This window comes from Candidatus Paracaedibacter symbiosus, from assembly GCF_000757605.1.
GTDB classification, from domain to species: Bacteria; Pseudomonadota; Alphaproteobacteria; order Paracaedibacterales; family Paracaedibacteraceae; genus Paracaedibacter_A; species Paracaedibacter_A symbiosus.
Genome location: NZ_JQAK01000001.1, coordinates 285,067 through 400,409, shown reverse-complemented (window position 1 = coordinate 400,409; position 115,343 = coordinate 285,067). Strand labels below are relative to the sequence as shown.

Here is a 115,343-nt window from a genome sequence, read left to right as displayed (position 1 = left end):
GTCACTGGCGCGAAGCAAACGGCGCCGCAACACTTCACGCATCATCGCATAATCATCGCCCCCAAAATCTTGCCCTTGAGATTGAATTGCGAACTTGCGGTAGGCCTTTTTATTAAATCCTTTTTCATCTGCTACCACCATCACGCCATAAGGATTGGTTCCTTGAAGGTGACTGTTGTCATAGATCTCAATGCGTGCAGGGCGTTCCTTCATCTGAAACACGGTGGCAATTTGATCTAGAAGATTGCCAACAACCGCGGTTTCAGATAAGCGCCGGTTAATCGCATCGGTGGCGTTGGAAATAGCGTGTTGCAAGAGCTCTTTTTTCGTTCCTGAGGGATTAATATCGATGCTGATTTTCTTATGGTAATGCTTAACGATGGATTGTTTGATAAGAGCAAATTCCGCTGGTTCTTGATTAAGGATAATGGTTGAGGCTGGTTCATGGCTTGTATAAAATTGATTGAGAAAAGCAGCAATACGCTCTCCCAGAGAAGAGTCTTCTGTGTGGGCTAAGAAGAATGAGTCATTACCAAAGTTTTGCCCTTGGCGGAAAAAGAAAATCTGCAGGCAGGTTTGACCACTATGTTCAACAATGGCAATCACATCAGCATCTTGAATCCCATGGACATTAATTCGTTGATGCGCCAAAATACGGCTAAGCAGGCGGATACGGTCGCGATAAGTCGCTGCTTCCTCAAAGGCAAGGCGATCACTTGCCTCGTGCATTTTTGTTGCAAGGAAACTTTGAACTTGATCCGTTTTTCCCCCAAAATAATCAATGGCTTGACGTACCAGAACAGCATAATCACTTTCCGAGATCTTATTCACACAAGGAGCTGAGCAGCGTTTAATGTGGTACTGCAGGCAAGGCCGGGTTCGATTGGCAAAAAAAGAATCGCTACAGTTGCGCAGTAGAAAAACTTTTTGCAAGAGAATCAGAGCCTCTTCTACAGCCGGAACACAGGCAAAGGGACCAAAATATCGCCCTTTAACTTGTTGGGGCCCCCGATGTTTTTCGAGCCTTGGAAAAGGGTGATCCGCCGTGATTAAGATATAGGGGAAGGATTTATCATCTTTTAATAAAATATTATAGCGGGGTTGGAGCTGTTTAATTAGATTGCTTTCTAACAGCAATGCTTCAATCTCGCTATGGGTTGTTACGATTTTCATCGAGGTCGTTTCAGCAACCATACGGCGTAGACGATTGGGAAGTTTTGCGATTTGAGTGTAGTTGACAACCCTTTTTTTCAGGTTTTTTGCTTTACCAACGTAAAGGGGATCCCCCTTTTCATTAAACATTTGATAAACGCCAGCTTCATGCGTAAGCGTGGCAACTACATCTTGAATAATTTTTTGGCCGTAATCGATGGAAATCGTCATGTCATTCTAGAATTCTTTGTTAGTTCTATTTTAAGTATTTATCGTCATGGCGAGCCTTTGAAGAGATGGCTCCCTCTTGGGGGCTCTTCGCAATGACAGGGCGGAAAGTTTCTCCTAACTTTATAGCAAAGATATCTGATATCTCAAAGAGTTAACAAAAGGTTAAAAGTTTTCCACCAAACCTGTGGATAACATTGTGGAAAAAAACGTGGGCATGCTGGGGGAAGGGACAGAAACCCTAGGGCAAAAGCTGCCTGCTCATTTTTTAAGCTGTTATATTAACTTGTTGATTTTGCTATGTTTTTTATTGGTTCAAACTACATGATGATAGAAAAGAGCGACGATTTGCCCGTCAAGAATTTTTTATATAAAATTGTGAATAAATTTGTTTCGTTTGAAGCGGTAAAAGGGACAATTAATTAGTTGGGATTTTAAAGAATATCTTCTTTTCCGGAAAAGAGTTGCTGGGCATTACTATATGCAAATCAAACTGTTAATACTTTATTAATACTTTTCCACCAAACCTGTGGATAACATTGTGGAAAAAACGTGGGCATGCTGGGGGAAGGGACAGAAACCCTAGGGTAAAAGCTGCCTGCTCATTTTTTAAGCTGTTGTGTTAACTTATTGATTTTACTATGTTTTTTATTGGTTCAAACTACATGATGATAGAAAAGAGCGACGATTTGCCCGTCAAGAATTTTTTATATAAAATTGTGAATAAATTTGTTTCGTTTGAAGCGGTAAAAGGGACAATTAATTAGTTGGGATTTTAAAGAATGCTTCCATTCCTCGATTTGTTGTAGATAAGGCGAACGGCAATTTTTAACTATTTCGAAATAGCAGGTAAAAAGGGTTAAAAAGGACTTATATCACCAACTATATAGGAACCTAAGCTCATAGGGGGAAAGAGAGATCAAATAAAAATGGAAGGGAATTCACAAATTTATTGAAACCATTAATTTTATACTTACTTATAGAGATGTCTGGGTTTTACTTCATATCAATTTTCTCATAGGATTTCAATAAAAAAGGAGTTTTTTAAATGAAAATACTAACAAAAATCTTACCCCTCTTTCTCTCTGCTGCACCAATGACAATCATGGCTATGGAAGTAGATGATATTAATCCTTCCAAGGGCATCAAAAGGCCGTACAGTTCAATAAAGGCAGAAGAAGAAAAAGAAAAATCTCAAGAGCACAAAAGGCAAAGAACCCAAACGCAAGAAATCATTGCTGAGCTTGATCAAAAAGAACCTAGCGAGAAATATATAGAGATATATAAGGGAAGTGAGAAATATAAGAAAATTGACGATTTTGAAAATCACCTAGAGTCTTTAAAAAGCCTTACCCCGGGATTTAGAAAATTAAGCCTGGGCAACGATCCTGACAACAGATTAGAAGATATGGAGGCTGTACTTGAGCAGCTGAAAAAAAGATATCGTTGTGACTTCTTTGCCAAGCCAACTTCCTCAAATTTTAATATTACAGACTATCTTTCAGATGAACTTAAACAAGAAATACTCTCTTATTGTTCGAAGAAAGATTTAGCAAATTTGATATTGGTTTCCCATGATGTAAGAGATGCTGTCTATAGTCTTGCACCTTTTTTCCAGGAGGTAGTAAAGTGTGGGCAGTATAACAATATTAATGAATTTTTGGATGAATTTTACCATGGGAGTTCCCGTGCTTATGCTGCTGCAGGGATTACACAACGCCAGAGTCACAAATCATACAGCTTTTGGCGGAATAAGTGGCTGGATTTAGCTTTTGAGGCTGGTGATTTGTCAGCTGTCTCTTTTATCTTTCAAGATGGAGTATTTAATGATTCCAAAGGAAAGGCGGACGGAGCAGACAAACTTCTAAAAGTTATAGAAGAAGTTTATAAAAGACAGGAAGTAGGCAAAGATTTCTCGTTAGATAAGGGGATAGCAAGTTACTTAAATCACCAAATCCACGAAGGTAAAACAAAAAAGGAAGTTTTAAAAGTTGTTAACATACTAAAAACAAGCTTGTCTAGATCTATAGAGGCAAACCTTATCCTTAGTCGGGTTTTCCTCACTGGAAAAAAAGTAGGTAAACAAAATAAGGTAGAAGCAATTCCTCCAAGCACGCTTTACGCGCTTCAATACTATCATAAGGCAGAAAAAATAGCAAATACTTTACCAAGCTTTCAAAGAGGCCAAACTCACTATGAAATGGGGTTATGGTACCTTATCACGCACACTACGATCAAAGGTAGCTACAAAAAAATTTCACCACAAGATACCAGCGCGTTGGAACGTATCAGTAATCACTGGGAAAAAGCGATTGAAGCCTGGGCTGAAGCAGAAGAAGGAAATCGTCAAAAAGCAGTTACTCATTTTAAAGAAACTATTATGAAAAGCCCCCTTGTTTCCTGGTTGGAACCAAAGCAATCAAAAGGCTCCTCTGCTCATCCTACATTGCTTTCAACAACTCAGAAACACTACCGTGAGAGATTGATAGAAAATGGATACCTACCTTTCAAGTTTTTAGAAAAATTATATGAAAAAGATAAAAAAATAATGATGCGCTAAAACCCTATAATCAAGATATAAACATGGCGTTAGTAGCTGCAAGAAATATAAAATTCTTTTTATTACGTACCTCTCATCCTGGATTATCCGCTGATGAGGAATTACATCAGTTTACCGAAGCATGTAAGTATTTCGATTCCGCAATTAGGTTACGTTTACAAGAGTGTGATGAAGGAATGTGTGATGAAAGAATGAAAGATAAGTTCATAAATATACTTAATGCCATTTCACAACAAAAATTAACTGGGGAAGACGTACTTAATGAATATGAGCGTATTCTCGAGCAGCTTGGGTTAGGTGATCACAGCACATCGTTAAATTCTGTTTAGATTTTTTCCATAATCTCAATAAAAAGGAATTTTTTAAATGAAAATACTAACAAAAATCTTACTCCTCTTTCTTTCTGCTGCACCCATGACGGTGTTGGCTATGGAAGTAGATGATATTAATCCTTCCAAGGGCACCAAAAGGCCGTACAGTTCAATAAAGTCAGAAGAAGAGGAAGAAAAATCTCAAGAGCACAAAAGGCAAAGAACTCAAGCCCAAGAAATCATTGATGCGCTTGACCAAAAAGAACCTGGCGAGAAATTCAGAGAAATCCATAAGGGAAGCGAGAAATATAAGAAAATTGACGAGTTTGAAAATTATCTGGGGTCTTTAAAAAAACTTACTCCGGAGTTTAGAAATATAGCCTTGGGCAACGATCCTGAAAGAAGATTAGGAATGATGGAGGATGTACTCGAACAGCTGAAAAAAAGATATTATCGTGACTTCTTTGCCAAGCCAACTTCCTCAAATTTTAATATTACAGACTATCTTTCAGATGAACTTAAACAAAAAATACTCTCTTATTGTTCGAAGAAAGATTTGGCAAATTTGATGTTGGTTTCCCATGATGTAAGAGATGCTGTCTACAGTCTTATGCCTGTTTTCAGGGAAGTGGAAAAGTATGGGAATTATAAAGATATTAATGAATTTTTGGATGAATTTTACCAGGGCAATCCCCGTGCTTATGCTGCTGCAGGGATAACACAATACCAGAGTCTTAACAAAAAATCTAACCAGCGGAATAAGTGGTTAGATTTAGCTTTTGAGAAATGTGATTTGTCAGCTGTTTCTTTTGTCTTTCAAAATAGGCTCTTTATGAATGCAGATGGAGATAAAGATAATGTATACGACAATTTAAAAATAATAGAGCAAGTTTATGAAAAACAGGGCTTAGGCAAAGATTTATCGTTAGATAAGGGGATAGCCAAGTATTTAGATCATCTCGTTGGAATATGTAACTCAAAAAAGGAAGTTTTAAGTGTCGTTAAAATACTAACAGCAAGCTTGGCTGGGTCTATAGAGGCAAATCTTATTCTTTATGATGCATATCTTACAGGAATAGTGACTAAAAGCAAAAAGAAGATAATTGTACTTCCTAAAGATACAGCTAAAGCAAATGAATACTATAGGAAAGCAAACGAAATAGCAAATGTCTTACCAAACTTTGAAAGAGGTATGGCTCACTATGAAATAGGATTTTGGCAACTTGCTAAGAGTAGCATATACAGAAAAATTCCAGCAACAGATCCTATTTTAAAAATAATTAATCAGCAATGGGAAGGAGCAATTGATGCTTGGACTGAAGCAGAAGAAGGAAATCGCCAAAAAGCAGTTGCTCATTTTAAAAAAGTTCTTATGGAAAGCCCCCTTTTTCCTAGGAGGCCAATGTTATCTGAATACCCTTCCTCTAATCCTACATTTCTTTCGACAACTGAGCATCTCACGGGAAGAATGAGCGAAAATGAATACATACCTTTCAAGTTTTTAGCAGAATTATATAAAAAAGATAAAGAAGCTGATGATCAGTTAAAGCCTTATCACCATGATATAGACATGCTGCTAATAGCTGCAAGAAATAAAATGTACTATTATGTATTTTTCGATGTTCTTACTCCGGATGCATTATCCGAATTTAGCGAGGCATCTGACCGTTTCAAATATGCAATTAATATGCGATTAAAAGATTGCAATAAGGGAGCAAGAGATAAGTTTATAAATGAACTTAATGCCATTCCCCAAGGAAATTTAACTAGTAAGTTAACTAGGAAAGAAACACTTGAAGCATATGAACGTATTCTTGAACAGCTTGGTTTAGGTGATCCCAGCATAATGCTAAGCCCTGTTGAATAGTTCAGTAATTAAATTTTTACATTAGGGTAGCCTGTCTCAGGGGGGGGCAGAGAATTCCTGGGCTGTAGTGTGGTGATTAAAAAATAGGCTATGCTAAATGGATATTGATCTTGTTGAGTTTTTTGTGTTGGGAGAATAGGGCTTGTCCCTTGTTCTTTGAGGCACTATTTTTAGAGAGCTATACTCCCCCCTTTCTCCCAATCCATTTTGTCTCTTTCTGCCTGGCAAATTTCCCCTCGTTTCTTGAAATAGCTAAAAAATCTCAAACTCATCTTTGTGGGGATGAGTGGCGAGAGAACCTAGTCATTCGCGTTAAGGAAAATGTGTTTTTGATCAGTATCACTTAAATCGCTTTCCCCCTCACTCTCTGAATGGAAAACAGATATTGAGGATTTATCATCTTCCTCATCAGATTCTTCATCAGATATGGTCATATATTCGTTGTTATCTTTCCCATAATATATGTTTCTCCAAAATAAGGGTGTTTCTAGGCTCTCAACAGTGATGTCCTTCGTTTTTAACCCATCTGGCAGCTCTTCTATCATAGTACCGCAAAGATTTATATTTTTTAAAGCGGGAGGACTCACAAATTCCATAACGCTGGCAATAGGGTTGTCAGATACGTTTAAATTTGACAGATTTTCTAGGGATATTGATAGCTCCACGGGCAGTGTAGAGAGCTCATTAGAAGACAAATTTAAAGAGACTAGGTTCGTTAAAGCATATAGGTGGGGAGAAATGTCTGTGAAATGGTTTCTCTCAGCATTGAGTTTTTTCAATTTTGTAAGCTTTGTCATGCCTTGGGGCAAAATTGGAAGCATGTTGGCGCTGATGTCAAGTTCTTCTAGGTTTAGCAATGAACCAATGGTATCGGGCATTTCTTCAGCAAGTAAAAAGGACATATTTAAATGTGTTAGGTTGGGTAGAAACTCAAACAAAGCTGGGTAAATAGATGTGTTAGGATTGTCACTCAGATTGAGGTGCGTTAAGCTCGGTGCTCTAAGAATAAAGGAGGTTATTTGATTTTTCTGAATATCTAACTTCCCGAAAGTTGGTGAGGCTGATTGTATTTCAACAAATTCGAGCGCATTGCGTGCCAGGCTTATTTTTTGAAGAGAGAAGTTATCCTGTGAGTTATAGGAAAATCGGACGAGCTTATTCTCAGATAAATCCACTTTCTCTAAGGATTTCAAATTTTGGAGGAAATCAACTCCTTGATTTAGGTTGTTACCAGCAAGATTAATTTCTTGTAACTTATCAAGTTGAGCGAGTGAAAGCGGCAAACTCGTGAGACCATTGTGGCTTAGATTTAATATTTTTAAGTTTGTCAGGCTACCAATCGTGGGGGGAAGCAAAATTAATTCATTATTCGCCAGATTTAAATCTTCTAGCCATGTCATTTGTAGCAGAGATTCCCATAGTTTTTCAAATTTAGAATCCGTAAAGCCGGAAAGCTCAAGCTTACTTTGATTAATAATATCAAAAGCATAAGAGTTCCGTTGTTCTTGTTCTAACGGAGTGATTGTGTGGAGTGTATTTAAAAATGTGTCTGTGAGGGGCTTTCTTTTTTGGGTTTGAGGGCTTGGCACTATGGGGGCAGGTAGATTATCACCTGAAAAATCCAACGCAAGGGCTGTGGCTGGGGGATACCCAATAGTGGAGGATAGAAGGGTTAGGAGCAGGATTTTGCGCATATTTCTCACCTATTATCTCGAGGTTGATAGTGGAGACTCACTTGTCACATCACTGACAAAAAACAAGAGTATTTTTACTTGTAAATCAAAAGGATATGGAACAACTTAATTGTAAAAGAAAAATCAGGAGAAATAAAATGATTCAGAAATCTGAGATAGTAAAAAAGCCAACTATCCAAGGGAAAGTCAGCTTTTTTTATGATAAAGGTTACTAAAAACTTAACGCCGAGTATCACGGATAATGAGGCTGCTCCAGAAACCTTCTAGCTTATGTAAGGTTTCGCCAAGCATTTTCATTTTATCCGCACTCACTTCTGCTTTATCCAAAGCATTCGCGTGATGGGAAAGAATATCATCAAGCTGATTATGTAAATCTAGCCCCTTGTCTGATAGACGTACATGGCTTGATCTTTTGTCGTGTTCGGATGGCTCTTGCACGAGGTAACCATTTTGAACCATCTTCCTAAGGTTATAGGAAACGTTGGATCCAAGATAATAGCCACGGTTTGTTAGCTCACCAACAGTCACTTGACCTTTGCCAATGTTGTAAAGCACTAAACACTGAACGTTGTTAATATCTCGAATGTCCAAGCGATCAAGCTCAACTTTGACTACTTCTAGAAAAAGGCGGTGGAGTCTTTCAATCATTACCACTGATTGGAAATAGGAATCTTTCATTACGTCACCCTAAAAATAGATATGTACTTAATATAAAGTATGCACTTAATTCGTTAAAATTCGTTTAATCGATTGTATTTATCTATTTCATTTTGCTGAAAAACTGATAAAAATACTTATCGCGCGCTTTTATTGGTATTATTATAGGCCTATACTTTAAGTAAATGTTCCTTAATATATAGACAAGCAAGTGAAAAAGACACAACTTTGTCAGAATAATTACACAATTTATGATATAATGAAAAGAAAAATCTATAATAAATTCAAAAAAATAGTTTGGAAAAGGTAGAAAATAGTATGCAAGACGCTTTAAACCCTCTCATGATTATCGAGGCCGTGGCCGATTACAATGACTGGGAATGCAATTGGCTTTCCGATACGGAAGTGGCAATAGTCATTCCCAGCTTATCAATTTCCTATGAAGTTCACTTCATTTGGGAGAAAGAAGGGGGACATCTTCACCTCATCTGTTTTTCTAATTTGGAAGCAGAAAAAAACAGTAGCGTTGACTTTTTACGACTCTTGATGCTTGCTAATCAAAAATTATGGATTGGGTCATTTAGTGTGCTCGAAAACAATATCATTGCTTACCGCCATGTTTTACACATAAAAGGTGTGGGGGCTAATGATTTTGAAGCATTAGTTGATGAAGCTATTAGTATCGCAATAGAAGAATCAGACTCGTTCTTCCCTGGGTTTGAAAAAGTGTTGCAGCATGGCAACTTATCCTCTGATGATCTTGATCTGCTGTCCCTTGGTGTAGAGGGAAGTGCTTAATGCATCCTACTTGTACGAAAATATTGCTGGTTGGGTGTGGAGCGATGGGCAATGCGCTGCGACAGGGATGGCAACCCCATAAAGATATTGAAGTTTTGGTTATTGACCCTCAGTCAGCGGCAGGCATAGATATGTTTGGAACAGTGCAAGAGCTGCCGGAAGACTATCAGCCGGATGTGGTGCTGTTTGCCATAAAGCCGCAAATCGCAACTGATGTGGTGCCCTATTACGCTCTATTTAATCAATCTGATACACTATTTATTTCCATCATGGCAGGTGTGTCGGTTGCCAAGATAAAGCAGTTGCTGGGAGGGGAGGCTGCCATCATTCGTACTATGCCAAATTTACCGGCAGTGGTGGGAGAGGGGGTCACCGGCATTTATAGTGAGGCCACTCTCCAGCCGACGGTCAAGCAAAAGGTTACAGACCTGTTTTCTGGTATTGGTGCGACTGTTTGGGTTGAAGCTGAGGATCATCTCAATAGTGTGACGGCGATTTCTGGCAGTGGGCCTGCTTATTTCTTCCGATTGGTTGAGGCGATGGCCACGGCGGGTGAGCAGTTGGGCTTGTCAAAAGATATTGCCGACCAATTGGCGAGACAAACTTTAGTGGGAGCAGGTGCTTTGCTTTCGCGTTCGCAAGAATCTGTGGAGCAATTGCGGATTAAGGTGACGAGTCCAGGGGGAACCACAGCTGCCGCGTTAAGTATTTTTGAGGCAGATAATGCGCTGGATGACCTTATCTTAAAAGCTGCAACTGCTGCTTTTCATCGGGCAAAGGAATTATAGTGAATCCAATTAGGTTTCGGTTCAAAATAATATTAATGGGAATAAAAACATGATGGCAGGCATGGGGCTATTTAGTCGTGAGCAATATCACCATATTGTGGAGATAACTTGGGGATTAGTGGCCAAGCAGGGGCTTCGAGATCTTGATGCCGACCATATTGCCAAGGTTGCTTTAATGCCAGTTGCACCTCTTAGAACGATGTTGCCTGACCAAGTGGATATTATTCTTTTATTAATAACAGACATCCTTTCCAAAATTAAAATTGTCCCGAATCAGACTCTCACAGAGCAAGACCGTTTGTTTGATGTGTTCATGCAAGGGTTTGACATGGCTGAACCCCATAAGGTTGCCATTCAAAAGCTGTGGTATGATTTGATATGGAAACCATGGGTGTTATGGCAAGCCCTTCCACCGTTTCACAAAAAACTGGATGAGATGGTGGAAAGCTTAACAACAAGTGATGGCGTTTTGGGGCAATTGCTCACCGATTTTGGGGTGCGGGCGGTTTTTTTCAAAACTTACCTTACCTGGATTGACGATGAAACTCTTGATTTGTCAAAAACTATGTCAACTTTAGATCAATCCCTCAAGCAGTATTATGAGCTGAGGGCGTATAGCCCTATATATCCAATTTAGTATAGATTGGATATATACTGATCATGACTGAAACTGCGAATTTCTCCTAAAATATCTCAAAATCATGCCTATAAACCTTATTTTCCGAAAGGGGGGTATTGATTTGTTTCTTAACAATAGTTACGTACAGGGTATATAGCTTATTACATATGAAAATAAAACAATAATATGAAAAATTGTATCTTATTAAATCTATTATTTACTGCTGGAACAGCAGCTTTTGCCTATGCGCATTCTGCTGAGGAAACATTTGAGCGATTTTCAATGTTTGGACAAGGAACTATTCAGCCTCGGGCTGATAACTCTTTTGATTGGCACCATGTCAAAGCAAGATTTAAACGCGAGAAGTTTTTAAAGGATTATAATAAAGACCACGCCTTAACCTTGGGGCAAGTCACCCTTCCCGCCGACAGTAAAAATGAAGAATTAAACGAGGCTTGCTGGAAAGCTTTATTTAATCTGAAAAGGCACTACAAAAGCCAAGGAGATAAAATAAACTACGGATTCGTCTATCTTGGTATGGCGAAATTTTTGCTCACCCATAATGCTTATCCGGAAGCTTATAATAACGATTATAAAAAAAGGAATTCCAACAGCAATTACGTGATATTATTGGCACAAAAGTGATCCCGAATTGTGAAAAAACACGTAAATTGAAGAAGTGGTCCCATATTTATGAAGGGATGCTTTTCCTCGATTATGTGAAGCAATTTCCACAAACTCATCGACGGGTGCAGAATTTAGCGGATGCTTATCATGAATTTTGTGAGGCTATGAAGCTCAAAACAACTAAGACATCCTATCTTTTGGCAGCAGAAGTGATTCTCGATTTTGACTTTGTACCAAAGGATATGACGCAAGAACAAGCTCGTACTTTGGCTGAAGAATATATTAAAAAGGCTTTTGAGAATACCAAAAAGGTTTCTTCGAAAAGTAATGTGAAGGGAAAGGCAAACAACCAAACAACAGTTGAAATTCACGCGCGCCCTAGCTATCTAAATGACGTTATTAAAGGGGGCAGTGAAAAAACAACCTCTGAAAGCTCTCCAGAAAATGAAGAACTTAATTTAGATAATCAAAACAATACCAGCCCCTCTCTTACAAGTATTTCTGCTTTAGAGAGTGACGCTGCCACTCCCAAATTCCTCCCAGTTGATGAACTTAGGGACTATGACTATAACAATCTCTTAATCCCGCACCATCAAAATGAAGATAACATTCCCATTCGCAACAAAGCTTTAAATACAAGGGGTAGCCTTCGGGAAGCTTACATACTTGATAATAAAAAATTTAGGAGACAAAATGTTTCCGGAGAGGGGTTGAGCTGTTTCTTTAATGCGGCAGGCCTTAACCGAAGCGGCCAAATGCTTCAATTTGTCTTTTTCGCAAACGATCCTGTGCTGCGTTATATGATTGCTAATGAAATAGTCTCAGCGGCAAGCAATCCTGATCAAATCTCAGCTGAGCTGAGGGAAGCGATTAATTATGATTTATATGCGGTTCAACGTCAAAAACTAGATGAGTTAGAAGAACAAAGATCACGATTACTGAAAGAACAAAACCCTAATACCAATTTTCAACACCCTGAAAATTTACCAGAAGTGTATCGAAATCTGCGGCAACAGGGTGAAGACATTTTAGAACAACTTCGACAAAGGGCTCTTCAGCTTGAAGCATATAATGCTTTTGTGGAACACCATATCGGTAATGAGCAAATGATGGTGGCTCTCGATGATCTCCAGGATAATCTAAATGCTAACTTTACCTCTATCGATGCACTTGCTTATATTAATGATATAGGTATTAAAATTTATCAACCTTCTAATGATGGCACCCTAAGGCTTGTCCATAAATATATACCTCAAAACACGACAGAGCTGGTTTACATGTATCATAGTGGCGTGCATTTTCAAGCTCTGGTACCTGTTGAAGATGAAGACGTCTTGGAAGAAGACGGCTTAAGTGATAGTTCTCATGACGCTACAGTGGGCGTTGATCCAGAAGAAGCATCTCAGGAGGAGAGTGATCATCTTGGGATACCAAGTGATCAAGAATTAAAACGTCTCTACAGAAAGGTAGTGACAAGTGCCGGCTCTAGAGAATATGGGGAGAATGTCGTTCGTAAAATTCTCTATGCCTGCCAAGAACTTAAGTGGCGGCAAAAGCAAATCTCAGAATTAGTTAATCTGGAAAAGCGTAGAATCAGTGAGATCCTAACGGCAAATGGTGAAAGACAGAGGCGTTATTTGCCTCAAGAGCACGCAGAAGATCTTGTTCATGCTTATCTCGAATTATATGGAGATGTTCAAAAAGGAACTGTAAAGTACATTGATATTGCTAAATCTTTTACTCAACGAATTGATAACTTTTCTGTAAAATCTATCTTTCAGCATTTGGTGGTCCGATTCAAAAACGGACAAAAGAAAGAAACGCCAGATCTTATAAAAAGCCAATCTGCTAACGTTATTGCAATGTACAAAAAGGGCAAGGGTTTTTATGAGATAAATGAAAAGACAACATTAAGTATTGACACTATTGTCAAAATTATTCATGAAGGGGTTTTTCCGGAGAATTATACAAAATCCATTAACCTTTCCATACAAAAGAAAGCCTTGTCAGCGAATGAGAAAAAAACCCTGATTATTAAAACATTCAATGCGCTAACAAAGAAGTATTCGGGTAAAAAACCTTCTGTTTTAAATGTAGCAAACGTACTTAAAGCTAAAGGTATTGGGTATAAAGTGGTAGAACGGATTTTAAAGGGAGAAGGGCTTGTCCCTCAAAACGTCAAATCAAAACATTTAACACAGGCTCAAAAGAATGATATCAGAAGTGATTTTGCTAAGATCAACCCGTCTACAGGTAAAATAGTTGAGACATATAAACGTCTGGCTAAAAGACATAATGTGACTCCTCTTCAAGTTGTGGATTTATTAAAAGATCGTACCTATGAATCGGTAGGGGAACGAGAAACCCAGAAGAATCGGGAAAAAGTTATAGCGGCTTATCATATGCTGACGGAAGCGCAAAAGAAAACCCCGGCTAGGTACATTGCAAAAAAAGTAAGTTTGTCATCTCATGCTATAACCAACCATTTAATGGCAGCAGGTCTGTATGAATGGAATGGTATATTTGGCAAGTATGCTGCTAATAAGCTTGCAGGTAAACACTCTACAAATAAAACTGAGCAGGGTAAAAGAAAAGCAGATTTGATAAATGATTCAGAAAAGAATTCAGAAGGAGAGAAGACTAAAGATTCTCATAAAAAAGGAAAACGTCTGATTTGACTAGGAAATAGGATTGAGAGCTTAAAGGGGAGAGATTTTGCTCTCCCTTTTTTGTGGTTTGAGAATAAAAATTACGTAAGTTTAAATTTAACTTTTCAATTCAGGACATCGCTGTTATGGTGCTGCACATGAATAATGATCCATTCTCTTTATTATATTGTTTGCAGTTAATTCGGTCTGAAAATGTCGGACCAATTACCTTTTGGCAATTGGTGCGCCAATACGGATCGCCAAAGGCCGCGATAGATTATTTGTCATTAGCAGATCCCCTTGGTCAAAAAAGAATCACTGTTCAGTCACTTGATCAAGCGCAAAATGAAATTGATACTCATAAAAAGCGCGGGATTCATTTGCTTTCAGCCTATGAGGCCGCTTTTCCTAGCTCATTCAAACTATTGCCGGATTGTCCGCCGATTTTATCAGTACGGGGCCGTCTTGAGGCACTGAAGCATGAAAAGGTTATTGCTATTGTGGGCGCAAGAAATGCCTCACTTTCAGGCCGAAATTTTGCCAAACACCTTGCGACGGACCTTGGGAATTATGGCTGGGTGATTGTGTCAGGGCTAGCGCGTGGTATTGATGGGGCCACCCACTTAGGTGCCTTGGCAAAGGGGACAGTTGCTGTGTTAGCTGGTGGTGTTGATATTATCTATCCGCCTGAACATGCAGATCTTTATGCTAAAATTCAACAAACTGGTTGTATTATTAGTGAGATGCCACTCACCATGCACCCCTCGGCAATGCATTTTCCTCGGCGCAATCGCCTGATTTCGGCGTTAAGTCAAGGGGTTGTCGTGATTGAGGCAGCGCTTAGATCTGGGTCGTTGATTACAGCAAATTTTGCCCTTGAGCAGGGGAAAGAATTATTTGCGGTACCAGGTTCTCCGGTTGATCCACGTTGTCGAGGCACGAATGATTTATTGCGACGAGGAGCGCATGTGATTGAATCAGTTGCCGATGTAATTTCTGTTTTAGAAGGGCGCCAAATCAAAAAACATATAGCCGAACCCGAAGACCACTATGAATTAGCTGAGGATATTATCCCTGTTTTTGCTGAAGAAGTGCCGGAAATGTCATTGCGAGATCAACTTTTTCAAGATCTTTCAACAAATCCTATTGCAATTGAAGCGATCGCAGCTCAATATGGCTGCTCCGCTGCCTCATTGCTGACGGTTATTTTAGAGTTGGAATTAAGTGGGTTGATTGTGCGTTATCCCAATGGGATGATTTCGCGTTAAAAAATTAGACTTTTGTTTTAGGGGTTGATAATCCCTATGGGTCATGCTGAACTTGTTTTAGGTGGCGCGGCGGGAACGGTTCTTATGGCCCCCCCCTTTTGCCATGACTATAAAATAGAAATTTGTCTTTTTAGTGTAAGTGTTAACGAATTGTATTTGCCAGGTAGAAAATGAAAAAAGTTGTTGTTGTCGAATCACCGGCAAAGGCTAAAACAATTAACAGATATTTAGGGAACGAGTTTGAGGTATTGGCAAGCTATGGCCATATCCGCGACTTGCCCTCAAAAAATGGTTCTGTTCAGCCTGATGATCAATTTTCCATGATCTGGGAAATGGATGATCGGTCAAAAAAGCATGTCGCAGACATCGCTCGAGCGCTTAAAAATGCGGATGAATTGTACCTCGCTACCGACCCTGATAGAGAAGGGGAGGCTATTTCTTGGCACGTTCAGGAGGTTTTACGCAGTCAGGGATCACTCGTTGATCATAAAGTGCGCCGCATTGTTTTTCATGAAATCACAAAAAATGCAATTCAGCAGGCCCTCAAATCGCCACGCGACATTAATCAGCAATTGGTCGATGCCTATCTGGCGCGTCGTGCTCTTGATTATCTTGTTGGGTTTACTTTATCACCCGTCTTGTGGCGCAAATTACCTGGGTCCAAATCAGCTGGTCGTGTGCAATCTGTTTCTTTGCGATTAATTGTCCAGCGTGAAAATGAAATTGAAGCTTTTAAAACACAGGAATATTGGTCTCTGGTCTCGGATATGCTCAATACCAAAGACCAAAGCTATCAGGCGCGATTAACCTACTTGTTCGGCAAAAAACTCGACAAGATGGATATCAAAAACGAAGACGAGGCACAACAAGCTGCCAAAGCGATTTTAGAGCGCCAGTACAGCATTAAATCTGTTGAGAAAAAACAAGTTAAGCGAAATCCGGCCCCCCCATTCACAACCTCCACCTTGCAACAAGAAGCGTCGCGCAAACTTGGCTTTAGTGCGAGCCGCACGATGCAAATTGCCCAAAAACTCTATGAAGGGGTGCCAATCGCCGGGGAATTAACAGGTTTGATCTCCTATATGCGTACCGACAGTGTGTTCATTTCTGATGAGGCTATCAAAGATATCCGCCAATTTGTCGGGGATACTTATGGTAATAATTATGTGCCAGCCACTGTGCGCCAGTTTAAAAACAAAGCCAAGAACGCGCAAGAAGCCCACGAAGCCATACGCCCCACGTCTGTATTACGCCATCCAAGTGAAGTTTCCGCATATCTTGATGATTCTCAGTTAAAACTCTACGAACTGATTTGGAAGCGTACCGTTGCCTCGCAAATTGAATCGGCTGTGTTCAACCAAGTTGGTGTTGATATTGAATCAACGGACAAGCAGATTATCTTGCGTGCGACAGGGTCAACCCTGGCCTTTGACGGATATTTGAAGGTATATCAAGAAGGGGTGGATGATGCTGTTTCTGACGATGAGGATGGCAGATTATTACCCGTCATTAATGAAGGAGAAGCGGCAACAGTGACAGCTGTGAATCCAAACCAGCACTTCACACAACCACCACCACGCTACACCGAAGCGAGCCTGGTTAAAAAAATGGAAGAGTTAGGGATTGGACGTCCATCCACCTATGCCTCTATTTTGCATGTGCTGCAGGAACGTGATTATGTACGCCTAGAAAAACGTCAATTTATCCCTGAAGACCGTGGTCGCATGGTGACCTCTTTCCTCGTCAACTTTTTCAAACGCTATGTGGAATATGATTTTACGGCGCATTTGGAAGAAGAGTTAGATGAAATCTCAACCGGTACTCGCAAATGGCGTGATGTTTTGACTGAGTTCTGGACAGCCTTTAAAGGAAACGTGGATGGGACGAAAGAGCTCAGGATCACTGAAGTATTAGATTCGCTTGAAAAAGACATGGCTTTCCATTTATTCCATGGCGATGAGGAAGGTGCGCGTAAATGTCCTCAATGTAGCGAGGGTAAGCTTAGCCTCAAACTGAGTCGTTATGGGGCCTTTATTGGGTGCTCCAATTATCCTGAATGTAAGTATACCCGGACTGTTGGCGGCGATGGCGGGGATAATGTTGAGATGGTTCAGGCAGATGAACCTAAAGTTATTGGTATTGATCCAGCGACAAAAGCGCAAATTACTTTGCGTAAAGGTCCTTATGGGATTTACCTGCAGTGGGACGGCGAGGTTGATCAAGCCCCCCCTCCACTAGAAACTTCTTCTAAGGGGAAAAAGAAAAACCCAAAGTCGATAAGCCAAAGCGTGTTGCTATTCCAGCCGGTGTTGATTTGACGCAAGTGACGCTTGAGATGGCGCTTAGTTTAAAACAATTGCCGAAAAAAATTGGAACGTATCCAGAAACGGGTGAGTTGATGGTGGTTGGGATTGGTCGTTTTGGGCCATATGTTAAATGCGGCGATGTTTTTGCCTCTATTCCAAAAAACGAAGATATGTTTACCATTAGCATTGACCGTGCGGTAGAATTGGTCGAGGCTAAGAAACAGAAATCAGCGGGGAAACCAAAGCGGGTTACGGCGACAAAACCTAAAAAAGCGGCAGCTAAACCAAAAGCAACAACTAAAAAGAAGAAAGCTGAATAAAAAGCTTTTGTCCTTAGTTTGTGATCATTGCGGGCGCTTCTCGAGGCGCCCAATAATGATTATCGAAATAACTTTATAGTGAAGCGTTAGGTATTCTTCTTTTGGGCATAGACGTTCAAATATTCTGTTGCACCTCTAAGTTTAGAACACATATAGCCAGACGTTCTATCCACAAAATTTTCAACTAAAGTTTTGCTGGCATTGAGGCTTGCCGCAGCAAGGTCATATAGTTGCGGAAAAAGCGGATCAGTGATTTTATGACGAAGATGGACAATAAACTTTCCCATGTGATAACCAGTAATTCCTCCAAGGTATCTACCAAAGTCGTCTTCGTAACGGTCTTGCGGTCTAAAACGGCTTATTATCCCCATCGAATCATTAATTTTTTCCATTATGCGAATGGAAGTAGCTTCGCCTATATGTGAACCGTAAGCCGCACATGTTGTGACAATAAGTGTATCAATAACTTTTGTATCGACAACTTCAAGGGCTTTTTTCAGTGCAGGGACAGCGAGCGCCATCATCTCTGCATGGTCATCAGGTTGTGCGGCATTGCAAGAAGAATAAAAACCAAAAATAAGGGTTGGAATGATGCTTTTGAGAAGATTTTTGTGATTCATAATTTTTTTCTTTCTTAATGAATTCTTAATGAATAAACATATGAGGTTGATATAAGTAACGAGGAAGTTTTTTTCAATGTATTTTTAACTCTATTTTTACTAGTGTTCATCCTTAATTGTCTTGTGATAATCTTAAAAAGTTACCTTACTTAAATTTGAGTAAAAGTTGTCAGAACCCCATGTTATCCTCGAGCTAGATGGAAGATAACCCAAGGTATGAGGCAGCAGTTATTTTTAATGCGGTGGCTCACGGTATGGATGAACCTAAAAATAAATAGATGGAGAATTTCTGTGTCTCGTAAAGATGTTGTTATTGTTGCGGCAAAACGCACCCCGCTTGGCTCTTTTCAAGGGGCTTTAAGCGCCCTTATGGCAACAGAGCTTGGTTCAATTGCTATCAAAGGGGCGCTGGAATCTATCCATTTATCATCTGAAAAGGTTGAAGAAGTTTATGTGGGTTGTGTGCTGCCTGCAGGGTTAGGACAGGCACCCGCACGTCAGGCGTCAATCGGAGCTGGAGTCCCTAACACTGTTCCCTGTACAACAGTCAATAAGGTGTGTGGCTCGGGCATGAAATCGGTGATGTTAGCTTATGATCAACTTCGCGCTGGGGAAACTAATGTGATTGTTTCTGCAGGCATGGAGAGCATGACCAATGCCCCCTATTTGTTAGAAAAAGCGCGAGGTGGCTATCGTATCGGTCACGGCAAAATTTACGATCATATGTTCTATGATGGTTTAGAAGATGCCTATCACAAAGGGCGCTTGATGGGGACATTTGCCGAAGACACTGCTGAAAAATATAAATTTAGCCGCGAAGATCAAGATGAGTTTTCCCGAGAATCAGCTAGACGCGCAATGAAAGCAATTGAAATAGAAGCGTTTCAGCAAGAGATCATTCCGGTCATTATTAAGTCCAAAAAAGGTGAAGAAACTGTCTCTATTGATGAAACTCCCACAAAAATTAATATTGATAAAATTGCCAAACTCAACCCAGCCTTTAAAGAAGATGGCACAGTGACAGCAGCAAGCTCTGCCTCAATTTCAGATGGGGCGGCTGCTATTGTGTTGATGACCGCGGATTATGCCAAAGAAAATCATTATCAGCCATTGGCGGTGATTAAGGGACATGCAACCTTTGCCCACGACCCAGAATGGTTTACGACAGCTCCTGTGGGCGCCATTGACAAACTGTTGAGAAAGCTTGATTGGGATGCGGACGATGTTGATTTGTTCGAAATCAATGAGGCCTTTGCTGTAGTAACGATGGCAGCAATGCATGACCATAAGATTCCTCACAAGAAGGTGAATGTGAATGGTGGCGCTTGTGCTCTGGGCCACCCTGTGGGAGCCAGTGGTACACGCTTGATTGTCACTCTGCTTCATGCTTTGCAAAATCGGGGGTTGAAGCGTGGCATCGCCACCCTTTGCATAGGTGGTGGGGAAGCCGTTGCCTTAGCGATTGAATGCTGCTCATAGAGTCAATAGATCTAATATATACTCAAACTACCTGACGATGCATAGTAACGTGCATCTTCAGGTAATGGTTATAAACGCCCCTATTCCTCCTATAAATATAACCAATAAAACAGTTAAAGAGTGCCAGTTTTTCAGCGAATGTTAATATTAATGTTGGTAAACTCTATTTAAGTAAAACTAAATGTAAGCTTGTTATTATATTTAAGTAATATTATTCCAAAAATAGCCAGCACTTAACTTTTGCTTAAGGTTTATGTGCTGGAATTAACTGTATTGATTTTTAGCTGTGAGAAACGGTAAAGCAACCCGTTTTTTATATGGCGAAGAGGGTATGTCAAAATATATTTGTAGGTGCATCCATGATCTTATCTGTATTTTTAAAAAAAATTTCGTTTCTGCTCGTTTGTGGTACCTTTTTTGAATTTGGGGCGTATGCCCAAGATCAGAAACCCACAGATCTGATAGACTCTGGGGGGCTTCTATCAGAAAATCTACTTCTTGAATCTCTTATTAAGGAAAAAGAAGAGATAGGAGACGAAAAACCTATCGTTATAACAACTGAAAAGCAAAAAAACATTGATCTGACAGGCATACCTTTTCCACACGAGATACATGACGAACTTATTAAACATACGATAGCTCAAGATGAAGCCATGAAATCATTGGCGACATTTATGCATCAACATCTTGTCACAGGTCGATTACGTGAAAACTCCAATTTGCATAGTTTATTCCTTGAAAAACCAAATATTTTAATAGTGGGGCCCACGGGATGTGGTAAAACATCCAGCCTCGCTGTTTTATCTAAAATGTTAAAAGTTCCGTTTGCTGTAGGGAATGCCACGGAATGGACGGCTCAGGGATATGTGGGGGGTAAATGGCAGGATCTTTTTGAAAAATTATATTCTAACGCACAAAGCCTTCTCCCAAAAGAAAATATAAACAATGAGTTGGTTATTAAAAAAGCAGAGCAGGGGGTTGTTTTTATTGACGAAATTGATAAGCTTTGTACCAGAGGAAGGGGCGATTTTGAGATCATTAAACGGGTTCAACAAGAACTTCTTCCCGCAATTCAGGGGATGGAGGTAACCCTCACTAATGGTACTCTTAATACAGCGAACATTTTATGGATTGCAGGCGGTGCGTTTGCTGGGCTTATTTCTTCTGAAGATAGTTATTCACAAAACAAGAAGAGTAGAAGAAAAATCCCGATCATTACTCCTCAAAAACTTGCAAGTTATGGGATGCTGCCAGAGTTAGCGGGGCGTTTATGCAATATTGTGCCATTTTCTCCCCTTAGTAAAGAAGATCTTAAGCAGATTATGTTGACGTCAAAAAATTCATTTTTACAACAGCACATTTACCAATATAAAATAGCCTATAACATAGATCTTAAATTTACTGATGACGTCATTGATTATATTGCAGAGGCTGCGTTACGGCAACAAACAGGGGCACGTGCTATTAACCCAATGATCTCTAAGATTATGGAAGAGAAAACCTTTAATATTCAAGAATATATAGGAAGTTCTCTGAAGATTGATAAAGCGACTGGTAAAGATATTTTGAAGGATTATATCCAAGATCCGATAGAAGAAGAAAATCCAAGTTTGGTGATGTTGTATTCATAAAAGATGTTGTGTTTCCTTAACGCCTCTTTGGACCTTTCCTAAGAGGCTTTTTCTTGTGGACGATGGGCATCCTATAAGCTAAAGTCACAATAAAATTACTAGGACAACAGCTTCTAATATGCTTAAAAAAACTTACTCCTTAAAAACTATTTTGATAATGATGGCTCATTTGTTTTGTGCCGGAACAGGGGAGGGGCGATGGGCAAATCCGGAAGAGGCACCGATTCAGTATGAGCTTTTTAATCGGGATATTACAATCAAGGCTGATAGCAGCGAAGAAATTGTTGAGTATCGGGTTAAGATCTTAAATGAGACTGGGCGGGAGAACTTTGGTATTTTTCGCACTTTCTTTAATCAGAATATCCAAAAAATAGAGATTCTTGAGGCAAAATCCATCCATGATGGCCTTGAAACCAAAGTGCCTTCAAAAAACATTGAGATCAAACCCGTGGTGAGTGAGCCTAATGGTTTTGACCAAATGATGCAGGCGTCTGTCACCTATCCGAACGTTTCCGTGGGCTCGACTATTTACCTGAAGTTCAAGCTTACGATTTTTAAACAACCGTTTCCAAACTATTACTCGCGCAGTTTTTATTTAGGACAAGAGGGAGTTTGGACCCACTGTAATGTTAATATTACCTCTCATTTGCCGCTTCATATTATGCTGAACGATCCCCGTCAAAAATTTGTTATGACGGAGAAAAAAGAAGGCGAAAAGCAACTTATTTCACTGCATCTCAAAGAAGGTGAAAAGTTTTATGAGGAGCTAGTTAATGAGCCCCATAATAGCTTTTTGAGTGATGATCATGCAACGCGCTTTGCAGTCTCAACCTTTAATTCCTTTGATGATTTTGCCAAAGCTTCAGCTTTAGGTTTCCAAACTGTGATTGATGAACCTTTGCCCCCGTTGTTGCAAGAAATTAAGCAAGAAGCCGTAAAAGGGGCGACATTGAGTGATCAAATTAATATTGTGACATCCAAGCTTGCTGAAAAGATTCGCTATTTGAGTGATCGCACAACAATTGAAGGGCGGTTTTCCCCGCGATCATTAAAGGTCACTGTGACAAGTGCAACGGGTGACTGTAAAGATTTTTCTGCGGCAACTGTCGCGATACTCAAAGCCTTAGGTCACAACGCACATGTGGCACTTGTTATACGGGGAGCTGGGTATTTGGCACCGCAAAAATTACTACCATCGGTTGAAGGTGTAAATCACGCAATTGTCAAGGTAACTGATAAAGATGGCAAGATTTTTTGGGTTGATCCCACCAATGTGATGAGCATTGCGGGCAAGATTTTTCCTGATATTGCTAACAGGCCAGCAGTCGTTCTGGATTTAGAACATCCATCGTATGACGTGATTTCAGATGTGGATCCTGAAAGTGCTAAAACAATTGTTGAATCAGAAATTGAACTGAATGGTGACTTGCAGAATGTTAAAGGGAAAGTAATTCTTACAGGAGAAGATACTTTGGCGATTGCTGGTGCTACTCTTTTTGATTCAGAGCAAGCAGTCCAAGAAAAAGTTATTAAAATGATTAGTGGCGAGGCAACGCCTCTCAATAAAATTGTGAATTTGCCGGACTTGCGTGCCCGTATTGTGCCAGAGTCGCTGAGGGTTGAGTTTTCCTTTAGTCAGAAAAATAATTTACTACGGACCAATCTGGGACATGGGGTTTCTATTGATTCAACTTGGGGAGGTGTTTATACACAAACGGTTGATGGTCAAGAAGGAACGATGTATGTGGGGACACCCTCAACCCTGAAACGCAAAAAGATTATCAAAGATATCAATGGTAAGGACCTTTCAAAGCTTGATTTCAGTTTAGTAACGCCGTGGCTAAAAGTAATTAGAAAGTGTGATCTACAAGAAGGGAATACAGTAATTGCAGAGGATGTGGTGATTCTGAAAAGCTTTATTTCTGCTGCTGAAATCAACTCGGCGGAGTTCAAAAAATTGAAGGAATCAATTAAGGAATACTGCCAAAACGTTGCAGTTATATTCCCCTAATTATACTCAAAATACCTGAAGAAGCCGATTTCTGGCTTTTTCAGATTTTTTGGTGAAGAGAAAACATTATTATGTCAAATTGGCATTCGTTTGATTTTATAGGCTGCTAAGCCGCTATAATGGTGCTGAAAAGGTCAGATTTTAAACTAGCGCCGCCAACCAAAACACCATCAACATGGGGTTGCGAGAGGATCTCTTTTGCATTCTCAGCTGTTACCGAGCCCCCATAGAGAATCTTGTATTTGTTGTTAATATAATTGGCGATCATCTGATGCATTTCCACAATATCATGGAGGGTTGCAGAGAGACCCGTGCCAATGGCCCAAACAGGTTCATAGGCAATAACAACCGATTCTGGTGTGTCAGGGATAGACTCAATCAGCTGCTGTTTGACTACATCAAGGTGTGTTTTAGACTCGCGATCTGTCAAAGTCTCCCCCACACAAATGATTGGAATTAAATCATTTTTAAGAGCATTTAGACTTTTTTGTCTAACAAGGCCGTTGGTTTCTTGATGGTATTGGCGCCGTTCGGAGTGCCCTAAAATAACGTAAGTGCCGCCGACATCCCGCACCATTGCAGCACTGGTATTGCCTGTAAAGGCGCCTGCATCTTGGGCGTGGCAATCTTGGGCGCCAAGGGCATAATTAGCCTTGGACAAATAAGATTTTACCGCGGTTAGATAGGGAAAAGGGGGGCAGAAAACCACTTGATTCTTATCAGCGTAGGTTAAGTTACAAAAAAAGGATTCGATAAAGAAAAGTGAACCATTCATTTTCCAATTTGCGACAATTAATTTAGACATTTCTTCTCCAAGCAATGTTTCCAGTTGATTCAAATTATGGTGTTTTATATACACTATGTATATACTAAAATAACGTAAGAAGTTGATTTCTGGCTTTACCTCAAATCTGCTTGCCATAACCTCAACTCTTCAGGTACTTTGGGTATAGATATTTAACGATACAATAAATGTGTATAAATAATGCTGCAAATATTTCGTGAACGTTCTGGTGGTCTTTTTATTAAAATATTGTTTGGCGTCCTCGTCGCTAGCTTTGCTTTGTGGGGAGTAGGTGATGTTTTTCGTAACTACTCAAATATGCGTCCCATTGCAACAGTTGGGGGAAGTAGTGTGAGTCAGGAAGAGTTTTTACACGCATATCAGCGCGTAATTAATAATTTTCAAGTAATGTCGAAAGGCAAAATTTCTTCTGAAGAAATTAAGAAAATGAAGCTTTATCAGCGTGTTCTTGATGATCAGATTGATGCAAAAATTGTTAAAGAAGCCATCCATAATCTAGGATTGGTGGCAACAGATAATGCCGTTCGCATACACATCCAATCGATTCCTGCTTTTAAAAATGCGAATAACCAGTTCGATAAAAACAAATTTGATACCCTAGTTGCCAATAGTGGATTGACAGAGAGGGGTTTTATCAAAGAAATTCGAGATAGTTTGTTGCAACAACAGCTGTTTGGATCTCTCAGTTCGGGCGTGAGATTACCGTTGTTTTATCAGGAAAAGATTTTTCAAGGTCTTCAACAACAACGCGTCTTTACTGTGGTGAGCGTGCCTTTAGCGCAAATGCGGGTAACGGAGACACCGACAGAAGCTGAGCTAGAACAAATTTTTAAAGAAAACCAGGCTGAATTTACGCAACCTGAATATCGCAAGCTTTCTCTTTTGGTGATTGATCCAAAAGTGGTTCGTGACAGCATTCAGGTGGACGAGGCTAAGGTACGTGAAGAATATGAGACACGAAAGGTAAACTTTGTTTTGCCTGAAAATCGCGATGTAACACAGTTGATTTTTGCCTCTCGGGAAACAGCAGAGGCAGCCTCCAAAGCGCTCAATGATGGTAAAACCATCGCGGAAGTCGCCAAGCAATATAAAGCAGACATCCGTAAGTTTGAACAGGCAACTCCTGATAAATTTACCGCCGACCACAGCAATGTGATTTTTGGGTTAACTGCTGGCAATGCGTCTCAGCCAGCTGATTCAGTTCTGGGATATGTCGTCTTTATCGTGACAAAAATTGTGCCAGAACATGTCCAAGGTTTTGAGACGGTTAAGGGACAACTTGCTGATGATCTGAAAAACGATCAGGTCAATGACCAGCTTTACGAGTTGAAAAATAAAATTGAAGATGCCTTGGCTGGCGGGGCCCAGTTTGCTGAGGTGGCTAAAGAGCATAATCTTCAAGTTCAAGTCATTGATATGGTTGATAAAAATGGATTGGATGCGTCTAAAAAATCAGCGTTGCCGGCTGAGTATCAAAGTTTGCTTTTAGACAATGTATTGACCCTCCCTGAAGGCGGTGATACTAATGTTCTTGAGGCTGCCAATGGAACGTCGGTTGTGGCGCATGTTGATAAGGTTATCCCCCAAACAATCCCAGAATTAAATCAAATCCAGGACAAGGTAGAGGCTTCTTGGAAAGAAATTAAACAACAAGAAAAAGCTGCAGAAGTAGCGCAAAAACTCGTTAAAGAAGCTGACTCAGTGGCAAAATTGATAGAATTTGCGAAACAAAATGGTTTAACTCCTAAAGTTCTCAAGCCAATTAGCCGGGTTGATGCACAAAAACAACAAAAACCACTAGAGGGTGTTTCTGCAAACATGCTTCGCCAAGGTTTTGTGTTGGAAGCTAACAAGGCAGCATATGGGCCGACAGAAGATGGATTTGCAGTAATTATGCTGCAAAAAGTTGTCCCATTCGATCTGGCTAAGGAAAAAGATAAAATGGCTGCTTTGGGTGATTCATTAAAGAATATGTTACAACAAGACGTTCAGGCTTCTTATATTGTGCATTTGCGCCAACATGGTAAAGTCTCAATTAATGAGGCTGTTATTGAAACATTGGTGAATCACTCTTAACTCACCAATGGAAGCTTTCTAAGACATTAAACAAAAAACCGGCTAAGCACAGCCGGTTTTTTTGTGAAGAGGATATCTATTTATTACGTATGAACTCGGTAGAAGAGTTCCGTCTGCCATTCTCATTTTCTCTATTGTAAAGAAATGTTTTGAAATCTTCTAAGTCTCGAGCATTTTGTTTATCCTCAAAGGAAGAGTAGGAGAAGAGAATATCTATTTATTTTTATTATTTTGGTAGAAATAAAAGGATGACAAGCTAAAGAATAATTTATAGTGAATCCAGCCCAAAGTGGTGCTCTTTACAGCGCAGGGATGGGCCGGATCCACTCTATAGGGGGCTCATTAAGCGTACGAAGGAAGACTACTACACATTAAATCTAAAGTGAAAAACGTCACCATCTTGAACGACATAATCCCGGCCTTCAAGTCGTAGTTTTCCTGCAGCCTTGGCGCCAGCTTCACCATTACAGGCGACATAATCGTCATAAGAAATTGTCTCTGCACAGATAAAACCGCGTTCAAAGTCAGTGTGGATTTCTCCGGCTGCTTGAGGTGCTTTTGCGCCTTTAAAGGTTGTCCAGGCTCTGGCTTCTTTGGGGCCGCAGGTAAAAAAGGTAATTAAATCTAACAACTTATATCCTTCGCGGATGATTTGCTTTAAGCCAGTCTCGCTGAGTCCTAAGCTTTCCAGGAATTCTTGTTGTTCTTCAGCTGAATCAAGACCGGAAACTTCGGCTTCAATGGCGGCAGAAATTGTCACAGCTCTGGCGCCATTTTTGGATGCATAATCAAAGACTTGCTGTGTAAACTTGTTCCCTATTGCTGCATCGCCTTCGGCAACATTGCAAACGTACAAGATTGGTTTTGCTGTGATTAACTGTAGTTGTTTGAACAGATGAACCTCATCACGGCTGACCTCAAGAGTTTTGGCCATATGACCGTCTTGCAAGTGCTTGAGTGCGCGTTCCATGATCGGCATCAACGCTTTTGCTTCCATGTCATTCGATTTGACTTTTTTGGCAAGGCTGATAATGCGGCGTTCCAAGCTTTCCATATCTGACAGCATCAATTCTGTTTCAATAGTGGTTAGATCCCGCAGCGGGTCAACGTGGCCGTCAACATGGGTGATATCATCGTCTTCAAAACAACGCAACACATGAATAATCGCATCAACAGCGCGAATGTGACCTAAAAACTGGTTGCCCAACCCTTCGCCTTTACTGGCGCCACGCACCAACCCGGCAATATCGACAACCTCTAGTTGAGTCGGTATAATTTTTGCGGAGGCAGTAATTTTAGCTGCAGTTTCCAAACGTGAATCAGGAACACCTACCCTGCCTGTATTAGGCTCAATCGTGCAAAATGGATAGTTGGCAGCTTCCGCAGCGGCCGTTGCGGTTAACGCATTAAATAAAGTTGACTTACCAACGTTGGGCAACCCAACAATACCACAATTAAATCCCATCTTTTCGAAGCCTTTTCAATTTTTTAACGTAAAGCCATTTAGAGGAAGAGGATGTTTTTTTTGGCTATTTGCGCCAAAAACATCTCAAAATCATCCTCATAAAATGTTGTTCACAGAACGTCGTCTCACCGATAGTCCTTTATTCTATTTATAAGGTTCTATTCCTTCCAATTTCAAGAGCTACTTTCCCTGAAAATTCATCAGGTCGATAAAAAGAATCTTTAAATCAGTAAATGGCGCGCCGCATTCTCGGGAAAGAAGTGTACGTTTTGGTGTTTTCTCTTTGGCAAGGCTTTCTTTTTTAATATCATCAAGGAGACTTTGCGCATGATAAAGCTCATTCCAATCAGGAAATACTCGTACTATATCGCCTAAAGTAACAGGAGAAGCAGGGTGTGAAAACGCTACATCCGTGGTTATATCTTTATCGCTGTGGTTGGTGAATTCGTAGGTGGGGCTAATTGTTTTGCCAGAGATTTTGAGCGTTTCAGAATCTATGCTTACCTTATCAAATTTTTTATACTCAATCACTCCGCCGATAATGGTCGCAGCCATCCCATTGGTACCCAATTGTGCTGGCATCAAGATTAAAGCGGCGCTTAAAAAAGAAGAGTCGTTGACATTTTATTGTTATCCCTTAAGATGTTGCTTTACCCACAGGATGCACTCTTCTTTGGATGGGTGGAACCCCTTTTCTGCCCACCAGTGGCGACAATGGATGAGTATATTACCAATCTCAGGTCCGGCCTTTACCCCTATAGCTATTAAGTCTGTTCCTGTAATGGGAAGAGGAGGAATGGAAGTCGCCGCGATATCCAACATGATTGAGGTGAGTAATGCAGGGTTCTCTATTGCTTCTTGAATATATTTCACAATAAGGGCATCCTGCACGATTTCTTTTGACTCCACGGTCAAATAATAACGATAAGTCGTGGTGTTAAATAGTGGCGCTTGAGTTAAAGTCGATATCTTATGGATATAGGTTTTTTGGGCGTTGGAAAAGCGAAATAACGTAGGCTTTGTCCCTCTGCTTGCATTATCTTTGTGTGAACTAGGTAGACAGAACTTCGTCAAAACCACTAGGCGGCGTAAAGGAGAAGGGGGGAGATGCACCATTTCCTCTAGGATGAGAAGACGCTTGAGATTCGCCAAATTATAGTTCTGGAATAAAACTTCCAGAATCTTATGTTCTGCCATTTGCGTCAGGCTCAACAATGGGTTTAACGCCTCTAGCAACTTCAGAACTTCCTTGGTAATACGCTCTTTGGACAAAGTGAGAAGCTTTGGCGCCAGGCGCTCACAAATCGCCAAAGTCTCAGTATCAAGGGGTTGTCTACCATACCAGGCATGGAAGCGAAATAAGCGCAGTAACCTTAAGTAGTCCTCTGTAATACGGTCTTCGGCCCGGCCGATAAAGCGAACGATGCCATCCCGAAGGTCGGCAATACCATTAAAATAGTCATAAATCGTCCCATTAAAATCGGCGTAAAGCCCATTGATGGTTAAGTCGCGGCGCATGGCATCTTCTTGCCAATTATTGGTAAAAGCAACCTCAGCCCAGCGGCCATCGGTTGTGATATCTTGCCTTAAAGTTGTGATCTCGTAAGGTTGCTTATCGATAAGCGCAGTGAAAGTCCCATGGTCTATACCAGTGGGAATGCAGACAATCCCTTTTTGGCGCAGCGCCGCCATTCCTTGCTTAGGGGGGAGGGGGGTTGCTAAATCAATATCTGCTGCCATCTTGCCAAGGAGAGCATCACGGACGCAACCACCAACAAGGCGGATCTCTGATCCTTGTTCGCTATAAACCCTCTGTAGTGGTTTTAGCTTTTGAATGAGTTCCAGAATGATTGGAGGCGCGGCCATCTTTTTAGGGCATCTTTCTCATTAAGTTGCAATTTTATTATGGTTTCTTGGCAACCAAACATGTTTTACTCACCTACATAAAAATTATAAAACTTTTGATGGTGGGTTTTTGTATATTTTACAATATCTTCAAAAGAATTATAACAAGGTTGTCTCAGTTTACCAATATAATGTACTGGCTGACCAATTTTTATTACCGGCACGTAAAGTGTCTGCATTAAATAGATTAACGCGGGTGCTTGAATGGAGAGAAAATGGGTTAGATGCTGTTGTTTTGAGATTTGATAGATTTTTTTTAAAAAGATAAGCTAGGGAAGGAGCAGTTTGGTTTAATAGTTGTTTGTCGAGATGATTTCGAATGATTCCCATCCGTTTCTTAGAGATTAAGAGTCTTGAAATTCCCATGGTAGTCTGATCGGGGAACGTAAAGAGTATGGTCGATAAATTGTTGGTGAAAGGGAGAATCATCCAATTCAATCGCAGGAAGCGCATTAAAAGGATATTCTGTTTGGGGGAGAATCATCCGAACCCCACCTACAAATAGGTCTAGTTCTTGATGGTACAAGAGTAGGTGAATCGTATGATTGTCAGATTCAACCTTATCAAGTAAATCTGCGCGCGGTGCAATAAATCTCCTTTCTTCACAGAATACTTCATATCTTAAGTGGTAGTAAATATTGAGAAGATTATCGCTTTCTGCGATCATCGCCATATAGGGATCACCCCGGGTGTCAAAGTGAGTTTCAAGATAACCCTCACTATTAAACTCTCTGTTTTCCATCCCCGGGCTCAGATTTACTGTCTGCATAATCAATTCCATAATCTCTTATTGAGTAGTGGAAAAAAGTGAGTTAGTCTATTGGGTACACTATTTTTAGAAAAAATAGTTGGTTTCTGCATAGATCTAAGCTCATTAGGAGTATTTGCAGTCTATAAGATAGAAGTTATTATGATTTTGGCGAGGGGGTATTGCGTTTTTGCCTGACAAATTTTCCCTATCTGGGGAAATAGATAGATTATTCCTGGAAATCCGACTTTATTAAGACTCAAGACACGCGATGCTTATATCTTGATTCTTATCGTTTGTTTGTTTTGGCGGAGGGAGCTTACCTTCCAGCGAAATTTCTCTGTTTCAAGATCAAGTAAAATTCCTGTTTTAAAATTGTAGGTCTTTTAGGGATCCTTTTGTCTTCAAAAACTCTTTACCTTTATTCCCAAGGCTGTTGGTATCCCCTCTATAACTTATGGTTAAGCAACGAGCGATTGCTCAAGCACCCCTCAGATGTCCAAGTTAGAACTTAACTTTACCCCCCCTGTTATTATAACTTAAATTCAATAAAATCCCCCGTAGCGCTCATTCTCTTAAGGATGAAGCCTTCATGCGAAAGAAGATTTAACAGCCCACTTTTACCAAAAAGATGATTATAACCAACTGCTGCAACCATCCCTTCTGAATAATATCTATGGTAGTCTATTATTTTGCCTAACCATTTTGGATTCCTTTGCAGCATCTCCCCTTCAAACTCAGGCGCTTCTTCAGGTGGAATAACACCTAACAAATAATCTTCGTCTATTTTTAGGGCCTCTGGGGATCCAAATCCCGCTTGATGTTTTATGATTTGCTCAAAATTATCAAACGTCACATCTTCAAAAAAAGCAGAGACATCTTCCCTCGTTTCAAGTCCTTGAATTTCTTTTTGACTCTGTTTGAAAGATCTCATCAACCAATAATCCAATCCATTGAGAAAATGACCTCCAATATAGGTCGCATACAATCCTTTCAGATTGAGTCGATCAGCTTGAATATGCCCGCCTTTTTCTAAAAGGAATGGATTAACATAATTAAGAAGCTCAGTTCTGTCTTTTCTATCTAACATCTCAATATAAGAAGGCTCATTTGATTTTTTGAGAGCCCCCATAGCTGCAAGAGAACATTCATCTAAAGGCTTCTGAGTATCTGTATTTTCAACCACCAGAACAGATCGCTCAAGCAAACAAGAGGTCAATGCTGGAGGAAGGCGCACAGGATCTATCCCATGCTGAGTTCCTACTAAATAACTTTTTCGGCCATCTCGCTCAAATGAAAACAAGAATGTATCAGCACCATATGCACCGCTTCCACAAACACAACTCATAGTAAAACACAGGAAAGACAAATAAAATATTTTATATAAATTCATTCAATTACCTCTATTACATGATTTTTATTTTTTATAACCCATTCAATTTTAGTTATGCAAAAAAATAATCTGTATCCTTATAACTTAGGAAAAAAGGATTGGCTAAGGAGATGTGGTTGCTAAAGTTTGGTTTTGCACTCTTATGAGGCTGGCTAATGAAGGCATTTCGTACTTTTTCGTGATGCGGTCATGGAGATAAGTATAGACGTTGACGCTGTGTTTTTTGGCAGTTTCAACAATAGTCATGAACGTATCTTTTGCTTCAGTACCCTTTAAGAAATTGTCTACTGCCTCCTGATGCAAATAAAGATAGGGCGTTAATTTCTTGTAATGACGACCTTCGTGGATCCAGCACAAAGCAAGCCGTTCGGTCACCCCTTTAAATTGGGGCGCATCATCTGTCAGTAAAATCTTCACAGCGCCCGAAGATTCCTGGTAAGCAGCAATTCCGCTGGCCTCTAAAATAATCTTGCGATTCGTATCATGCTTGTGAGGATTGAGATACATCTGCTTAAGAATATCATAAACCTCTTGGCGGGTAAAACTGCCTTCTAATTTCTGGTCTCTCAAAATCTGTATGGCTTTATCGGGCAGTTTCATTTGCTCCATCAACGCATACGCTACCTCGTTAAACTTAAACGACAGACCCTTGTTAGCCAAAATTTCTAATATCGCAGCAGATTTTAGCCAGTGGGCGTTCGCCTTGTTCGCATGTCATTTTGAGAATTTCCTCCTAAGCCGCGCACACACTGGCCCACATTAACATGCTGTAATTACATGAAAATAGACCCGAGAACCTTAGCTCTTTCAGCGTTGGCGGAGAGAGTGGGATTCGAACCCACGGTACGCGTTAAGCGCACAACGGTTTTCGAGACCGCCCCGTTCAACCACTCCGGCATCTCTCCTAATGATATATTATTTATCATGGATTTCAGGCTGCTGTGCAAGGTTTTTATTCAATACGCCTTTAACAAAACATTTTCTCCCAGCATAAATTAATACTTTAGTAAGATATTTCAGTATCTTGAAGGGATCAATGCTTAAGGGTAGAATTTTATTAAATAGAGCTGTAGAACACAATATTAAAAGCTAGGGACTAGGATGGCATTTTTAAATAGTTTTGTACCGGTTGCTCGCGTGGTGGCGAAGATCTATGCCCCTTTTGTTGAAGTGATTATCCATGACCTTGATAATCAAAAGGTGCATCATGTTGAAGGTAATCTTTCTAAACTCAACACAGGAGATCTATCCAAATTAGAAGAAAATCTGGACATTCTTGAGGCTTCGATTGAGCGATGCACCTCGCCGCAAGTAAATAAAAATGGTCGTCTGATTAAAACAATCTCTACCATTTTAGTTGACCAAAAAGGCGATGAAAAAGGGCTCATGTGCATTAATTTTGATGTGTCAAAGTTAGTTTTAACTCAGGAGATCTTGACTGAATTATTGGCACCCCAAGTAGAAGCTGAATCTGAAGAAATGTTTAAAAATGACTGGCAAGATCAGATACATTTATTTATCCATAAATTTTTAGATGAAAATAAACTCAATCTTGAAGTATTGAATACCAAGCAAAAGAAAGAGCTGGTTTATGGCCTGTTTAATCAGGGAGCCTTTAATGCAACTAATTCTGCTAATTATATTGCAGGTATACTCAACATGGGTCGGGCCACCATCTTTAATTACCTAAAAGAATGGCGAGCAGCTTAAGTCCGCCCACACGTTTCCATTTTTAAACTATTTATACAGAGATCAGTTTTTTAATGTGGCCACAGTCATCTCACTCAAATTACTCTAAATTATTGGAATGGTTACGTACGTTTGCGAAAATTCATAAGAGGTGCAGACGCTCAGAAATAAAGTTTTACTAAAATTAATCAAATATTTACATCTCTCTAGTTAATCTATAGAAAACTCACTATAAATCTAACACTTAAGGGGCGGTGCTTTAAAAATGATGAAAGCTGTTGGTTATTTTAAGTCAAAGTCTATTTCTGAAGCAGATAGTTTAATCGATCTTGAGATTGAAGAACCAACTCTAGAACCTTTAGATTTATTAGTTGAGGTGAAAGCTGTTTCCGTTAATCCCGTTGATTATAAAGTTCGTGAAACGCGTGAATCGATCTCAGGTCAGCCCATCATTTTAGGTTGGGATGCCGCTGGTATTGTCGTGAATGTGGGCAGTGAGGTTCATGGTTTTAAAAGAGGGGATCATGTTTATTACGCCGGCGATTTAATGCGTCAAGGCTCTAATGCCCAGTTTCATGCCGTTGATTCCCGTCTAGTTGGACGAATGCCAAAATCTCTTTCTTTTACAGAAGCTGCTGCCTTACCGCTGACGTCATTGACAGCTTACGAAGGGCTGTTTGGTAAACTAAAAGTGCCAACGGATAAGGAGTTTAATCTTCTGATTATTGGAGGAGCAGGGGGGGTAAGCTCTATTGTTTTGCAATTAGTCAAAGCCCTTACAAAAGGAAAAGCATTTGTGACCTACGGGCGTGAATCATCCAAAGAATGGTTGCAACAACTAGGGGCGGATGGTTTTCTTAATCGAGAAAACACACTGTTAGAGGGAATGAAAAGTTTAACCCTTCCTTGGTTTGATAGCATTTTTTCGACAACGCATACCGCAGAGTACATTCCAGAATTCAGTCGTATTATTCGTCCCTTTGGAGATGTTTGTTTGATTGATGATCCAGATATTTTAGACATCGCTTCCTTAAAAAGTAAGTCTGCGAGTGTATGTTGGGAATTTATGTTTGCTAAATCTCTGAATAAATACGATATGGAAAGCCAAGGTGAAATCTTGCATATCCTAGCAGATTTAGTTGAGAAAGGTGCTGTCAAATCAACGGCTACCACTGTTTTAAAGGGCTTAATCGCTGAGAACTTTAAAAAAGCTCATTCTATTCTGGAATCAGGAACATCCACGGGTAAAATTGTTGTGGAATATTAGGGGGTGAACATTTCTTGATACGAATTTATGTTGGCAATTTATGGTTGAAAAATATCATCACGTTTTTGAGGTAGAAGAGTTATTCCGTCAAAACTTAGTACAATTTTCGGCTAAAAGACCCCAAAATTTGTTTTTTACACAGCTATTAACAGACTATTTTGGGAGTTAAGGGCGAGTTTTAGCTGATCTTTAATCAATTCTGGTTTGCCGAAATAATAACCTTGACCTTCGTCAGCCCCGAGTGTTTTGACAAGGTCAAGCTGCGGAATTGTTTCGATTCCTTCGCAAAGAATTTTAAGATTAATTTCTTTTCCTAAATCAATCATCTTTTTTAAAACAAGATATGCATTCTTGTTCGTTTCAGCTTTGTGAATAAAGCTTTTATCAATCTTAAGCTTATCCACTTCAAGTTCGACTAAATAGCGCATAGAAGAATAACCAGAGCCGAAATCATCAAGGGAAATCATAACACCGTTTTTGCGTAAAACCCGGAGGCAATGGCTGATCATTGATAGGTTCTCAACATTCGTTGATTCAGTAATTTCCAGTTCAATCAATGAAGGGTCAACTTGATAATGTTTCAGTTCTTGGATCAAAAAATGGACAAATTGATTATCCAGTGAGGTAGGGGAGATATTGATTGATAGTGGTGACAGAGTGGTTCCCTTTTTTATTAAAGAGATAGCCTGACTAACTAACCAGCGATTTAGTTGTGGCATCAGACCATGGGATTCTGCAATGGTAATCCACCGTTCGGCCGAAATAAAGCCAAATTTTGGATGGTGCCAACGCAAAAGTACCTCACCACCAATCACTCTCAGCGTGCTAATATCCACTTTTGGTTGAACTGCTACTTGCAGCTGACTCGTTAAAATGGCGAGTCTCAACTCATGGACTAAACCATGCTCCAACATTAAAATCTACCTTAAATTTTTGAGGTCTCAGACCTCGGTTAAATTGATCTTTTTTTCTTAAAATTAATTTGACATCCTATATGTATGTACGGCGGTACCAATAATCAAGATGTTCTTCTTAAAAATCATCTAAATATCTAACAAAAAAATTTAAATGTGGCAAGAATATAAAATAACTTTTTAAATTAAAAATAAAACTTTATTAAACTTGCATGTTTTTTTATTTCAAGAAACAGTTGGAAAAGAGGAGGTTTTATTGTCTGTGACCTTAGCGGTAGAGATGGTAGTGAAGGAGGGATGATTTTGCATAAATTAGTATCGCATAGATTGGTTATGAAAATTCTTTTGTCCTTTCTTTTAGAAAAATATTGACGTTATCCCTGATTTCGGGCAAAAAGAAAAGGTGCAATGGATGGGTGGCTGAGCGGTTGAAAGCACCGGTCTTGAAAACCGGCGAGGGGGCAACTCCTCCGTGGGTTCGAATCCCACCCCATCCGCCACATACAAACAATAAGCGTCAAGATAAACATCGCACGTCTTGAGTCTTATCGTTTTTTATGGGGATCAAGAAATATGGTTTTTAGGTGCAAAAAGAGGTAAATCCTCCTTTTTTATGACACAGCTCTTAAATATGACAATTCATCAAATATCTTGATAAAGTGAGGAAAACTGGATTGGATGCAATCTGTTCCTTGAATAATTAATGGGTTACGTGCAGATAATCCCATGATGTAAAACGCCATAGCAATGCGGTGGTCTTTCCCCGCATTAATGGTCTTTCCCCCAAAAATTGGTTTTGGCCCAATGCCGTTGATGATTAAACTTTCGTCTTGAATATGGGTTTCAATACCACATAGATTCAAATTGCGATAGAGTGCGTTTAAGCGATCACTTTCCTTATAGCGCAGTTCCCTAAGGCCATGAAACACGGACGTTCCCTCTGCAAATGCCGCTGCAATTGACAGAATTGGATATTCGTCAATCAAGGCGGGGACATCTTCACTTTTAATAATGCAAGGCCGATTATAGCTGGTTGAGACTTCGATATCGGCAATTGGTTCAAAACATTCGTTGCGGATATTCTCAATCTTAATGTTCGCTCCCATCTCTTGTAAAATACTAAAAATGCGACTGCGCAACGGGTTCCATGACAGATTTTCAATACGAACAGTTGAGTAGGGACAGATCATGGCAGCCACTGCGATGTAAGCCGCCGCAGAGGGGTCACCAGGTACAGAAATATCTTTAGCATTGAAGACGTGTTTGCCCTCAATATCAATTTGGGTATGCCCACTTTCCAGCAATGTAAAATGGATCGGATAGTCTAAATACTGCAGCATACGTTCCGTATGATCGCGCGTTTTGATCGGTTCAATAATCCGGGAGATGCCTTTTGTGTTCATCGCCGCTAAAATAATAGCTGATTTGACCTGGGAAGAAGCAACCGGAATCACATAATCGATGGGCTCTAGTTTGGACGAGCCCTTAATGGTGAGGGGAAGGGTGTTTTCGGGAGTTGCCTCGAATTGACAGCCAAACTCTGTAAGAGGCGTCATCACGCGTCGCATGGGGCGCTGAGAGAGCGATGAATCCCCATATACCTGTATATTAAGAGGCGAAGAAGCGAGTAAACCACATAAAAGGCGAGCTGTCGTGCCGGAATTACCGAGATAAAGTGGATTGATAGGTTGCTTAAAATTCCACCCGCTCTTGCCATGAATTAACCGGCTTGTGGGGGATTGCTGAATGATATCAACACCTAGACTTTTTAAAGCAAGCTCAGTATATTCCACATCCTCGCCAGTGTTAAGGCCAGTGATTTGTGTATTTCCATGGGCGAGCGCGCCTAAAATAAGAGCGCGGTGCGACACGGATTTATCGCCAGGAAGACCGATTTCGGCGTTAATCACACCATTTAAATGGCTTTGGCGAAAAGATGTTAAAGTATTTGGTGTTTTCATCGCGACTGTTTATGTATAATCCCTAGACTAAATGAGTATATCTTGTGTATTATGTGTTTTATATAGTTTTATTAATTAAAATAGAAACTTTTTAAAGTTTCAACCATTTTTGTTTTTGACAAGTGACTTAATATTGTGGCTAATCGCATTAACAGTCAGTAAACTAGATTAAAATTTGTAGGAGATTTAACGTGGTAAAGTTAGAGTGGGGCGTCAAGCGGACCTGCCAAAGTTGTGGTTCCAGGTTCTACGACTTACAACGCTCACCCATCAATTGTCCAAAGTGTGGAAGTGTTTATGAGGTTTTGAGCAGTACAAAACGGACTCGCTCGAGAGCTGCGGCAGAAGCTGCCAAAGTTGTTGCTTTTGGAGTAGAGGACGTATTGCTGGATCCGGAATTGGATATCGAAGTTGATATCGAAGAATCAATGGATGATGATTTGATGGAAGACACCTCCGATCTTGGTGAAGATCTCGATGAAATGGCTGACGTTGACGTCGAAAAAGACGAAGACGAGATTTAAACTCTTTTTAGTTCTCACCTCAGTGCAAAAAGTGCAAACGGCGTGACAATATCCTGTTTTTTATGATTGAGGAGATTGTCACGAGCCATCCCTTCAAAACAATAGTCATGAAGCTCTTTACTTTTTCTCCCCTTACTACCGGCGTCTGAGTTTTGAGATAAGATATATCCTTCTATTATGATATTTGGGTGAACTGCGGCCCGAAGCTGTGAATATAGGGGTTTAGGCTCCCCCGATCTTGTAGGTCTTTGCTTACGATAGCCAGCTGTCTCTCGCCCGAGGATCAAAAACTCTTAACAAAATTTGAGCTTCCTCCCCCCTGTAATATAAAAATATTATATAAAAAAGCTAAGCAAAATACCTTCTCTTACTGTGGCTGTAGGATAATTCTGCAGGGTTATGTTATTAAAATGCATAGCTTCACTATCACTTCTTCTAGCGGGAGAAGGTGAGTCGCGAAAGATAAATTTAAATGTCCGAAAGGGCATTAATCGAGAGGGCGGGCTGGAAAACCGCCTTCTCAGATTTCACTACTCAAAAATCTCAACCACCTTGAGCTGCGACCACTTTTGGCTTTGCTGGAATTTTTATTTCAAGGCAAAGCTCTTTCAAGCGATCATTCTCAACTATTGAAGGAGCGCCCATCATCAAATCTTGCGCTTGTTGATTCATCGGGAACGCGATAATTTCACGAATGTTGGGTTCATCCGCCAATAACATTACCATGCGGTCAACCCCAGGCGCACTGCCACCATGGGGAGGAGCGCCGAACTTAAAGGCATTCAAGAGACCACCAAATCGGCTTTCAACGTCCGCCTGGCTATAGCCAACAATTTCAAATGCTTTGTACATTACTTCAGGTAGGTGGTTACGGATAGCGCCGCTGGACAACTCAATACCATTACAAACAATGTCATATTGATAAGCTTTAATAGTGAGAGGGTCTTGGTTGAGTAACGCCTCCAACCCACCTTGCGGCATGGAGAATGGATTGTGAGAGAAGTCAACTTTGCCAGTATCTTCATCCAATTCATACATAGGGAAGTCAACAATCCAGCAGAATTTGAAGACACCTTGTTCAATAAGATTCAACTCTTGACCCAATTTCGTGCGAGTATAACCGGCGTTTTTAGCTGCTGTTTTTGGTTTATCGCAGACAAAGAAAACAGCGTCGCCCTCACCAACATGAGTGAGTGCTTTTAGGTGATCAAGGCGGGCGGCATCAAGGAATTTTGCAATCGGTCCTTTTGCAGTCCCTTCACTAAAGCTGATATAGCCAAGTCCTGCCATGCCAATGCTGCGCGCCCATTCGTTGAGTTTATCAAAAAAACTTCGGGGGTGATCGGCTGCTTTTGGTGCTGGAATCGCGCGGACAATATTGCCTGCATTAATGCCTTTGGCGAAGATGGAAAAGTCAGAATCGCGGAAGACATCCGTCACATCGGAAATGACGAGGGGATTACGCAAATCAGGCTTGTCATTACCATATTTCATCATCGACTCATCGAAACTAATACGAGGGAACGGGTAAGGAGTAACTTCTTTGCCGTTGCTGAATTCCTCAAAAACACCGTGAAGAACAGGTTCAATCGCCGCAAAAACGTCTTCTTGGGTCACATAGGACATTTCAAAGTCAAGCTGGTAGAATTCACCAGGTGAGCGGTCGGCTCTTGCATCTTCATCGCGAAAACAGGGGGCGATTTGGAAGTAGCGATCAAAACCAGCAACCATCAATAATTGTTTAAACATTTGAGGCGCTTGAGGCAGGGCGTAGAATGTACCAGGGTTCAACCGGCTAGGGACCAAAAAGTCACGGGCGCCTTCAGGAGAAGAGGCTGTCAAGATCGGTGTTTGAAACTCCATAAATCCTTGATTAATCATGCGGCGGCGCAAAGAGGAAATAATCGCTGAACGTAAAATAATATTGTGGTGCAACTTTTCACGGCGCAAGTCAAGGAATCGGTAGGTAAGGCGAGTATCTTCTGGGAATTCAGCATTACTGTTGACCTGAAGGGGGAGCATATCAGCTGCTGATTGAAGAATCACTTCTTCTACATCTAATTCAATTTCACCGGTGTTCATACGTGGATTAATAGTGTCAGCGGTCCGTTCTACAACTTTTGCCACAACGGTGATGACACTTTCATTGCGCACTGATTCGGCCAAAGCAAAGCTTGGGCTATCTTTATCAACAACACATTGAGTGAGGCCATAATGGTCACGAAGGTCAATAAATAATAGATTGCCGTGATCCCGTTTGCGATGAACCCAGCCTGAAAGTTTAACTGTTTGGCCTGCATGTGTTTTGCGCAACTCGCCACAAGTATGCGTCCGATAAGCGTGCATGAGAGCTCCCTCAAAATAAAATCTAAATCTGTTAATTTTAAAGAGCCATACCTCTGCTACTGTTGTCAAGAAAAGCCATCATTTATTTTGATTTTCTAAGCTCAGAAAGGTCTGAATTCTGAGTAGATATTGAAAATGGGTTAAGAGCAGGCTTGGATGCTAGGGGCAGAGCGCTTCAAAGAAACTCAGAGTATTTAAAGTATGGCACTCAATAGATGGAAGAGAAAAACACTATCACCTTCTTGTGGCTTTGAGGGAGCTGGCCTTGTGAAATTTTCCATCACAATATAGCCAGCTCTTTTTCGATGGTGACCGGATTTCTAACCAATAAATCTGGGTTTTCCCTATTTCTGCTCAGGATGAAGAGGCGGTGTCTTGGTCTCAAAATGACGCTTAAAGAAAGCTCGGAACTTCTCTTTTATGGCAGCAAATACAGAAGTATTGTTTTCAGTGCTCTTTACATGTTGCTCCAGCTTTTCAAGATCCTGCTTTAAAAGGGTATAGTCTTGATCATGTTGGGCATAGCCAAGCTCATTAGCTCTTTTAAGCTCATATCGCGCCTTGGCTATGAGTTTCAAGCTAGTTTCCTTCTCTCGTTTCTGTTTCTCCTCGGCTTCTGTAATCAAGACTTTTGCGACAAGGGTAGGAATAGGAAGGGATTGGTTAATGATAACTAACGTGTTAAGGGCAGTTGCGAGCACTGTAATTGATTCATTGGTCTGTTTCTGATCTAGAAGACGCGCAGCTTCTTTAAGGGCAGCAGGATATATTGCAAGGGGTAAATGGTAGATGCGCACATTAATCTCGCTACGCAAGATATCCAGGAGTAAACGAGTCTCCGGGTAGTTTTTGTTTTTCATTTCCTTATTTATATCTTCGATGATCTTCTTAATTATTTTGATATCGCTAGGAGCTGTGTCAATTACTTCAACTTTAAATCCTATGGGTAATAAAGCTGTTGCAGGGTGGCGGGCTAGCAATATATTAATTTTGCCCGTTGCGCGTTCAATGGCCTCGAGGGCTTCCTTCTCGTCCTTCATTTTTGTTAGGGAATCAATAGCTTTTTTAGTTTCTTCAATAACTACTATGGCCTCAGGAACGAGCGATTTCTGCGCTTGTTCTTCAGCTTGTCGACGTTGCTGGTCGATTTCTGTACGTACTTGTCCTTCGTTTTGAACGTGTGAGTCTTGAAAGTGGCTAATGGCAGTCAATGTATCTTGTGCATAAGGAGTGGATATATATAAGCTCAAAGCGAGGGAAGCTCCAAGCAATTTAAGACTTACTATCCGGCGGGTAAATACGTATTTGTACATAGAGAAATTTCCTTTGTTATAATAAGTAGAAAACCGAGAGAGGGAGATATACTCAAAAAACCTGAAGGGGTGTTTGGAGTATATAAGTAAAATCTTCTTCTCCCCTTCCTTAAAAAACCATGTTATTGCTTTTCAGCTTGCTTTATCGCGTCAAGCCCCTTTTGAAGCTGCTCTTGTGTTTTATTACTTAATGTCTTTTGAGTAATTTTTCCGCTCGCATCTGCATTTTCAAGAGTTTCAATAATGGGAGATGTATTATCTTCATCTGTAATGACAATCAAGGCGGCAGCATTGTTGCGAGTTAGAGTATCGGCTAATTTTTCTCTAATTTCTTGTAGCTCCAAAGCATCGGTTAAAGCCCCTACCGCTGCGCCTAAAGCAGTACCTGTAATGCTCCCGATTAGTGGCCCGAGGGGACCAAAAGGGATTCCTAAACATGCTCCGATTAACGTACCAAGCCAGCTTGCAACGATCGTATTATTAGGAGCAAACTCATACGTCTGTTTTAATTTAATTTCTCCTGCCGGCAATTTGCTAATAACAATGGCATCTTTTAGCTCCAGTTGATCTTTACTTTGCATTTTTAAGAGGTCTAAGCGTGCAGATTCAGCCGCAAGCTCATTGTCAAAACCTGCAAGAATAATATTATACATAGCTGTTCTCCTTACGTTTTCATGGTTACGATATAAGAAAATTAATGAGCGCCTAACGAGAATTTGTAATTAATTTTCCAATTAAAATGTTTTAGGTATATTGAGCGTGACCTATTTTAGAGACGAATTTTAGCCATAATTAATTATTAATTCAGAGGTATCTATCTCTGCCACTCCTGGAACAGACAAGGCTGCATGCCGAGCTTCCTCATACTCTGCCCAAGAGTTAACCTGTCCTTTAAGAATAACTTTACCACCTTCTTTGATTTCTACTCGAACGTGACGCGCGTCAAGAGCCGCATTTCGTTGAAATTCTGTTAAGATTCTATTGGAGATTTCTTCGGAGGTTGGGGTAATAACAGGGAGTGGTTTGACTATAATATTATTAATAATATCTTTGACCCCATACAAATTTTTTAGGGCTTTATAGGCATTTTCACGTTGAAAATAGAAATTCACTTCACCGCTTAGTTTAATAATACCATGCTCAACAATTACTTTGATTTGATCAACCGGAATTGTAACGTCTGATTCCAGAGCTCGGATGGCTGCTTTTGCAATCTCCTCATCGCTGCGTTTGAGCGAGTTTTCGAGGCTAATCTGTAATTCATTCACCACTCCTTTCACACCGCGGATAGCCTTCGCATCATCTTCTGCCAGAACCTTCTCAAAATAATTATTAACCGTCCCACTAAGGACAACAAGGCCATTTTCTACACTCACAACAATGTTGTGGGAATAGATTCCTGGATCATTTGCAAGTTTGTCTTGAATATCAGACTTAATGATAAACTCCGGTATAAAATAATCAGATCGACTCATTAGCGTCTCCTCTTATAAACGGCCTAGCTTACTTCATCAATAACCTTTAAAAAAACAATAATATACGAGAAAGATCCGTCGCTTTTTAGCTCGATTTAATAAGGGCTGGTTAAAGGTCAGATATAATTCTTGGGACGCGCTAGGTTCTATGCATAGGAAAATGTCAATGAAACCTAGGAAACGGGATGGATTGGCTTTTGGAAGAGGCTATTTGAGCTTTTATCAAATTACGGCTAAATCATTGATTCACCAAAGCACACAGAATCTGCGGTCATTTGTTTAACTTAAAAGTAGTTGTAATATCATTTAATAAGGCTAAATGAGGATTTTAGCTAATTATTAAGCTATTTATGGGTTAAATAAAGGTAAAGAGAATCATCAGAATTTTTTGTTCAATGTTATATTCAAAGCACTTGAAAAAACCGGTTTTTTGCTTCGCCTCTTTGGGCTCATTTTTATCTTGGCGTTCCTTAAAAGGGGCAAAGGCGGAGTGTCGTAGCCCCATAAATGCCACCTCAAAGCTGCTGGCCATAATCTTCCATTTTTCACGTGTTTTGGGTCTAGCAAGATTTATCCTCGTTTATACAATTCTGATCTCGCCCTTTTCCTTCAAAGCTGCGGCAGATCTTCCCACGTTGGAGTCAGGCTGGTTTCCTCTTGATCCTTATATGTATCTCGAAGGTGGGCATGAATTCACGATCTTAACCGGATTTGACATTCGGATAATGGAAGCTGTGCTCCAAAAAGCTGGGTACACGCCAAAATTTTCCGAGATTCCCTGGAAAGAATTCCTGGTTGATATTGAAAAAGGGAGCCGCCAAATAGGTCCTTTTGCTACCGAAACGTCAGAACGTGAGAAGTGGGCTTATTTTTCACTACCTTATCGTTGGGAGGAAAATGTGCTCTTTGTTCGACATGATTCTCCCTTTACCTTTAAGCGAGAAGATGTGGCAGATATGCTGGCGCAAATAAAGGCTTCCAACTTTCGGTTAGGGGTGATGGATGGATTTGTTTATGCCTCTCCTCTTATCAATGACTTCATCGCTGATCCCACCAATGCCGACCATATCGTGCGTGTTAAGTTTGAGCCAGATAATCTGAAGAATTTGTTGGATGGTAAGATCGATGGCTATTTAACCGATAGAATCGTCGGCGCCACAATGGTTTGGCGTGCTGGTAAGTCTAAGTTGGTGGAGGAGCGCTATTTAGGAATAAGTACCCCCATTCACTTTATCTTAAGTAAAACAAGTGTTCAGCCGCAAGTACTGAAAAATATTAATAATGCAATTACGGATATGAAGAAAAACGGAGAGCTTTCCAAAATCGTGAGGGACTATATCTTACCCGTAATTTTGATGCAGACTGTTGACCGCGATTGGTTTTTGTGGATCGAGATGCTGGCGATCATCTCTTTCGTGGTGGCTGGGATTATCATTGCAGACCAAGAAAACTTGACAGTTATGGCGGCTTTTGGGTTAGCAACAGTTCCCTCTGTTGGTGGGGGGTTGCTGCGTGACTTGATTATAGGGCGAGCCCCCGTAGGGGTTCTAGTAACGCCCCGCTATATGCTCACCGTTGTTATTTCCTTCTTATTTTTGTTTGTTTTTGTTAATCTTTATGACTTTTTTAAAAGAAAACTGCAATGGCATTGGGTGGATAAAATTACCCCCAGTAAAGAGTCGGTAAATGTGCTTTTGTATGTTGCTGATTCATTGGGAACCTCTGCCTTTACGATTGTGGGGGTATTGGTTGCTGTGTCTGGTAAAGCTGATCCTCTTTGGTTGTGGGGCCCATTATTTGCTGTGCTTACAGGCGTTGGTGGCAGCACCATGAGAAATGCCTTGGCCGGGTATCGCCCCTTGGGAAATGAAAAAATTTATACAGAAATTCCATTTGTTTGCGGTTTTTGCTTGTCCGTGTTTCTTTTAAAGCATTTATCGGGGCAAATTGATCCGCATGCCATTTTTATTGCCGTTACTCTGACAATAATCTTTGGGTTTTCCATGCATATGGTCGCTTTTTTCTTTAATATCCCACCGTTGCGGATGCGCATCTTTGAAACGACACGCAAGGAAGTGTAGCTGGCTTCTTTATTTGACATCATTTTCAGCTAAAAATGTCTCAAAATCATCTTTACGTGGATTGGGTCCACAGAACCTGGGGGTAAATCAAAAATTACCTCAAATCTGCTTGCCATCATCCTATTTCATCAGCTATTTTGAGCGCATAACAAATACAGTTAAGATAAATATGTAAAATGACAGACGTATGTATTCTTGGGGGTGGACTCGTTGGTGGTGTTTTAGGAATTGCCTTAGCCAAACAGGGATTGGTGGTGACAATTGTTGACCGGGAAAACCGTGAGACAATGCTCAATCCCAAGATTGATGGCAGAACAACTGCTATCAATCTGGCCTCAAAGATTATCTTTGACGAGCTTGGTTTATGGGATGAAATTACTCCTCATGCTGAACCCATTCTTGATATTAAAGTTTTTGAAGGGGGATCGCCCTGGTCCATACACTTTGATCACCAAATGATGGGTCAAGACCCCATGGGGTATATTGTGGAAAACCGTTTTATTCGCCAAGCCATCATTCAGCAGACATTGAGCCTTTCAAACATCACTTGGTACGATGAAACGTCACTGCTCACCAAAAAAATTACCCCATCGGGCGTGGAGATTTTCTTAGATAATGGGCAGGAAATTAAAGCAAGTCTGCTTGTAGGTGCAGAGGGACGAAGCTCTCCGACTCGCGAGGAGGCAGGCATCAAAAGTTATCAATTCTCCTATGACCAAAAGGGATTGGTCTTTTCCGTCTATCACGAAAAACCCCATAATGGGGTCGCGTGGGAGGCCTTTCACCCCTCAGGACCAATGGCCTTCTTGCCGATTCAAGATTGTCCGACCAGTGGCCGCCATCGCTCTGGCGTGGTATGGACTTTGCCGGTAGAGCAGGGGGATTTCTGGTTTTCTCAGGAAAATACATTGATTGCTGCTAAACTCAGAGAGCTTTTTGGCTTTTTGGGAGAGTTTGAAATTGCGGGGCAAAAGTGGATTTATCCGCTCAACGCGCAGATGGTCGATCGTTTTATTGAGGAGAGATTGGTAATTGTTGGGGATGCGGCCCATGTTTGCCATCCAGTTGCGGGGCAAGGAGTGAATGTTGGTTGGCGCGATGCGGCAATTTTGGCAAAGCATCTCCAGCACGCAAAGAACTTAGGTGTGGATTTAGGTGCAAGTTCAATTCTTAAAGAATATCAAAAAGCGCGGCGTTTTGATACCTGGTCAATATTTGCCATGACCGATGGCATGGTACGGCTGTTTTCTAATAACTCATCGATTTTGCATTTTTTACGCAACGCGGGTCTTGGCACCGTCAACCGCATCCCAACGCTTAAAAGATTTTTTATGCGCCGCGCGATGGGCTTTTCTTAAACGGTCCAGCGCAGGGTGGTATGGCAACGTGGTCTTCCAAGCTATATAGTGAATCCAATTGATATTGGGGAATTTCTATTATCCCCTCTTTGGGTTTCTTTTTCCGCTTGGCCTCGTATTTTCTTTTTAAAGGATTAAGAAGCGTCTATAGTCATAAAAAATCTAAGTTCAAGGTTTTAAGCGCCTCTTCTTTACACCCTTCACTCTCCGGTTGAGGGCTCGACCTTCTTAGAGTGATAAAAATCGTCGCCTATCTGCATAGGAATATAATTACAGCCGAAAAAAAATTTACACACTACGTTTCATTGTGTATTTTTTAATGTATCTAAGCTATAACTGGCATACCTTTTTTAATAAAAAATAACGGAAAATAAAAGATGTCTTCATCTCCTTCGATTTATGAACGCTCACTTTGGTATCATAAACAGCCAATACCAGGTAAACTTGCAGTGGTGCCAACAAAACCGATGGCAGATCAGCGCGATCTTGCGCTTGCTTATTCGCCCGGGGTAGCGGGACCCTGTAATGCCATTGCGGAAGACCCGTCTCAGGCAGCGTATCTAACTTCACGGGCCAATCTTATTGCTGTTATTTCTAATGGTACAGCGGTATTAGGGTTGGGAAATATCGGGCCGCTTGCTTCTAAGCCAGTGATGGAAGGGAAGGCTGTTCTCTTTAAAAAGTTTGCTGGCATCAACGTTTTCGACATCGAAATTAATGAAACAGATCCAGATAAGCTTGTTGATATTATTGCCTCGTTAGAGCCCACATTTGGCGGCATTAACCTTGAAGATATCAAAGCACCAGAGTGTTTTTATATTGAGAAAAAACTAACTGAACGCATGAATATTCCAGTATTTCATGATGATCAACACGGAACTGCGATTATTGTGTCTGCGGCGATTTTGAATGGATTACGTCTCGTCGGTAAGGATATTAAAAAAGTAAAATTGGTAACATCCGGCGCAGGTGCTGCGGCTCTTGCTTGTGTTGACTTGTTGGTTGCCATTGGTCTGAATCCAAAGAACGTGATTATTTGTGATAGCGAAGGTGTTGTCTTTAAAGATCGTGCTTCTAAAATGGATGCAAGTAAGGAACGTTACGCAGCGGATACGCCTCACCGTACCTTGGGTGAAGCCATGGTTGAGGCAGACATTTTCCTTGGTCTATCCGTTGCTGGCGTTGTCTCCAAAGAAATGGTTGCTGGTATGGCAAAGCGCCCTCTCATTTTGGCTCTGTCCAATCCTGAACCAGAAATCCGTCCTGAAGTTGTTAAGGAAGTGCGCAGTGATGCGGTAATTGCCACCGGTCGTTCCGATTATCCAAACCAAGTGAACAATGTTTTGTGCTTCCCGTTCATTTTCAGAGGGGCACTTGACGTGGGCGCGACTGGAATTAACCAAGAAATGAAAATTGCTTGCGTTAAAGCATTGGCTGAATTAGCCCACGCGGAAAGCTCAGATATTGTGGCCAATGCCTATGGCGGTGAAGTTCAAAAATTTGGTGACGAATATATCATTCCAAAGCCATTTGACCCTCGTTTAGCTGTAGAAATTCCAGTTGTAGTTGCTAAAGCAGCGATGGAAACAGGAATTGCAACGCGACCAATAGAAGACTTTGAGGTTTACAAAAGTCATCTGACAAGCTTTATTTATCGTTCTTCTCTGGTGATGCGTCCAATCTTTGCACAGGCGAAGAAAGAAATGATGCGTATCACTTTTGCTGAAGGGGAGGAAGAAAAAGTCTTGCGCTGCGTTCAAAGTCTTTGCGATGAACAAATCTGCCGCCCTATTTTGGTGGGACGTCCGAATGTGATTCAGATGCGTATTGAGCGGTTGGGGTTAAGGCTTCAAGCTGAAAGAGATTTTGACCTGATTGATCCAAATAATGACAGTCGTTATAACACCTATTGGCGTGCTTATCATGACTTGATGCAACGGAAAGGAATTACTCCTGACATTGCCAAGACAATTATGCATACCAACAATACGGTTATTGCTGCATTGACTGTGCACTTAGGCGATGCTGATTCCATGATTGCTGGAACTGTTGGCACCTACAATCAACATTTAAATGATATTTTGGATATTTTAAAGCTAAGTCCGGATCATGATACTGTGGCTGCTTTGAATATGGTGATTTTGGATAAAGGTGTTTACTTTATTAGTGATGCTTATGTCAATCATAGCGCTAAAGCGGAAGAAATTGCTGAGATAACTATTTTGGCGGCTGATCAAGTCAAAAGATTTGGCATTGTACCAAAAGTCGCTTTATTATCCCACTCAAACTTTGGCTCCAGCAATGATTGTTCAGCTGTAAAGATGCGTAAAGCTTTGGAAATCTTGATGGATTCGCATCCTGAGTTGGAAGTGGATGGTGAAATGCATGGGGATGCGGCTTTGTCGGAAGTTATTCGTGAACGTATTTTTCCAAACAGTCGACTTAAAGGGGAGGCAAACTTGCTGATTATGCCTTCTGTTGATAGTGCAAACATTACTGTTAACATGTTAAAAGTGTTGGCTGATGGTTTATCTGTCGGTCCAATTTTGATGGGAACGGAAAAACCAGGTCATATCGTGACGCCTACTATTACTGTGCGGGGGTTGATTAATATGGCAGCGCTTGCGGCTGTTGATGCCCAAGTCAGACTCGCGAAAAAGTAAAGTTGTCTCCATAACCATTTAGGTTGTGTGAAATTATACCCAAAATACTTGAAGAAGCCAGAAATCGGCTTCTCCATCTATTATGGGTATATCTCCAAAGTGAAAAAGGCTAAAGAACTAGAACCGGATGCTCATTCCAATAAACGGAGTTACATCATCTGCTTCAGGCGTCAAGCCAAAGTAAACCCCCATATCCATTTGCCAATTCTCTGTAAATGTGATTATCAAGCCGGTGTCAAAGGTGGCAATCCATCGAGAATCTTGCTCCGTGGATCGTTCTGTATAAATTTCAAAAAATGTACCAAAGGTTTCCGAAAAATCCCAAGAAAGGGATCCCATATTCGCAAATTTAAAGACATGTTTATGCACATTATTGCCGCGCATATAGTCTACTTCTGTCATCAATCCAAGGCCTAAAGTTTCAGTAAATTTAATATTGAATGGCAAAAGAATACCACCATCATACGATTTATTACCTAAGTGATCTTGATTTGTGGGGATCTTGACATAAGGAATAATACCAAATGCAGTTGTGCTCTCGCCTTCATTCCCCCAAAAATTATAGGAGAAACGGATGAGCGTATCATCAATTCCTTGATTGCGCGTTGTTTCTGCAGTAAAAGTATCTTTTGTTTTGATGGAGTTAAAGGCTGTGGCGATAAGATCAACCTCAAGATTGCTTGTCAAGCCCACACGAAGATTAGGGGCAAAAATAGTATAGCTATGGGTTCGTGTGTTATTGTGTTTGTTGGTATCATAGGTATAGGTTGCCATGTCAAACTCAAGCTGATAATGGCCGGCATCAATAGTAAAGGGGCTTTCTGTTTTATCAGGGCGATCGGTTGCCATTTCTTTAAGCATTTTATCAGGCACAGGGCAAAAAAGAGAATATTTTGATTTATCATAAACAGGGCTATTGGCTAAGACAGGTTCAGGACAAAATCCAAGGTTACATAGTAAAGAATAAGATAGATAACGCAATTGAATATACTTTTAATAAAATTAACTGTAAATATTAAACGATTTTACCAGCATAATAACAAGGGGGTGTGGGAGGCACACATCCCTCTGTGAAAGTTTTTCTTTTTCAAAGCTATTAGCTTTCTTCCAGAAACTAGCAATCAGCTGAAAAATTAAGAAATACGTAACAACTTGAAAAAGAGAAATAAATTACGTATAATTGGATTATAATTTTACACAAATTAAAGATTTCGTTTATTATATGAAAAAAGCCTACAACATAAAGTTAATTTCTTGCCGAAAATCAAAGAAAGCTTTCTCTGCTATCTGCACACCCTTATTGAGACAATCTTTCGCATCAAGTCGTTAAAATCCTGATTCTTTTATCTTTGTACAAGGAATTTGATCAATGAAAAACTGGCCTACCAAAAAATACTGTGGAATTCTTGAATCGGCTGGTAACTCATACAATCTCTTTTCTTCCCTTAAGACGCCCTCCCTTCAGTACCCTAAGTTCCTTGCTCAACTATGCCTCATAACAACAGCTTTTGCCACGTTCCCTACTTGTGCAATTTCGAATGATTGGACAGGCACGATCAGTACTGATTGGTTTAATCCGGGCAACTGGTCTGCTGGCACTCCTAATGCATCTACCAGTACCATCGTTGATACGGCAGCCACCAATTCCACACTTATTAGTGGCAGCGCAGCAACTAGTAATGATATCGCGCTTTGGGCGTCACTGGTACAGGCATTCTAACCATCGATGGAGCTGCATCATCGTTGAATACTACATTTGACCCCTCCACCCCCCCATCATTATAGGTAATAATTCTGGTAGTAATGGAACATTAATGGTAAAAAATGGAGGTACAAGTCACTTCCCAGGATACCTCTTTTGGAAATTCTGGGGCAAGTACTGTAACTCTCAAGGGAGCTGGGTCATCCTATACTAATGGCTTTGATACTAATATGGCCGGTAATTCTGGTAGTAATAGTACGCTCCTAATACAAAATGGCAGCACATTTACCAGCCGAAGTGTCAATGTGGGATTGTCTGGGATAGGTACTGTGACAATTGATGGAGCTAATTCCGTATTGAATGGCGCAATTCTTTTAGGCACCAATTCTGATGACCAAGGTACAGCTACAATACAAAATGGTGGTAGTATTGCAACCGGCGGCAATATTGCCTATATTGGTGACTTAGGCACTGGGAATATGACAATTGATGGAATAGAATCATCTTTAACTGCCGCCTTTCAACTCTCTGTAGGCCATGGCGCTGGCAGCAATGGGACATTCACGATACAAAACGGTGGCATGGCATCTAGCTACCGGTGCCTTTGTAGGTGATTCTGGCACAGGTACTATGACAATCGATGGACCTGGGTCAACCTTAACTACATCTGACACTACAACCATGGGGAATAATTCTGGTAGCAATGGTACATTGACGGTACAAAATGGCGGTATAGTAACTAGCGGCACTACCACTGTAGGCGCTAATTCTGGTAGTAACGGTACAATAAATATCGGCGCTCCAGCAAGTCAGCTCGCTGTTTCTCCCGGGACCATAGCGAGAAATATCCTATTTGGCGCTGGTACTGGAATACTTAATTTCAATCACACAGATAATAATTATACATTTTCAAATGTTGTTTCCGGCCCGGGGGCAGTCAATATTCTGAATGGAACAACCATTTTTACAAATAATAACCCATATAGTGGACAAACATCCATTCAGGGTGGAACCTTAACTGCTGCTGCTAGTAGCTCGATTGCCGCCAGTGCGGGTATTCAGCTAACCGCTGGTACCTTTTTTCAGCTGGTAACCAAACAATCCAAGACCTCAGTGGCACTGGTGGCACTGTTAACATTGACGCCTCTACGCTCACAGCGGGAACAGGTAATTCCACAACTTATGCTGGTGCGATTATAGGTCATAATGGTAGCTTTATCAAAACCGGCAATGGGACTCTGACGCTTTTAGGAGTCAACACTTATACTGGATTGACCGACATTCAAGGTGGAACCTTAGCTCTTAGAGGTTCCAGTTCGATTGCAGATTCAGCAAACATTCATATTGCCAATGGTGCCACCCTTGATGTGAGTGCGGTAACCACTCCGTCTCTGGCGAACGTCAATGCGGATCAAGGTAGTAATCTTTTGATTGGGGGACAGTCAGTCACTCTAGGTGGTGCTTCTGGTAGTGCAACCTTTGCTGGAAATATTTCGGGGTTGGGAGGTTCACTTACCAAGACAGGCGGCAGCAGATTAATCTTAACGGGAACGAATAACTATAATGGCTATACGCAGGTTAATGGGGGGATCTTGCAAGTGGGGGATGCCTCTACCTTGGGTTCTCTTGCTGGCAATGTTATCGTGGTGGCAGGAACACTTGATATTAGTAACGCTAACGTGGATCTTAGTCAGGTTACTAGTGATTCTGGCAGTACGATACAAGTTGGAAATCGTGCCTTTACCTTAACGGTTCCTCAAACCTTTAATGGATCGATCCAAGACGGAGGGATCACTGGAGCCACAGGCGCCTCCTTGACAATGAACGGGGCGAGTAATACTGATGTACTTGCTTTGAATAGGGTAAATACCTACTCCGGCGGTACTATTCTACAAAATGGAATGATTGCCATTAGTAATAATCAAGGGTTAGGTACAGGCACTTTTGAGTTTGCTGGCACTGGTGGGGCAACCCTCCAGTTAGCCCAAGCTTTAAGTGGTCCAATTGCTAATGCAATCCAGATGACATCAGCAGGTAATCTTGACACCCAAGGCTTTGATGTGGAGTTGTCAGGAACGATTACGGGTAATGCCACCTTGACTAAATTAGGATCAGGTCTGCTTACTCTATCAGGACCTAACTATAATAATGGTGTGATCCATCAAAATGGCACCATTGCCATTGGCAATAATCAGTCTTTAGGGGTTGGTAATTTTACTTTTGATACAGCAGGGGATATTTTACAGATAAGTTCAACTTTAACCAACGTCAGTAACCCTGTGGTTCTCGTTCAGGATGGAACGATTAATACGGCTGGCAACAATGCCAACTTTAGCGGTCAATTCACCGGTACGGGTGGTCTAACAAAGAATGGAAATGGTGTTTTACAGTTAAGCAATGCGGATAATACCTATTCGGGTGCGACACTTGTGGATGCGGGAGAGCTCAAGGCCAATGGCACCCTGAAAAACTCAGATGTTACTATTGCCAGCGGAGCAAGTTTCAGTGGGAATAACACCGTTAACAGCCTGACCAACAGGGAGACTGTTGCGCCTGGAAACTCTATTGGCCAGATTGAAGTTAATGGAAATTTTAATAATACAAATGGTGTATACCAATGTGAAATCAACGCCAATGGGCAGTCAGATTTAATCCAGGTTCTTGGTACAGCAACCCTTGGCGGCACTGTCAATGTAATGCCGGATGCGGGCAGCTATATAAGTGGCACTACCTATACAATTCTGACGGCCGTCAATCCCATCACGACGCAGTTTGATGCGCTAACGTCGACTTCGGCCTTATTACAATACAAACTTGCCTATACCACCAACAGCGTTTTATTAACGGTAATAAGGCAAGCCTCCATTGGCAGTATTGTCACGAGCGGCAATGCAGGCACCATTGCTGGATATATTGATGGGTTAGGCACACCACCAGCTGGATCAGTCCTTGCCAATCTTGAAGCAGCTCTGTCAAATTTGTCTGGCGATGCGCTTTATAATGCTTTAAATCAGCTTCACCCGGCGCCCAATGTGCTGATTGGCGCAGCAATAGTCGCAACCGAACTTGATCAAGCAGATGGTCTTTTTGAAGCGTCCTTTACTGACCGCCTCATCCGCAAAGTCAAGAAGCGCTTGAACGATAAGGAAGCTCAAGGTCAGACCCTTGGTCTTGCTATTGCTCAAGGCAATATACCACTGGCAATAGGGCTTACTAATGTGCTCAGCAAAATTGCAACCCATTCTGAGACGCATCTCAATCTTGTCCCTAAAACACGTGAAGTGCCACAAAACTTACGCACAACTTTGGGTAAATCGACTTTCTGGGGGCAACAGACTGGGCGTCACTTCAGCCAAGATGCCAAAGGGATCAATCCCAATCTGGCCGTCCGAAGTCGCTCAAGTCGCTTTATCCAAGCCAAAGGTGGCGGTCAACTTTCTGGCCTATTCGATCTGAATGATGTCCAGCTCTACCTCTATGCCAAACTTGGCTATACTTATAAACAAGAGCTAGGTACTCCCCAAGGGGTCACCACTTCCTTTGCTGGTTATGGCAACAGCTTCACCGTCTTCGTGAACAATAAGCGTCAGAACTCAAAAATCTCACCAAGGGCTCATCAGATTTAATTATAAATTATAAAAGAATTCTGCAAGATCCTGTTTTAGATTTCTATAGTGTCGGACAATCTGACAAGTTGTTCTACTTGACAACACCCACAATCATAGATATCTATAGAGGGAAAAATTGTTGCTAAAAATATCTCTGTTTAGTAGGTATTCTGACCTCTTTAGAATATGCGAGACGCAAAATTATCATTTATCCTATTAAATTAGGATCAAGTTGGCAAAATTATAATATTGACATATGCCAACCATACAATTTCAGAAAATTAATAAAAGAGCTAAAAATGTTTAAGCCACTCCAATTTATTGCATTCTTCTATGGCCTTGGTCTCCAATTAATTTGGGCAAGTTCAGAAATTGACCCAGAAGAATTCATCCATCATAGTTGCCTCGTCCATGCATCGAATTTTCCACCAGTTAATAATATTAAGTATGCCGGAGCTACGATAAATAATCAGATTATCCCCTTTGATAAAGCTGCGCGGAGCAGGGTAACCCTTCATCATTGCCTTGGTTCCCTTGTTCCCAATGAGGCAATGGGTTCTGTGGTCTATTTGTGGGGCATGCCTATAAGCGCAAGTATGCATGAGGGTCAGGGTCACAGCATCTCACCATATGTATTTTTAACACCCGTGAGGAAAATAGTAGATCGCATTTATGGGGGATCTTTAAGCGATTTATTTGTTATCGATCAAATTGAATATGATGAAGATACTACTGTTTTTATTAATAACAGTCACCTTAACAATTTTAAAGAAAAAAGCCCTGATTTTAAAGGCAAAATCATACTCTTTAATTCGGATCATGATGATGTCCGCGCGCTCGTTAACCAGGAAATTGAAAAGCAAGGCTTCTGGCTAACTGCTTTTAACAGGTTCAGCCAAGGAACATTTCAAGAGATGACGATTAATGGTGAACATTTTACCTCTAAATCCATCGAAGAATTGTTTAAAAAGGTAGGCTGGAGCTACGTTAATAATCACAATAATCATTTATTCAATTTTCTTGAGCAATATATTTTTCCTATTAATACCCCTTTTTTGCAGGCTTTTCGAAGTCCCCATGGAGAAGTTAAAACATCCTCAATTTTATCGGTGGAGAAAATGGAGGTCTATAAACACGCCCTTGACTTCCTCTTTCAGCAACTAACACAAGAAGTATCAAACAAATCAGCTTACTTACAGAGATCTCTTGCCACTTGGCAGTTTTTAGTAGGCGAATGGCAGCGTGTTCACGAACGCATGGCGCACATTTTCAAAAACTATGATTTTAAATTCAATTGTTCCCAGCTGCAACCGTGGATAGATAACCGGAACAGTTCTGAAGAGCTGAGCAAACTTGAAGAAGGGCTTACCACTGCGGCTCTTAAACGCGTTCGTCCTTATTATACTGGAGAGTCGAGTATTGGCTATGAATGGCACTATTTTCTGGCTTATCAGTATGAAATGCTTGATACCCTATGTCAGTATGTGCAAGCGCAAGTGCCTGCCTGGAAGCAGGCGCCAGGAATCCTGAGCTGGTTTGCTATAACCCACTTATTTAGTCCTCATCATTCAGTGGATGAAGCAATGGAAAAAATCTTAGCAGGGTATATCCACAAAACAGCTGAGGAAGTCCAAGCCTTAGATGGGGATATATTTGAGCGTGCTCGTCATGAATTCTGGAGGTATATCAAGCAAGATAAAAGTGAATACGCAACCCACAGCTTAAGTAAGATTGAACGTTTGCGACTTTTACCCGCGTTGGCCTATATTTTGGGTGAGAACAGCCTAAAGGAAGTGACGGTTTTAGACTTTCCCACTTTACTACGAATTGCTCCCATGACAAGAATTTTATATGGAGATGATGATGATTTGATTTTTGCTTGTGGTAGCTTTATGAAAAGTAAATTCAAAGATGGACCAGAACCCACAGTACTTGAAGAAAGTCTGGTAAGAGCCGCTGTTTATTCCAATGCTGTCCGTCAGTTATTACTACCTATAAATCCGCAACCAAACACAGAGATATATAAATTCATAAAGGATGGAACGCTTGGGACATTAGACGAAATTTTTACGAAGCTTGGCTTGCACACAGAATTTAGAGAGCGCTTTCCGGCCGATGAAGACTTTTGGAATGTAAAAATGGAGGAGCATGAATTTATAGGTCCATCATTTTATAGTATCTATTTGGAATTGGAAATGCTGAAGAGATTCCATTAAAGCAGCTCTGATGCCCGTCTTAAGAGGCAATATCTATCAGATAAGGGAAGAAGAAATATCCAGGATAAATTATGTGGGAAAGATTATAATAAAATGCCTTTAACCTTCCATAAGTTTAATGAGGAGGATAAAACAATATGAAAAAACTAAGAGTGATTTTACTGCAGCTTTGCCTATCTATTCCTATAATAATAGGTGCCTATGCTATGGAAGAGGACAGGGAAGTTACATTAAATAAAAAAGTTGGTAATCTTATCATAACAGGATTTAAGGGAACTAGCCCAGAAGAGGAGGGGGTAAAAAAAATACATACTTTGCTGCAACAAGAGGAGCTTGGAGGTGTTATTTTATATGGATATAATATAGTTAATCCCGAGCAACTTTTTAATTTGACTAAATCGCTCCACGAAGCTAATCTCAAATCTTTTATTGCTGTGGATCAAGAAGGTGGGTTTGTCCAAAGATTAACTGAACAAAAAGGATTTAGGAAGACACCATCTGCGGCGGACGTCGCTCAGCTATATGCGGATCCTGAGGAGGCTCGATCTCTTTATAATTTGATGGCTGAGGAGCTAAAAAGATATTATATCAATATAAATTTTGCTCCTGTTGTTGATCTAAATAATCCAGAGAATCCATCACCGGCTATTGGGAAGTATAAAAGAAGTTATGGTGATGATCCTGAGCTAGTCTCTCAATATGCTAAGGTTTTTATTGAGGAGCACCTTAAACACGGCATTTTGAGCTCACCAAAACATTTTCCTGGTCATGGCTATTCAACAGGCGATACTCACCAGGATATTACTGACACAACACAAAGAGCTATCCCTGAGAAGGAGCTTGTTCCCTATAAAACGCTTATGAAATCAAACCATCTTGATATGGTCATGACAGCTCATATCGTTAATAGGCGGGAAGAGTACGATCCTGAGGGATATCCTGCAACATTGTCTCCAAAAATCCTTAAAAATCTTTTACGCTCACAAGGCTATAATGGGGTAGTTATTTCTGATGATCTGCATATGGGAGCAATCCAAAAGCATTACTCAATAAATCAAGTAGTTCCTTTAGCTTTAAATGCAACATGTGATATGCTGTTATTCTCTAACAATAGGGCCGCTATGCCAGAGGCTACGGGATACTCCCCAGATTTGGATGTATCCGGAAAGGTTATTAAAATTGTTGAGCAGGAAATTAAGCAGGGAGGAGTTTCATTAGATAGAATTAATGAGAGTTACCAAAGAGTTTCTCTCTTAAAAGCTCGATTAAGCAAATAATTTAAATTCTCATCTTAAGAGATTATTTCAGCCAGCTCTCCTTTGCTGGATAGTCTAGTAGAAGAGAGAATTTGAAAATGAGGTAATTTTTCTCAATGGCATGTATTGTTTTAGGGCAGTGATGGTATGACCTGAGCATTTAGATGGTACCATCCACTTAACTAGGAGGAGCTCAAGAAAAATCAGCAGAAATATTTATCTTTTAGGCATAATGGTGGTATGAAGCAACGATGCCGTCGAAAGTGAGAATGGATTAATAAAGGATAACACAGTGAAGAAAATTTTCTTTTTTGGTATGTGCATTATTGGAAGCCTAAGTAGTATAAATTGCGCTTTTGCTGGGCGGCATAATCAATGGAAATATTATGAGGAGCAATGGAAACCTTATAAAGGCAAAAATCGCTCTCAAGAATCTAATGAAAGAAGAAGGCAACGCCAAAATTGGGTAACCATAGAGGAATTTACACACAAACAACAGGCAAAAGCTCCGACAAAAATTCAATTTCATCCCCAAGCTCATATAGAAGATCCTCAATACCAAATTTTTATGGTAATGCTTCTTATGAGCTCGTATGTACTGCAAGTTAATGCCACCGTTCACAAACAGGCACTTTCTTCTCCTAATTTTCAGAATTCAGAAGATTTACTTCTGCAGAGGCCACAATTGGTCAGAAATACAACTTTGCCAGTATGCTCCATTAATGAGGCACTTAAACAACAGCCTTTATCTAATACGCTTTTGAGTTTCTCTCCTTCTAATGCTAACATTGGAGCCCATTTGCCAAGTTCCTTAAAAAACACAAAAACTGCTTTATTTAGTGAGGCATATGGGAGTCTGCAAAAAGCAACCCACCCTAAAGTTGCCGCAAAGAAGAGGACCAAAAGTTTAAACAAAAAACAAGCAAGTACCAGCTTCCCATCCGCTCTGCATAATGATCCTATAGATCAGCTGGGACACAACAACATGACTAAGGAGCCAACAGCAGGATCTCTCTTAGTTAAAGAACACGTGCTTGTTAAAAATGGAGGTATTAAAATTGTTCATGAGTTTGCTAAAAATGAAACATGTCCTTCTCTTCAAATACTTGCTCAAGAAATCCTCCAAGTGGATTGTACAGATCCCTATTTTGGTTTCGACCCAAGAAGCGATAGGCTGGAAAAGTGTTTAGAGAGTGCTTCCATGATCACAAAGGCTGGCCTTATATTTGTTAAAGATATTTTTGAAACAAAATACGAAAGTGAAATAATAAAAAAAGATTTAGGTATTATTGTCGGTGAATGGCACAATAATCTTTATCATTATCTTTATGAATCTCTCATCATAAAAATGTCGGCTGCATTTGAAGTTCCGAGCTTGGTTGTAGAGATTAGCCCTCAAGATTTTGCCACCATAGAAAATTCTCAGCTTAACCCTTTGTTTCCAATTACAGCATCCTCTGATACCTGGCAGTATAATATTAGAAAAATTCGTCTAGCGCTCTCTTTGGGGATGAACGTTATACCAGCGGATTATCCGATGCCAAATCTGCCGGCTACTTTATACAACTTATGGGCTAAAAAATATAAATATCGTTTAGATGATAATTGCGAATATGAAACGCTCGTTTTCGATGTAAGAGAACCTTATTTTTGTAAAAGTATGATAGAAACAAAGGGAAATTTTGTTGCTATTTTCGGAGCTGGTCACCCAAGTTTTATAAAATATGGATGTCCTGACCTTGAAAACAAACTATACTACATCCAATTACAGAAGAAAAATGAATATAATCATTTTCAGCTATCTCCTAGCTGCCCTGATTCCATTGAAAAAAGATTGGCAAGAGATGTAGACTTTCGCTATAACAACCCTTACAGAGAGATGCCCGTTGCAGATATTATTAAACTCCAACAAACCATCGGCTAACTACCAATATGTGCCTGTAGAGGATATTATAAGCAAGGTAACTACCGACCTTGTTCGGAAGAGTGTATAAAAGGTTGGGTTCTGATGCTACCGTCTTAAGAGTCAAGTATTTTTGGTTTCCAAGGTTGTAAAGTCTTAAGCATAGTATTCATAATTGTTAAGAGTTTATGCATACAAGCTGTAAGGGCAACTTTGGCCGCTTTTCCCTGATTTCTTAGCCGTTGATAAAATTGACAAATTAAAGATTAAAGGGTACCAACAACTTAACTAAGTGAAGGTCAAGTAAAGGTACACATAAAGGCTTTCTTTCAAATTTTAGGCACAATAATTCTGTTGAGTGATAGAATGTCAATTCCTAAGAGCGTTTTTAAAAACTTTTCTATAACCTGTAGCAGATTGTTTATTTTGCTCCGTGGCAGGATAAAAATCTTTGAGTCAAAGGTGGAAATTTGAAACGGCGCATCTTTCGTTCTTGTTGTCGCGTTGCTTGATGAGTATTCTCAATTCTATTATTGAGCCTTTTAATCTTTAATTGAATTTATTTTTATTAGTCATAAAACACAAAATGATCATATACAAAATAGTAAAATATATTTATTAGGATTATTAAGAATGGGGAATAGGCGATAAATGCTATTTTTACTATTTCCCACTTTATTGTCTCTAAAAGAGTTTTTCACAAACGGTCGTTTGCGTGATAAGGTTTTTTTGCGGGAGCAGGTGGGAAATATGGTAAACGTTTAATGTGATATATTCCCACTTATCAATTTATTCATATAAATATTATTTATCGTATTGTTTGTAAGCTGTTAATGCTTTATGACTAATATCAGTAATGACATTTAAAGTAATATGCATAAAATGGAAGAAACAATTTTACGACCAGACTCCAAGGGAAGACTTAATTTAGGGGAACTTGCCAAGGGTGTGAGTAGCTATCGTGTAAGAAAAGAAGAAAATGGGAAACTTACCTTAACACCGTTTGTAGAAATTCCCTTTTCAGAAAAATGGATCTTTGAGAATCAGGATATTTTAGAAAAGATTAAATCTCAACTTGCCCAAGATAGTGCTGAGTAAACATTTTGCAAAACCAACAGAATGCATCCATCATTTTAGAAAGCTAATTTTATGCTGATTGGTTATATGCGCGTCTCTCTAAAGCAGACAGGTCTCAAGCTTTAGATTTACAGCGTAATACTCTTTTAAGTGCCGGGGTGGACGTATCTTATCTTTAGGTCGTCTTATCTTTGGGATCTTTGCGGCTTTGGCAGAGTTTGAGAGGGAGCATATTTCAGAGCGGACAAAAGCTGGTTTAACAGCGGCGAGAGCCAGAGGCAGAAAAAGGGGAAGAAACCATAAGATGGCCCTTGCTAAACTGCGTCTTGCCCAAGCGGCAATGGGCAAATCTGAAACCAAGGTAGCCGACTTTTGTGAAGAATTGGCATCACCCGCCACCCTTAACCGCCATGTAGACCTCCAAAGGACCTTCAGGGCAATACGGGCTGATGGGCAAAACCTTCTAGAGCAAAAGAGAGTGTAGATTTTGTAGGAAGAACGAGCACTAGCCCCGTTCCTATTGAAGCTAACTTAAGAGCTTAGTGCAGTTCTCTTCTGAAAATGATAGCCAAATAATAAAAAGTTAATCTTGAAAAAAATAAGCGAGAGGATAACATGAAACTATTAATAGTTGCTATTTGCTTGTGGGCTTATAAAGGTAACCTTACCAATGTGCAAGCTATGGATCGTGAAAAATTCACTCCTGGAGATTCAGGAGGAACAAATTCTTCTAAAAGAAGGGGGGCTGTGCTTCAAAATTCACCTCCAGAACATTCAAAAGATCGGATTGGGTCCTTAAATATTAGGGAAAATGTAAACGCGCAATCTATAAGTCCCCCCAGCATAATAATGAGGTTGGGGAAAAAGGACAAAGCCAACGTTGACGAAATAAAAGCCGCTGTCAACCCTGATGATACTATAAAAAAAAGAAACCTCACGATCAGACGTTGGGACAAAGTCAAGGAATTATTAAGGTAAAGAAAATGGATGAAGAACTTTTTCCCTCTCCAACAAATACTAGTGAAACGCCGGGAATTAATACTATGACTCCGTTAATGGAATCTGCGTTAATGGAATCTGCTTCAATTAGGCCTCCCTTTAGCTGGCTCCCGGTTGATTCTGGTGTAAAAGCGCCCAAGGATCCTATGAAAGGATACCATACTTTGGAAAAAAAGGTGTCTAGTTCTCAAAAGCATGATGTAAATACAACTGTTCAAAACCCAGTTTATAATTTCGGTAAATCAGAAGATTCTGAACTTGAAGAGTGGGAAAAAAAATCATCAGGGCATTGATCGTTAGAAAAAATCTTCCCGTCAAGGAGCAATTCTAATCCATACTAAATTTGGTATAAAGACTGCGATAAAAAAAAAGCTTGGGATATATATTTTTCATTAGTCCTCAACTCTATGATTGATAAGAATAGTTAGTAATTATCGTATTCAAATTTTATATATTGAAGTAATTTATAACAAACAGTGACCAACATTCTATATTAAAAATAGGTTGGCTCACTTTATCTGTTTCTATAAAATTTCTGGACTACTATTATTTATGCGTATAAATTTTTTGGCTCACCTAAAGTGATTTTATTAGAGCAAGGTTTTCTGCGGTGTTGCGGGCGTTCGACAAAAAAGGATACTTTTTGATTGGTTGCACGCCAGTGATAGAACTAAGGTTGTGTGCTTTTGCCTTGCATATATCCATAAATCTGATTCACACTGTAATTTTTAAACAAAGCTCCTCGACTTTGATATTGGCTCGATATATCTATCAAAACGAGTAACCTTACTTTTTTAAGTTCTGAGATAACTAGTATCAGATTATCTCAGAACTAATACAGTTCATAGACTTTATTTGAATTCTTTGATGAAACGATCCCCACCATTAAAGATATATTTCTGTGTCGGCTGACGGACAATTTTCTGCTTATTGCGCCAGCCCAAAAACAGGAAAATGCTCCAGAAGGGGGATATATTTAGTTTTTTCTAATATTTTCGAGTATTTTAGCCTTTTTTTACTTTTTTACGCTAGCCTCATCAGAAGAACCCCCTTTTTAAAAAGGAACTACTTATGAAGTATAGCTATCTCATCTTATCTCTGGTTGGCGCTCTATTTTTGAGCGACAATTCTACAAAAGCTGCAGATTCTTATCCTAAAAGCCCCACTCAACAGTCTTCGGTTGTCATTGGACGCTCGGAGTGGCGCAAATCAACCCAGTCTAATAAAGAAACATTTCCACGATGGAAAAACCCTCGACCATTTAACTGCAGACAGGAATGCACCAGCGTTACAGCAATGCACTGCCAAGGACCAGAAGTAGCTGGCCGTTATGAAAAATGCGCCCAAAACTGCAAAAGCATGCTAGCCACAAACGACCATTATAAACAAGCAATCAGGAAATGCGAAGATAATCTGCAAACAAAACAATATTTAGGTCAAATTATCGAGTTTAACTATACCTCCCCCATTGCCGAACCAGGAACACCTGAATCGCGAGGTTTTCTAGTCAGAGTGCTCAGGAAAAAAACATCTCCACATTTAGGCAGCATTGATTTTATCGAACAGAATGACGAGATAATTGCCTTCCTCCCCTATCCCCCACACTTCTCCATCAAGCCTGCGGAATTTCTCTTTAAAATGATTGAATTTGATGAACTAGATTCTCTAGATTTTGAAAAATTCACTGACGCAGAAATAGAAAACATAAGGCAAGATGATAGGAATGAAATCTATATGAACAATTCCTATAAAGCATTTTTCACGATACCATCAACCTCACCGGAAACAATAATGTTTGATACCCCAATCAAGCGAAATAATGGAGAAGTTAACATCCTCTCAAGCACATTTAACTCTCAGATTCACGAAGAAAGTACTGTACCCTTGTTAATAGACTAAAAAACTGATGAAATAAAAAAGTTTTCAAGTTTTTTGCTGATGTTGGGCCTGGGGATTTTGTGTGGAAAAAGTGTTAACGTTATGCACATACCCATCAGGCCTGCTGCTCAGTATCTCAAAGAGTATTTTATGCCTATCCAATTATTTGTATGATTCATAGACATAGTTTCAACTTAAAAGGTATGGTAAAAGAGATAAAATTACTAGCGAACAGCGTGTAAACTAGCACTGTTTTTACTCTTAGGCAGATCATGAACCAAACCATTAATGAGCGATAAAAAACGCGTTTAAAATAGGCGGAGGTTTATGGTCAAGGAATCCCACAAAAGAATGAAAGGCCTAATATGGCATTGGCGGAATAACTCCTGCACAAAAGCTGCATCGTGTGGCTTTTGACAATTTTGTTTTTAACTCCTTTTAATTTTGGGAGGATACCCAAATGACCAAGTAAAATTTTTTCTTCTTTAATTTATTAACAACCAATAACATCAGGACCCGTGTAAGAAGTACCGGATCCTGAAGAAATTAAAATGAGAATCATTCTCCTACTTTGGAAGAAAATAGCCTCACATCATTACACAATTATTCTTCTTTTCTTCTTTCATGACGACAAGAGGTTTCGTTGGTTCCACCTTCTTAACGACAACAGGTTTCGTCGTTGCCATCTTCTTAACGACAACTGGTTTAATTGTTGCTTGGGGATTTAATTTAAAACCACAAAGAGCAATAGCAGGAATTTTATTAACCCCTTCTGCCTTAAATTTAATTACATGAAATCGTTTGAGGGCAAATTCTATTCCGAAATCTTTTGTGAAGAAGGAACTTAAATTAAAATAATAATTATTTGGATTCATTAAGAGGCTATCTAAAAATGGAAGAATAAAGGCGCTATAAAACTCTTTTCCATACTCAGGATTACCACAAGCACCTAGGGCGCAAGTCACTGAAAATGATCTACATAAATCTTCCCATCCAAGAATGAGATTATAAATGTCGACGTGAGCGTTTAATTCATCTTCGTATTCTACATTTAATATATCTTTAAAAACTTTTTTTTCTATGAGGCGGTTATAAATCTTTCTAGATTCTTCCTCAAAAACCTCCACCGAAATACCATTTACCTCATATTTTTCTTCATACTCTTCAAGGTCAGCGCTAATGCCTTCAAACAGGTCCTTATTGTTTGCATAAATATTTAATAAACATTTTAGAGGCGTTGCTGTCCCCCCTAGCTTTCTAATTTTTTCTTTACTAAAATAAGGACTGCATTCCTGAATATTTAAAATTTCAGTACTGCGATTTCCTATCGTCGTGTTTAAATCTTCAATAAATTCATTGACTATTTTTTGCTCATGATCACATTCTGCTTTTTGGGTAAGATGTTCGCCTGAATAAATCGAAAAATCGAGTATATTCTCCGTCGTAAAGAAACATATGTTATATTTTGTTGAGTAAAAAAGGGCTGAAACATTTTCATCTTGTACGTCACCTCCAGCAATACTCTGAATACCCATCTTTTCCATTCGTTGATACATTTCTTCACGCAAATATTTATGATGATCACGATGTTGTTGATTATATGGGTCAACTCTCTCCCAGTTGGCGGGAATCTTTACTTTTTTACCTAAATAAACAAGTTGGTTTGCCTTATTACTACTATCAACGAGAGAAACTGGCTGAATACTCTTGGCAGATGAAAAAAGGACCAACTGTTTATCCTTCTTGCTTTCTTCTCGCTTTTCCAATTCTTGCTTCTTCAATATGTCAATGAGTTTGTGTTCAATGAACTTTTCTCCTTCATCAATCACTTTATTTTTCAAAGCCCCTGCAGATGGGTTTAAGTTTGAAAGGCTTGATGTTACTTCTGGAAATTCATTTGCGTGTGCAGATAATAGTAATTTTGTTGTAATACAAAAAATGTATAAAAAAATGTTTTTCATAATTATGACTACTGTAGTTTAAAAGTTATTGTTTTTTATTTCCAATTATATTGGTAGCTTATAGTACAGGGGACCGACAACGGTTTTATTTAGTATATATTAGATGTATATATTAGGTGGAGTTTTTATTCCACCTTTGTTCCTTGAGTATCAAGCTGATTATTCAGGCGTACAATGGGTTTTTTCCAGCTTCATGCCCTCTTTAGTAATCGCCAATATCGGATTTTAGGGCGCATTAGATGATTCCTGCTTTAATGCTTGCATTACTAGACGATCTTCTAGTTTTCGTTGATTGCGTAAACTTCTCTGGGATTGGGTAGAATGTGGCTGTGCAGCCCGCATTGCTTCATCATCTTCTTGTTTCCTCTGATTTCTCTTGCGCCTATTTTGAAGGTCTGTTTTAATCTTGAAGGGTTCATTCGGCAGGCGTGCTTTTTCTTGGCGCGCTACTACTTCAAGAGGTGCTACTACTTCAAGAGGTGCTACTACTTCAAGACGTACTTTTTCTTCCAGACGTGCTACTTCTTGGCGCGCTACTTCTTCCAGACGTGCTACTTCTTGGCGCGCTACTTCTTCCAGACGTGCTACTTCTTCCAGACGTGCTACTTCTTGGCGCGCTACTTCTTCAAGACGTGCTACTTCTTCAAGACGTGCTACTTCTTCAAGACGTGCTACTTCTTCAAGACGTGCTACTTCTTCAAGACGTGCTACTTCTTCAAGACGTGCTTCTTCAAGACGTGCTACTTCTTCCAGACGTGCTTCTTCAAGACGTGCTACTTCTTCCAGACGTGCTTCTTGGCGCGCTACTTCTTCAAGACGTGCTACTTCTTCAAGAGGTGCTGCTACTTCAAGAGGTGCTGCTACTTCAAGAGGTGCTGCTACTTCAAGAGGTGCTGCTACTTCAAGAGGTGCTGCTACTTCAAGAGGTGCTGCTACTTCAAGAGGTGCTGCTACTTCAAGAGGTGCTGCTACTTCAAGAGGTGCTGCTACTTCAAGAGGTGCTGCTATTTTCCCACGGAGCTCGTCGACTGAAATTTCCTTTTTAAATTTTCCATTTGATAGAATAACCCATGTTTTTTCCCCATCGTTTTCATCGAGCTTTCTTTTAAGCGAATCTAAATGGGTTAATTCTTTTAAACTATAAGGATTTTCAGATAGCCCTTGTGGGTTATTAGAGGAAGAAGCATTCTCTTCTTCCACATAATAAACATTTGTCTTTGTTTCTGTTAATTCTATTTTTGAGGACCTCACTATAGTAGGAGCTCCCATATTAGTAACAATGTCAATATCGCGTTCAGGAAGGTCAGTCATCCTTTTTTCTAAAACGGTTAGATTTCTTATCTTCTTATTACTATTTCCCAACGGGACACGAAGTTGGAAGCCAATAAAAGCATTCCTTTTTCGCACGTTGTCATGACTTCCTTCCGCAATTAATGAAAAATTATCATGCAATTGCACATTGGCGCGGGCACGGAAACCATTAATAGATTTGGCACCTGCATGTCCGTGGAAGTGATAATAAGCTCCATATACTCTTAAGAAATTAAGACCTGGAACAGCATTTCCTATTTCCAGATCTAACCCTTTTAAAGGTACTTCTTTAACTTTAATGGTATTTATAGTGTTTTCGGTAAAACTATATAAATTACGTCCTTCAAATTCTTTCCAAGTTTTACTACCCACTACTTCTTTGTTTTTTTCGATTTCTTTAGTGGTATTCTGTGGATAGTAAAAATTTGCTCGATAATCCCAGGTTTCACTGAGAGCCTCCAAACCAAAAGTTATCTGATTGACAAAGTTGGATAATTCAGTACGCCGCCGATCGTAAAAACCATACACTCCTAAAATAAATTTTTGATTATCTGTTATCCAGCGTTTTCCAATACCAAAGTTTCCTTCTCTTGATGTTTTTGAATCAGCTGTAAAACGAAAATCCACGTAGAGAAGTTCTGTATCATTTTGCCACAGTGGCGAAAATAAGGAGACTTGACCTATCCGCCTTTGGTTGCCATATTTCCCCCCAAAGTTTATCGTGGGTCGCCACTTTTTATCATAAAAACAATCCTCTTTTTTCTGCGCCTTTTTATCAGACTGACCGTCTTTTGCTTTATTGCTAGATGTATGAGAAAAAGCTGCATCTGGCATAAATAATGCCAAAGAAACTGTAAAGAGACATATTTTTTTAAAACTCTTAATGGATTTTATTTTACTAAAATTTATTTTCATTTTTCTTTATCTTTATTTTTGTTGAAATAAAAAACATCGTCAACACATTAGAATGTATTTTTTTAAACGTTTAACTAAATATTAATACTGCTAATTTAGCATTATAATAAATTATACTCAACTTTTTAAGTGATAATATTATAATATTTAACGTGATTATATATCGTTTATTTTAATATTTATAAAATCAAATTTGAATAAAATTTAACTTTCTTTTTTTGTATAATAGGAAATACTAATAATTTTATAGTAGGCTACTGAGAGTAAGACCTAAGCTTTTAAATACTCAAAAATATTGATTTTTGTTCCTCCATATCTCTATTTTAAAAAATAGAGACATTAACAGGGCTTGAGTTATGAAAAATTAAAAGAGAGAAGCATATGATTTGTAGATGGGGTAATCTCAGGGCGCGGATTAGATCTTTTTATTGAAGATACTTAAGGCAAAATTTAAATGATGACGTGCCAGATTTCAGAATCATTAATCTCTTTTCACATCAAGAAATCAACGAAACTTTAAATATAGAAGTAACAGGTAATTTACAGGCTATGTAGGCTATGCAAATTCTACCGACCATTATTAGATCATTATTAGACCATTATTAGATCATTATTAGACCATTATTAGATCATTATTAGACCATTATTAGATCATTATTATCCAATTATCTGCTTCTGAGGGGCCGGCCCATAGTTTGTTCACGATATTCACTCGCAGGTTTTTTGATTAATTCTAAGATTAACAAAGATATAACCATCATTGAGGAAACCTTCGAGAAGTTAAACTTTGGTAAAGTATTGCTAGGTATAAAAATAATGTCTAACCAGGACGGGGCTCAACCTTAGAGGATGGTAATCAGGATTTTGAGAAAATCACTCTTTTAAGTAAAATAGCTCTTGCAAAAGTATGACTAAATTGTGTAAAAGCTATAATATCTGGTCGCATAGCTCAGCGGTAGAGCACTACGTTGACATCGTAGGGGTCATAGGTTCAATCCCTGTTGCGACCACCATTTTCACTTTCCGGTAAACTAAACGATTCTAATTCTTCATCCGTAAATCCGAAATGATGACCAATTTCGTGGATCATCACGTGGTCGACCAACTCTCTGACACTTTCTTCGTTTTCCCTCGCATACCGAATCAGTGGACAGCGAAATAAATATATAATGTCGGGGATGCCATTTTGCACTGAGATCTTTTTGTGGGGAAGGGGGATTCCTTTATAAAGCCCTAAGAGATCATATCGGTCTTTAAGATGCAGATTGGTCAAAGTTTGTGGATCTGGATAGTTTTCCACCCGAACAATAATGTTGCGAAGGAAAGGCTGGTATTTGTCGGGCAGTTCGGTCAATATTTTGTAGGCCATGGAGTAGATATCCGCAAGATCGGGAATTTCAGCGGCGATATCTCTACCCCCAACGATTTGAAGTCGCGTTTTGTTCTTTGTCATTGAATAAAATTCTCACATCACTTGCATCTAGGCAATTTGCCGGGCAAAGTTAAACATATGAACAGCATAAAAGAGGAAAGTTAACAAATGGTCGAGAAGCTAACAAAAAATGAGATTAACTCAATTTCTAGCCAACTTCCAGATTGGAAGCTATCTGATGATCAGCTTTCTATTGGGAAGAGCGTAGAGTTTAAAGACTTTACTCAAGCCTTTTCTTTTATGACCAAGGTTGCCTTGGTGGCAGAAAAAATGGATCATCATCCCGAATGGTTTAATGTGTATAATAAAGTTTCTATCTGTTTAACGACACATGACTGTGGTGGTTTAAGTCAAAAAGATATAGACTTAGCCATGAAGATAGATAGTTTTAGTTAAATAGGGTCTCCTCGAAATGAAATGAGGGAGATTGCGTTGGTGCTTTTGCTCCTCACAAGGACGGAGTATAAGTGCTCAGGCATAGAGGTAAGCTATGAAAGATATATTTATAAAGAGTGTTCTGGTGGGCTCGCTCGTTGGGTTGTCTGGTTGTGCTCCTGATGCTATAAAGTCAGGAGTCGCCTCAGCTGCTAAAATGGAACAAGCAAAAGTATGGTTGGAACAAGTCAAATTTAACCCAACTCCTGATGTGAATGGTAATGCGCCCATAACGGTTGATATTTTAGTATTTTACGATGCAGAAGCGATGGGGAAGGTTGCAGCACTGACGGCAGACAAATATTTTCAGCAAAAAGATCAGCTGAAAAAGGATTATAGCGATCAGATTGATTTTTTCTCCTTTGATGTCGTGCCCGGGCAACGTATGAAGGATCAGGATATTGAACTGAGCAAAGCTTCAGGGCTGGCGGCTGTTGCCTTTGCAAGATATAGTACGCCAGGGCCGCACCGTGTAGCCATTGGTCCTGATAGAATTATCCAGCTTGATCTTGAAAAGAATGATTTTAAGATCACAACAATTAAGTCATAATGACGAGAAAAAGAAATTAAGGTGAGAGTGTGAGTACACAACCGACAAAAAAAGATTTTTGGTTTTTGCCTTTGGGCGGCTCAGGTGAAATTGGGATGAATCTCAATTTATATGGGTATGACGATCAATGGTTAATGGTTGATTTAGGCATCACTTTTGGTGATCGTTTGGGAATCGATATTATTACGCCAGATCCAGAATTTATTGCTTCTCGACGTGAAAAGCTGGTGGGATTAGTGTTGACGCATGCCCATGAAGATCATGTCGGAGCCATCCCTTATTTGTGGCCTGAATTACAATGCCCAATTTATGCGACTCCTTTTACTGCCCACGTGGTACGTCAGAAGATCAAAGAATACTCCTGGGCTAAAAAAGTTGAAATTCATGAAATTCAGCTGAATACTCATGTAGATATTGGCAAGTTTGGCGTTGAATTTATTTCTTTGACCCACTCAATCCCTGAACCCAATGCGTTGGCGATTACGACGCCACTTGGCACAGTGATGCATACGGGTGATTGGAAGATTGACCCAGAACCGTTGGTTGGCAAGGCAACAAATCATACGCGACTCCAGGAATGGGGCGATCGCGGTATTTTGGCGATGGTGTGTGATTCCACAAACGTTTTTTCTGAAGGAAATTCAGGTTCAGAAGATGCTGTGCGCACGGAGCTGATCGATCTTCTTGGCCGACATTCTGACTCACGGATTATCTTTTCTTGTTTTTCATCCAACATAGCCCGGGTGGAAACAGCTATAAAAATTGCCCATCATCATAATCGCAAAGTTTGTTTAGTGGGCCGTTCTTTGGAACGCATGGTCGAGGCAGCTCGGCAATCGGGATATCTGCAAGATATTGGCAGTTTCATTGATGAAACCACAGCAATGCAATTACCTCCTCAAGCAGTGATGATTATTTCTACCGGTTCTCAAGGTGAGCCGCGCTCTGTTTTGGCTCGAGTAGCTGGTGATCAGCATCCTCTCATTAAGTTGGATAATCGAGACGTGGTTGTTTTTTCATCGCGGGTAATTCCGGGGAATGAAAAGGCGATTGCTAACCTCCAAAACAATCTTGTGCGTAAAGGGGTCTCTATTATCACTTCCCATGAAGAAGATATTCACGTCTCTGGCCACCCCGCACGGGAAGAATTGAAGCAGATGTACGAATGGGTGCGTCCGCATGTTCTCATTCCAGTGCATGGCGAGTTTCGTCACATGCAAGAACAAGCAGAGCTGGGACTGGAGTGTGGTATTCCAAAGGTGGTGGTTCCTGAAAATGGAACGATTGTTTGCCTAGAAAAAGATCAGCCGCAGGTGATTAATTCAGTTCCCGTTGGAAGGTTGGGGTACGATGGCAATCGCCTGATACCAATGCAAAGCCCCCTGGTGAAGGAACGGTCGAAATTATCTTTTCAAGGGGTTGTTTTTGTGACGTTGGTATTAGATCGTGCAGGACAGGTGGCCAAACCACCTCTCTTATCGATAATGGGTATTACCACTGGCGGAGAAGAACAAGAACATCTCGAAAGGGATATGAATCGCACAATTCGCCAGGTTATCAATAATGGGTATAAAAATACAGATAGTTTAGCCAATGAGTTAAAAGTAGGGATTCGCCGAATCTGCAATAACTGGATTGGTAAAAAACCACCTGTGAATGTGCATATCGTTCAAATATAGGTTTTTGCATCCCTTTCTGTTCATCATTTTCTGTTCATCATTATTTTTTGAGGCTTGGTAGCTAAAAAAAATACCCTTAAATCCCAGCTTTTGCTGGGATGATATTAGGGTACAATCTCTTCCATAAAATGGTATCTTTTTAGTAAAATTAACCTATTTTTTACGCCACTAAGTCAAAATTTACTTTGTTAATAACGAAAGGAAGTTTTGATGCGTAAATTAATTTTGCCTCTTTTATTTTTAGCAACTTCAGTTAATGCTATGGATCTACAGAATGAGTTTACTGAAGCGCATTATGCAAAAAGTTTGCCAGTTGTTACTGCAAACAACTTATATCAACAAAGCGAAGAGTTTTTACGGGAAAGCAAAGCACTTGCAGACTTAAGCTATCTCAGCGCGCAGTGGGAGCAAGCTGGTAAAGCTGTGAAATTAGCATCGGACCTTTTAACATTGTCTCAAGAAAAGACATTGAAAATGGTGCCGCTGCCGGTTATATGTAATAATTCATTTACCGGTCCATCGGAACGAATAATTATCAATACAGACTATGAGAAGTCTATTTATATGCTTATGAATTGGGCTGATAGAATGCCAGAACAGATATTCACCATAATGAGTCTCACAAAAGATAAGCCTGAAGCAACAATTAAGATCAATAGCTTAAGTTCAATTTTATCAGAGTTGCGGGGAACAAATCTTCTTCATAGTAATGAGAATGCGGCTCGAGCACATGATATCTTGCACGAGGTCATAGTCAAACTTGAAAAAGAACAAGCAAACTTACAAAATCAAAGAAAAAATATTTTGTTTCAGATCGCGGCAAATAAAAGGGATCAGGATACGCAGAAGCTAGCTTTACTTAATCGTATTAACTCAATGTCCTCTAACCTTGTAGTTGCTGCGATTTTCCTAAAAGAGGATATGAACTAACTTTATCTGTTGTTTTCTTGCTGAGTTGGCGAGGGCTTGTGTTCCCAGTTACCCTCTCGGATTAGATCCGAGGAACACCAACCCCCGCCCAAAGATTTAACCAGACTTGCAGTGGCTGTCAGGCGCCGTGCGGCAATGGCAATATAATTGCTGCGGGCAGTAAAGTAATTGATCTCAGCCGTCATCACATCTGAGAAATAAATAGTGCCTGATTTATATTCATTGATGGTGAGATTTAGTTGCTTTTTGGCAGCTTTAACGGCCTCTACTTGGCTTTTAATTTCACTTTCTAAAATGCGGAGGGCGGCTAAATTATCCTCCGTCTCCTGAAAGGCGGTTAAGACCACTTGCCGGTAGTTAGCAACCGATTGATCGTAAGCTGCCCTTGCTGCTTCAACTTTGCCACTCACCAGGCCACCGTCAAAAACCAATTGTGCCATTTGTCCAGCCATTGACCAAATTTGGGAAGGAGCGGTGAAGAGCTTGTGCCATAATGTACTTTCATATCCCCCAGAACCGTTAAGGGTTAAGTTGGGGAAGTAGGCAGCGATGTTCACACCAATTGTGGCATTGGCCTGCGCCATTTGTCGTTCGGCCTGGGCGATATCTGGGCGTCTTTCCATGAGCGTTGCTGGCAAGGCCGATGGCAGAGTTGGTGGTTCTGGAAGAGCTGAAGAATCAACCGGGATAGAGAAGTCTGATGCTGCTTTGCCAACCAATACAGCAATCGCATGTTCATATTGCGCTCGGGTAACTTTATTGTCGATGGCTTTGACTTCAGCAGTTTTAAGCTGACTTTCAGCCTGAGCGATATCAAGGCCAGTAGAAACACCCATTCTGTGACGATTTTGCGTTAAGACCAACAGTTTTTGATAACTCCCCACTGTTTCATCAAGAAGTTTTTGGGTGGCATCGACGGCGCGAAGTTCATAATAAAATTGAGTAAGGCTGGCCTCGCTTGATAATTTTGTTAAAGCAACATTTGCTGCAGCCGCCTCCGCACCCGCTTCACTTGACTCCACAGAGCGACGCACGCTGCCCCAAACATCCAGCTCCCAAGTGGCATTTAAACCAACATTATAGAGGTTAGTAGGCGCACTAGCCAGATTAGTGCTACCTGTTGAAAAGCTTTTTTGACGTGTGGCTGAGGTGGTGGCATTAATCGTAGGAAAAAAGCCCGCGCGCGCTTGATCCACAAGGGCTTGGGATTGGCGATGTTGGGCTTCAGCCAGCGCTAAATTTTGGTTGGTGAGCTCAACCTCAGCCACTAAATTACTTAGGAGGGGATCATTAAACATATCCCACCAGGTACCCCGATCAACGGTATCTTGAGGGGTGGCAAATTTCCAGCCAGCGGGCGGCTCTTTGAATTGCGCTGGTGTTTCAATAACGGGGCGCACATAATCAGGCCCAACTTCACAGGCGTTGAGCAAAAGTAAGAGTAAAGGGAGAACCACCACGGATGTTTGTTTGTGGCGACGTTTCCACCAACTACTGACGCGTTCCATGCTGAGATAAATGACAGGTGTGGTGTAAAGGGTTAACATCTGGCTAAAAATAAGTCCTCCAATAATTGAGATCCCCAGTGGCTTTCTTAATTCTGACCCAACACCACTGCCAAATGCAAGGGGGACCGCACTTAAAATCGCCGCCATCGTCGTCATCATGATGGGACGAAAACGCAATAAACAGGCTTCATAGATGGAAGCGATGGCTGATTTGTGTTGCTGGCGTTCTTTCTCAAGGGCAAAGTCAATCATCATAATCGCATTTTTCTTCACAATGCCAATAAGAAGAATCATCCCAATGATAGCAATGATGCTAAGCTCTGTTCCGGTCAGGAGCAAGGCAATCATCGCGCCAATCCCAGCTGAGGGCAAGGTGGAGAGAATTGTGATTGGGTGAATTGTACTTTCATACAAAATGCCAAGGACGATATAGACTGCAATAAGCGCTGCTAGAATTAACAGAGGTTGCGAAGACAGCGAGTCTTGAAAGGCTTGAGCTGTACCTTGGAAGGATCCATGCATGGTTGCTTTAGGCATACCAATTTCTGTTGTTGCCTCGTTAATCATCTCGACGGCTTGGCCCAGTGAATAGCCGGGAAGTAAGTTAAAGGAAATGGTGGCGGCAGGGAATTGTCCTTGGTGATTGACCAATAAAAGGGTATTTGAGATTTTGGATTTTGTCACCACTGACAAGGGGATCTGATTGTTGGTGGCAGAAGGGGCATAAATCAAATCAAGAGTTTCTGGACGCTGCCAGTATTGAGGAGCCAGCTCCATAACAACGTGATATTGGTTCAAAGCAGTATACATAATAGCGATTTGGCGTTGTCCAAATGCATCATAAAGAGTATTGTCAATTGTTTGTGGTGATACTCCAAGTCGAGAAGCAGCATCACGGTCAATGGTGACAAATACTTCCTTCCCATTGCTCAGCTGATCACTATTGACATCCACAATGCCTGGCAGGGTTGCGAGTTTTTCTAGTACGCGTGGCGCCCAGGTGTTGAGTTCATTAAGGTCATAAGAGGTGAGGGTATACTGGTACAGAGCATTGGATTGACGGCCACCAATGACCAAATCTTGCGTTGCCCGCATATAAACTGACGCGCCAGGAATAGCTGCTAGTTTTCCTCTCAGTCGCCCCATAATATCGTCGATGGGAAGCTTACGCTCTTCGAGGGGTTTCAACGAGATGTACATGGTGCCCGCGTTGCCAGACGCACTATTACCGCCGATAAAACCAACCACAGTTTCAACGGCAGGATCATCTTTGACAATTTTGACGTAGTCGTTAAGTTTTTGCTTTAGCGCTTGGAATGAAATATCTTGCTGTGCCTGAATGCTCGCGACTATTCGACCTACGTCTTGTTGGGGAAAGAATCCTTTAGGAATGATAACGAATAGGAAAATATCAGAAGCAATCGTTGCGGCAGTGAGCGTCAGCATGAATTTTGGCCGTCGCAAAGCCCAACCTAAACTTTGGCGATAGTGACGCATCATAAAGTTCATTACGCGCCCCTGGTGATGACCTTTTTTTTCAGGCTTTAAGATATACGCCGACATCATTGGTGTGACGGTGAGAGAAACAACCATCGACATTAAAATCGCAATCGAAAGGGTAAGAGCAAATTCACGGAAAAGGCGACCGACAATTCCACCCATCAAGAGAATAGGGATAAAAACAGCAATTAACGAGGCGCTCATGGAGAGGACGGTAAAACCAACTTCTTTGGCACCAAGAATTGCAGCCTGTATCGGCTTAAGGCCGGCCTCAATATGGCGGGATATGTTTTCCAAAACCACCACCGCATCATCTACGACAAAGCCTGTGGCAATGGTCATTGCCATCAGCGACAAGTTGTCAAGGCTGAAGCCGCAAAGATACATAACGCAAAAAGTACCTAGTAATGAGAGGGGGACAACCACGCTGGGGATAAGAGCCGCGCGAAAATTACCTAAAAACAGATAGATCACCCAAATCACTAAACAAACAGCCAAAATCAGAGTAAATTCAACATCTTTAAGAGAGGCACGGATAGTGGTGGTGCGATCCATAACAACGCTGAGATCGATGGCAGCGGGGATATCTGCTTTTAAGTTTCTGAGGGCGCTTTTCACGTTATCTACAGTCCCAATAATATTGGCACCGGGTTGTTTGAAGATAATTAAGAGCACAGAGGGTTTACCATTACTCAGACCAGCGTTACGAAGATCTTCAACCGAATCAATCACCTCGCCCAAATCAGAAAGCCGAATCGGCGCGCTATTTTGATAAGAGATAATTAAAGGCTGGTAATCAGCTGCTTTAAAGAGCTGATCATTGGTCATAATTATGTAAGAATGCATCTCGTCGGAGAGCTGGCCTTTGGGACGGTTATTGTTCGCCGCAGCCACGGCAGTTCGCACCTGCTCAAGGCTAATCCCGTACTTGTTGAGCGCTGTTGGGTTCAACTCTAGTCGGACTGCGGGCAGCGAACTACCACCGACAATTACTTGACCAACACCATTCACCTGAGACAGCTTTTGCTGCAAGATGGTAGATGCAATATCATACATTTGACCACTGCTATAGGTGTCAGAAGTCAGCGCAAGAATGATTATCGGTGCATCAGAAGGATTGACAATCTTGTAAGTTGGATTGCTAGGTAGATCCGCTGGCAGATTGCTTCGCGCCGCGTTAATGGCTGCCTGTACATCTCGTGCTGCACCATTTATATTGCGAGACAGATCAAATTGTAGGGTAATTTGCGCTGTTCCAAGTCTTGAAGAGGAGGTTATTTCGGTAATGCCTGCGATGCGTCCGAGTTGCCGCTCTAAGGGTGTTGCCACGGACGTCGCCATAGTTTCAGGGGCAGCGCCTGGGAGGGTAGCCTGGATGCTAATTGTCGGGAATTCAATTTGTGGCAAAGGAGAAACGGGCATCAAATTAAAAGCAAGAATACCCGCCAATGCCAATCCAAATGCTAAGAGGGTTGTCCCAATCGGACGGCGGATGAAAGGGATCGAAATATTCATGAAGGGGTCCCTCGCAAAGGTGACAGCGAGCGCATCAATCGGTCAAAAGCCATGTAAATGATGGGTGTTGTGTAAAGGGTGAGGAGTTGGCTCACCATCAAGCCACCAATAATCGCAATGCCGAGGGGTTGTCTAAGCTCAGCGCCCATACCTTGACTAATGGCCAATGGAACGGCTCCTAAAATCGCCGCCATTGTCGTCATTAAAATAGGACGGAACCGCAGCAAACACGCTTCATAGATCGCCTCTTGCGCTGATTTTTTATGGACGCGCTCTAATTCAAGCGCAAAGTCAATCATCATAATCGCATTTTTCATAACAATCCCTATGAGGAGGATAATCCCAATCAAGGCCACCACACTTAGCTCCTGACCGAAAAGGATCAGAGCAATCAACGCACCCATCCCAGCAGAGGGTAGGGTAGAGAGGATAGTAATCGGATGAATATAATGTTCATACAAAATGCCCAAAACAATATAGACAACAATAATGGCCGCCAGGATCAGAAGCCCTTCATTGGCAAGAGAGCTTTGAAAAACTTTGGCTGATCCTTCAAAATTGGTGACGATGCTTTCCGGAATACCGAGCTCTTGTTTGGCTTTATCGATGGCGTGAATGGCATCACCTAAAGCCGCTCCTGGACTTAAGTTGAAGGATATAGTTGAAACGGGGAATTGACCTTGACGGTTGATCAGCAACGGGCCAGTTGTCTGTTTAATCTTTGTCAGTGTTCGAAGGGGGATGGAAGCTCCAGCAGAGGAAGTCAGGTAAATATTATCCAACGCTTTTTGTATCTGCTGCAATTCTGGCAAGATTTCAAGGATCACGTGATATTGATTAACTTGAGTATAAAGCGTTGAGATTTGGCGCTGACCAAAGGCATCATAAAGAATATTGTCAATTTCTTGCACCGTAATTCCCAGGCGAGCCCCCGTATCGCGGTCAATAGTAATCAGCGTTTGCAAGCCGTTGTTAAGTTGATCGCTAGCGACATCCTGCATCCCTTTCTCACCCCGCAATTTGGTGATGAGCTTGTCGCTCCAGCGCGTCACTTCCTTTTCATCAGGACCGTTGAGGCTATACTGATATTGAGTACGGCTGACCCGGTCATCGATGGATAAATCTTGGACCGGCTGCATGAAAAGCTTAATATCAGCAACTTTATCCACTTTTTCCTGAAGCCGTCGAATAATATCGCTGGCGGACAATTTCCTTATTTCCATAGGTTTGAGATTAATTAACAGACGGCCACCGTTGAGGGTAGTATTGGTGCCATCAATCCCGATAAAAGAAGATAAACCTTCAACGGCAGGGTCTTCTAGCACGACAGCCGCGATCGCCCGTTGGCGCTGGGCCATGGCTTTGAAAGAAACAGATTCCGGTGCTTGTGTAATCCCTTGAATCACGCCGGTATCCTGAATCGGGAAAAAACCCTTGGGGATGAAATAGAACAAAACTCCTGTCAATCCCACCGTAACACCAGCAATAATTAATACCTCTTTTTGGTAACGAAAGACGGTTTTGAGGGATCTAGCATAAGCGTCAACCACCTTATCTTGCATGGTCTTTGACACCTGTGCCAACCAATTTTCGGGGTTGTCAGTGCGAGCGGACAAAAACCGAGCGCAAAGCATCGGTGTTAAGGTGAGGGAAACAAAAGCTGACATTAAAATTGTGACAGATAGAGTAATGGCAAATTCGCGGAACAAGCGGCCAATAATATCCCCCATGAACAATAGAGGTATCATCACGGCAATCAATGAAACAGTGAGAGATAGGATGGTGAAACCAATTTGTTCAGCTCCTTTAAGGGCGGCTTGCAAGGGGCGTTCCCCTTCTTCGATATAACGCGCGATATTTTCAATCATGACGATAGCGTCGTCTACCACAAACCCTGCCGCAATGGTAAGCCCCATGAGAGTGAGATTGTTGAGGCTGAACCCCATCAAATACATTACCGTCAACGTCCCAATCAGCGAGAGCGGTACGGCAACACTCGGGATTAAGGTGGCCGAAACATTCCGTAAAAAAATAAAAACAACCAAGACCACTAAAAGAATTGAGATCAGCAGATCAAATTGCGCATCAGCGACCGAGGCACGAATGGTGGTCGTGCGATCGGTGACGAGAGTAAGCTTCACATCACCAGGTAAGGTAGCACTGATTTTGGGCAAGAGATTTTTGATGCGATCCACCACTTCGATGACATTGGCACCTGGCTGACGTTGAATGTTAAGGATAATCGCTTGTTCATCGTTAATCCAGGCGGCTTGGCGGACATCTTCCGCACCATCAATCACTTCCGCAATATCTGAGACGCGGACAGGAGCATTATTTTTATAAGAAACAATAACCTTTTTAAACTCGCTGCTGGTGAGTAATTGATCATTGGCATTAATCGTCAAACTTTGGGCAATGCCATCAAAGCTTCCTTTCGGGCGGTTGAGACTTGCGGCGTCGATGGCGGTGTGAATATCCTCCAGAGTTAAACCATAGGAAGATAATGCATTGGGATTGCACTGAATCCGCACGGCGGGACGCTGGCCGCCACTGATGCTGACCAAACCAACGCCCGAAAGTTGGGCAATCTTTTGCGAGAGCCTGGTATCAGCAAAGTCCTCAACTTCAGTAAGGGGCAAGGTTTTGGTAGTTAAAGCCAACGTTACAATGGGTGTGTCAGCGGGGTTTACCTTGTTATAAATCGGTGGGTTAGGTAAATCCGTTGGTAGGTAAGTAGTGGCAGCATTGATTGCTTCTTGCACTTCTTGCTCCGCCACATCAAGACTCAACTCAAGATTAAATTTGACGGTAATGATGGAGGAACCATTCGAACTGGTGGACGTCATTTGGCTGAGTGCCGTCATCTGGCCCAATTGCTTTTCTAAAGGTGCTGTGATAAGAGACGCCATCACATCGGGGCTTGCCCCAGGATAAAATGTCGAAATGCGAATTGTTGGATAATCGACTTCTGGTAGAGATGAAGCAGGCAGCAAACGGTACGCTAATATCCCTAAAAGCAAAAGTGCGGCCATCACAAGGGAGGTGGCAATCGGGCGCAGAATAAAGGGACGAGAGGGACTCATGACGATGTCTTTTTTTGAGACGCAATCATGTCGAGCTTCGGTTCAGCCTTGGGTTCCTTAATCTCGGGTACCTTAATCGCAGCGCCATCAGTGAGCTTATCTATGCCCTCTATAATCACCTGCTGATTTGCTGTAAGGCCTTCTTTGATCACAGTGTCATCTTGATAGGTAATACCGGTGGTAACATATTGAATCTTCGCCGTTTTATTGTCATCAGTTATATAGGCATAGGTTCCTTTTGAACCATGCTGCACCGCGGATGTGGGAATAAGAATGGCTGCTTTTAATGTCGTCACTAAAAGTTTAATGTTAACGAATTGATTGGGAAAGAGGGTTTCATGAGGGTTGTCAAAGGAAGCTTTCAGTTTCACGGTACCTGTGGCTGTATCAATCTGGTTGTCCATTGTCATTAAGATACCAGTGTCCAAAAGCTTGTTTTGCCAGCGATCGTAGGCCTCAACCACTAGTTTATCCTCTTGCCGAACTTTATTGAAGACCTCGGGCACATTGTCTTCGGGTATCGTAAAAACCACAGTAATGGGTTTGGTTTGGTTCAAGACAGCAATTCCTGTTGTGTCTGATGTTTGAACATAGTTACCCGGATCCACGAGGCGCAAACCAACGCGCCCTGTAATCGGGGAGGTAATTTTACAATAAATGAGATTGACCTTTATTGCCTGGATCTGCCCCTCATCGGTTTTAACAGCACCTTCATATTGTTTGACTAAAGAGACTTGTGTATCAAGAGTTTGTTGCGAGACTGAGTCTTGTTTATAAAGAGTTTGATAACGTTTAAGATCAAGCTTGGCATTGGCGAGAAGTGCTTTATCGCGCTCCAATTGGCCTTCGTACTGCGTCAACTGTGCCTGATAAAGACGGTCGTCGATTTGGGCAAGAAGCTCACCTTCTTTAACGGCTTGCCCTTCTTTAAATAAGATTTTTTGGAGTTGGCCGTTGATTTGTGTTTTGACCGTGACGGTGTAAAGGGGGGTAACTGACCCCAGCGCAGAGAGATAAACTGGCACATCCGCTGTTTTGGAAGAGGCAGTGCGCACAAGCATTGGTTGTTTGTTACCTGCTCCCTGCTTAGTCGTCATTGTTAAGTGAAGGGAGGGGGTGGTTTTAATCTGAATCATGGCGGCAATTGCGATGATGAGCAAAAGAGAAATGATTTTTAAAACTTGGCGACCATGTTTAGTTGTTTGAATTTTTTCAATATAAACAGCAACTTGATGCTTCATGACGGGCAAGGAATAGGATTTGATGCTATTTTCAGAATCCATAGGAATCACGTATATTTACACAGTTATAATTATCCATGTGTTTATCATAAATATGGTTCAAATTTTTAGCAACCAACATACCCAAAAGAATGGATAGTTAACCAATAGTAAAAAAACAAAAATATATATATTATTTAAAAAATATACTTGAAAAATAAGCAGTACTTCCTTCAAATGGGGATGCGAAAAGCATCTTTATTAAAAGTTAAGCACAATGTGCGGAATTTTAGATGTTTAGTGGACTAAAATAACGTGAGTGCGATATAGGAAAGAGCGTCAAAGCTTGGCTTAGAAAATCTCAATTTATTCGCTAATTATACTCAGTCGAGAAAAAGATAATTTTGAGACATTTTTAGCCAGAATTAATGTTAAATTTAGATTAAGTAATCTAAGAGAATTACCCAACTCAAAAGGTAAAGTAGACTCGTTCAAAGAGGATCAAGTCCGCTTGGAAAATGCCAGACCTCTAGCTAAATTTAGTATATATGCAGGGCCAGGGTGACAATAGGGTAAACCTAGCTCTTACAGCCCCCACTCATAGTTAACAAAACATTAAACTTTAATGAAGATTTACTATGATATTTTATGAAGTTTCTATAATCTATATTTATGAGTATTTTATTCAAAAAAACACCAAAACGTAAGAAGAATATCTTCACTGCGATTGACATCGGCGGCAGCAAAGTATGTTGTGCAATTGCCAAGCTTGATGAGCGTGCGAGCGGCGAAAATCTTAAAATAATCGGGCTTGGTTACCAAGTTTCCCGCGGGATCAAGAATGGCACTATCACAAATTTAGAGGAGCTGGAAGATTCGATTTTAAATGCAGTTCATTCAGCAGAGCAAATGGCTGGGGATACGATTGAAGAAGTGTATGTTAATTTAGCAGCGTCATGCACGAAATCTCACACAGTTGATGTGGAGATTGCGCTTAACGGTCAAGTGATTAGTGATATTCAAATTCGCCAATTGATGGCATTAGGGCGTGCGTCTTTTGTGAATCCCTATTCGCAAATTATTCACGTTTTGCCGATTGCTTATGCCTTGGACGATGTTGAAGGTATTAAGGATCCCCGTGGACTTGTTGGCCAAAAAATCACCGCTAGCCTGCATATTGTATCGGCGCAATTATCGTTGATGCAAAATATTGCCAACTGCATTGGTCGCTGTCATTTAGATGTCAGCGGCTTTGTGGTATCCCCCTATGCCTCTGGATTGTCTATTCTAGACGATGATGAGTTAGAGCTGGGAGTTACAATCATCGATTTAGGGGGGAGTAATTCCAGCATTGCCTCATTTTTAGACGGTGCACTTGTGCATATTGATAGCATTCCCATCGGGGGATCCCATATCACTAGTGATATTGCGAGAGGTTTATCAACTCCTCTCGTGCAGGCTGAGCGTCTTAAAACTTTATATGGTACCACTATTTTCTCGTCCTCAGATGATAGAGAAACGATCCTGGTTCCCCAGCTGGGAGAGGGAATGCATCAGATTACAAACCAGGTCCCGAAGTCGCTGTTGACGCAAATAATCCGCGCTCGGGCAGAAGAGATGCTGGAGATGATCTGGAAGCGATTACAGCATTCGGGAATGGATCGCCTTGTGTGCCAGCGTGTGGTATTGACTGGCGGGGGTAGCCAGCTGCCAGGAATTCGGGAACTTGCCTCCAACATTTGGGGCAAACAAATCCGAATTGGCTATCCAAAGGGAATTGTGGGAGGCAGTGATATTGTCTCAACGCCCATGTTTTCAACCTGTGGGGGGCTCCTTAAATTTGCCTTGCGGGACTATATTGGAGATGAAAGTCAAATAAGTCCAGTTTATGACGATGGAGCAATTTTGACGCGGATTATGGGATGGATTCGCGAGAATTTCTAAAGTGAAAAAAGGGGATTAGATCTCTTTTGAAAGAGGCCTCTTGCATGATGAGATGGGACGACTTAAGATATTCATAAGATAGATAAAATTGTATAAATTGTATTTTGTTTGACGCATGTTATATACTTAAAATACTTAAAGAGGCAACATTATGGCCAGTAGATTTGAAGGTGGCATTTATCTTTGCGCCATGCGAATAGCAGGGGCCCTGTAATGAGTGTTAAAATGAAAATGGGTCCAAAGATGCGAAGGCAGAACTCGACTTCTTCAGGTATTTTGGGTATATAAGGAACAAAATTAATCACAAGAGTTCTTATAAGAGGGTAAAGCGGAAATGCAGATAGATTTAAAACCACGAATAACCGTTGTAGGTGTTGGCGGCGCCGGTGGCAACGCGGTCAATAATATGATTCGTGCAAAATTAGAAGGCGTCGAATTTATCGTCGCTAATACGGATGCTCAAGCGCTTACCCAATCTTTAGTTCCCTCAGAGCGGCGTATTCAATTAGGGTTGAATGTAACTCAAGGCCTTGGGGCTGGTTCTAAACCGGACGTTGGGCGCTCCTCTGCAGAAGAATCAATGGATGAAGTGATAAATCATCTTCAGGGCAGCAATATGGTTTTCATCACCGGCGGCATGGGTGGTGGAACGGGCACTGGTGCAGCACCGGTTATCGCTCGGGCGGCTCGGGAGTCTGGTATTTTGACTGTTGGCGTTGTGACAAAACCTTTCCACTTTGAAGGAACTCACAGGACTCGCACTGCAGAAAAGGGGATTGAGGAATTACAACAATATGTTGATACCCTCATCATTATTCCGAACCAAAATCTTTTCCGGATTGCCAATGAGCGGACGACATTTGCGGATGCCTTTAAAATGGCAGATGATGTGTTGTATTCGGGTGTGCGTGGTGTAACCGATTTGATGATGATGCCTGGTTTGATTAATCTTGACTTTGCTGACATTCGGGCTGTTATGGCTGAAATGGGCAAAGCGATGATGGGAACAGGTGAGGCACAAGGCGAACGACGTGCTCTTGATGCCGCAGAGGCAGCGATTTCTAACCCGTTGCTGGATGATGTTTCGATGAGTGGTGCTCGTGGTGTCTTGATCAACATCACTGGTGGCTTTGACATGACGCTGTACGAAGTAGACGAGGCAGCAAATCGTATCCGTGATGAAGTGGATCCTGAAGCCAACATTATTTTCGGTTCTACTTTTGATGAAAAATTGAATGGAACAATCCGGGTTTCTGTTGTCGCAACAGGAATTGGTCATGTAAAAGCAGTTCAACCAGCCATTGCTCCCACTATGCAAGCACGAACTGAACCTACTCTTAATAATAGCTTTGCTTCGCGTGATTTTGGGTTTGCTTCAACGGCTTTTACACCAAAACCGCAAGCACCTGCAGAAGTGCCCAAAGCCTTTGTTGAAGAAACTCAAGCAGCACATGTTGTAGAGGCAATTGCGCCAATGCCTACTGAAATAGAAACAGCCGAAGTGCAAACGAAGACGTTGATCGATGAAATTGTTGAAGAGCTCAAGGAAGAAGTTGTGGCAGAAACAGCAGTTTATCATAATGAAGGGGTAAGGAATGACTTCCAACCGGCGACACCACACAATCTGAAAGTATCATCTGAACCCCAAGTTGAACGGAAGAAAGCAACCTCTTTGTTTGAAAGGTTTACTGGCGTTTCTCGCAAAACAGCAACTCCAGCAGAGCCAAAATCCCAGGTTTCAATGATTTCAACTGCAGATTCAGCCTCAGAGGTTGACTCTGATGTCCTTGAAATTCCTGCCTTCTTGCGTCGTGGCAACAAGGGATAATATTTATTTTAGATTCTATTAAAAAGTCAGCTTACCTGCTGGCTTTTTAATTAAAATTTCTCTATGCGCCATTCACGTGCAGTCTAAATTACTCTAAATAAAAATCACCAGCTAATATTAACAAAATTTTAGGACAAAATTTCTATCATCAAAGAAAGAAATAGACTGTTAACATGGCTGGAGTACGAAAATGAAAAATTTCTTAAAAATATGTCTTTTTTTGATAGGAGCCGCTTCTACAGCGGGGGCAGATACTATTCCACAATACGGGAGAGCAGGGCAGCTTCAAGTTGGTTATTATGGTGATAATGCAGGGAACCCTCCTGCTACAAAAGTACCGGGAGGAAATGTTTTTATCGCAAAATCCAGTGGCTTTCCTTCCATAGATTTTGTAAAGCGTTTTGGTAAGCATTGTACCAGCCATAGAAATATGATTGGTCGTTCGGTCAATGGTTTATGCGATGACGTAGGTGTTTGTAATCCCGAACAATATAAAGCTTGTTATAAAAATTGTATCCAAGACCGTAAAAAAGAAGATGAGAAAACAATGTATATCTTCCAAAAATTAGCTGCTTGTAAAGTAGATCGTTCAGATAAAAATCTCGCAATTATTCAAGATCAGGCAGTTTTACGCATTAATCAAGCGAAAAGGACTCAAATAAAAAGCCAAACTTTTACCACGGATGCAGACAGCTATAAAGCTCAAAGGGCAGAGGGAGTTCGTGATATTAAGAAGTCATACAATCCTCTCTCTGCGAATTGTACCAGTCATAAGAATAAGTTTGGTTTTATGACTAAGGGTATTTGTGATGCGGATGACCGTTGCAAAACAGCAAAGTACAAAAAATGTTATAGTGAATGTGTGCTGGGACGTCCGGTAGATTATAAAACTTTTGCGATTTTGAAGCAACTTGTAACTTGCCGAGTCAATGAGTCAGATTTGGAACTGGGAGACATTGCGAAAGAGGTCCATAAAAAGTACAATGATTATGAAATTTCGCAGGCTTCAACCCTATTGAGAAAAACACCATCCAACAGTAATATGGGAGCAGCAGGCCAACAACAACCAGCTGGTCAGGTTAGACAAAGGTAAGCCGGAAGATAGGGGGTTTTCTTGCAACTAGAAAAGGGGGTATTAAGCCCCCTTTTTTGTGTAAAAATCAGATCTAAACCTGCATAATATCTTTTTGTTTAGAGACAAGTTGCTCATCGATTTTTTTGATGCGGGCATCCGTTAATTTTTGGACATCATCGGAAAGACGATGATGTTCATCTTCTGAAATATCGCCGTCTTTTTCAAGCTTCTTCAGCATTTCCATGGCGTCACGGCGGACATTCCGAACGCTGATTTTTGCTTCTTCAGCATACTTTGAAGCAACTTTAGTTAGTTCTTGGCGGCGTTCTTCTGTCAGCGGAGGAAGAGGGATGCGAACAGTTTGACCATCAGTAACAGGATTGAGTCCTAAACCAGCATCACGAATTGCTTTCTCCACATTTTTCACCATGGACTTATCCCAAACTTGCACTGTCAAAAGGCGTGCTTCAGGCGCGGAGATGTTTCCAACTTGGTTGATAGAAGAAAGTGATCCATAAGATTCCACCTTCACACCATCCAAAAGGTTGACTGAGGCGCGGCTGGTTCTAAGACCTGTAAACTCGCGAGTAAGCGCTTCTAAGGCGCCATCCATGCGGCGTCCAATTTCTTCTAAACGTTTGTCTGACATGGTTAAACCTCTTATTCTGTTACTAGTGTATGTTTTGCAGTTCCCTCAAGTACTTTAAGGAAGCTATCATTCTCATAGATAGAAAAAACTGCAAGGGGAAGATTGTGTTCTTGCACAAGAGCCACAGCTGTTGCGTCCATCACTTCCAGTTTTTGTGAGAGAAGATTTGAATAACTAAGCCTATCATAGTGAATTGCATCGGGATAAATCTTAGGATCTTTATCATAAACGCCATCCACTTTTGTTGCCTTAAGCAGTAGATCACATCCCATTTCAAGAGCGCGTAAAGCTGCTGCAGTATCTGTGGTGAAAAAAGGGTTGCCGGTACCTGCCGCAAAAATCACGACGCGTCCTTTTTCCATGTGCCGTATAGCACGTCTCCGAATATAAAATTCTCCGATAGCTTGCATCGGAATAGCAGTCATAACGCGGCACAACATTCCTTCATGCTCAATGGCATTTTGTAAAGCAAGTGCATTAATAACCGTAGCCAACATCCCCATATGGTCGGAAGTAGCACGGTCAATTCCATGAGATTTGCTCCCAGAAACACCGCGATAAATATTGCCACCGCCAATCACAATACAAACATCTATGCCAAGGTTAACAACATTGCGAATATCATTCGCAACTTTATTGAGCATTCCTTGATTAATTCCTTGGTGTTGCCCCGGGGTAAGGCTTGATAAGGCTTCACCTGAAATTTTTAATAAGACACGTTTATATTTTTGATGATCTAACATGAGTGATAGTTGAGTCTTCTAAGTTGGGGACATCGAATTTTTTCAGAATACCAGTTTCTTTGTCGAAAAGATAGGAGGGGGAAATCCCCCCCCCCCTGCAATTTAGGCTAGGTAAAGGAAAATTGAAAGAAGCCCATTTTGGATGTTTTGCCTATAAATTTCTCCAACTTTCTCAAAATAGATAAACTATTCCCTCGTACGTTGGTTTCATTTCCGGCTAAAAACATCTCAAAATCATCCTCATTAAATTTCTTTTACAGAATCTATCGATTACCAGATGCTTGGGCCTGAACTTCTGCTGCAAAATCTGATTCTTCTTTTTCAATGCCTTCACCAAGTGCATAGCGGACAAAGCCTGCAACCTTAATTGGGGCGCCAATTTCTTTAGCTGTGTTTTCAACAACTTGTGAGATTTTCAATTTGCTATCCATGACAAAAGCTTGTTCAAGGAGAACAATTTCTTCATAGAATTTTGAGACGCGACCTTCAACCATTTTTTGGATGATTTCCTCAGGGCGACCAGAAGCACGTGCTTGCTCAATCAAAATATTTTTTTCGCGTTCCAATAAGGACGGGGCAACATCAGAAATTTGCAAGGCAACAGGAGCCGAGGCGGCAATGTGCATAGCAATTTTTTTACCCAATTCAGCCAATTTTTCTGTATCACCAGTGGATTCAAGAGCCACAAGAACACCAATTTTACCAAGGTTGGGGACAACAGCACTATGCATATATGAACTAACAACCCCATTCGTTACGGCAAGGTGGGTAAGGCGACGCAAGTTCATGTTTTCCCCAATGACGGCGATCAAATGGGTAAGACCTGCTTCTAGGGTTTCATGTTCACCGACTGCAGCTGTTTTTAGGCTGTCAATGGTGTGCTTTCCTTCCAATGCAACGGCTGTTGCTTGAGCAACAAAGTTTTGAAATTTGTCATTACGAGCCACAAAGTCTGTTTCAGCATTGATTTCAACGATGGTCCCAGTATTCCCCGCTGTCATTACGCCTACGAGACCTTCAGCAGCAACGCGGCCTGCTTTTTTAGCAGCAGCAGCAAGACCTTTTGTGCGAAGCCAGTCAATAGCTTCTTCCAAGTTTCCGTCTGTTTCTATAAGAGCTTTTTTGCAATCCATCATGCCGGCGCCGGTTTTTTCCCGAAGTTCACGAACGAGTGCTGCAGATATTTCAGCCATGGTATAATCTCCAATAAATGTAGATAGCTCCTCAACGTATGGATGAGGAGTATGAAAGTTAAATTAGGCGCCTTGGACGGCTGTCATTTCATCTTCAGGAAGATCTACAGCTTCACCAAGGTCAATACCTGCAGAAACCATTTCAGCTTGGAGACCGTCGAGAACGGCACCGGAAATGAGTTCACAGTAAGTTTTAATGGCGCGCAATGCATCGTCGTTTCCAGGAATCGGGAAGCTAACGCCTTCTGGTTCAGAGTTGCTGTCCAAGATCGCAGCTACAGGAATACCCAAACGACGTGCTTCTTGAATTGCAATTGCTTCTTTATTTGTATCGATCACAAAAATTAAATCTGGGAGACCACCCATATCACGAATACCACCAAGAGCCATTTCAAGCTTTTTGTAGTTACGTTCTAGATCAAGTGCTTCTTTTTTTGTCAAGCCAACAAGACCACCTTCAATGCGTTCTTCCATTTCTTTCATGCGTTTAATGGACTGGTTAACAGTTTTCCAGTTAGTCAATGTTCCACCCAACCAGCGATGGTTAATGTAGTATTGACCGCAGCGTTTTGCTGCTTCTTTAACAACTTCGGACGCTTGTGGTTTTGTACCAACAAATAAAACACGACCGCCGGCTGCAACTGTGTTGCGGACAGCTTCCATGGCACGGTAAAGCAAATTATTTGTTTGTTCTAGGTCGATAATGTGAATTCCGTTGCGGACGCCGAAAATGAACTCAGCCATTTTAGGGTTCCAGCGACGTGTGTTGTGTCCGTAGTGTACACCAGCTTCCAAAAGCTGACGCATTGTAAATGTTGGCATTGCCATAATTAAAACTCCTTTTCCGGTTATACCTCCACAGGGTTGGAAGCTGTTTTTAGTATACAAAAACAGCACCGGATGGCAAAAGCACCGACCCTGTGTGTGGATTTCTAGCAATTTCTAGCATATTACATAGCCTAATACAAGGCTTTTTCCCTTCTCGAGGGAGGGCCTACAAACTATAATTTATCTCTTAGAAAAGGGAGGAGTTTATTCTTCCATCCCATTTACGCAGCAAGGTCGTCGTTTATCTACTTGCAGAAATTTGGTGAGATTTGCAAGCAAATAGGGCCAAAATGAATTTGGGGAAATGAGAGGCGTAGTGCCTAGACCTACTTAATATTTAAGGAAACTAAAAAGTGGTAGACGCCGTCCTTTGTGACAAATAAGTGGAGTCAAGAAAAAAATCTGATGTATTTTTATAAAAAGGTATTTGAAATCTCGCGCTTTTTTTTCTATGGTGTGCACACAACGTGTTGAAGAATTTTAGGCTCTGTACCTATCTTTCTTCTTTATAATAATAATTAATTATGGACTGGGGTTGTCGGATGACTCGATCTGAGTTGATATCGAAGCTGTCTTTTATACATCGTGATTTAACGCAATCACAAATTGAGACAATTGTTAACCATATATTTAATGAGATTTCAGGGGCATTGACTTCTGGCGGACGTGTAGAACTTCGTGGTTTTGGAACTTTCTCTTTAAGAAAAAGGGAAGCGCGTGTTGGCAGAAACCCAAGAACCGGAGAAATGGTTCAGGTAGATAGCAAAGCTGTTCCGTTTTTCAAAAGCGGCAAAGAGCTAAGAGAAATGCTCAATACCGCAGGCAATTAAACAGGTATAGGGAAATTCTATGAACTGGCTAACAAACTTTGTCCGTCCCAAAATTCAGGCATTGATCCGCCGTAATGACGTTCCAGATAATCTTTGGACAAAATGCAGTTCTTGTGGTCATATGCTTTTTCATCGCGATTTGGAGCAAAACCTCCATGTATGTCATCACTGTAACCATCACATGCGGTTAACAGTGACGCAGCGTCTGAATCTCCTATTTGATGAAAAAACTTACACAAAAGTGCCATTGCCAAAAGTTTTAGCTGATCCGATTAAATTTAAAGATACTAAAAAATATACAGATCGCTTGAAAGAGTATCGCACCAAAACCGGTAACGAAGATGCGATGACGGTTGCTTATGGGAACATCTCTGGAAATCCTGTCGTGATTGCTGCTTTTGACTTTGGTTTTATGGGCGGTTCAATGGGAATGGCAGTAGGAGAGGCGATCCTTGTAGGTGCTGATCTTGCCGTTAAGAGTAAGTGTCCTTACCTCGTGATTCCTGCCTCTGGAGGAGCCCGAATGCAGGAAGGGATCTTGTCTCTGATGCAAATGCCACGCACAACCATTGCTGTGGAAAAAGTCAAAAAAGCGGGTTTGCCTTATATTACATTATTGACTGACCCAACGACAGGTGGTGTTTCTGCGTCCTTTGCCATGTTGGGTGATATTGCCATTGCTGAGCCGGGTGCCATCATTGGTTTTGCTGGCGCTAGGGTTATCGAAGAAACCATCCGTCAAAAGCTTCCTGAAGGATTTCAGAGAGCAGAATACCTTTTGGACCATGGCATGATTGATATGGTAACACATCGTCATCAATTGGCAAAAACTGTAGGGACTCTTTTAGGTCATTTAAGGTTCCAATCGAGTGGTCTAGCTTCATTATCTTACGTTTCCAAAACTTAAGTTATAAAAGCTAATTGATTCACAAATAATGTTGAGACATTTTAGCTGGAATTGAGGCCAAATTTCGCAAGAGCATTTCCCCATTTTTGCTGAACCCGCAAACGAGTTTCTAAAAGAATTGATGGTATAGTCCACCTATTTCGAGAAATTTGGGGAAATTTCCAAGCAGAAGAGGGCAAAATGGAGTTGAAGAAATTAGAGACGAGAGAGCTTAAGGAACTATTGAACTATTTCCAACGCATCCATCCACGGCAGACTGACCTCAATTTATCCCGGATGGAGCGGGTTCTGAAAGCCTTAGGCTCCCCACACACGCATCTTCCGCCCACTATTCATGTGGCAGGAACCAATGGGAAAGGCTCAACCATAAGCTATCTGCGCCATATTTATGAAGCAGCTAATCTCAACGTTCATGTCTATACATCGCCGCATCTTATTCGTTACAATGAGCGTATTCGCTTGAGTGGAAAGCTGATCACCGATGAAGCACTTATCTTTTTTTTGAACCAGGTGAAACAGGCCAATGAAAATCACGAGTTAACTTTTTTTGAGGCGAAAACGGCAGCAGCGTTCTTAGCATTTCAAGCACAGCCAGCCGATGTTTTATTGCTGGAGACAGGTCTGGGTGGCAGGCTTGATGCAACCAATATAGTTGACGCCCCGGTTGCCTGTGTGTTGACGCCAATTTCTATCGATCATCAGGACTTTTTGGGGGAGACTCTGGCAGAAATTGCTCAGGAAAAGGCCGGTATTATCAAGCGAGGGGCGAAAGTTTTCATCAGCCAACAGGCAATTGAAGTAAGACAGATTTTGATCGATAAAGCAAATCAGTGTGGGGCAGGGGTAGTTGAGCTGGATCTCACCCAAAAATACACATTTCCTCAGCCTCAATTGGCTGGAGAGCATCAAATTCAAAATGCACGCCTCGCAGCGGCTATTGCTTTTGAATTGAGAGATCAATTGCGTGTCACAGAAGCAGCAATTGCACGTGGAATTGAGAATACTCAGTGGCCAGGTCGACTGCAGAGATTGCCAGTAGGTGATCTTTGTCCGACCGACGATGTAGACGTCTGGATTGACGGGGCACATAATGAACATGGGTTTCGTGTCTTGAATAATTTTATCCACTCAATACAGGAAAAACGTCAACGTCCTCTTATTATGGGAGTGGCAATGCTGAAAAATCGGGATCCTGAGATATTTTTTAACATATTTTCTGAAGTGGTAGATGCGTTTGTTTTTATCGCTATGCATGAGGAGGAGCGCTTTCATGCCCCCGAATTCTTGGCCACTTATACTGAAAAAGCATCAGAAATTGTGCCTATTGAGCAGTTAAATAAATTTTTTCAAAAAAAACAAGTAGATGAACCTAGGATTTTTTTAACAGGTTCCCTATATTTGGTAGGAAAGGTTTTGGAATTAAACAAAACAACGTTAGAGTAATGGGAGTAAATTAATGAAAAATAAATCATTTTTTTGGTTGGGGATCGGTTTGTCGCCATTGGTACTGGGGTTCTGGTGGATGTTGCAAAATAAGCCCGAACCGGTAAGTCAAGTTGCTGAAGCTCCAAAAAAAACACTCGTCAGCATTGATTTTATTCCAGCAAAATTGAAAGAGCCTGTGCCTAATAAAGAATTTTTACTGTTGTCCGAGGACGACTCACAGCCGGATACAAAGAAAAAACTAGCAGACTTTGCTGGCAAGCCCATTATCGTGCACTTTTGGGCAACGTGGTGTGGCGCATGTGTTGATGAAATTCCAGAACTTGATAAATTTCAGGAAAACTTTGGTGATAATTTCCACCTAGTTGTGATTGCCTCTGATGAAACAAAGGGTAAAGCTGTTCGCGAATTCTATCAAGCTCATAAGATTAAAAATCTGTCGATTTTTATTGATGAAAAGGGAGCCCTTGCTCGCTCAATGAAAGTTTCTGCTTTGCCAACATCTATCTTTGTAAACACTAAAGGTAAAGAACTTGGTCGGATCATTGGCCCTGTCGACTGGTTAGGTGAGCCAGGTAAACTGTTGATGGCCCATTTATCTAAAGCAAAATAGAGAATGTTCCTTGAGCTGCCGGAGTTTTGTCTAGGTGGTTAGATAGTAAATGTAGCCGGAAATTGGCATTTTTTAAGCTGATTTCTGGTGATCTTTTATTGGTGCAGAAGACGATCAGAAGACAGCCTTCTTGAGCTAGGTCACTCTCGAAAAGTTTATTATTATAATTTTCCACACTTTCAGCGCATAAAGATAGTCCCATCCCACTGCAAGATTTTTTCCCGGCGGTTTTCCACAATTGTGGTAACTCCGCCAGAAATAGATTGAAATTGTTGTCTTTAATTGTCACCTTCACTATAGTCTTTGAGAAGAAATATCCAGAAATCTAAAGGATTAAAATCAATTATGGCAAAGCTTTTCTTTTATTATTCGGCGATGAATGCGGGTAAAACAACGACACTGCTGCAATCCAGCCATAACTACCGGGAGCGGGGAATGAATACTCTCGCATTTACGCCTGATTTTGATGACAGGTACGGTATTGGTAAAATCTCGTCGCGGATTGGTTTGCAAAGTAATGCTTATGCCTTTGCTACAAACTTTAATTTTTTTGACCACATTGCCCATCAGAAAAAAATTTTACCGAATCTAAAATGTATATTGGTGGATGAGGCCCAATTCTTAACCCGGAGTCAAGTGCAACAGCTTTGCCAAATTGTTGACCAATTAGATTTGCCAGTACTTTGCTACGGCCTTAGGACAGATTTTTTAGGTGAATTATTTGAGGGAAGTCGTTATTTACTTGGCCAGGCAGATGAATTGATTGAGCTTAAGACGATTTGCCATTGCGGCCGAAAAGCGATCATGAATGCAAGAATTAATGAGACAGGTCAAATGGTGCGCGAAGGGGCTCAAGTAGAAATTGGGGGCAATGATCGCTACATTTCCCTCTGTCGCAAACATTTTTTCCTGGGACACTCCCAACCTCAAGATAAATGCATTCTCGAATTGATAGCAGTGTGACTCTTCATGAAAAATGATTGGTTGATAGAGACAACATTGTGCCCATCAAATCAGGATACTGATTTTTTAACCCGGCAAATTAATGAAGAGTCTAAAAGGAAAGGGATTAGTGATAGGGCTTATCCTTTTGCCTTTTTTATTCGTGATGACAATGGAAAAATCATTGCCGGCTGTAACGGTTCCGTTGTTTATGGTACTATTTATATAGATCAATTGTGGGTCGATACCGTCTATCGCAGTCAAGGTTATGGTCGTCTATTAATGGAAAAAGTTCATGAATTGGGACGGCAACAAGGTTGTACTATGGCGACAGTTGCGACTATGAGTTTCCAGAATGCGTGTCAATTTTATGAGCAGCTTGGTTATGTTTGCGATTTCGAGCGGTCCGGCTATTCTTCCCAGGCAATTTGCTATTTTTTGAAAAAGAATATTTAGATCCTCAGAAGGAATTTTTCTACATGACAAAGCAAGAAAAAAAGAATTTAAGTCTTAGAATTGCTCTCTCAACGGGAGGAACAGGGGGGCATGTGTTTCCTGCTCTATGCCTAGCCGAAGAGTTATTGAAGCGGGGCCATTCTCTTTCTTGGTGTACGGATCAGCGTGGTGAGAAATATTTTACGTCAAGGGCAGCAAAAAAATCAGATAAATTGACATTTTATATTGCCCGGGATAGTGGTGGACTTTTAGGTAAACTCAAACGACTGGTGACGATTGCTGGGGCAACTTTTAAAGTTCTGGTGTCTTTTCTCAAGAAAAAACCCGACTTAGTGGTAGGTTTCGGCGGTTACACAACAGCACCTGTCGTGGTGGCGGCGACCTTGCTTCGCATTCCCATTGTTTTGCACGAGCAAAATGCAGTCTTAGGCAAAGTGAATCGTTGGATGGCGAGTTATGCTAAAGTCATGGCATTGGGATTTGAGGCCACACAGCGGATTCCTCCAGAGATAAAAACAATTTATGTTGGCAATCCGGTGCGTGCAGAGATTATGCAGCTGAGGGAAAAGGAGTATCCTGCGGTTACAAATAAAATAAAGCTATTGGTAATCGGGGGGAGTCAGGGCGCTGCCTTGTTTTCCAGGGTTATTCCTGAGGCAATTTCTTTGCTACCCCAGCCTCTTAAAGATCGTCTTGAGATAACGCAGCAGGCCCGAAAAGAGCTCCTCGTTTCAACCCGGGAAGCTTATCAAAAAATAGGAATTTCAGCGACAGTTGAACCTTTCTTTGATAATATGGCGGATCTTTATGACGGTGCGCATTTGGTTGTGTGTCGAGCAGGGGCAATGACGGTGGCTGAAGTTTGTGTGTCTCATAGACCGGCGATTTTTGTACCCCTGGCCATCGCCATGGACAATCATCAATACTATAATGCCAGCGAGTTAGTAGACGCTGATCTTGCTTGGCTTATTAAAGAAAAAGAATTTACGCCTCCGGTTTTGGCGGCCCAACTTTCAAAGATCTTCGAAGAATCAGCCCTTTTGAAAGAAATTTCGCAACGATTACAAAAAAAATACCGTCTTGATGCGACAGTAAGGCTTGCTAATTACCTGGAAGATTTGTTACCAAAAGAGAAAGAGAGCTAAAATACTGGAAGTAGCTGGCTTCTGCTTGCCATAATTGCGCTTCTTTAAGTGTTGTAAGTATAAAAAATCGTATAAATTGTTGGTGTTAATGCGCATTCCTTCCCATTCAGTAAAACAGATCCATTTCGTTGGCATTGGCGGTATCGGCATGAGCGGTATCGCGGAAATTCTTCATAATTTAGGTTATACTGTAACAGGAAGTGATGTTGGGGTCAGCGCCAATGTTGTGCGACTGCAAGAGTTGGGTATCCAGGTCCACATTGGTCATGGAGCTGATAATATTCAAGGCTCCCAAGTGGTGGTGATTTCCACCGCGGTTAAATCCGATAACCCAGAGATTCTGGCGGCAAGGAAGCTTAAAATCCCGGTAATTCGCCGGGCAGAAATGTTAGCAGAGTTAATGCAGCTCAAGTTTTCTGTAACAATTTCTGGGACCCATGGCAAGACAACCACGACGTCACTCACCGCTGCCTTATTTGATGCAGCGGGTCTTGACCCGACAGTTGTAAATGGTGGCATTATCAATTCCTATGGAACAAACGCACGTCTTGGTCAAGGTGATTGGATTGTGGTTGAGGCGGATGAATCTGATGGCAGCTTTTTGAAATTGCCAGCAACTATTGCAGTTGTCACCAATATAGACCCAGAGCATATGGATTTTTATCCTGATTTTGATGCAATTAAAAATGCCTTCAAGACATTTATTGACCGACTTCCCTTTTATGGTCTGGGCATATTAGCGATCGACCATCCTGTGGTGAGAGAATTACGGGCGACCATTACTGATCGCCGTATCCTCACGTATGGGTTTAGCGAAGAGGCAAATGTCAGAGCCACAAATTTGCGAGAAACCATGGACGGTATTACCTTTGATGTGGACTTGGTTGGTAACGGTGCTTTTGCTAATCGCGCTTTGGCTAAGGATCAGGTGAGTGTATTGCCCCGCAAAATACGTGATATTTTCTTGCCTATGATGGGGCAGCATAATGTGCAAAATGCGTTGTCTGTGATTGCGATTGCTCAAGAACTAGGCATTGATGATGATAGCATTAAGCGGGCCTTTAATAACTTTAAAGGAGTCAAGCGCCGCTTTACTAAAACGGGGATTGTCAAAGGAGTCACTGTCATTGATGACTATGCCCACCATCCGGTCGAGATTAAAACCGCGCTGGCAGCCGCACGGCAAGCTTGTCGTGGCAAAGTTGTGACCGTGATGCAACCCCATCGTTATTCAAGGCTCCATTTCTTATTCGAAGATTTTGCCAACTGCTTTGAGCAAGCGGATGAGGTTTTTATTGCTCCGGTTTATTCGGCGGGTGAAACACCTATTGAAGGAGCGTGTTCTGAATCTCTTGTCGCTGCGGTTCGCGCAACAGGAAAAAATGAAGTCCACTATTTAGGTGATCCTGAGCAATTGGCCCCCGCTGTGGCATCAAGAGTGAAAGAAGGTGACATGATCCTCTGTTTAGGCGCCGGAACAATAACTCACTGGGCCGCGGTATTGCCACAGCAACTGGATGTTTTGTTGCACGCAGGCAAAAGTGTTGCATAATGACTGACTGGCGGACAAATCTTCCTGCTGTAAAGGGTCGATATCAGGAAAATGCCCTATTGTCAGAGCAAACTTGGTTTCGTGTCGGGGGGCCAGCCGAGCTATTATTTCGACCCCAAACCGCAGAAGATCTCGTCTTGTTTTTGAGAGATAAACCAGGCAATGTGCCGGTTACTTTGCTGGGGGCAGGGTCAAATATTTTAGTGCGGGATAATGGTATTTCTGGCGTGGTGGTCCGCCTTGGGCGTGGCTTTGCTGGGATTAAAATTGAGGGAAATAAAGTCATTATCGGTGCTGCAGCCCTGGATAGAACTGTGGCTCTTACATTAGCAGATGCGGGCTTATCGGGGTTAGAGTTTTTGGTTGGCATTCCTGGAACTCTTGGTGGCGCTGTCAAAATGAATGCTGGTTGTTATGGTCAAGAAATCAAAGACGTTTTAGTCTGGGCTGAGGTGATGGATCACCAAGGTCGCGTGACGCGTCTTTCTCAGACTGATCTCGGTTTTACTTATCGCCATAGTACTCTTGAAGCTGATCAAATTGTGATTGCGGCGTGCTTTGAGTTGGACTGCGGAGCACCAGCTGAAATTCATCAGCGCTTGACTCAATTACTTGCGACAAGAGAACAAAGCCAGCCTGTGAAGGGGCGCACCGGGGGCAGCACTTTTAAAAATCCGTTGCCGCAAAAAGCATGGGAGTTGATTGATCAAGCTGGATGTCGTGGTCTACAAATCGGTGATGCTCAAGTTTCTGAAAAGCATTGCAATTTTTTACTAAATTTAGGAAATGCAATGGCCAAAGATTTGGAAGAACTGGGAGAACAAGTACGGCGTCGTGTTCAGGCAATCTGTGGGGTTGAATTGGAATGGGAAGTCATTCGCCTAGGGAGGTAGAGTCATTCCCCTCGAGAATGACTAAAGCGAATGGAGATTGAGGTAAAAGGGGTAGAGCCCTCTACCATCTTCCTAGCACCCGGCGCGAGCTCATACAATCTCCAACTTTGGTTGAATATACCACATTTACTATATTCTACACCTGCAGGAAGGATCCGTCCGGTCCGGTTAAGTCTCGCTGCCTTTTGCTTTAAGACGCACTTCACCGCGCGGCGAAAGATTCATAATCATTTTATTAGGTAAGCGTAAATCAACAGTTTTGACTTCCTCCAGATCAAGTCGTTGATGCTTTAAGAGTGTATCAAGCTTAGCAACAGCATCTGCAGTTTTTGATTCTGGTAATTTGATTGTCACTTGGCGATTTAGCTGAATATCCCAGCGCCGGCCACCCACGCGAACAAGAGCAGTAATTTTCCCGCGCACTTCCGGAAATTTTTCCAAAATCGCTAAGATTTTTGGCACGTGAAGGGGGGCATCTCCCCCTACAATTACTGGCAAATTCATAAAATGGGAGAGATTTTCATTGGTAATAATCACTCCTTCAGCATCTACAAGGTAGTGAGTTTTTTGATGTTGCCAGATAGCGATGGGCACACGTTCAATAATTTTCACGTAGATCGTCCCGGGGAGATGCCGATGAACATGGGCCTCCTTGATCCAAGAAACCTCTTTCAAATTCTGGCAAATCTCATGGGGTGAGAGTTTGAAAATGGGGTCATTGACCTTGAGCTGCATCGCCTGCAGAATCCTTTGTCCAGAGGTATATTGACGTCCTTGAACCTGGATATCATTCACTTTAAATCCAAATTTAGCTGATGCATCAAGGGAGGCTTGATAAAGACCATCCAGCGCTTTTTGAGGATATTCTTGATACCAGATCACTCCCAACAAGCCTGCTACACAAAGAGCAACTCCCGTATAAAGAGTTTTTGTTTTAAAAATTGTTCTCCGGCTTCGATTAGAAGAGCGATCAAAGAGAGATATAAATCTCTCTCCTATGGAGACATGATTATTCCTTGGCTTACGGATGATTGGTTTTTTCTTCTTAACGTTTTGCTGCATCAAATTTTTGTTATTCTGTGACGCTTATTTCTTATTTAAGAGTGCCACATTTTACCTCAACAAACCAGCGTTTTCGCAGATCTACTACAAAATAGACGTGTTCGGAGGAGGTCAAGATAGTCTCACCTACGAAGTCAAAAACCGGCATCTTCAGATGAGTGGGCATACTAGGTACTCATATTTTCCATTTGTTGTAAAAATGTCTGCTCATTATGAAGAGTAAAACTACCCCATTTAACAGATTCTACTCTGTTTCCAGAAGTTTTATTATAATAAATTTTTTCCCCCACACTGCCATAACCATTTTCTTGCTGGCAACTATAATAACCTCCTTTTTGCTGTTCTAAAAGCAAGACCGCATCGCATAATGACCATGTATCCACGTCAAAACAGAGGGCTTTTGTGCCACTTATGACATGGATAGTCGTGCGATATTTGCTCATCATTGCCTCAGTTACCATGGCAACAGATGCCTCTTTATTGCTAAATGTCTCCTTGATTTTAGTAATCAATGCCGCAATCGACTTTACCGCCAGCGCAGGAATAAATTCGTTGGTATTTAGGAAAAAACTCACCATGTAATTAGTTCCAGCAATCCAACGGGTTTGGGTAATAAACCCAGGATAGCTGCCTGAGTGACCAATAAGGTGTGGTTCTGTCTCCTCAACTTGAATCCCTAAACCATAACGCTCGGTTTTCGAATTTTTAACCGGCCATGTTAAGGATAAAATCTCTTTTTGTGTCTGTGGGGATAAAAGCTTGCTACCTTGCAGCAACTCATGAAAAAAGAGACTTGTGCTCTCAGCATTTGCACAAAATCCTGTTGCAGATGCTAAACCGTTTGCCGCAGCATGCTCCATTGCCCGCCGAGCCCCCGCAAAATAGGACCGAGTATGACCATCAGCGAATATCAGTCCTGTAGCAGGCTCATAATCTGCGATGATCTTAGTGTTTGGCAATTTCGACAATATTAGCTTTTGTATACCTTCCACATAAGGTCTCTCCATCTTATTTTCAAGGATCATGCCCAGTAGGCCATAGCCCATATTTGAATATTTCGTGACTGAGTTCGGCGTGTAGACTAAATGCGCTGATAATACTTCTTCCAATAACTCATGGCGAGATAGAAAGGGTTTTTGAAGTTCCCAAAAGATAGAATCTACCCCATCCCGAAAGATACCAGAGCGATGCGTTAATAAATCGCGAATTGTGATTTCTTTAAAATGCGGATCTATATGTTTTTGAAGCTCAGGAATGTAGTTTATAGCCTTTGAGTTGAGGTGAATCTGCCCTTGGGCTTCTAACTGCAAAAATGCGCAGGCTGTACGTTTTTGAATGGGAAGCAATATGGAACAGATGCTCAGTCGTAAGCGGTGTCTTAGATTGCAAATTCGCAAGGCCATACGCTTTACTAAAAATGACCTCGCTTTTTTTGCGGAGGCATACCTGAAATCCCGGTAAATTTGAATGGCGTATTCGATGGCCTAACCACTTATCAATGATCTGAATAACAAGCTGTTCTTGGGGTGTTTGCATAACTTTACCAGTTGATTCGTTATAGGTTGCAGAGATTCAGTGAAGAAGCCGAAGTTTCATTTCACTTACGAAAACGTCCCAACAAGGAATAATTCTAAAGTTAGCAGCAGAGTAGTGTTGGGGGAGGGAGTCTGTCACTGTAATAGACTCAAAACATGTCGTTAGGTTTTGAAAAGATGTCTTACTACTAAACAGGCCGTGGGTAGCATAAACGTGAAGCTTTTTTCCTCGACAAGCTTGGGAAGCTACCAAAAGAGTTGATCCAGTATCGATCATATCGTCGACAAAAATATAAGTCTTTTGCGAAGGTAAAGCCTGGGATGAGCGGATAATCAGGTCACCAGAATCCAGCCGTTCCTTGGATAAAGCTGTATACGGGACATCCAGCAGTTCAGCAATTTTCTGTACACGTCCTATACCGCCAGCATCGGGCGAGATAAGGCAAATATCGCTTAACTTAAAATATCGTTTAATATCTTCTGCAATGAGAGAAGCTGCTGTTAGATTGATGGTCGGAAAATTAAAATGATCGAGAGTGGTCAAGGAATGTATATCTAAAACCATTAATGTATCAGGATAAGATGTTTCTAGGATTTGTGCCACAACCTTAGCGCCGATGGCTGAACCCGAATTCCTACTTCGATCCTGTCGGCTATAGGGTAAATAGGGGACAATGACAATCAAACGCTCTGGCTTTCGGTGTCGAATCGCATTCATAGAGAGCAGTAGCTTTAAAATCCCTTCACTTAATGGGAACGACGTGTGGTGAAATAGGATCACTGTTTGGCCCGTTAATATTTCTGAAGCCTCGACATAAAATTCACCACTTGCATAAGTTGTTATTGCTAGGGAGGCAAAACTTGTCTCAAGCAGTTGACTCAAGTGTTTTGCTATCAGGGCATCTTGGGGAGTGGAGGTAATGAGTATTGCCATTGCCATAGTCTGGTTATTGATAGATTGTTTCTTAAGCAGGATTTTGAGGTATTTTCTTTAAAAAATCACTTAAAATCTGTGATCGACATTTAAATGTAATTTCAGCTGGTTTCGAAGAAAAATAAACCCCAAATTTGGTAGGTTTTGTGAATCTTGTGATATCTGCTAATAAAAGAACATTTCTTAGGTGGGATTCGTATTAATCATGTATCATATTGCCATTTTTGCAAGTTAAATTCTAGTTATATTGTTGCATGTGAGGCTGTCTTTCCCCTCTCTAATCCAATCTATGAGGATATTTACTTGATATGACAGAGAAAATTAGATACTTTATAAGTCCATACTAAGTTTATACTTATGATTTGTGGGTTAACTACTTGTTTTAGAAGGGAGTTGATTTTTCGTGGAAGTTGTAGTTCGTGACAATAACGTCGACCAAGCTTTACGCGTGCTGAAGAAAAAGATGCAGCGTGAAGGAGTTTATCGTGAGATGAAATTGCGGCGTCATTTTGAAAAGCCTTCAATCAAAAAAGCTCGTGAAAAAGCCGAAGCAGTTCGCCGTTTTCGCAAGCTTATGCGCAAGCGCATGGATCGTGAAGGGTATTAATCTATTCCACGATTAATAAACGCTAAAAAAGACGGCCTGTTGGTCGTCTTTTTTTATTGTCCAGAGCTTAACCGCTTGCCAGCTTTCTTGCAGCTCGTTTCCTCCCCCTTTATTTTATCCTTCCTTGAAATTAATTTGCCGGGACGGGAAATGTGTGGATTCTGTTAATAAATATGAGGTGAGCCCAGGTAATTTTCATTGATAAGAAGATTAACAAAAGAGGATTAAAGCAATGTGCAAAAGAAATGCCTAGAGGTTTTTCTAGTGATCTAATACAATATTTAATGGATAATGAGGTACTCACGGACGATGAAGCAGGGAGCCTATTCGTCGAATCTCATAAAAATAATTGTAATTAAAGCTAGCCTTTCTCGCCCCTCATTCACATAAAGATAATAATAAAGGGCGAGTATCTTTCCTTTTGTGCTCTAAATTCCTTTATAAGTTGGGAAATTTTTTGCGGCATGCTTCTTCGATTTTAGCCTGATCTTCATCAAAAGCGGGCACACCATTAATCCAAATTTTACCATCCTTGTGAACATCAATGGATCCAATGTCAACTTGACTCCCATTGATAAAAGGATTTACATAGTCAGTGTTTCCCTTTTTGGGACGGGGAAAAGGTTTTACTAATCTACCCATGTACGCCTGTAAATTAATATGGACCTCATCCCCAAGGCCAAAATTTTTGGTGCCTGGACTGCCATTGAGATCAGCAGGGACAACTTTTTTCCCTTTAGTATCAATGCCGGATGAATAATTAATAGAATCATCGGGTTTGTTATTGACAACAAGTTGAGCGCAAATTTCGCGCGTTAAATTGAATTTAGCTGTTTGTGAGGGCGTACTAGCTGAGGCAGCTGTCGCTAAAAAAAGAAGATAGGGAAGCATTTTGTGTGTATACCTTTTTCTTTATAGATCATAGTTTTATCTTATTCATATTTTCTGAATAATTGGTTAGTATGCAGCATATTGTTAAAACGCCTCGCAGTGACGGCTTGAAATTTGAATTGTAAGGAACCTATGATCCCTCTAGATACAACCTTGCCCCCACGCTTGCAAAAACAACTCCTTGGTCACGAGGGGCAATGGCAATTGCTACAGCGCCAATTCAGCGAAAACAAGCTACATCCAGCATGGTTGCTTGTTGGTCAAAAAGGAATTGGCAAAGCAACGTTTGCCTATCAAACTGCACGTACCCTTTTAAAAGCAGATCAAGGGAATGACCAATTTTTCGATACGTTGATTGATCAAAAATCCCATCCCAATTTGTTGATTATCGAAAAGGAATTGGATGAAGACGGTAAGCCTGCCAACGATATTACTGTGGAAGGTATCCGTAAAATTGCGGATTTTGTGCATCAATCGGCCGCATTTCCAGGATGGCGGGTGATTATTATTGATGCCATCGAAGAGTTGAATCGAAATGCCGCCAACGCCTTATTGAAAATCTTAGAAGAACCGCCAAAACAAGTATTAATCCTGCTCGTCTGTCATTCAGTAGGGCGCATTTTACCAACAATTAGGTCACGTTGTTGCTTGCTGTCTTTTGACATCCTCACCCAAGAGGTATTAACTGAGGTTTTAGGTAAAGTTCCTGACCCATTAGCTTATGCGTTGGCGAATGGAAGTATTGGTCAGCTCCTAGAGCTTGAAAAATTTGCGCTTAACGACCTTTTGGAGGAAGTCATAAATGTCTTGCAGGCGGTTATGGCAAATCGTTTGACATCCCTCCAGCAATTTGTTGGGGGTTTTGAAAAAGGAGATCCATTAGCACAAATAATGCTGATCCTTCTTCCCTGGATTTCATGTCAGCTGGTTTTACTGAAAAGTCAGCAAAACTCTTTCGTCTTACGACATGATACGCTTTTGCCTTTGGCGAATCTCCGTATTCCTTCGCATTGGCTTTTAGTTCAAGAGAAGTTATCCTTGTTGTTGCAAAACGCAAAAGACGCCCATCTTGACTTTGCAACTTTATTAACGGCAGCGTTCCTATGTTTTGAGTCGCCACACCTAATGAAGGAATTTACTTAATTCACTCTACCCTGAAAGCTTTTTATGCCCCCACCAATTCTGCTGATGGCTGAAATGTAAGACGCTCATATAAGACTAAAGCTATAAATCCAATCGCCCCAATCGTTAATGTCACCGGAACAACGCTGATGCCGAGAGTAAATGCTTCCAGAGTGTGGGGGCCACCCATTATTTCGATAATACCCCCAATAGCACTGTGAAAAGCGTAACCAAAGATCATGATGATCATGTTAGCCACGGCGGTTGTTAGGCCTACAACGTGCTCTTTAACGTAAGTAGAGGCTTTATAGATGGCGAGGATTTGATAGGCGCTACACACCCCAATTGCAATGAACATTACACCCATGCTGCTGATGGTGGTATAATTAAAAATAAGAGCAAAAAAGCTCAATGCCATGATTACAGCTGCGGCAATAATGGTGCCGAAATAGCTATTGCTTTTCTCTGCAACAAAGCTCAACAAAGGAGAACCAAAACACATCCCAATATAAATTAAAGAAGGGAGGCTGGCGGCAAATGTGTCATCACATCCGTAGGCTTTCTTTAAAAAAGCTGTGCCCCAGACGTCGGCAAAGCCTTCTAACGGGCCAACCATCAAGCCGGCTAACAAGCAAACAATAATTACTTTTGGCGTGGAGAAAACTTCCCGTATGTCGCTTAAAACTGTTGTATTAGGCGTTGACTTAATATTGGGAACAATGAAATAGGTCGCAGTTGCCAATATCAATCCCATAATGGCAAAGCAGGTAACAACAGCTTTATAGCCCATGGTGGCGCATAGATAGCTGACAGGACCACCACCATAAATGGCGCCGATCAAACCGATAGCGGTGGTCAAACTTAACATACCGGTAAAACGATTTTCGTTAAAGGTGAGGCGAATGACTTTAAAGCTTCCTAAAATAGCAGCCGATGATCCCATACCAATAAGGGCGCGTCCAAGAATGGGATAAATCCAGTACTCAGCAAATATGATTGGTAACAAGCCGATAACGGTCATAATAATACAAATTGGCAGAATTTTTTTAGGGCCAAATCGGTCAAGCATAATACCGATAGGCAAATGCATTAAAGAATAACCGACATAATAAACACCAGAAAATTGGCCAAAAGTGAGGGTGTCGATGCTGAATTGTTGGAGAATATCAGCCATCATAATGTTGGGCATAACCCTTAAAATATATTGATAGGCATAAAAAATAGAGGTAATAAACCACATCGCCCAAGCAATAGAACGTGATGTAGACATTTTAACTTTACTCTCTCTTGGCATTTTAATCTAAGATTCCCGGTTATCACAGAGAAAGGAGGCATTTAATAGACTAACTATAAATAATGCTCCGCTTAGCGGAGGTGGAGAAAAAGAGAGATGTGGGCAGATGAGTTAAATAAAAAAACATATTGACGTTAGACATCAAATTAACCCTAAAAATTAACGGTTTATGCAACGTTTACTCGTACTTCTTTACAGGTAATTTGGTTTGAATAAAATGTCAAATACTATTTTGCAGTTGACTTATTCGTTAAAAATCCGCATATCTGTTAAGGAAACAATAAATGATGTCGAATTTGGGATTTTACTATTTCCCTTCAAACGATAAATTTATGCCTTATGATCATCCTGCCTTTATTTCAGGATCTCGTAATTAGCAGATGCCACGCAAGTTCAGCATGATGCACAAGGCTAGAATTTATGAATGTTTGAATACTTAAGTAGCATATTTCCCCTTTAAGTCCACATTATCAAATATACACAATATAATAGCAACAAAAGCTGGGTGAGTCATTCTCGTGAAGCTTTATTGCTTTTCGAGGTTTTTTTAATGACGAATTTTTCTTCTTTTGGTCTCAATGATGGTTTAGTCGAAACACTAAAATCAGAGGGGATCACAACTCCAACTCCTATTCAGGAACAAGCAATCCCATTTGTCTTGGCTGGACGCAATGTTTTGGCATCTGCACAAACTGGCACGGGTAAGACGATTGCCTATGCTATTCCTATGCTACAACAGCTTATCAACAATCCAACTGATGGCGCATTGATTTTGGTTCCAACTCGTGAACTTGCAATTCAGGTACGCGACGCGGTTCGTAAACTTGCTGGTCAAAAACTAGGCCTGAAAGTAGCCTTGTTGATTGGTGGCGAAGAAATGAGGAAGCAGTTTGACCAACTTAGAGCAACGCCGCGTGTCATCATTGGAACGCCGGGTCGTACAATCGATCACTTAAAGCGCAGAAGTCTTTCCTTAAAAAATACAAAATTTTGGGTTTTGGATGAAACTGACCGCATGCTTGACATGGGTTTTAGCATTCAATTGGAAGAAATTGCGCAATATATGCCAGAAGAACGTCAGACAATGATGTTTTCCGCAACCTTGCCTAAGTCAATTATGCGTTTGGCTCATATGTACTTAGCAGATCACGAACGTATTTCTGTGGATGCCACAACAAAAGCCTCTGATAATATCACGCAAGAAGTTGTTCGTCTTTCCCATGGCCAAAAATATCCAGAACTTTTGACTCAGTTAAATGACCGTGAGGGATCGGTAATCATTTTCGTTAAAACAAAGCGTTCCGCTGATCAGCTGGCTGAAAAGTTGTATGATGAAGGCCATACAGCGGATGCCTTTCATGGTGACTTACGTCAGCGTAAACGGGAACTTGTTGTGAGAAACTTCCGTAACGGCAGAAATCGCGTTTTGGTTTGTACCGATATTGCGGCACGCGGTCTAGATATTCCCCACGTCAAGCATGTGATCAACTATGACTTGCCCCAGTGCCCAGAAGATTATATCCATCGTATCGGTCGTACGGGCCGTGCGGGTGCTCAAGGAAATTCTTTGTGTCTTATTGGTCCGGAAGACAATCGCCTATGGCGCGCCATTGAAATCATGATGGATCCTGAAAAAGCAAAATTAGAAGCAGCAAACAAGCAACAAAGATCTGAAGGTTCTAGAGGACGTTCTGGTGGTGGCGGCTTTGCTCGTGGACGTTCTTCTGGCGGCGGAGGCTTTGGTCGTGGGCGTTCGGAAGAGTCTAGAGAACGTTCTGGTGGTTTTGGTGACAAAAAGCGCTCCGGCGGTTTTGGAGAAGAACGATCCTCCGGTGGTTTCGGTGACAAAAAGCGCTCCGGCGGTTTTGGAGAAGAACGATCCTCCGGTAGTTTTGGTGACAAAAAGCGCTCCGGCGGTTTTGGAAAAGAACGATCCTCCGGTGGTTTCGGTGACAAAAAGCGCTCCGGCGGTTTTGGAGAAGAACGATCCTCCGGCGGTTTCGGTGACAAAAAGCGCTCCGGCGGTTTTGGAGAAGAACGATCCCCCGGTGGTTTCGGTGACAAAAAGCGCTCCGGCGGTTTTGGAGAAGAACGCTCTGGTAAGCCATTTGCTGCAAAAGGACGTAAATCAAAAAGCGAATCTGGAAGTAGTGACAAACCTTTTGGCGTTTCGCGTAATGAAAATCGGTCAAATAAATTTAATCGCGCTTAATTAGATTCTTTTGCCCCTCATTTACGCAGAGATGATCATGAGACATTTTTAGCTGAAAAGGCTAAAATAGTCTCATCTCACGAAAGGTGCGCAGAACCTACTACCTTAATTCTAGAACTTGAGAGCCGATGGAGGTTGCTATTAGCTTGTTGGGGAGCCTCCAAGCGTCTCATTTTAGCAGAAGAAATAATAGGATCAGTGAATTCTTTTTCTAAGTTTTTTTTGAGTTGGGCATTAAGCGGAGCTTAAATAAATTAAAGCTACTAAAAGCATTGATGATCCTTCTTTTGATTAAGAATGTTCTAAATAATTGGCGAAAGTTTTGGAACACATCAATTATAACAATTATAATATGGAGTGAAGAACCTCTGTTTTTAGCATACACAACAATCTTTAAGATTTTACAAAGTCACTCCTTTTAAAATTAACAATTTTATTTCCCCCTAGAATTATTAATCATTATAATCTAATGTCGAAAGCAGTACTCTCTTTGACGTATGTAATATCATGTTGTCGATAAAATCTTTTCTTGTTTTTGTGAGCCTTTGCCTTTGTGTTCACGCAGAAGAAGCATCTGAATCCACACAGCCCCTCCAAGTTGTCCGTGTGACACCAGAAGGGGAAAACATTCCTGAAACTGGGCAGATTGTCATAGAATTTGATCGGCCTATGGCTAAATTGGGTCAGATCCCTACCGTAGCAGAGATAGGAGTTTCAATTACCCCCGAGCTGAAGGGACAATGGCAGTGGATTAATGAGAAGACGCTGGTCTTGAATGTTCAGGCGGAAAACTGTCTTAAAAAGGCGGAAAAATACACGGTTATCATTAAGCCAGGAGTGAAAGCCTTAGATGGTTCTTTCTTAGAAAAAGAAGTCAAACACGAATTTACCACAAAACTTCCTTCATTAACTTCATTAGATTTGCGCACTTGGAAGTCACCGACGCATCCCGCAATTGGGGTATCATTTAATATGCCAGTGACCAGGGAATCCATTGAGGCCCATCTTTATTTTGCTATAAAAGACAATTCTAAAGGCCGTGTTGCTGTTAAAGCAACTCCCGATCATCCCGAGAGGGATAAGGAGGACCAAAAAACCAATTTAAAAGAAATACGCAATTGGTTGATTGAGCCAGTAGAAGAACTGAATTCACATACGCATTATGAATTACGTATTGAACCTGGCATTAAAGCGATTGAAGGAAGCGAAGAGGGCCGTGAAAATGAGAAAAAGATATACTTTACGACCTTTGATACCTTTAAATTTATTGGTTTTAGCTGCCGCTTAAATAATCAAAGTCGGCAGAGCGAGCCTATTTTATTTACCGAAAAGAATCCACAAAAAGATGATCAGCGTTGTAATCCGCAAGAACAGATCAGTCTTGTTTTCACTTCACCCGTTTTACGCTCTATTGCGAAAAAGAATATTGATATTAAACCAGATCCAACAGCCGGTAAAAAAGATACTAATGTTTGGGGAGAGTGGGGTAACTATTCTAGGCTCAGCTATAAAGCTACGTCAGATAGAAACTATAATGTCGTGCTTCCCATGGGCCTTAAAGCTGCCACTGACTATACCTTTTCCGTTGATGGAGGTGAGAAGTCTTGGTGGCAGCGTCTTTATCGAAGCGTCCAAAAACGGATAGGAAAAACGCCTGATCCTGGCTTTGTTGATGAGTTTGGTCGGCCGCTTGCGTCACCATTTTCTGTGACAATCAAACTAGATGATCGCAAGCCAAACTTCGTTCTTCCAAGCCGCACTGTGATTTTGGAAAAACAAGTAGATAGCGATGCGCCGCTTTACGTCAATAATTTGAAATCAGCTACCTTTAGCTATAAATCCCTCACGACTAGTGATGTTCTGGATCAACAAACAAAGACGTACCAAATTCCGGAAGCAAAGAATATTCAGTATGCCATTCCCTTTAAAATTCGTGAGATGCTGAACAATAAATCAGGTGTTATATATGGCAATATTACAACGGATCCTGAAGTTGCCAACAACGAGTATGATAAAGAAGCACGCATTTTCTTTGCTGAAGTAACGCCTTATCAAGTCCAAATCAAAATTGGTCATTATAATACCGTCGTCTGGGTCACAGATATGGCCACGGGTGAGGTTGTGAAGGGCGCAAAAGTGACAATCTATCCGTCAACGTTTGATGCTCTTGGACAACCGCAGGATATTTTAAGTACGGGGCTCACCAATGATAATGGTATTGCTTTGCTGGATGGGAGTGAAAAAATTGATCCTAAGCGTCAGTATGCTTTTGTCTGGCGTTGGACAGATCCACGGTTATTTGTTCGTATCGAAAAAGATGACAACATGGCCTTATTACCCGTAATGAATAATTTTGAAATTGATACATACCGTGCCTCAGGAGAAAAATTCTGGTCAAATGCATCCGCGAAATATAGCCATCTATCCAGCTGGGGAACCACAGCTCAAGGAATTTACCGGGCTGGCGACAAAGTTCAATACAAGATTTATGTGCGCAATCAAGATCATGATCACTATGTGGCGCCTCCAAATGGTAGATATATTTTGGAAGTTAAAGACCCCACCTACAAAACCATCTATGAAATTAAAGATGTGGCTTTTAATGAATTCGGAGCGACAAGCGGCGAGTTTGCTTTGGCAAAAAATGCGGCTATTGGCTGGTATACCTTCGAGATGAAAGCCTATATGGATGACATGGTGGAGGATAAATTTGATCCTAAAACTGGGCAAAAGATTGAGCCAGAACCAACATGTCAACTCTCACCAATGCAGATGTTGGTGAGCGAATTTACGCCGTCTCCTTTCAAAGTAACCGTTGATACCAATGGAGAGCAATTCCAGCCACAGCAAAATCTAACTGTGATGATAGCAGCAAAGCTTCATGCAGGTGGCGCTTATTCTGAGGCGGATACAGAAATTGCAGTGATGTTACAGGCGGGTGTATTTGCTTCCAAAAATCCTGCCGTGGAAAATTTCTTCTTTGGTATGATAAATCCTCGAGATCAAGACCTAACGATTGTTAGAAAATCTGGTCGACTTGATGGTAAAGGGGAGTTTGAATTAACCCAGAAGTTGCCAGATCAACCCGTTTTTTATGGTAAATTGCTGATCGAAAGCAAAGTAAAAGACGACCGTGGCAAGTCAGTGGCTGCCAATAAAACAGTGGACTATATCGGCGGGGATCGCCTTGTTGGTTTGAGACAAAAAGAATGGTTATTTGCTGCGAAAAAATCTGCGAAAATTCAGGTAGCTGTCGTTGACAAAAGTGGCAATCCTGCTGCTGGAAATGTGGCTATTACGGTTGAACAAAAAGAGACGACAGCCGCTAAAGTCAAAAGCGCTGGAAATGTCTATAAAACGGATGCGAATACGACATGGCTTCCGGTGGAAAAAGCCTCAATGAAGCTTGAGGCATCCCCTGCAACCTATAGTTTTACGCCTAAGCAAGCAGGTACCTATAAAATAACGGCAAAGACAGCGGATGAAAAGGGCCGGATTCACACGTGCGAGCTTGAAGCGTATGTTACTGGCGAAGATTTTGTTCTGTGGGGCGAAGAAAACGATAGGTTCCTTGCTGTAATTCCCGAAAAAAATGAGTACGACGTTGGCGATACAGCGAAATTTCTTGTCAAAAATCCTTATCCCGGAGCAAAAGCACTCATCACCATTGAAAGACTTGGGGTGATTGATAGTTTTGTCCAAACACTGGATAGCAACTCACCTGTTATTGAAATTCCGATTAAACCTGATTACATTCCTAACTTTTATGTCAGCGTGAATGTGATGTCTCCCCGCGTGAATAGCAAACCTCTGGAGCTAGGGGAATTGGATCTTGCCAAACCAGCGTTCCGTATGGGTTACGCCAAAGTATCTGTCAAAAATGATTATAAAAAAATTAAGGTGACAGCCACTGCGGATAAAGACGTTTACAAACCACAAGAAAAGGTGAAGGTGACGCTACAGGCAGACATCAACCATCCTCGAGATCAGGCAGAACCTATGGAGCTTGCGGTAGTAGTGGTTGATGATTCCGTTTTTGATTTAATTAGTATGGGCCGAAAATACTACGATCCTTATGCTGGTTTTTACCGGGAAGAAGGCTTGGATATGCGTAACTACAGTCTTCTAAATGGACTGGTTGGACGGATGAAATTCGCCAAAAAAGGGGCCACCCCAGGTGGTGATGGAGGGGGTGATCTCAGCATGCGCAATGTCTTTAAATTTGTCACTTATTGGAACCCGTCTTTACCCGTTGATGATAATGGAACTGCTACTATTGAATTTGAGGCACCTGACAACCTGACAGGCTGGCGCATTTTTGCGATTGCCATGACACCAACGGATCGGATGGGAACGGGTGAGGCAACATTTAAGGTTAATCGTCCCACAGAAATACGCCCGGTGATGCCCAATCAAGTTGCCGAAGGTGACCGATTTGAGGCAGGTTTTAGTGTGATGAATCGCACCGATAAAACCCGCAATATGAAAATTGAAATTGTGGCTAATGAAGGGACCAAAACTTTTGATCGAACTGTGACTGTGGAACCTTTTAAACGGGCAACAATTTATACGCCCATTCATATGGCTAACGTGAAAAGCCTTACTGGCGGTAAAATTGATTTTGTTGTAACGGCAGGCGATGAATTGGATCAAGATAAACTAGCCTATAGCGTCCCCGTTAAGCAGTCACAGATTATTGAAACAAAAGCATTTTTTGGCAATATGGATCAAGGTTCAGTGAAGATCCCGGTTAGTGTGCCAGGCAATATCTATCCCGATATTGGGGGGGTGAAAATCGCGCTTTCACCGAGCCTGATTAGTAATATTTCTGGTATCTTTACTTATATGAAAAATTATCCCTACAGTTGCTGGGAGCAAAAAATTTCCCGGGCTGTTATTGCGGCCTCCTATCCTGATTTAAAACGATATCTTGGCAAAGAGGCAGAGTGGCCCGACAATGCTGATTTTGTTAAGGAAATTCTAGAAGATGCGGCATCTTTCCAAGCATCTAATGGGGGAATGGCTTATTATAAAGCGCACGATGAGTATGTTGATCCATTCTTGAGCGCCTTTACCGGCGTCATGTTTGCTTGGCTTAAGCAACAAACTTTTGAGCTTCCAACCTTGACTGAAGACCGCTTGGTGGATTACTTACAAGGCTTATTAAAGAATGATTTTGTTGAAGATTATTACTCACCATCGATGGTTGCAACCACCCGTGCTATAGCATTGGAAGCTCTTTCTTATCGTGGTAAAGTTGTTGTAGTTGACCTTGAGAGATTTATGCCCGAGGTCACAAAAATGAATGCTTATGGTAAGGCAAGTTTTGTTAGAGCTGCGATGAATGTAAGGGGCGCAGAAGCTATTGCTGATAAAATTATTCATGAACTTTTATCCCACTTTAATGAAACAGCAACACAAATCACTTGGGGGGAAGATTTAAATACCTCCGTGAGTCGTATTTTGGATACACCGCTGCGGGAAACTTGCAGTGTTTTGGAAACTTTTGCGCGTTTCAGCCAAACGGAAAACGGTAAGGCTTTGATTGGGGATAAGGCTGCAAAACTTGCCAAAACCATCGTGAGTGCACGTAAAGGAAAAACGCACTTTGAGAACACGCAAGAGAATCTTTATTGTGGGCGGGCGCTGGCAACCTACAGTAAAGTATTTGAGTCAACCTCGCCGCAAATGACGGTTCAGGTTACAAAAGACGGTAAAGAAATGGGTAAAGCAGGATTTGATGGGCTCACCAATCCCACGGTTGAAATCGTGGCTGGTTTTGCGGAAACAGATCCAGGCAAAGAGATAAATATTTCCTTAACCGAAGAGGGAAAGGGGCGTTTACATTATACAGCATCTTTAACCTATGCGCAAAAATTAGACGCTCTTAAAGCTATAAATGCAGGGCTTGAGGTACGACGTGATTATAGCCGCCTGGAGGATAATAAATGGGTTTTGTTAGCGCCTGACACTAAGCTAAAACGGGGTGATTTAATCAGAGTTGGGCTTTATGTGATAACGCCTGCAGACCGTACGTTTGTTGTGGTGAATGATCCCATACCGGGTTGTTTTGAGCCGGTAAATAAAAATCTGGCGACCTCATCTATCATGGATCAACGTAAATTAGATGACAAGCCAGCAGAAGGTTCCTGGTGGTATGAAATAAAAAATTGGGTCGATTTTAATGCCACTCGCTGGGCTTTTTATTTCATGGAAATGCGCCAGGATTCCGTCCGTTTTTATTCCGATTATCTACCGAAAGGAAATTATTATTTAAGCTATGTTGCCCAAGTGATTGCAGATGGTGAGTTTGGAATCTCACCGACAACAGCCGAAGAAATGTATAATCCAGAAACCTATGGACGATTTGAATCGACTAAAATAAGTGTGGCATCTACAC

General features: G+C 41.2%; 86 protein-coding genes, 3 tRNA genes and 3 pseudogenes (2 of these 92 only partly in view). 56 read left to right on the top strand and 36 right to left on the bottom strand.

The genetic code is table 11. The features are described 5' to 3' along the window. Nucleotides 1–1,383 carry the 5' portion of an excinuclease ABC subunit UvrC gene (gene uvrC, locus IG80_RS0101835; RefSeq protein WP_032112348.1) on the bottom strand. The gene continues 459 nt to the left of window position 1, outside the view, so 1,383 of the gene's 1,842 nt are visible here — the first part of the coding sequence; the start codon lies at nucleotides 1,381–1,383; the stop codon falls past the left edge of the window. Between the two features lie 1,045 nt (nucleotides 1,384–2,428). Between uvrC and IG80_RS0101830 the strand changes: the two genes are divergently transcribed. From IG80_RS0101830 to IG80_RS0101820, 3 genes are read left to right on the top strand one after another with little or no spacing between them, the layout of a single operon-like run. Continuing rightward, nucleotides 2,429–3,940, top strand: coding sequence for an F-box protein (locus IG80_RS0101830; protein ID WP_032112347.1), 1,512 nt, complete (start codon nucleotides 2,429–2,431; stop codon nucleotides 3,938–3,940). A gap of 23 nt (nucleotides 3,941–3,963) precedes the next feature. Then, nucleotides 3,964–4,269 (top strand): hypothetical protein, encoded by a 306-nt coding sequence (locus IG80_RS0101825; protein WP_032112346.1) that lies wholly within the window; start codon nucleotides 3,964–3,966, stop codon nucleotides 4,267–4,269. 37 nt (nucleotides 4,270–4,306) lie between these two features. Continuing rightward, the gene (locus IG80_RS0101820; protein WP_032112345.1) at nucleotides 4,307–6,118 is read left to right on the top strand and encodes an F-box protein; all 1,812 of its coding nucleotides are present in this window, start codon (nucleotides 4,307–4,309) and stop codon (nucleotides 6,116–6,118) included. A gap of 299 nt (nucleotides 6,119–6,417) precedes the next feature. On the opposite strand, the gene IG80_RS0101815 is transcribed toward IG80_RS0101820, so the two are convergent. Continuing rightward, nucleotides 6,418–7,812, bottom strand: coding sequence for a leucine-rich repeat domain-containing protein (locus tag IG80_RS0101815; RefSeq protein ID WP_032112344.1), 1,395 nt, complete (start codon nucleotides 7,810–7,812; stop codon nucleotides 6,418–6,420). Between the two features lie 219 nt (nucleotides 7,813–8,031). Next, nucleotides 8,032–8,490, bottom strand: coding sequence for a MarR family winged helix-turn-helix transcriptional regulator (locus IG80_RS0101810; RefSeq protein ID WP_032112343.1), 459 nt, complete (start codon nucleotides 8,488–8,490; stop codon nucleotides 8,032–8,034). A 297-nt stretch (nucleotides 8,491–8,787) separates the two neighbouring features. On the opposite strand from IG80_RS0101810, the gene IG80_RS0101805 reads away from it, so the two are divergent. The 8 genes from IG80_RS0101805 (at nucleotide 8,788) to IG80_RS15480 (ending at nucleotide 17,843) form a co-directional block, all read left to right on the top strand. Continuing rightward, nucleotides 8,788–9,267 (top strand): YbjN domain-containing protein, encoded by a 480-nt coding sequence (locus tag IG80_RS0101805; protein ID WP_032112342.1) that lies wholly within the window; start codon nucleotides 8,788–8,790, stop codon nucleotides 9,265–9,267. Beyond that, nucleotides 9,267–10,055, top strand: a complete 789-nt coding sequence (proC, locus tag IG80_RS0101800) for a pyrroline-5-carboxylate reductase (RefSeq protein ID WP_032112341.1) — start codon at nucleotides 9,267–9,269, stop codon at nucleotides 10,053–10,055. Before IG80_RS0101805 ends, proC begins: the two co-directional genes overlap by 1 nt. Before the next feature lie 49 nt (nucleotides 10,056–10,104). Continuing rightward, nucleotides 10,105–10,692 (top strand): hypothetical protein, encoded by a 588-nt coding sequence (locus IG80_RS0101795; RefSeq protein ID WP_032112340.1) that lies wholly within the window; start codon nucleotides 10,105–10,107, stop codon nucleotides 10,690–10,692. Nucleotides 10,693–10,860: 168 nt separating this feature from the next. Continuing rightward, nucleotides 10,861–11,319: a hypothetical protein gene (locus IG80_RS0101790; protein WP_032112339.1), complete on the top strand. Its 459-nt coding sequence runs from the start codon at nucleotides 10,861–10,863 to the stop codon at nucleotides 11,317–11,319. Further along, nucleotides 11,316–13,979 carry an OTU domain-containing protein gene (locus tag IG80_RS0101785; RefSeq protein ID WP_156961995.1) on the top strand — a complete coding sequence of 888 codons (2,664 nt, stop codon included), beginning with the start codon at nucleotides 11,316–11,318 and terminating at the stop codon, nucleotides 13,977–13,979. The genes IG80_RS0101790 and IG80_RS0101785 overlap by 4 nt, the downstream gene beginning before the upstream one ends. Before the next feature lie 128 nt (nucleotides 13,980–14,107). Then, nucleotides 14,108–15,217, top strand: a complete 1,110-nt coding sequence (gene dprA / locus IG80_RS0101780) for a DNA-processing protein DprA (protein WP_032112337.1) — start codon at nucleotides 14,108–14,110, stop codon at nucleotides 15,215–15,217. A gap of 170 nt (nucleotides 15,218–15,387) precedes the next feature. Beyond that, entirely contained in the window at nucleotides 15,388–17,535 is a 2,148-nt protein-coding gene (gene topA, locus IG80_RS12265; protein WP_075553136.1) for a type I DNA topoisomerase, read from the top strand. A gap of 5 nt (nucleotides 17,536–17,540) precedes the next feature. Next, nucleotides 17,541–17,843 carry a topoisomerase C-terminal repeat-containing protein gene (locus IG80_RS15480; RefSeq protein WP_232224357.1) on the top strand — a complete coding sequence of 101 codons (303 nt, stop codon included), beginning with the start codon at nucleotides 17,541–17,543 and terminating at the stop codon, nucleotides 17,841–17,843. Nucleotides 17,844–17,929: 86 nt separating this feature from the next. Here the strand turns inward: IG80_RS15480 and IG80_RS0101770 are convergent, their stop codons facing one another. Next, nucleotides 17,930–18,463 (bottom strand): hypothetical protein, encoded by a 534-nt coding sequence (locus IG80_RS0101770; RefSeq protein WP_032112336.1) that lies wholly within the window; start codon nucleotides 18,461–18,463, stop codon nucleotides 17,930–17,932. Nucleotides 18,464–18,721: 258 nt separating this feature from the next. Between IG80_RS0101770 and IG80_RS0101765 the strand changes: the two genes are divergently transcribed. From IG80_RS0101765 to IG80_RS0101755, 3 genes are all read left to right on the top strand, one after another. Then, nucleotides 18,722–19,942: an acetyl-CoA C-acyltransferase gene (locus IG80_RS0101765; protein ID WP_052046225.1), complete on the top strand. Its 1,221-nt coding sequence runs from the start codon at nucleotides 18,722–18,724 to the stop codon at nucleotides 19,940–19,942. Nucleotides 19,943–20,301: 359 nt separating this feature from the next. Next, a complete protein-coding gene (locus IG80_RS0101760) occupies nucleotides 20,302–21,573 on the top strand; it encodes an AAA family ATPase (protein WP_032112334.1) in 1,272 nt (423 codons plus the stop codon). A gap of 157 nt (nucleotides 21,574–21,730) precedes the next feature. Continuing rightward, a complete protein-coding gene (locus IG80_RS0101755; protein WP_198027075.1) occupies nucleotides 21,731–23,584 on the top strand; it encodes a DUF3857 domain-containing protein in 1,854 nt (617 codons plus the stop codon). Between the two features lie 106 nt (nucleotides 23,585–23,690). Here the strand turns inward: IG80_RS0101755 and tpiA are convergent, their stop codons facing one another. After that, nucleotides 23,691–24,506: a triose-phosphate isomerase gene (tpiA, locus tag IG80_RS0101750; protein WP_052045879.1), complete on the bottom strand. Its 816-nt coding sequence runs from the start codon at nucleotides 24,504–24,506 to the stop codon at nucleotides 23,691–23,693. Nucleotides 24,507–24,569: 63 nt separating this feature from the next. On the opposite strand from tpiA, the gene IG80_RS0101745 reads away from it, so the two are divergent. Further along, nucleotides 24,570–26,465 (top strand): peptidylprolyl isomerase, encoded by a 1,896-nt coding sequence (locus IG80_RS0101745; protein ID WP_032112332.1) that lies wholly within the window; start codon nucleotides 24,570–24,572, stop codon nucleotides 26,463–26,465. 364 nt (nucleotides 26,466–26,829) lie between these two features. On the opposite strand, the gene ychF is transcribed toward IG80_RS0101745, so the two are convergent. The 3 genes from ychF to IG80_RS0101730 all read right to left on the bottom strand — a co-directional run bounded on the left by ychF (nucleotide 26,830) and on the right by IG80_RS0101730 (nucleotide 29,796). Next, nucleotides 26,830–27,930 (bottom strand): redox-regulated ATPase YchF, encoded by a 1,101-nt coding sequence (gene ychF, locus IG80_RS0101740; protein WP_032112331.1) that lies wholly within the window; start codon nucleotides 27,928–27,930, stop codon nucleotides 26,830–26,832. 180 nt (nucleotides 27,931–28,110) lie between these two features. Next, nucleotides 28,111–28,512: a DUF4424 family protein gene (locus IG80_RS0101735; protein ID WP_032112330.1), complete on the bottom strand. Its 402-nt coding sequence runs from the start codon at nucleotides 28,510–28,512 to the stop codon at nucleotides 28,111–28,113. 48 nt (nucleotides 28,513–28,560) lie between these two features. Continuing rightward, entirely contained in the window at nucleotides 28,561–29,796 is a 1,236-nt protein-coding gene (locus tag IG80_RS0101730) for a CCA tRNA nucleotidyltransferase (protein WP_052045877.1), read from the bottom strand. A 109-nt stretch (nucleotides 29,797–29,905) separates the two neighbouring features. Between IG80_RS0101730 and IG80_RS15475 the strand changes: the two genes are divergently transcribed. After that, nucleotides 29,906–30,103 carry a hypothetical protein gene (locus IG80_RS15475; protein WP_198027074.1) on the top strand — a complete coding sequence of 66 codons (198 nt, stop codon included), beginning with the start codon at nucleotides 29,906–29,908 and terminating at the stop codon, nucleotides 30,101–30,103. Nucleotides 30,104–30,172: 69 nt separating this feature from the next. On the opposite strand, the gene IG80_RS0101720 is transcribed toward IG80_RS15475, so the two are convergent. From IG80_RS0101720 to IG80_RS0101705, 4 genes are all read right to left on the bottom strand, one after another. Further along, the gene (locus tag IG80_RS0101720; protein WP_198027072.1) at nucleotides 30,173–30,604 is read right to left on the bottom strand and encodes a GNAT family N-acyltransferase; all 432 of its coding nucleotides are present in this window, start codon (nucleotides 30,602–30,604) and stop codon (nucleotides 30,173–30,175) included. 511 nt (nucleotides 30,605–31,115) lie between these two features. Continuing rightward, nucleotides 31,116–31,976, bottom strand: a complete 861-nt coding sequence (locus IG80_RS0101715) for a TraB/GumN family protein (protein ID WP_032112327.1) — start codon at nucleotides 31,974–31,976, stop codon at nucleotides 31,116–31,118. A 102-nt stretch (nucleotides 31,977–32,078) separates the two neighbouring features. Continuing rightward, the gene (locus IG80_RS13030; RefSeq protein ID WP_052045875.1) at nucleotides 32,079–32,585 is read right to left on the bottom strand and encodes a hypothetical protein; all 507 of its coding nucleotides are present in this window, start codon (nucleotides 32,583–32,585) and stop codon (nucleotides 32,079–32,081) included. Nucleotides 32,586–32,790: 205 nt separating this feature from the next. Beyond that, nucleotides 32,791–32,881: transfer RNA gene (locus IG80_RS0101705), tRNA-Ser, on the bottom strand. 196 nt (nucleotides 32,882–33,077) lie between these two features. Here IG80_RS0101705 and IG80_RS0101700 point away from each other — a divergent pair. Together IG80_RS0101700 and IG80_RS0101695 are read left to right on the top strand one after the other, a co-directional pair. Continuing rightward, nucleotides 33,078–33,686, top strand: a complete 609-nt coding sequence (locus IG80_RS0101700) for a helix-turn-helix transcriptional regulator (protein ID WP_032112326.1) — start codon at nucleotides 33,078–33,080, stop codon at nucleotides 33,684–33,686. A gap of 244 nt (nucleotides 33,687–33,930) precedes the next feature. Continuing rightward, complete coding sequence (locus IG80_RS0101695; protein ID WP_084756026.1) at nucleotides 33,931–34,932, top strand: zinc-binding alcohol dehydrogenase family protein; 1,002 nt, start codon at nucleotides 33,931–33,933, stop codon at nucleotides 34,930–34,932. Between the two features lie 134 nt (nucleotides 34,933–35,066). On the opposite strand, the gene IG80_RS0101690 is transcribed toward IG80_RS0101695, so the two are convergent. Further along, a complete protein-coding gene (locus tag IG80_RS0101690) occupies nucleotides 35,067–35,846 on the bottom strand; it encodes an EAL domain-containing protein (RefSeq protein ID WP_032112325.1) in 780 nt (259 codons plus the stop codon). Nucleotides 35,847–36,256: 410 nt separating this feature from the next. Here IG80_RS0101690 and IG80_RS0101685 point away from each other — a divergent pair. Next, a tRNA-Ser gene (locus IG80_RS0101685) sits at nucleotides 36,257–36,346 on the top strand. Between the two features lie 111 nt (nucleotides 36,347–36,457). On the opposite strand, the gene aroA is transcribed toward IG80_RS0101685, so the two are convergent. Further along, the gene (gene aroA / locus IG80_RS0101680; protein WP_032112324.1) at nucleotides 36,458–37,807 is read right to left on the bottom strand and encodes a 3-phosphoshikimate 1-carboxyvinyltransferase; all 1,350 of its coding nucleotides are present in this window, start codon (nucleotides 37,805–37,807) and stop codon (nucleotides 36,458–36,460) included. Between the two features lie 191 nt (nucleotides 37,808–37,998). Here aroA and IG80_RS0101675 point away from each other — a divergent pair, with 191 nt between their 5' ends. Further along, on the top strand, nucleotides 37,999–38,331 hold the full coding sequence (locus IG80_RS0101675; RefSeq protein ID WP_032112323.1) for a TIGR02300 family protein: 333 nt from the start codon (nucleotides 37,999–38,001) through the stop codon (nucleotides 38,329–38,331). Between the two features lie 543 nt (nucleotides 38,332–38,874). Here IG80_RS0101675 and aspS read toward each other — a convergent pair. The 4 genes from aspS to IG80_RS0101650 all read right to left on the bottom strand — a co-directional run bounded on the left by aspS (nucleotide 38,875) and on the right by IG80_RS0101650 (nucleotide 43,465). Then, the gene (gene aspS, locus IG80_RS0101665; protein WP_032112321.1) at nucleotides 38,875–40,677 is read right to left on the bottom strand and encodes an aspartate--tRNA ligase; all 1,803 of its coding nucleotides are present in this window, start codon (nucleotides 40,675–40,677) and stop codon (nucleotides 38,875–38,877) included. A gap of 344 nt (nucleotides 40,678–41,021) precedes the next feature. Then, complete coding sequence (locus IG80_RS0101660; protein ID WP_032112320.1) at nucleotides 41,022–41,990, bottom strand: YfdX family protein; 969 nt, start codon at nucleotides 41,988–41,990, stop codon at nucleotides 41,022–41,024. Nucleotides 41,991–42,112: 122 nt separating this feature from the next. Beyond that, complete coding sequence (locus tag IG80_RS0101655; protein WP_032112319.1) at nucleotides 42,113–42,643, bottom strand: DUF1269 domain-containing protein; 531 nt, start codon at nucleotides 42,641–42,643, stop codon at nucleotides 42,113–42,115. A gap of 129 nt (nucleotides 42,644–42,772) precedes the next feature. Continuing rightward, complete coding sequence (locus IG80_RS0101650) at nucleotides 42,773–43,465, bottom strand: BON domain-containing protein (protein ID WP_052045873.1); 693 nt, start codon at nucleotides 43,463–43,465, stop codon at nucleotides 42,773–42,775. Between the two features lie 395 nt (nucleotides 43,466–43,860). Between IG80_RS0101650 and IG80_RS0101645 the strand changes: the two genes are divergently transcribed. The 3 genes from IG80_RS0101645 (at nucleotide 43,861) to IG80_RS0101635 (ending at nucleotide 49,567) form a co-directional block, all read left to right on the top strand. Then, complete coding sequence (locus IG80_RS0101645) at nucleotides 43,861–45,546, top strand: TRIC cation channel family protein (RefSeq protein WP_032112318.1); 1,686 nt, start codon at nucleotides 43,861–43,863, stop codon at nucleotides 45,544–45,546. 176 nt (nucleotides 45,547–45,722) lie between these two features. After that, nucleotides 45,723–46,904, top strand: a complete 1,182-nt coding sequence (locus IG80_RS0101640; protein ID WP_032112317.1) for a UbiH/UbiF/VisC/COQ6 family ubiquinone biosynthesis hydroxylase — start codon at nucleotides 45,723–45,725, stop codon at nucleotides 46,902–46,904. 377 nt (nucleotides 46,905–47,281) lie between these two features. Next, nucleotides 47,282–49,567: an NADP-dependent malic enzyme gene (locus IG80_RS0101635; protein ID WP_032112316.1), complete on the top strand. Its 2,286-nt coding sequence runs from the start codon at nucleotides 47,282–47,284 to the stop codon at nucleotides 49,565–49,567. Nucleotides 49,568–49,684: 117 nt separating this feature from the next. Here IG80_RS0101635 and IG80_RS0101630 read toward each other — a convergent pair whose 3' ends face one another. Then, entirely contained in the window at nucleotides 49,685–50,548 is an 864-nt protein-coding gene (locus IG80_RS0101630) for a transporter (protein WP_052045871.1), read from the bottom strand. Between the two features lie 388 nt (nucleotides 50,549–50,936). Between IG80_RS0101630 and IG80_RS0101625 the strand changes: the two genes are divergently transcribed. The 7 genes from IG80_RS0101625 (at nucleotide 50,937) to IG80_RS0101595 (ending at nucleotide 60,273) form a co-directional block, all read left to right on the top strand. Further along, nucleotides 50,937–51,287 carry a hypothetical protein gene (locus IG80_RS0101625; RefSeq protein ID WP_032112315.1) on the top strand — a complete coding sequence of 117 codons (351 nt, stop codon included), beginning with the start codon at nucleotides 50,937–50,939 and terminating at the stop codon, nucleotides 51,285–51,287. A gap of 104 nt (nucleotides 51,288–51,391) precedes the next feature. Beyond that, the gene (locus IG80_RS0101620; protein WP_032112314.1) at nucleotides 51,392–51,883 is read left to right on the top strand and encodes a hypothetical protein; all 492 of its coding nucleotides are present in this window, start codon (nucleotides 51,392–51,394) and stop codon (nucleotides 51,881–51,883) included. Further along, nucleotides 51,822–52,469, top strand: a complete 648-nt coding sequence (locus IG80_RS0101615) for a hypothetical protein (RefSeq protein WP_198027071.1) — start codon at nucleotides 51,822–51,824, stop codon at nucleotides 52,467–52,469. The genes IG80_RS0101620 and IG80_RS0101615 overlap by 62 nt, the downstream gene beginning before the upstream one ends. Beyond that, entirely contained in the window at nucleotides 52,370–54,895 is a 2,526-nt protein-coding gene (locus IG80_RS0101610; RefSeq protein WP_320408879.1) for an autotransporter-associated beta strand repeat-containing protein, read from the top strand. Before IG80_RS0101615 ends, IG80_RS0101610 begins: the two co-directional genes overlap by 100 nt. Nucleotides 54,896–55,176: 281 nt before the next feature. Beyond that, nucleotides 55,177–57,093, top strand: a complete 1,917-nt coding sequence (locus IG80_RS0101605) for a hypothetical protein (protein ID WP_032112311.1) — start codon at nucleotides 55,177–55,179, stop codon at nucleotides 57,091–57,093. A gap of 137 nt (nucleotides 57,094–57,230) precedes the next feature. Beyond that, nucleotides 57,231–58,370, top strand: a complete 1,140-nt coding sequence (locus IG80_RS0101600; RefSeq protein ID WP_032112310.1) for a glycoside hydrolase family 3 protein — start codon at nucleotides 57,231–57,233, stop codon at nucleotides 58,368–58,370. A 271-nt stretch (nucleotides 58,371–58,641) separates the two neighbouring features. Next, nucleotides 58,642–60,273, top strand: a complete 1,632-nt coding sequence (locus IG80_RS0101595) for a hypothetical protein (RefSeq protein WP_156961994.1) — start codon at nucleotides 58,642–58,644, stop codon at nucleotides 60,271–60,273. A gap of 95 nt (nucleotides 60,274–60,368) precedes the next feature. Here the strand turns inward: IG80_RS0101595 and IG80_RS16090 are convergent. Continuing rightward, nucleotides 60,369–60,515 (bottom strand): annotated as a pseudogene (locus IG80_RS16090) (IS110 family transposase); the annotation flags it as partial. Nucleotides 60,516–61,134: 619 nt separating this feature from the next. Between IG80_RS16090 and IG80_RS0101590 the strand changes: the two are divergent. The 5 genes and pseudogenes from IG80_RS0101590 to IG80_RS0101570 all read left to right on the top strand — a co-directional run bounded on the left by IG80_RS0101590 (nucleotide 61,135) and on the right by IG80_RS0101570 (nucleotide 64,227). Then, nucleotides 61,135–61,350, top strand: a complete 216-nt coding sequence (locus IG80_RS0101590; protein ID WP_032112308.1) for a hypothetical protein — start codon at nucleotides 61,135–61,137, stop codon at nucleotides 61,348–61,350. Between the two features lie 157 nt (nucleotides 61,351–61,507). After that, nucleotides 61,508–61,813, top strand: a pseudogene (locus IG80_RS16465) (recombinase family protein); the annotation flags it as partial. Between the two features lie 131 nt (nucleotides 61,814–61,944). Continuing rightward, the gene (locus IG80_RS0101580; RefSeq protein WP_032112307.1) at nucleotides 61,945–62,307 is read left to right on the top strand and encodes a hypothetical protein; all 363 of its coding nucleotides are present in this window, start codon (nucleotides 61,945–61,947) and stop codon (nucleotides 62,305–62,307) included. 5 nt (nucleotides 62,308–62,312) lie between these two features. After that, nucleotides 62,313–62,621 (top strand): hypothetical protein, encoded by a 309-nt coding sequence (locus IG80_RS0101575; protein WP_032112306.1) that lies wholly within the window; start codon nucleotides 62,313–62,315, stop codon nucleotides 62,619–62,621. A gap of 778 nt (nucleotides 62,622–63,399) precedes the next feature. Further along, nucleotides 63,400–64,227 (top strand): hypothetical protein, encoded by an 828-nt coding sequence (locus IG80_RS0101570; RefSeq protein ID WP_032112305.1) that lies wholly within the window; start codon nucleotides 63,400–63,402, stop codon nucleotides 64,225–64,227. A gap of 566 nt (nucleotides 64,228–64,793) precedes the next feature. Here the strand turns inward: IG80_RS0101570 and IG80_RS0101565 are convergent. Together IG80_RS0101565 and IG80_RS0101560 are read right to left on the bottom strand one after the other, a co-directional pair. Next, a complete protein-coding gene (locus tag IG80_RS0101565; RefSeq protein ID WP_032112304.1) occupies nucleotides 64,794–66,167 on the bottom strand; it encodes a hypothetical protein in 1,374 nt (457 codons plus the stop codon). A 225-nt stretch (nucleotides 66,168–66,392) separates the two neighbouring features. Then, nucleotides 66,393–68,393, bottom strand: a complete 2,001-nt coding sequence (locus IG80_RS0101560) for an inverse autotransporter beta domain-containing protein (RefSeq protein WP_032112303.1) — start codon at nucleotides 68,391–68,393, stop codon at nucleotides 66,393–66,395. Nucleotides 68,394–69,331: 938 nt separating this feature from the next. Between IG80_RS0101560 and IG80_RS0101555 the strand changes: the two genes are divergently transcribed. Beyond that, a tRNA-Val gene (locus IG80_RS0101555) sits at nucleotides 69,332–69,406 on the top strand. Here the strand turns inward: IG80_RS0101555 and IG80_RS13760 are convergent. Then, nucleotides 69,385–69,846: a metallopeptidase family protein gene (locus tag IG80_RS13760; protein ID WP_075553133.1), complete on the bottom strand. Its 462-nt coding sequence runs from the start codon at nucleotides 69,844–69,846 to the stop codon at nucleotides 69,385–69,387. The genes IG80_RS0101555 and IG80_RS13760 overlap by 22 nt on opposite strands. A gap of 87 nt (nucleotides 69,847–69,933) precedes the next feature. Here IG80_RS13760 and IG80_RS0101545 point away from each other — a divergent pair, with 87 nt between their 5' ends. The 4 genes from IG80_RS0101545 to IG80_RS0101530 all read left to right on the top strand — a co-directional run bounded on the left by IG80_RS0101545 (nucleotide 69,934) and on the right by IG80_RS0101530 (nucleotide 73,419). Continuing rightward, nucleotides 69,934–70,221 (top strand): 4a-hydroxytetrahydrobiopterin dehydratase, encoded by a 288-nt coding sequence (locus tag IG80_RS0101545; protein WP_032112301.1) that lies wholly within the window; start codon nucleotides 69,934–69,936, stop codon nucleotides 70,219–70,221. Between the two features lie 94 nt (nucleotides 70,222–70,315). Next, the gene (locus IG80_RS0101540; RefSeq protein WP_032112300.1) at nucleotides 70,316–70,810 is read left to right on the top strand and encodes a hypothetical protein; all 495 of its coding nucleotides are present in this window, start codon (nucleotides 70,316–70,318) and stop codon (nucleotides 70,808–70,810) included. A 29-nt stretch (nucleotides 70,811–70,839) separates the two neighbouring features. Next, a complete protein-coding gene (locus IG80_RS0101535) occupies nucleotides 70,840–72,489 on the top strand; it encodes a ribonuclease J (protein WP_032112299.1) in 1,650 nt (549 codons plus the stop codon). 210 nt (nucleotides 72,490–72,699) lie between these two features. Next, nucleotides 72,700–73,419: a hypothetical protein gene (locus tag IG80_RS0101530; RefSeq protein ID WP_032112298.1), complete on the top strand. Its 720-nt coding sequence runs from the start codon at nucleotides 72,700–72,702 to the stop codon at nucleotides 73,417–73,419. A gap of 2 nt (nucleotides 73,420–73,421) precedes the next feature. Here the strand turns inward: IG80_RS0101530 and IG80_RS0101525 are convergent, their stop codons facing one another. The 3 genes from IG80_RS0101525 to IG80_RS0101515 are packed head-to-tail and all read right to left on the bottom strand — an operon-like array spanning nucleotide 73,422 to nucleotide 82,266. After that, on the bottom strand, nucleotides 73,422–77,942 hold the full coding sequence (locus tag IG80_RS0101525; RefSeq protein ID WP_075553132.1) for a multidrug efflux RND transporter permease subunit: 4,521 nt from the start codon (nucleotides 77,940–77,942) through the stop codon (nucleotides 73,422–73,424). Continuing rightward, nucleotides 77,939–81,025 (bottom strand): multidrug efflux RND transporter permease subunit, encoded by a 3,087-nt coding sequence (locus IG80_RS0101520; RefSeq protein ID WP_032112297.1) that lies wholly within the window; start codon nucleotides 81,023–81,025, stop codon nucleotides 77,939–77,941. Before IG80_RS0101520 ends, IG80_RS0101525 begins: the two co-directional genes overlap by 4 nt. Next, nucleotides 81,022–82,266, bottom strand: a complete 1,245-nt coding sequence (locus IG80_RS0101515) for an MdtA/MuxA family multidrug efflux RND transporter periplasmic adaptor subunit (protein ID WP_084756244.1) — start codon at nucleotides 82,264–82,266, stop codon at nucleotides 81,022–81,024. The genes IG80_RS0101520 and IG80_RS0101515 overlap by 4 nt, the downstream gene beginning before the upstream one ends. Nucleotides 82,267–82,917: 651 nt before the next feature. On the opposite strand from IG80_RS0101515, the gene ftsA reads away from it, so the two are divergent. The 3 genes from ftsA (at nucleotide 82,918) to IG80_RS0101500 (ending at nucleotide 87,110) form a co-directional block, all read left to right on the top strand. Next, nucleotides 82,918–84,189 (top strand): cell division protein FtsA, encoded by a 1,272-nt coding sequence (gene ftsA / locus IG80_RS0101510; RefSeq protein WP_052045865.1) that lies wholly within the window; start codon nucleotides 82,918–82,920, stop codon nucleotides 84,187–84,189. Between the two features lie 334 nt (nucleotides 84,190–84,523). Beyond that, the gene (ftsZ, locus tag IG80_RS0101505; RefSeq protein WP_032112296.1) at nucleotides 84,524–86,017 is read left to right on the top strand and encodes a cell division protein FtsZ; all 1,494 of its coding nucleotides are present in this window, start codon (nucleotides 84,524–84,526) and stop codon (nucleotides 86,015–86,017) included. Nucleotides 86,018–86,207: 190 nt separating this feature from the next. Then, nucleotides 86,208–87,110 (top strand): hypothetical protein, encoded by a 903-nt coding sequence (locus tag IG80_RS0101500; RefSeq protein WP_032112295.1) that lies wholly within the window; start codon nucleotides 86,208–86,210, stop codon nucleotides 87,108–87,110. Between the two features lie 73 nt (nucleotides 87,111–87,183). Here IG80_RS0101500 and frr read toward each other — a convergent pair whose 3' ends face one another. The 4 genes from frr to rpsB all read right to left on the bottom strand — a co-directional run bounded on the left by frr (nucleotide 87,184) and on the right by rpsB (nucleotide 90,505). Then, nucleotides 87,184–87,741, bottom strand: coding sequence for a ribosome recycling factor (gene frr, locus IG80_RS0101495; RefSeq protein WP_032112294.1), 558 nt, complete (start codon nucleotides 87,739–87,741; stop codon nucleotides 87,184–87,186). A gap of 11 nt (nucleotides 87,742–87,752) precedes the next feature. Then, nucleotides 87,753–88,484, bottom strand: a complete 732-nt coding sequence (gene pyrH, locus IG80_RS0101490) for a UMP kinase (protein WP_032112293.1) — start codon at nucleotides 88,482–88,484, stop codon at nucleotides 87,753–87,755. Nucleotides 88,485–88,747: 263 nt separating this feature from the next. Then, complete coding sequence (gene tsf / locus IG80_RS0101485; protein WP_032112292.1) at nucleotides 88,748–89,677, bottom strand: translation elongation factor Ts; 930 nt, start codon at nucleotides 89,675–89,677, stop codon at nucleotides 88,748–88,750. 63 nt (nucleotides 89,678–89,740) lie between these two features. After that, a complete protein-coding gene (gene rpsB, locus IG80_RS0101480) occupies nucleotides 89,741–90,505 on the bottom strand; it encodes a 30S ribosomal protein S2 (protein ID WP_034418688.1) in 765 nt (254 codons plus the stop codon). A gap of 542 nt (nucleotides 90,506–91,047) precedes the next feature. Here rpsB and IG80_RS0101475 point away from each other — a divergent pair. The 4 genes from IG80_RS0101475 (at nucleotide 91,048) to IG80_RS0101460 (ending at nucleotide 94,298) form a co-directional block, all read left to right on the top strand. Beyond that, entirely contained in the window at nucleotides 91,048–91,335 is a 288-nt protein-coding gene (locus IG80_RS0101475) for an integration host factor subunit beta (RefSeq protein WP_032112291.1), read from the top strand. Between the two features lie 19 nt (nucleotides 91,336–91,354). After that, on the top strand, nucleotides 91,355–92,242 hold the full coding sequence (gene accD / locus IG80_RS0101470; protein WP_032112290.1) for an acetyl-CoA carboxylase, carboxyltransferase subunit beta: 888 nt from the start codon (nucleotides 91,355–91,357) through the stop codon (nucleotides 92,240–92,242). 180 nt (nucleotides 92,243–92,422) lie between these two features. Beyond that, the gene (locus tag IG80_RS0101465) at nucleotides 92,423–93,685 is read left to right on the top strand and encodes a bifunctional folylpolyglutamate synthase/dihydrofolate synthase (RefSeq protein ID WP_032112289.1); all 1,263 of its coding nucleotides are present in this window, start codon (nucleotides 92,423–92,425) and stop codon (nucleotides 93,683–93,685) included. Nucleotides 93,686–93,698: 13 nt separating this feature from the next. Further along, a complete protein-coding gene (locus IG80_RS0101460; RefSeq protein ID WP_052045864.1) occupies nucleotides 93,699–94,298 on the top strand; it encodes a TlpA family protein disulfide reductase in 600 nt (199 codons plus the stop codon). On the opposite strand, the gene IG80_RS0101455 is transcribed toward IG80_RS0101460, so the two are convergent. Beyond that, nucleotides 94,285–94,587, bottom strand: coding sequence for a hypothetical protein (locus tag IG80_RS0101455; RefSeq protein WP_156961991.1), 303 nt, complete (start codon nucleotides 94,585–94,587; stop codon nucleotides 94,285–94,287). The two genes, IG80_RS0101460 and IG80_RS0101455, sit on opposite strands and share 14 nt — an antisense overlap. A 56-nt stretch (nucleotides 94,588–94,643) precedes the next feature. On the opposite strand from IG80_RS0101455, the gene IG80_RS0101450 reads away from it, so the two are divergent. The 5 genes from IG80_RS0101450 (at nucleotide 94,644) to murB (ending at nucleotide 99,286) form a co-directional block, all read left to right on the top strand. Next, complete coding sequence (locus IG80_RS0101450) at nucleotides 94,644–95,261, top strand: thymidine kinase (protein WP_032112287.1); 618 nt, start codon at nucleotides 94,644–94,646, stop codon at nucleotides 95,259–95,261. Nucleotides 95,262–95,267: 6 nt separating this feature from the next. After that, nucleotides 95,268–95,696, top strand: a complete 429-nt coding sequence (locus IG80_RS0101445; RefSeq protein ID WP_032112286.1) for a GNAT family N-acetyltransferase — start codon at nucleotides 95,268–95,270, stop codon at nucleotides 95,694–95,696. Between the two features lie 23 nt (nucleotides 95,697–95,719). Next, nucleotides 95,720–96,841 carry an undecaprenyldiphospho-muramoylpentapeptide beta-N-acetylglucosaminyltransferase gene (gene murG / locus IG80_RS0101440; RefSeq protein WP_032113254.1) on the top strand — a complete coding sequence of 374 codons (1,122 nt, stop codon included), beginning with the start codon at nucleotides 95,720–95,722 and terminating at the stop codon, nucleotides 96,839–96,841. Between the two features lie 88 nt (nucleotides 96,842–96,929). After that, a complete protein-coding gene (gene murC, locus IG80_RS0101435) occupies nucleotides 96,930–98,393 on the top strand; it encodes a UDP-N-acetylmuramate--L-alanine ligase (protein ID WP_032112285.1) in 1,464 nt (487 codons plus the stop codon). Continuing rightward, nucleotides 98,393–99,286 (top strand): UDP-N-acetylmuramate dehydrogenase, encoded by an 894-nt coding sequence (murB, locus tag IG80_RS0101430; protein ID WP_032112284.1) that lies wholly within the window; start codon nucleotides 98,393–98,395, stop codon nucleotides 99,284–99,286. The genes murC and murB overlap by 1 nt, the downstream gene beginning before the upstream one ends. A gap of 168 nt (nucleotides 99,287–99,454) precedes the next feature. Here murB and IG80_RS0101425 read toward each other — a convergent pair whose 3' ends face one another. From IG80_RS0101425 to prs, 3 genes and pseudogenes are all read right to left on the bottom strand, one after another. Next, on the bottom strand, nucleotides 99,455–100,348 hold the full coding sequence (locus tag IG80_RS0101425; protein ID WP_032112283.1) for a cell division protein FtsQ/DivIB: 894 nt from the start codon (nucleotides 100,346–100,348) through the stop codon (nucleotides 99,455–99,457). A gap of 167 nt (nucleotides 100,349–100,515) precedes the next feature. Then, a pseudogene (locus tag IG80_RS0101420) lies at nucleotides 100,516–101,884 on the bottom strand (serine hydrolase domain-containing protein). Nucleotides 101,885–101,920: 36 nt separating this feature from the next. Then, nucleotides 101,921–102,817, bottom strand: coding sequence for a ribose-phosphate diphosphokinase (gene prs / locus IG80_RS0101415; protein ID WP_198027069.1), 897 nt, complete (start codon nucleotides 102,815–102,817; stop codon nucleotides 101,921–101,923). 403 nt (nucleotides 102,818–103,220) lie between these two features. On the opposite strand from prs, the gene rpsU reads away from it, so the two are divergent. Next, nucleotides 103,221–103,424, top strand: a complete 204-nt coding sequence (rpsU, locus tag IG80_RS0101410) for a 30S ribosomal protein S21 (protein WP_032112280.1) — start codon at nucleotides 103,221–103,223, stop codon at nucleotides 103,422–103,424. Between the two features lie 438 nt (nucleotides 103,425–103,862). Here rpsU and IG80_RS0101405 read toward each other — a convergent pair whose 3' ends face one another. Beyond that, entirely contained in the window at nucleotides 103,863–104,315 is a 453-nt protein-coding gene (locus tag IG80_RS0101405; protein WP_032112279.1) for a hypothetical protein, read from the bottom strand. Between the two features lie 132 nt (nucleotides 104,316–104,447). Here IG80_RS0101405 and IG80_RS0101400 point away from each other — a divergent pair, with 132 nt between their 5' ends. Next, nucleotides 104,448–105,458: an AAA family ATPase gene (locus IG80_RS0101400; protein WP_052045860.1), complete on the top strand. Its 1,011-nt coding sequence runs from the start codon at nucleotides 104,448–104,450 to the stop codon at nucleotides 105,456–105,458. Between the two features lie 22 nt (nucleotides 105,459–105,480). Here IG80_RS0101400 and IG80_RS0101395 read toward each other — a convergent pair whose 3' ends face one another. Continuing rightward, a complete protein-coding gene (locus IG80_RS0101395) occupies nucleotides 105,481–106,707 on the bottom strand; it encodes an MFS transporter (protein ID WP_032112278.1) in 1,227 nt (408 codons plus the stop codon). Between the two features lie 574 nt (nucleotides 106,708–107,281). Here IG80_RS0101395 and IG80_RS13025 point away from each other — a divergent pair. Both IG80_RS13025 and IG80_RS0101385 read left to right on the top strand, forming a co-directional pair. After that, entirely contained in the window at nucleotides 107,282–108,943 is a 1,662-nt protein-coding gene (locus IG80_RS13025; RefSeq protein WP_156961990.1) for a DEAD/DEAH box helicase, read from the top strand. A 507-nt stretch (nucleotides 108,944–109,450) separates the two neighbouring features. Then, nucleotides 109,451–115,343 carry the 5' portion of an Ig-like domain-containing alpha-2-macroglobulin family protein gene (locus IG80_RS0101385; protein ID WP_052045857.1) on the top strand. It continues 29 nt past the right edge of the window, so 5,893 of the gene's 5,922 nt are visible here — the first part of the coding sequence; its start codon is at nucleotides 109,451–109,453; its stop codon lies beyond the right edge, outside the window.

Bases quoted from the DNA above. Each gene is read 5' to 3' on its own strand.
- IG80_RS0101830 (WP_032112347.1), top strand. From the start codon at position 2,429: ATGAAAATACTAACAAAAATCTTACCCCTCTTTCTCTCTGCTGCACCA.
- IG80_RS0101825 (WP_032112346.1), top strand. From the start codon at position 3,964: ATGGCGTTAGTAGCTGCAAGAAATATAAAATTCTTTTTATTACGTACC.
- IG80_RS0101820 (WP_032112345.1), top strand. From the start codon at position 4,307: ATGAAAATACTAACAAAAATCTTACTCCTCTTTCTTTCTGCTGCACCC.
- IG80_RS0101815 (WP_032112344.1), bottom strand. From the start codon at position 7,812: ATGCGCAAAATCCTGCTCCTAACCCTTCTATCCTCCACTATTGGGTAT.
- IG80_RS0101810 (WP_032112343.1), bottom strand. From the start codon at position 8,490: ATGAAAGATTCCTATTTCCAATCAGTGGTAATGATTGAAAGACTCCAC.
- IG80_RS0101805 (WP_032112342.1), top strand. From the start codon at position 8,788: ATGCAAGACGCTTTAAACCCTCTCATGATTATCGAGGCCGTGGCCGAT.
- proC (WP_032112341.1), top strand. From the start codon at position 9,267: ATGCATCCTACTTGTACGAAAATATTGCTGGTTGGGTGTGGAGCGATG.
- IG80_RS0101795 (WP_032112340.1), top strand. From the start codon at position 10,105: ATGATGGCAGGCATGGGGCTATTTAGTCGTGAGCAATATCACCATATT.
- IG80_RS0101790 (WP_032112339.1), top strand. From the start codon at position 10,861: ATGAAAAATTGTATCTTATTAAATCTATTATTTACTGCTGGAACAGCA.
- dprA (WP_032112337.1), top strand. From the start codon at position 14,108: ATGAATAATGATCCATTCTCTTTATTATATTGTTTGCAGTTAATTCGG.
- topA (WP_075553136.1), top strand. From the start codon at position 15,388: ATGAAAAAAGTTGTTGTTGTCGAATCACCGGCAAAGGCTAAAACAATT.
- IG80_RS0101770 (WP_032112336.1), bottom strand. From the start codon at position 18,463: ATGAATCACAAAAATCTTCTCAAAAGCATCATTCCAACCCTTATTTTT.
- IG80_RS0101765 (WP_052046225.1), top strand. From the start codon at position 18,722: ATGAACCTAAAAATAAATAGATGGAGAATTTCTGTGTCTCGTAAAGAT.
- IG80_RS0101760 (WP_032112334.1), top strand. From the start codon at position 20,302: ATGATCTTATCTGTATTTTTAAAAAAAATTTCGTTTCTGCTCGTTTGT.
- IG80_RS0101755 (WP_198027075.1), top strand. From the start codon at position 21,731: ATGATGGCTCATTTGTTTTGTGCCGGAACAGGGGAGGGGCGATGGGCA.
- tpiA (WP_052045879.1), bottom strand. From the start codon at position 24,506: ATGGCAAGCAGATTTGAGGTAAAGCCAGAAATCAACTTCTTACGTTAT.
- IG80_RS0101745 (WP_032112332.1), top strand. From the start codon at position 24,570: ATGCTGCAAATATTTCGTGAACGTTCTGGTGGTCTTTTTATTAAAATA.
- ychF (WP_032112331.1), bottom strand. From the start codon at position 27,930: ATGGGATTTAATTGTGGTATTGTTGGGTTGCCCAACGTTGGTAAGTCA.
- IG80_RS0101735 (WP_032112330.1), bottom strand. From the start codon at position 28,512: ATGCCAGCACAATTGGGTACCAATGGGATGGCTGCGACCATTATCGGC.
- IG80_RS0101730 (WP_052045877.1), bottom strand. From the start codon at position 29,796: ATGGCCGCGCCTCCAATCATTCTGGAACTCATTCAAAAGCTAAAACCA.
- IG80_RS0101720 (WP_198027072.1), bottom strand. From the start codon at position 30,604: ATGCAGACAGTAAATCTGAGCCCGGGGATGGAAAACAGAGAGTTTAAT.
- IG80_RS0101715 (WP_032112327.1), bottom strand. From the start codon at position 31,976: ATGAATTTATATAAAATATTTTATTTGTCTTTCCTGTGTTTTACTATG.
- IG80_RS13030 (WP_052045875.1), bottom strand. From the start codon at position 32,585: ATGGAGCAAATGAAACTGCCCGATAAAGCCATACAGATTTTGAGAGAC.
- IG80_RS0101700 (WP_032112326.1), top strand. From the start codon at position 33,078: ATGGCATTTTTAAATAGTTTTGTACCGGTTGCTCGCGTGGTGGCGAAG.
- IG80_RS0101695 (WP_084756026.1), top strand. From the start codon at position 33,931: ATGATGAAAGCTGTTGGTTATTTTAAGTCAAAGTCTATTTCTGAAGCA.
- IG80_RS0101690 (WP_032112325.1), bottom strand. From the start codon at position 35,846: ATGTTGGAGCATGGTTTAGTCCATGAGTTGAGACTCGCCATTTTAACG.
- aroA (WP_032112324.1), bottom strand. From the start codon at position 37,807: ATGAAAACACCAAATACTTTAACATCTTTTCGCCAAAGCCATTTAAAT.
- aspS (WP_032112321.1), bottom strand. From the start codon at position 40,677: ATGCACGCTTATCGGACGCATACTTGTGGCGAGTTGCGCAAAACACAT.
- IG80_RS0101660 (WP_032112320.1), bottom strand. From the start codon at position 41,990: ATGTACAAATACGTATTTACCCGCCGGATAGTAAGTCTTAAATTGCTT.
- IG80_RS0101655 (WP_032112319.1), bottom strand. From the start codon at position 42,643: ATGTATAATATTATTCTTGCAGGTTTTGACAATGAGCTTGCGGCTGAA.
- IG80_RS0101650 (WP_052045873.1), bottom strand. From the start codon at position 43,465: ATGAGTCGATCTGATTATTTTATACCGGAGTTTATCATTAAGTCTGAT.
- IG80_RS0101645 (WP_032112318.1), top strand. From the start codon at position 43,861: ATGTTATATTCAAAGCACTTGAAAAAACCGGTTTTTTGCTTCGCCTCT.
- IG80_RS0101640 (WP_032112317.1), top strand. From the start codon at position 45,723: ATGACAGACGTATGTATTCTTGGGGGTGGACTCGTTGGTGGTGTTTTA.
- IG80_RS0101635 (WP_032112316.1), top strand. From the start codon at position 47,282: ATGTCTTCATCTCCTTCGATTTATGAACGCTCACTTTGGTATCATAAA.
- IG80_RS0101625 (WP_032112315.1), top strand. From the start codon at position 50,937: ATGAAAAACTGGCCTACCAAAAAATACTGTGGAATTCTTGAATCGGCT.
- IG80_RS0101620 (WP_032112314.1), top strand. From the start codon at position 51,392: ATGGAGGTACAAGTCACTTCCCAGGATACCTCTTTTGGAAATTCTGGG.
- IG80_RS0101615 (WP_198027071.1), top strand. From the start codon at position 51,822: ATGGGACATTCACGATACAAAACGGTGGCATGGCATCTAGCTACCGGT.
- IG80_RS0101605 (WP_032112311.1), top strand. From the start codon at position 55,177: ATGTTTAAGCCACTCCAATTTATTGCATTCTTCTATGGCCTTGGTCTC.
- IG80_RS0101600 (WP_032112310.1), top strand. From the start codon at position 57,231: ATGAAAAAACTAAGAGTGATTTTACTGCAGCTTTGCCTATCTATTCCT.
- IG80_RS0101590 (WP_032112308.1), top strand. From the start codon at position 61,135: ATGGAAGAAACAATTTTACGACCAGACTCCAAGGGAAGACTTAATTTA.
- IG80_RS0101580 (WP_032112307.1), top strand. From the start codon at position 61,945: ATGAAACTATTAATAGTTGCTATTTGCTTGTGGGCTTATAAAGGTAAC.
- IG80_RS0101575 (WP_032112306.1), top strand. From the start codon at position 62,313: ATGGATGAAGAACTTTTTCCCTCTCCAACAAATACTAGTGAAACGCCG.
- IG80_RS0101570 (WP_032112305.1), top strand. From the start codon at position 63,400: ATGAAGTATAGCTATCTCATCTTATCTCTGGTTGGCGCTCTATTTTTG.
- IG80_RS0101565 (WP_032112304.1), bottom strand. From the start codon at position 66,167: ATGAAAAACATTTTTTTATACATTTTTTGTATTACAACAAAATTACTA.
- IG80_RS0101560 (WP_032112303.1), bottom strand. From the start codon at position 68,393: ATGAAAATAAATTTTAGTAAAATAAAATCCATTAAGAGTTTTAAAAAA.
- IG80_RS13760 (WP_075553133.1), bottom strand. From the start codon at position 69,846: ATGACAAAGAACAAAACGCGACTTCAAATCGTTGGGGGTAGAGATATC.
- IG80_RS0101545 (WP_032112301.1), top strand. From the start codon at position 69,934: ATGGTCGAGAAGCTAACAAAAAATGAGATTAACTCAATTTCTAGCCAA.
- IG80_RS0101540 (WP_032112300.1), top strand. From the start codon at position 70,316: ATGAAAGATATATTTATAAAGAGTGTTCTGGTGGGCTCGCTCGTTGGG.
- IG80_RS0101530 (WP_032112298.1), top strand. From the start codon at position 72,700: ATGCGTAAATTAATTTTGCCTCTTTTATTTTTAGCAACTTCAGTTAAT.
- IG80_RS0101525 (WP_075553132.1), bottom strand. From the start codon at position 77,942: ATGAATATTTCGATCCCTTTCATCCGCCGTCCGATTGGGACAACCCTC.
- IG80_RS0101520 (WP_032112297.1), bottom strand. From the start codon at position 81,025: ATGAGTCCCTCTCGTCCCTTTATTCTGCGCCCGATTGCCACCTCCCTT.
- IG80_RS0101515 (WP_084756244.1), bottom strand. From the start codon at position 82,266: ATGAAGCATCAAGTTGCTGTTTATATTGAAAAAATTCAAACAACTAAA.
- ftsA (WP_052045865.1), top strand. From the start codon at position 82,918: ATGAGTATTTTATTCAAAAAAACACCAAAACGTAAGAAGAATATCTTC.
- ftsZ (WP_032112296.1), top strand. From the start codon at position 84,524: ATGCAGATAGATTTAAAACCACGAATAACCGTTGTAGGTGTTGGCGGC.
- IG80_RS0101500 (WP_032112295.1), top strand. From the start codon at position 86,208: ATGAAAAATTTCTTAAAAATATGTCTTTTTTTGATAGGAGCCGCTTCT.
- frr (WP_032112294.1), bottom strand. From the start codon at position 87,741: ATGTCAGACAAACGTTTAGAAGAAATTGGACGCCGCATGGATGGCGCC.
- pyrH (WP_032112293.1), bottom strand. From the start codon at position 88,484: ATGTTAGATCATCAAAAATATAAACGTGTCTTATTAAAAATTTCAGGT.
- tsf (WP_032112292.1), bottom strand. From the start codon at position 89,677: ATGGCTGAAATATCTGCAGCACTCGTTCGTGAACTTCGGGAAAAAACC.
- rpsB (WP_034418688.1), bottom strand. From the start codon at position 90,505: ATGGCAATGCCAACATTTACAATGCGTCAGCTTTTGGAAGCTGGTGTA.
- IG80_RS0101475 (WP_032112291.1), top strand. From the start codon at position 91,048: ATGACTCGATCTGAGTTGATATCGAAGCTGTCTTTTATACATCGTGAT.
- accD (WP_032112290.1), top strand. From the start codon at position 91,355: ATGAACTGGCTAACAAACTTTGTCCGTCCCAAAATTCAGGCATTGATC.
- IG80_RS0101465 (WP_032112289.1), top strand. From the start codon at position 92,423: ATGGAGTTGAAGAAATTAGAGACGAGAGAGCTTAAGGAACTATTGAAC.
- IG80_RS0101460 (WP_052045864.1), top strand. From the start codon at position 93,699: ATGAAAAATAAATCATTTTTTTGGTTGGGGATCGGTTTGTCGCCATTG.
- IG80_RS0101450 (WP_032112287.1), top strand. From the start codon at position 94,644: ATGGCAAAGCTTTTCTTTTATTATTCGGCGATGAATGCGGGTAAAACA.
- IG80_RS0101445 (WP_032112286.1), top strand. From the start codon at position 95,268: ATGAAAAATGATTGGTTGATAGAGACAACATTGTGCCCATCAAATCAG.
- murG (WP_032113254.1), top strand. From the start codon at position 95,720: ATGACAAAGCAAGAAAAAAAGAATTTAAGTCTTAGAATTGCTCTCTCA.
- murC (WP_032112285.1), top strand. From the start codon at position 96,930: ATGCGCATTCCTTCCCATTCAGTAAAACAGATCCATTTCGTTGGCATT.
- murB (WP_032112284.1), top strand. From the start codon at position 98,393: ATGACTGACTGGCGGACAAATCTTCCTGCTGTAAAGGGTCGATATCAG.
- IG80_RS0101425 (WP_032112283.1), bottom strand. From the start codon at position 100,348: ATGCAGCAAAACGTTAAGAAGAAAAAACCAATCATCCGTAAGCCAAGG.
- prs (WP_198027069.1), bottom strand. From the start codon at position 102,817: ATGGCAATACTCATTACCTCCACTCCCCAAGATGCCCTGATAGCAAAA.
- IG80_RS0101405 (WP_032112279.1), bottom strand. From the start codon at position 104,315: ATGCTTCCCTATCTTCTTTTTTTAGCGACAGCTGCCTCAGCTAGTACG.
- IG80_RS0101400 (WP_052045860.1), top strand. From the start codon at position 104,448: ATGATCCCTCTAGATACAACCTTGCCCCCACGCTTGCAAAAACAACTC.
- IG80_RS0101395 (WP_032112278.1), bottom strand. From the start codon at position 106,707: ATGTCTACATCACGTTCTATTGCTTGGGCGATGTGGTTTATTACCTCT.
- IG80_RS13025 (WP_156961990.1), top strand. From the start codon at position 107,282: ATGACGAATTTTTCTTCTTTTGGTCTCAATGATGGTTTAGTCGAAACA.